96 protein-coding genes, 4 pseudogenes and 1 riboswitch are annotated in these 115,343 nt (G+C 70.8%); of the genes and pseudogenes, 64 read left to right on the plus strand and 36 right to left on the minus strand.

The genetic code is table 11. From position 1 onward, the window contains the following. The 5 genes and pseudogenes from ACFY2B_RS03925 to ACFY2B_RS03945 all read right to left on the minus strand — a co-directional run. Window positions 1-852: pseudogene (locus tag ACFY2B_RS03925) on the minus strand (alpha-L-arabinofuranosidase); the annotation flags it as partial. Window positions 853-887: 35 nt separating this feature from the next. Further along, complete coding sequence (locus ACFY2B_RS03930) at window positions 888-1,811, minus strand: carbohydrate ABC transporter permease (RefSeq protein ID WP_390761545.1); 924 nt, start codon at window positions 1,809-1,811, stop codon at window positions 888-890. Continuing rightward, on the minus strand, window positions 1,801-2,712 hold the full coding sequence (locus ACFY2B_RS03935) for a carbohydrate ABC transporter permease (RefSeq protein ID WP_390761546.1): 912 nt from the start codon (window positions 2,710-2,712) through the stop codon (window positions 1,801-1,803). Before ACFY2B_RS03935 ends, ACFY2B_RS03930 begins: the two co-directional genes overlap by 11 nt. Before the next feature lie 8 nt (window positions 2,713-2,720). Further along, entirely contained in the window at window positions 2,721-4,079 is a 1,359-nt protein-coding gene (locus ACFY2B_RS03940) for an ABC transporter substrate-binding protein (protein WP_390761547.1), read from the minus strand. A 5-nt stretch (window positions 4,080-4,084) separates the two neighbouring features. Continuing rightward, window positions 4,085-5,155, minus strand: coding sequence for a LacI family DNA-binding transcriptional regulator (locus tag ACFY2B_RS03945; RefSeq protein ID WP_390761548.1), 1,071 nt, complete (start codon window positions 5,153-5,155; stop codon window positions 4,085-4,087). 440 nt (window positions 5,156-5,595) lie between these two features. On the opposite strand from ACFY2B_RS03945, the gene ACFY2B_RS03950 reads away from it, so the two are divergent. Beyond that, window positions 5,596-7,542 carry an arabinofuranosidase catalytic domain-containing protein gene (locus ACFY2B_RS03950; protein ID WP_390761549.1) on the plus strand — a complete coding sequence of 649 codons (1,947 nt, stop codon included), beginning with the start codon at window positions 5,596-5,598 and terminating at the stop codon, window positions 7,540-7,542. Window positions 7,543-7,638: 96 nt separating this feature from the next. On the opposite strand, the gene ACFY2B_RS03955 is transcribed toward ACFY2B_RS03950, so the two are convergent. Then, window positions 7,639-8,682: a LacI family DNA-binding transcriptional regulator gene (locus ACFY2B_RS03955; RefSeq protein ID WP_390761550.1), complete on the minus strand. Its 1,044-nt coding sequence runs from the start codon at window positions 8,680-8,682 to the stop codon at window positions 7,639-7,641. 263 nt (window positions 8,683-8,945) lie between these two features. Between ACFY2B_RS03955 and ACFY2B_RS03960 the strand changes: the two genes are divergently transcribed. The 8 genes from ACFY2B_RS03960 to ACFY2B_RS03995 all read left to right on the plus strand — a co-directional run bounded on the left by ACFY2B_RS03960 (window position 8,946) and on the right by ACFY2B_RS03995 (window position 17,568). Then, window positions 8,946-10,094 carry a Gfo/Idh/MocA family protein gene (locus tag ACFY2B_RS03960; protein WP_390761551.1) on the plus strand — a complete coding sequence of 383 codons (1,149 nt, stop codon included), beginning with the start codon at window positions 8,946-8,948 and terminating at the stop codon, window positions 10,092-10,094. After that, on the plus strand, window positions 10,091-11,014 hold the full coding sequence (locus tag ACFY2B_RS03965) for a PmoA family protein (protein WP_390761552.1): 924 nt from the start codon (window positions 10,091-10,093) through the stop codon (window positions 11,012-11,014). Before ACFY2B_RS03960 ends, ACFY2B_RS03965 begins: the two co-directional genes overlap by 4 nt. After that, complete coding sequence (locus ACFY2B_RS03970) at window positions 11,011-11,736, plus strand: cupin domain-containing protein (protein WP_390761553.1); 726 nt, start codon at window positions 11,011-11,013, stop codon at window positions 11,734-11,736. Before ACFY2B_RS03965 ends, ACFY2B_RS03970 begins: the two co-directional genes overlap by 4 nt. Before the next feature lie 190 nt (window positions 11,737-11,926). Beyond that, entirely contained in the window at window positions 11,927-13,267 is a 1,341-nt protein-coding gene (locus tag ACFY2B_RS03975; protein WP_390761554.1) for an ABC transporter substrate-binding protein, read from the plus strand. Next, on the plus strand, window positions 13,264-14,229 hold the full coding sequence (locus ACFY2B_RS03980; RefSeq protein ID WP_390761555.1) for a carbohydrate ABC transporter permease: 966 nt from the start codon (window positions 13,264-13,266) through the stop codon (window positions 14,227-14,229). Before ACFY2B_RS03975 ends, ACFY2B_RS03980 begins: the two co-directional genes overlap by 4 nt. After that, the gene (locus ACFY2B_RS03985) at window positions 14,226-15,062 is read left to right on the plus strand and encodes a carbohydrate ABC transporter permease (RefSeq protein WP_390761556.1); all 837 of its coding nucleotides are present in this window, start codon (window positions 14,226-14,228) and stop codon (window positions 15,060-15,062) included. Before ACFY2B_RS03980 ends, ACFY2B_RS03985 begins: the two co-directional genes overlap by 4 nt. A gap of 6 nt (window positions 15,063-15,068) precedes the next feature. After that, window positions 15,069-15,683, plus strand: a complete 615-nt coding sequence (locus ACFY2B_RS03990) for a hypothetical protein (RefSeq protein ID WP_390761557.1) — start codon at window positions 15,069-15,071, stop codon at window positions 15,681-15,683. A 64-nt stretch (window positions 15,684-15,747) separates the two neighbouring features. After that, window positions 15,748-17,568, plus strand: a complete 1,821-nt coding sequence (locus ACFY2B_RS03995) for a glycoside hydrolase family 2 protein (protein WP_390761558.1) — start codon at window positions 15,748-15,750, stop codon at window positions 17,566-17,568. A gap of 391 nt (window positions 17,569-17,959) precedes the next feature. Here ACFY2B_RS03995 and ACFY2B_RS04000 read toward each other — a convergent pair whose 3' ends face one another. The 3 genes from ACFY2B_RS04000 to ACFY2B_RS04010 form a co-directional block, all read right to left on the minus strand. After that, on the minus strand, window positions 17,960-18,169 hold the full coding sequence (locus ACFY2B_RS04000) for a hypothetical protein (protein WP_390761559.1): 210 nt from the start codon (window positions 18,167-18,169) through the stop codon (window positions 17,960-17,962). A gap of 147 nt (window positions 18,170-18,316) precedes the next feature. Continuing rightward, window positions 18,317-18,568, minus strand: a complete 252-nt coding sequence (locus tag ACFY2B_RS04005; RefSeq protein ID WP_390761560.1) for a peptidoglycan-binding protein — start codon at window positions 18,566-18,568, stop codon at window positions 18,317-18,319. A gap of 541 nt (window positions 18,569-19,109) precedes the next feature. Then, window positions 19,110-19,883, minus strand: coding sequence for a TIGR03084 family metal-binding protein (locus tag ACFY2B_RS04010; protein ID WP_390761561.1), 774 nt, complete (start codon window positions 19,881-19,883; stop codon window positions 19,110-19,112). A 271-nt stretch (window positions 19,884-20,154) separates the two neighbouring features. Here ACFY2B_RS04010 and ACFY2B_RS04015 point away from each other — a divergent pair, with 271 nt between their 5' ends. Next, window positions 20,155-21,579 (plus strand): serine hydrolase domain-containing protein, encoded by a 1,425-nt coding sequence (locus ACFY2B_RS04015; RefSeq protein WP_390761562.1) that lies wholly within the window; start codon window positions 20,155-20,157, stop codon window positions 21,577-21,579. Window positions 21,580-21,905: 326 nt separating this feature from the next. Beyond that, complete coding sequence (locus ACFY2B_RS04020; RefSeq protein ID WP_390761563.1) at window positions 21,906-22,523, plus strand: TetR/AcrR family transcriptional regulator; 618 nt, start codon at window positions 21,906-21,908, stop codon at window positions 22,521-22,523. Window positions 22,524-22,817: 294 nt separating this feature from the next. On the opposite strand, the gene ACFY2B_RS04025 is transcribed toward ACFY2B_RS04020, so the two are convergent. Next, complete coding sequence (locus ACFY2B_RS04025; RefSeq protein ID WP_390761564.1) at window positions 22,818-23,618, minus strand: SDR family NAD(P)-dependent oxidoreductase; 801 nt, start codon at window positions 23,616-23,618, stop codon at window positions 22,818-22,820. 444 nt (window positions 23,619-24,062) lie between these two features. Here ACFY2B_RS04025 and ACFY2B_RS04030 point away from each other — a divergent pair, with 444 nt between their 5' ends. From ACFY2B_RS04030 to ACFY2B_RS04040, 3 genes are all read left to right on the plus strand, one after another. Continuing rightward, window positions 24,063-24,812: a maleylpyruvate isomerase family mycothiol-dependent enzyme gene (locus tag ACFY2B_RS04030; protein WP_390761565.1), complete on the plus strand. Its 750-nt coding sequence runs from the start codon at window positions 24,063-24,065 to the stop codon at window positions 24,810-24,812. Window positions 24,813-24,929: 117 nt separating this feature from the next. Further along, window positions 24,930-25,427 (plus strand): GNAT family N-acetyltransferase, encoded by a 498-nt coding sequence (locus ACFY2B_RS04035; RefSeq protein WP_390761566.1) that lies wholly within the window; start codon window positions 24,930-24,932, stop codon window positions 25,425-25,427. 562 nt (window positions 25,428-25,989) lie between these two features. Then, complete coding sequence (locus ACFY2B_RS04040) at window positions 25,990-26,910, plus strand: sulfotransferase domain-containing protein (protein ID WP_390761567.1); 921 nt, start codon at window positions 25,990-25,992, stop codon at window positions 26,908-26,910. 43 nt (window positions 26,911-26,953) lie between these two features. Here ACFY2B_RS04040 and ACFY2B_RS04045 read toward each other — a convergent pair whose 3' ends face one another. Further along, window positions 26,954-27,412 (minus strand): MaoC family dehydratase, encoded by a 459-nt coding sequence (locus ACFY2B_RS04045; protein ID WP_390761568.1) that lies wholly within the window; start codon window positions 27,410-27,412, stop codon window positions 26,954-26,956. A gap of 474 nt (window positions 27,413-27,886) precedes the next feature. Here ACFY2B_RS04045 and ACFY2B_RS04050 point away from each other — a divergent pair, with 474 nt between their 5' ends. The 3 genes from ACFY2B_RS04050 (at window position 27,887) to ACFY2B_RS04060 (ending at window position 30,338) form a co-directional block, all read left to right on the plus strand. Then, the gene (locus ACFY2B_RS04050) at window positions 27,887-28,855 is read left to right on the plus strand and encodes an SDR family NAD(P)-dependent oxidoreductase (protein ID WP_390761569.1); all 969 of its coding nucleotides are present in this window, start codon (window positions 27,887-27,889) and stop codon (window positions 28,853-28,855) included. Window positions 28,856-29,264: 409 nt separating this feature from the next. Further along, window positions 29,265-29,645, plus strand: coding sequence for a hypothetical protein (locus ACFY2B_RS04055; protein ID WP_390761570.1), 381 nt, complete (start codon window positions 29,265-29,267; stop codon window positions 29,643-29,645). 270 nt (window positions 29,646-29,915) lie between these two features. Next, the gene (locus tag ACFY2B_RS04060; RefSeq protein ID WP_390761571.1) at window positions 29,916-30,338 is read left to right on the plus strand and encodes an SsgA family sporulation/cell division regulator; all 423 of its coding nucleotides are present in this window, start codon (window positions 29,916-29,918) and stop codon (window positions 30,336-30,338) included. Window positions 30,339-30,571: 233 nt separating this feature from the next. On the opposite strand, the gene ACFY2B_RS04065 is transcribed toward ACFY2B_RS04060, so the two are convergent. Next, a complete protein-coding gene (locus ACFY2B_RS04065) occupies window positions 30,572-31,276 on the minus strand; it encodes a TetR/AcrR family transcriptional regulator (RefSeq protein ID WP_390761572.1) in 705 nt (234 codons plus the stop codon). A gap of 179 nt (window positions 31,277-31,455) precedes the next feature. Here ACFY2B_RS04065 and ACFY2B_RS04070 point away from each other — a divergent pair, with 179 nt between their 5' ends. Next, on the plus strand, window positions 31,456-31,899 hold the full coding sequence (locus ACFY2B_RS04070) for a hypothetical protein (protein WP_390761573.1): 444 nt from the start codon (window positions 31,456-31,458) through the stop codon (window positions 31,897-31,899). 213 nt (window positions 31,900-32,112) lie between these two features. Here the strand turns inward: ACFY2B_RS04070 and ACFY2B_RS04075 are convergent, their stop codons facing one another. After that, window positions 32,113-33,039: an NADP-dependent oxidoreductase gene (locus ACFY2B_RS04075; protein ID WP_390761574.1), complete on the minus strand. Its 927-nt coding sequence runs from the start codon at window positions 33,037-33,039 to the stop codon at window positions 32,113-32,115. 152 nt (window positions 33,040-33,191) lie between these two features. Beyond that, window positions 33,192-33,365: pseudogene (locus ACFY2B_RS04080) on the minus strand (NADP-dependent oxidoreductase); the annotation flags it as partial. 71 nt (window positions 33,366-33,436) lie between these two features. Here ACFY2B_RS04080 and ACFY2B_RS04085 point away from each other — a divergent pair. Then, entirely contained in the window at window positions 33,437-34,006 is a 570-nt protein-coding gene (locus tag ACFY2B_RS04085) for a TetR/AcrR family transcriptional regulator (protein WP_390761575.1), read from the plus strand. Window positions 34,007-34,407: 401 nt separating this feature from the next. Here the strand turns inward: ACFY2B_RS04085 and ACFY2B_RS04090 are convergent, their stop codons facing one another. Further along, window positions 34,408-35,580 carry an epoxide hydrolase family protein gene (locus ACFY2B_RS04090; RefSeq protein ID WP_390761576.1) on the minus strand — a complete coding sequence of 391 codons (1,173 nt, stop codon included), beginning with the start codon at window positions 35,578-35,580 and terminating at the stop codon, window positions 34,408-34,410. Window positions 35,581-35,683: 103 nt separating this feature from the next. Between ACFY2B_RS04090 and ACFY2B_RS04095 the strand changes: the two genes are divergently transcribed. From ACFY2B_RS04095 to ACFY2B_RS04115, 5 genes and pseudogenes are all read left to right on the plus strand, one after another. After that, window positions 35,684-36,259 (plus strand): CGNR zinc finger domain-containing protein, encoded by a 576-nt coding sequence (locus ACFY2B_RS04095; RefSeq protein WP_390761577.1) that lies wholly within the window; start codon window positions 35,684-35,686, stop codon window positions 36,257-36,259. Between the two features lie 588 nt (window positions 36,260-36,847). After that, window positions 36,848-38,710, plus strand: coding sequence for an ABC transporter ATP-binding protein (locus ACFY2B_RS04100; protein ID WP_390761974.1), 1,863 nt, complete (start codon window positions 36,848-36,850; stop codon window positions 38,708-38,710). Between the two features lie 206 nt (window positions 38,711-38,916). Beyond that, window positions 38,917-39,378, plus strand: coding sequence for a sensor histidine kinase (locus ACFY2B_RS04105; RefSeq protein ID WP_390761578.1), 462 nt, complete (start codon window positions 38,917-38,919; stop codon window positions 39,376-39,378). Beyond that, a pseudogene (locus ACFY2B_RS04110) lies at window positions 39,375-40,036 on the plus strand (response regulator). The gene ACFY2B_RS04105 and the pseudogene ACFY2B_RS04110 overlap by 4 nt, the downstream one beginning before the upstream one ends. Before the next feature lie 218 nt (window positions 40,037-40,254). Next, window positions 40,255-41,184, plus strand: a complete 930-nt coding sequence (locus ACFY2B_RS04115; protein ID WP_390761579.1) for an NADP-dependent oxidoreductase — start codon at window positions 40,255-40,257, stop codon at window positions 41,182-41,184. Window positions 41,185-41,291: 107 nt separating this feature from the next. On the opposite strand, the gene ACFY2B_RS04120 is transcribed toward ACFY2B_RS04115, so the two are convergent. After that, a complete protein-coding gene (locus tag ACFY2B_RS04120; RefSeq protein ID WP_390761580.1) occupies window positions 41,292-41,660 on the minus strand; it encodes a hypothetical protein in 369 nt (122 codons plus the stop codon). 250 nt (window positions 41,661-41,910) lie between these two features. Here ACFY2B_RS04120 and ACFY2B_RS04125 point away from each other — a divergent pair, with 250 nt between their 5' ends. After that, entirely contained in the window at window positions 41,911-42,432 is a 522-nt protein-coding gene (locus ACFY2B_RS04125; RefSeq protein ID WP_390761581.1) for a PucR family transcriptional regulator, read from the plus strand. Between the two features lie 255 nt (window positions 42,433-42,687). On the opposite strand, the gene ACFY2B_RS04130 is transcribed toward ACFY2B_RS04125, so the two are convergent. Together ACFY2B_RS04130 and ACFY2B_RS04135 are read right to left on the minus strand one after the other, a co-directional pair. Further along, the gene (locus ACFY2B_RS04130; RefSeq protein WP_390761582.1) at window positions 42,688-44,352 is read right to left on the minus strand and encodes a DEAD/DEAH box helicase; all 1,665 of its coding nucleotides are present in this window, start codon (window positions 44,350-44,352) and stop codon (window positions 42,688-42,690) included. An 88-nt stretch (window positions 44,353-44,440) separates the two neighbouring features. Beyond that, window positions 44,441-44,644, minus strand: coding sequence for a cold-shock protein (locus ACFY2B_RS04135; RefSeq protein ID WP_007502648.1), 204 nt, complete (start codon window positions 44,642-44,644; stop codon window positions 44,441-44,443). Window positions 44,645-45,172: 528 nt separating this feature from the next. Here ACFY2B_RS04135 and ACFY2B_RS04140 point away from each other — a divergent pair. Next, a complete protein-coding gene (locus tag ACFY2B_RS04140; protein ID WP_390761583.1) occupies window positions 45,173-45,982 on the plus strand; it encodes a VOC family protein in 810 nt (269 codons plus the stop codon). Between the two features lie 128 nt (window positions 45,983-46,110). Here the strand turns inward: ACFY2B_RS04140 and ACFY2B_RS04145 are convergent, their stop codons facing one another. Together ACFY2B_RS04145 and ACFY2B_RS04150 are read right to left on the minus strand one after the other, a co-directional pair. After that, entirely contained in the window at window positions 46,111-47,691 is a 1,581-nt protein-coding gene (locus tag ACFY2B_RS04145; protein ID WP_390761584.1) for a Tm-1-like ATP-binding domain-containing protein, read from the minus strand. After that, window positions 47,654-48,007: a Tm-1-like ATP-binding domain-containing protein gene (locus ACFY2B_RS04150; protein WP_390761585.1), complete on the minus strand. Its 354-nt coding sequence runs from the start codon at window positions 48,005-48,007 to the stop codon at window positions 47,654-47,656. Before ACFY2B_RS04150 ends, ACFY2B_RS04145 begins: the two co-directional genes overlap by 38 nt. Before the next feature lie 39 nt (window positions 48,008-48,046). Between ACFY2B_RS04150 and ACFY2B_RS04155 the strand changes: the two genes are divergently transcribed. Next, entirely contained in the window at window positions 48,047-48,598 is a 552-nt protein-coding gene (locus tag ACFY2B_RS04155) for a hypothetical protein (protein ID WP_390761586.1), read from the plus strand. Between the two features lie 20 nt (window positions 48,599-48,618). Here ACFY2B_RS04155 and ACFY2B_RS04160 read toward each other — a convergent pair whose 3' ends face one another. From ACFY2B_RS04160 to ACFY2B_RS04170, 3 genes are all read right to left on the minus strand, one after another. Further along, complete coding sequence (locus tag ACFY2B_RS04160; RefSeq protein WP_390761587.1) at window positions 48,619-48,912, minus strand: hypothetical protein; 294 nt, start codon at window positions 48,910-48,912, stop codon at window positions 48,619-48,621. Between the two features lie 285 nt (window positions 48,913-49,197). Continuing rightward, window positions 49,198-49,989 carry an ABC transporter permease gene (locus ACFY2B_RS04165; protein WP_390761588.1) on the minus strand — a complete coding sequence of 264 codons (792 nt, stop codon included), beginning with the start codon at window positions 49,987-49,989 and terminating at the stop codon, window positions 49,198-49,200. After that, entirely contained in the window at window positions 49,986-50,984 is a 999-nt protein-coding gene (locus tag ACFY2B_RS04170) for an ATP-binding cassette domain-containing protein (protein WP_390761589.1), read from the minus strand. Before ACFY2B_RS04170 ends, ACFY2B_RS04165 begins: the two co-directional genes overlap by 4 nt. A 558-nt stretch (window positions 50,985-51,542) precedes the next feature. Then, window positions 51,543-51,628: riboswitch (ZMP/ZTP riboswitch) on the plus strand. Between the two features lie 21 nt (window positions 51,629-51,649). On the opposite strand from ACFY2B_RS04170, the gene ACFY2B_RS04175 reads away from it, so the two are divergent. Continuing rightward, the gene (locus ACFY2B_RS04175) at window positions 51,650-52,516 is read left to right on the plus strand and encodes a bifunctional 5,10-methylenetetrahydrofolate dehydrogenase/5,10-methenyltetrahydrofolate cyclohydrolase (RefSeq protein ID WP_390761590.1); all 867 of its coding nucleotides are present in this window, start codon (window positions 51,650-51,652) and stop codon (window positions 52,514-52,516) included. Window positions 52,517-52,779: 263 nt separating this feature from the next. On the opposite strand, the gene ACFY2B_RS04180 is transcribed toward ACFY2B_RS04175, so the two are convergent. Then, complete coding sequence (locus ACFY2B_RS04180; protein ID WP_390761591.1) at window positions 52,780-53,823, minus strand: LacI family DNA-binding transcriptional regulator; 1,044 nt, start codon at window positions 53,821-53,823, stop codon at window positions 52,780-52,782. A gap of 110 nt (window positions 53,824-53,933) precedes the next feature. Here ACFY2B_RS04180 and ACFY2B_RS04185 point away from each other — a divergent pair, with 110 nt between their 5' ends. The 6 genes from ACFY2B_RS04185 to ACFY2B_RS04210 all read left to right on the plus strand — a co-directional run bounded on the left by ACFY2B_RS04185 (window position 53,934) and on the right by ACFY2B_RS04210 (window position 62,315). Continuing rightward, complete coding sequence (locus ACFY2B_RS04185) at window positions 53,934-55,265, plus strand: ABC transporter substrate-binding protein (RefSeq protein ID WP_390761592.1); 1,332 nt, start codon at window positions 53,934-53,936, stop codon at window positions 55,263-55,265. 2 nt (window positions 55,266-55,267) lie between these two features. Next, a complete protein-coding gene (locus ACFY2B_RS04190; protein ID WP_390761593.1) occupies window positions 55,268-56,143 on the plus strand; it encodes a carbohydrate ABC transporter permease in 876 nt (291 codons plus the stop codon). 4 nt (window positions 56,144-56,147) lie between these two features. Then, a complete protein-coding gene (locus tag ACFY2B_RS04195; RefSeq protein WP_390761594.1) occupies window positions 56,148-57,062 on the plus strand; it encodes a carbohydrate ABC transporter permease in 915 nt (304 codons plus the stop codon). Between the two features lie 60 nt (window positions 57,063-57,122). Further along, window positions 57,123-59,423, plus strand: a complete 2,301-nt coding sequence (locus tag ACFY2B_RS04200; RefSeq protein ID WP_390761595.1) for a glycoside hydrolase family 3 N-terminal domain-containing protein — start codon at window positions 57,123-57,125, stop codon at window positions 59,421-59,423. 354 nt (window positions 59,424-59,777) lie between these two features. Next, window positions 59,778-60,326 carry a carbonic anhydrase gene (locus tag ACFY2B_RS04205; RefSeq protein WP_390761596.1) on the plus strand — a complete coding sequence of 183 codons (549 nt, stop codon included), beginning with the start codon at window positions 59,778-59,780 and terminating at the stop codon, window positions 60,324-60,326. A gap of 303 nt (window positions 60,327-60,629) precedes the next feature. Then, window positions 60,630-62,315 (plus strand): TauD/TfdA family dioxygenase, encoded by a 1,686-nt coding sequence (locus ACFY2B_RS04210; RefSeq protein WP_390761597.1) that lies wholly within the window; start codon window positions 60,630-60,632, stop codon window positions 62,313-62,315. A gap of 259 nt (window positions 62,316-62,574) precedes the next feature. On the opposite strand, the gene ACFY2B_RS04215 is transcribed toward ACFY2B_RS04210, so the two are convergent. After that, window positions 62,575-63,345 carry a GntR family transcriptional regulator gene (locus ACFY2B_RS04215; RefSeq protein WP_390761598.1) on the minus strand — a complete coding sequence of 257 codons (771 nt, stop codon included), beginning with the start codon at window positions 63,343-63,345 and terminating at the stop codon, window positions 62,575-62,577. A 274-nt stretch (window positions 63,346-63,619) separates the two neighbouring features. On the opposite strand from ACFY2B_RS04215, the gene ACFY2B_RS04220 reads away from it, so the two are divergent. The 8 genes and pseudogenes from ACFY2B_RS04220 to ACFY2B_RS04255 all read left to right on the plus strand — a co-directional run bounded on the left by ACFY2B_RS04220 (window position 63,620) and on the right by ACFY2B_RS04255 (window position 73,489). Further along, a complete protein-coding gene (locus ACFY2B_RS04220) occupies window positions 63,620-64,771 on the plus strand; it encodes an ABC transporter substrate-binding protein (protein ID WP_390761599.1) in 1,152 nt (383 codons plus the stop codon). An 8-nt stretch (window positions 64,772-64,779) separates the two neighbouring features. Next, a complete protein-coding gene (locus ACFY2B_RS04225; RefSeq protein ID WP_390761600.1) occupies window positions 64,780-65,736 on the plus strand; it encodes an ABC transporter permease in 957 nt (318 codons plus the stop codon). Continuing rightward, a pseudogene (locus ACFY2B_RS04230) lies at window positions 65,724-66,590 on the plus strand (ABC transporter permease); the annotation flags it as partial. The gene ACFY2B_RS04225 and the pseudogene ACFY2B_RS04230, both read left to right, overlap by 13 nt. A 146-nt stretch (window positions 66,591-66,736) precedes the next feature. Continuing rightward, window positions 66,737-67,831 carry an ABC transporter ATP-binding protein gene (locus tag ACFY2B_RS04235; protein ID WP_390761601.1) on the plus strand — a complete coding sequence of 365 codons (1,095 nt, stop codon included), beginning with the start codon at window positions 66,737-66,739 and terminating at the stop codon, window positions 67,829-67,831. 235 nt (window positions 67,832-68,066) lie between these two features. Beyond that, window positions 68,067-68,765 carry an HAD family hydrolase gene (locus tag ACFY2B_RS04240; protein WP_390761602.1) on the plus strand — a complete coding sequence of 233 codons (699 nt, stop codon included), beginning with the start codon at window positions 68,067-68,069 and terminating at the stop codon, window positions 68,763-68,765. A gap of 103 nt (window positions 68,766-68,868) precedes the next feature. Beyond that, entirely contained in the window at window positions 68,869-69,189 is a 321-nt protein-coding gene (locus ACFY2B_RS04245; protein ID WP_390761603.1) for a DMT family transporter, read from the plus strand. Window positions 69,190-69,713: 524 nt separating this feature from the next. Next, window positions 69,714-71,465 (plus strand): hypothetical protein, encoded by a 1,752-nt coding sequence (locus ACFY2B_RS04250; protein WP_390761604.1) that lies wholly within the window; start codon window positions 69,714-69,716, stop codon window positions 71,463-71,465. A 29-nt stretch (window positions 71,466-71,494) separates the two neighbouring features. After that, window positions 71,495-73,489 (plus strand): phosphocholine-specific phospholipase C, encoded by a 1,995-nt coding sequence (locus tag ACFY2B_RS04255; RefSeq protein WP_390761605.1) that lies wholly within the window; start codon window positions 71,495-71,497, stop codon window positions 73,487-73,489. Between the two features lie 62 nt (window positions 73,490-73,551). Here ACFY2B_RS04255 and ACFY2B_RS04260 read toward each other — a convergent pair whose 3' ends face one another. Next, window positions 73,552-74,103 carry a MarR family winged helix-turn-helix transcriptional regulator gene (locus ACFY2B_RS04260; protein ID WP_390761606.1) on the minus strand — a complete coding sequence of 184 codons (552 nt, stop codon included), beginning with the start codon at window positions 74,101-74,103 and terminating at the stop codon, window positions 73,552-73,554. Between the two features lie 221 nt (window positions 74,104-74,324). On the opposite strand from ACFY2B_RS04260, the gene ACFY2B_RS04265 reads away from it, so the two are divergent. The 8 genes from ACFY2B_RS04265 to ACFY2B_RS04300 all read left to right on the plus strand — a co-directional run bounded on the left by ACFY2B_RS04265 (window position 74,325) and on the right by ACFY2B_RS04300 (window position 85,618). Further along, window positions 74,325-74,888, plus strand: coding sequence for an NADPH-dependent FMN reductase (locus tag ACFY2B_RS04265; RefSeq protein ID WP_390761607.1), 564 nt, complete (start codon window positions 74,325-74,327; stop codon window positions 74,886-74,888). A 121-nt stretch (window positions 74,889-75,009) separates the two neighbouring features. Then, on the plus strand, window positions 75,010-75,552 hold the full coding sequence (locus ACFY2B_RS04270; protein ID WP_390761608.1) for a GNAT family N-acetyltransferase: 543 nt from the start codon (window positions 75,010-75,012) through the stop codon (window positions 75,550-75,552). Between the two features lie 504 nt (window positions 75,553-76,056). Continuing rightward, window positions 76,057-76,593 carry a TerD family protein gene (locus ACFY2B_RS04275; RefSeq protein WP_390761609.1) on the plus strand — a complete coding sequence of 179 codons (537 nt, stop codon included), beginning with the start codon at window positions 76,057-76,059 and terminating at the stop codon, window positions 76,591-76,593. A 605-nt stretch (window positions 76,594-77,198) separates the two neighbouring features. After that, entirely contained in the window at window positions 77,199-81,446 is a 4,248-nt protein-coding gene (locus ACFY2B_RS04280) for an FtsK/SpoIIIE domain-containing protein (protein ID WP_390761610.1), read from the plus strand. 125 nt (window positions 81,447-81,571) lie between these two features. Beyond that, a complete protein-coding gene (locus ACFY2B_RS04285; RefSeq protein WP_376527270.1) occupies window positions 81,572-81,850 on the plus strand; it encodes a hypothetical protein in 279 nt (92 codons plus the stop codon). Between the two features lie 34 nt (window positions 81,851-81,884). Next, entirely contained in the window at window positions 81,885-83,570 is a 1,686-nt protein-coding gene (locus ACFY2B_RS04290; protein WP_390761611.1) for a protein kinase, read from the plus strand. A gap of 182 nt (window positions 83,571-83,752) precedes the next feature. Then, window positions 83,753-84,031, plus strand: a complete 279-nt coding sequence (locus ACFY2B_RS04295) for a hypothetical protein (RefSeq protein ID WP_390761612.1) — start codon at window positions 83,753-83,755, stop codon at window positions 84,029-84,031. A gap of 18 nt (window positions 84,032-84,049) precedes the next feature. Beyond that, window positions 84,050-85,618, plus strand: a complete 1,569-nt coding sequence (locus ACFY2B_RS04300; RefSeq protein ID WP_390761613.1) for a hypothetical protein — start codon at window positions 84,050-84,052, stop codon at window positions 85,616-85,618. Window positions 85,619-85,761: 143 nt separating this feature from the next. On the opposite strand, the gene ACFY2B_RS04305 is transcribed toward ACFY2B_RS04300, so the two are convergent. Beyond that, entirely contained in the window at window positions 85,762-86,781 is a 1,020-nt protein-coding gene (locus ACFY2B_RS04305; RefSeq protein WP_390761614.1) for a helix-turn-helix domain-containing protein, read from the minus strand. 456 nt (window positions 86,782-87,237) lie between these two features. On the opposite strand from ACFY2B_RS04305, the gene ACFY2B_RS04310 reads away from it, so the two are divergent. Together ACFY2B_RS04310 and ACFY2B_RS04315 are read left to right on the plus strand one after the other, a co-directional pair. Further along, window positions 87,238-88,905, plus strand: coding sequence for an ATP-binding protein (locus ACFY2B_RS04310; RefSeq protein ID WP_390761615.1), 1,668 nt, complete (start codon window positions 87,238-87,240; stop codon window positions 88,903-88,905). A 350-nt stretch (window positions 88,906-89,255) separates the two neighbouring features. Next, window positions 89,256-90,578, plus strand: coding sequence for a kelch repeat-containing protein (locus tag ACFY2B_RS04315; RefSeq protein WP_390761975.1), 1,323 nt, complete (start codon window positions 89,256-89,258; stop codon window positions 90,576-90,578). 200 nt (window positions 90,579-90,778) lie between these two features. Here ACFY2B_RS04315 and ACFY2B_RS04320 read toward each other — a convergent pair whose 3' ends face one another. Next, a complete protein-coding gene (locus tag ACFY2B_RS04320; RefSeq protein ID WP_390761616.1) occupies window positions 90,779-91,162 on the minus strand; it encodes a VOC family protein in 384 nt (127 codons plus the stop codon). A gap of 93 nt (window positions 91,163-91,255) precedes the next feature. Then, the gene (locus tag ACFY2B_RS04325) at window positions 91,256-93,460 is read right to left on the minus strand and encodes an endonuclease (protein ID WP_390761617.1); all 2,205 of its coding nucleotides are present in this window, start codon (window positions 93,458-93,460) and stop codon (window positions 91,256-91,258) included. A 444-nt stretch (window positions 93,461-93,904) separates the two neighbouring features. On the opposite strand from ACFY2B_RS04325, the gene ACFY2B_RS04330 reads away from it, so the two are divergent. Then, entirely contained in the window at window positions 93,905-95,203 is a 1,299-nt protein-coding gene (locus tag ACFY2B_RS04330) for a hypothetical protein (RefSeq protein WP_390761618.1), read from the plus strand. Here the strand turns inward: ACFY2B_RS04330 and ACFY2B_RS04335 are convergent. Continuing rightward, a complete protein-coding gene (locus tag ACFY2B_RS04335) occupies window positions 95,190-97,007 on the minus strand; it encodes an asparagine synthase-related protein (protein ID WP_390761619.1) in 1,818 nt (605 codons plus the stop codon). The two genes, ACFY2B_RS04330 and ACFY2B_RS04335, sit on opposite strands and share 14 nt — an antisense overlap. A 1-nt stretch (window position 97,008) precedes the next feature. Beyond that, entirely contained in the window at window positions 97,009-97,689 is a 681-nt protein-coding gene (locus ACFY2B_RS04340) for a lasso peptide biosynthesis B2 protein (protein WP_390761620.1), read from the minus strand. Window positions 97,690-98,132: 443 nt separating this feature from the next. Here ACFY2B_RS04340 and ACFY2B_RS04345 point away from each other — a divergent pair, with 443 nt between their 5' ends. Both ACFY2B_RS04345 and ACFY2B_RS04350 read left to right on the plus strand, forming a co-directional pair. After that, window positions 98,133-99,458 (plus strand): S8 family serine peptidase, encoded by a 1,326-nt coding sequence (locus ACFY2B_RS04345; RefSeq protein WP_390761621.1) that lies wholly within the window; start codon window positions 98,133-98,135, stop codon window positions 99,456-99,458. Further along, on the plus strand, window positions 99,455-99,694 hold the full coding sequence (locus ACFY2B_RS04350; protein ID WP_390761622.1) for a hypothetical protein: 240 nt from the start codon (window positions 99,455-99,457) through the stop codon (window positions 99,692-99,694). Before ACFY2B_RS04345 ends, ACFY2B_RS04350 begins: the two co-directional genes overlap by 4 nt. A gap of 38 nt (window positions 99,695-99,732) precedes the next feature. On the opposite strand, the gene ACFY2B_RS04355 is transcribed toward ACFY2B_RS04350, so the two are convergent. Continuing rightward, window positions 99,733-100,422, minus strand: coding sequence for a TetR family transcriptional regulator (locus ACFY2B_RS04355; RefSeq protein WP_390761623.1), 690 nt, complete (start codon window positions 100,420-100,422; stop codon window positions 99,733-99,735). Between the two features lie 102 nt (window positions 100,423-100,524). Between ACFY2B_RS04355 and ACFY2B_RS04360 the strand changes: the two genes are divergently transcribed. The 3 genes from ACFY2B_RS04360 (at window position 100,525) to ACFY2B_RS04370 (ending at window position 101,737) form a co-directional block, all read left to right on the plus strand. Further along, window positions 100,525-100,836 (plus strand): transposase, encoded by a 312-nt coding sequence (locus tag ACFY2B_RS04360; RefSeq protein WP_390761624.1) that lies wholly within the window; start codon window positions 100,525-100,527, stop codon window positions 100,834-100,836. 145 nt (window positions 100,837-100,981) lie between these two features. After that, complete coding sequence (locus ACFY2B_RS04365) at window positions 100,982-101,233, plus strand: IS3 family transposase (RefSeq protein ID WP_390761976.1); 252 nt, start codon at window positions 100,982-100,984, stop codon at window positions 101,231-101,233. 9 nt (window positions 101,234-101,242) lie between these two features. Beyond that, window positions 101,243-101,737 carry an IS3 family transposase gene (locus ACFY2B_RS04370; protein ID WP_390761625.1) on the plus strand — a complete coding sequence of 165 codons (495 nt, stop codon included), beginning with the start codon at window positions 101,243-101,245 and terminating at the stop codon, window positions 101,735-101,737. An 88-nt stretch (window positions 101,738-101,825) separates the two neighbouring features. On the opposite strand, the gene ACFY2B_RS04375 is transcribed toward ACFY2B_RS04370, so the two are convergent. Further along, on the minus strand, window positions 101,826-103,049 hold the full coding sequence (locus ACFY2B_RS04375; protein WP_390761626.1) for a serine hydrolase domain-containing protein: 1,224 nt from the start codon (window positions 103,047-103,049) through the stop codon (window positions 101,826-101,828). Window positions 103,050-103,828: 779 nt separating this feature from the next. Between ACFY2B_RS04375 and ACFY2B_RS04380 the strand changes: the two genes are divergently transcribed. After that, entirely contained in the window at window positions 103,829-104,887 is a 1,059-nt protein-coding gene (locus ACFY2B_RS04380; protein ID WP_390761627.1) for a hypothetical protein, read from the plus strand. Between the two features lie 511 nt (window positions 104,888-105,398). Next, window positions 105,399-105,623: a hypothetical protein gene (locus tag ACFY2B_RS04385; protein WP_390761628.1), complete on the plus strand. Its 225-nt coding sequence runs from the start codon at window positions 105,399-105,401 to the stop codon at window positions 105,621-105,623. A 285-nt stretch (window positions 105,624-105,908) separates the two neighbouring features. Here ACFY2B_RS04385 and ACFY2B_RS04390 read toward each other — a convergent pair whose 3' ends face one another. Continuing rightward, window positions 105,909-107,102 carry an MFS transporter gene (locus ACFY2B_RS04390; protein WP_390761629.1) on the minus strand — a complete coding sequence of 398 codons (1,194 nt, stop codon included), beginning with the start codon at window positions 107,100-107,102 and terminating at the stop codon, window positions 105,909-105,911. A gap of 107 nt (window positions 107,103-107,209) precedes the next feature. On the opposite strand from ACFY2B_RS04390, the gene ACFY2B_RS04395 reads away from it, so the two are divergent. Further along, window positions 107,210-107,692, plus strand: a complete 483-nt coding sequence (locus tag ACFY2B_RS04395) for a winged helix-turn-helix transcriptional regulator (protein ID WP_390761630.1) — start codon at window positions 107,210-107,212, stop codon at window positions 107,690-107,692. 297 nt (window positions 107,693-107,989) lie between these two features. On the opposite strand, the gene ACFY2B_RS04400 is transcribed toward ACFY2B_RS04395, so the two are convergent. After that, a complete protein-coding gene (locus tag ACFY2B_RS04400; protein ID WP_390761631.1) occupies window positions 107,990-108,952 on the minus strand; it encodes a serine hydrolase in 963 nt (320 codons plus the stop codon). Window positions 108,953-109,354: 402 nt separating this feature from the next. Further along, entirely contained in the window at window positions 109,355-111,202 is a 1,848-nt protein-coding gene (locus ACFY2B_RS04405; protein WP_390761632.1) for an acyl-CoA dehydrogenase, read from the minus strand. A 450-nt stretch (window positions 111,203-111,652) separates the two neighbouring features. On the opposite strand from ACFY2B_RS04405, the gene ACFY2B_RS04410 reads away from it, so the two are divergent. The 3 genes from ACFY2B_RS04410 to ACFY2B_RS04420 all read left to right on the plus strand — a co-directional run bounded on the left by ACFY2B_RS04410 (window position 111,653) and on the right by ACFY2B_RS04420 (window position 115,318). After that, entirely contained in the window at window positions 111,653-112,351 is a 699-nt protein-coding gene (locus ACFY2B_RS04410) for a TetR family transcriptional regulator (RefSeq protein WP_390761633.1), read from the plus strand. Between the two features lie 804 nt (window positions 112,352-113,155). Beyond that, on the plus strand, window positions 113,156-113,776 hold the full coding sequence (locus ACFY2B_RS04415) for a hypothetical protein (protein WP_390761634.1): 621 nt from the start codon (window positions 113,156-113,158) through the stop codon (window positions 113,774-113,776). Between the two features lie 306 nt (window positions 113,777-114,082). Beyond that, complete coding sequence (locus ACFY2B_RS04420; protein ID WP_390761635.1) at window positions 114,083-115,318, plus strand: MFS transporter; 1,236 nt, start codon at window positions 114,083-114,085, stop codon at window positions 115,316-115,318. Window positions 115,319-115,343 lie beyond the last annotated feature (25 nt).

Raw genomic sequence — 115,343 nt, forward strand, 5'->3', positions numbered from 1 at the left:
GCGCGGGGAGCGCCGCTTGGCCGCGATGTGGTCGCAGGTCGCGACGACGCCCTCGATGAAGGAGTCCATCACCTGCGCGGAGGCGAGGAAGCCGAGCCGGTCGTCGCCGTGCTGTTCGAAGTAGGCGTGCAGGGAGATGTAGTCGACCACGTCGTACGCCTCGTCCAGGACCTGGGCCTCCCAGGTGCCGAAGGTCGGCATCCGCACGTTGGAACTGCCGCAGGCGACGAGTTCGATCGTCGGGTCGATCCGCCGCATGGCCTTGCCGGTCTCGGCGGCCAGCCGGCCGTACTCGGTGCCGGTCTTCTGCCCGATCTGCCAGGGGCCGTCCATCTCGTTGCCCAGGCACCAGGTCTTGATGCGGTGCGGCTCCCGCACACCGTGGGCGATGCGCAGGTCGGAATAGTGGGTTCCGCCCGGGAAGTTGGCGTACTCCAGGAGGTTGCAGGCGTCCTGCACGCCTCGGGTGCCGAGGTTGACGGCCATGATCGGTTCGATGTCGGTCTGCCGTGCCCACGCCATGAACTCGTTGAGACCGAACGTGTTCGGTTCGACGGACCGCCAGGCCAGGTCGAGGGTGGCCGGGCGGTCCGCGCGGGGACCGACGCCGTCCTCCCACCGGTAGCCGGAGACGAAGTTGCCGCCGGGGTAGCGCACGGTGCTGACGCCCAGCTCCCGGGTCAGTTTGATGACGTCGAGCCGCAGGCCGTCCACGTCGGCCTCGGGGTGGCCTGGTTCGTAGACCCCTCCGTAGACGCAGCGTCCCATGTGCTCGACGAACGATCCGAACAGGCGCGGCGGCACCGGCGCGATGGTGAAAGCGGGGTCGATGGTTGCAGTGCAGGTGAACACACCTGGCTCCGATTTCTCTACGAACGGGCGGAAGGTCACTTGATACCGGTGGTCGCGACGCTCTGGACGAAGTGGCGCTGGAGGACGAGGAAGGCGACGGCGAGGGGGCTGAGGGAGATCGCGGCGCCCGCCATGAGGGCGGCGTGGTCCACGCCCGACTGACTGGAGAACACCGTCAGGGCGGCCGGCAGCGTCTGCATGCTGATGTTGTTCGCCACCACCAGGGGCCACAGGAAGTCGTTCCACAGCGCGGCGAACTGGATGATGAACAAGGAGGCGAGGACGGGCTTGGCGTTGGGCAGGATGATCCGCCAGAACAGGGTGAAGTCGTTCGCCCCGTCGATCCGCGCCGCGTCGTCCAGCTCACGGGGGAGCTGCCTGAAGAACTGGCGCAGCAGGAAGATGCCGAGCGCGCTGGTCGCGCGGGGCACGATCAGCCCTTGGTAGGAGTTGAGCCAGCCGAGGTGGAACAGGGTGAGGAAGACCGGGACCAGAGTGACCTGGAAGGGCACCATCAAGGTGGCCAGGATCAGCAGGAACAGCGCGTTGCTGCCGCGGAACCGCAGCCGCGCCAGGGCGAACGCGGTCATCGAGTCGAACAGCAGCAGGAGCAGGGTCGAACCGCCGGCGAAGACGAAGGTGTTGACGAGGAGCCGGCCGAACGGGAGTTGGTGGAGCACGGCGTCGACACCGTGCAGGGTCCAGTGCGCGGGCAGCAGGCGCGCGGGGTCCGCGTACAGATCGGCGCTGGTGCGGAACGCGACGCCGAGCATCCACAGGAACGGCACGATCGTCGCGAGCGCGCCGGCGGTGACCACGATCCAGGAGACGGCCGCGCCGCCACGGGCGAGGAACCGGCCCGCGGACAGCAGGCGGGCGGTCCGCGGGGAGCCGGGGCCGTCGGCGCGGAAGCCGCCGGTGCGCGGGGCGGCACGGGGCCGGAAGGCGTCAGTCGACATCGCGGTACCTCGACAGTCGCAGCTGGAGCGCGGAGATCACGAGGATGACCGCGAACAGGACCCACGCGATGGCGCTCGCGTAGCCCATCTGGAATTCGACGAAACCCTTCTGGTACAGGTACATGACCACCGATTCGGTGTGGAAGATCGGCCCGCCGCCGGTCATGGCGAAGACCAGGTCGAACAGTTGCAGTCCGGTGACCGTGGCGATGAGCGTGGTGAACAGCAGGGCCGGCCGCAGGGCGGGGAGGGTGATGTGCCAGAAGCGGCGCCATGGCCCCGCGCCGTCGATCGCCGCCGCCTCGTACAGTTCCGGCGGGGTCTGCTGCATGCTCGCCAGCAATACGATCATGGTGAAGCCGACGTTCTTCCAGATGCCCACGGCGATCACCGTCGGCAGCGCGAGCGAGGTCGACTGGAGCCACTCCGGGGGCGTGACGCCCGCCTTGGACAGCCAGGCATCGACCAGCCCGACCCGCGGGTCGAGCAGGAACTTCCAGACGATTCCGCTCACCACCAGGGACGCGATGAACGGGAAGAAGTACGCCGTGCGCAGCAGCGCGGTGTACCAGGTGGTCCGTCGCAGGCGGGAGGCGATCGCCAGACCGATGAGCGTCTGCCCGACGGTGACGGCGAGGGTGTAGACCACCGTCACCCGCAGGGCATTGAAGAACCGCGAGTCATGGAACAGGGCGGTGTAGTTGTCCAGACCGGCGAACGGGTGGTGGGAGTCGCCGATCATCCAGTCGTGCAGGCTCATCCAGCCGGACTGGACGATCGGCTCGGCGATGAAGACGCCGATGAGGACGACGCTGGGGAGGACGAAGAGGTAGGCGCTGTTGAGGCGCGGGCGCCGGGTGCGGGCGCGCGGGCGGGCGGGGACGAGGGGAGGGCTCGACATCGTGGGGCTCAGTCCTTGTGGCATCCGGTGAGCGAGTCGATCGTCTTCGCCGCCAAGGCGGCGGCGGACTTGACGTCGGCGCCGCGCTCGATCCTCTGGATGAGCGGGACGTAGACGTCGGTGTCGATACGGGTGGCGTTCGCCTGACCGGCGAGGTAGAGCTTGGCGTGCGGCAGCGCCTGCACGAACTCGGCGGTGGTGGGATTGCCCGAGACGGCGCCGCCGAGGTCGGTCCTGGCCGGCGGGAACCCGGAGATCTCGGAGAACCGCGTCTGGGCGGTCCTGCCGGTGTACCAGGCGAGGAACTCCTTCGCCTGCGCGGCGTGCCTGGTGGTGCGTTCGATCATCAGCGGGGCGGTCGAGGCCAGGGTGACGGGTCCGGCCGAGCCGACGGGCAGTTGCGCGATGCCGAGATCGACACCGGCCGCCTTGAAACCGGCCGCGGCCCAGGGGCCGTTGATCTCCATCGCGGCCTTCTGGGAGGCGAACAGCGTGTCGGCGTCGGCGCCCGCCTGGCCGACGGGGCTGACGTGGTCGTTGTGGACCAGCCGGCTCCACCTGGTCAGCGCGTCGATGCTCGCCGGGCTGTTGACCACGGCGCAGCCGTCCGCGTCGACGATGTCGCCGCCGTTCATCCACTGGAGGACGGGCCACATCTGGATGGTGTTGTTGTCCGCCAGGGAGAGACCGTACTGGCTGGGCCGGTCGCCCGGCCCGGTGGTGAGCTTCGTGGCGTCGGCGACGAACTCGGCCTCGGTGGCGGGCGGCTCGGTGATGCCCGCGGCGGAGAACATGCGCTTGTTGTAGTAGAGCACCAGCGTGGCCATGTTCGCGGGCACCGCGTAGAGCTTGCCGTCCACGGTGAACGCCGACTTCACGGCCGGCGGGAAGGCGCCGGAGTCGATGCCGTGCGCGCCCGTGCCGGCCGCGGAGTCCAGCGGCAGCGCCGACTTGGTCCTGACGTAGGTGTAGATCGCGCCGGGGTCGGAGCTGGGGGTGGCGAGGTCGGGGCCCTGACCGGTGGCCCACGCGGCGGGCAGTTTCTGGCCGATGGCGGCCCAGGGCTCGGCCGTCATGGTGACGTGGATCTTGGGATGGGAGGCGTTGAACTGCTTGACCAGCGCCTGGTACGACGGTGCGTCGGGCCCGGTGAACCCGGTGAGCATCGTCAGGTTCACCACGCCGTCGGCGGACGTACCGTCGCTCGCGCCGTTGTCGCCGCAGCCGGCGAGAAGCAGTGCGAACGCACCGGTCGTGGCCACCACCGTGGCCGCTGTGCCGCGGCTGAGGTGTCGCCTGCGGCCGACGTGTCCTTGGTGACTGACGTGTTCTCCAGAGCCGATGTGCCGTCTCTTGCTGACGTTCATGCCGATCATTCCCCTTGGTCCGGTGACCGGTGGTCCGGGGCGGGAGAGGCGACGGGGCCGTCTCCCGCGGCGGTCCGGTCGGGGTGGCTGCCGCAGGAATCGCGGATCACGAGGTCGAACGGCAGCACGGTGTGGGCGGGGTCGGGAGCCGTGCCGTCGAGGAGGTCGAAGAGGACGGTCGCGGCCGTGCGTCCGAGGGCCTGTGCCGGTACGCGGACGGTGGTGATGCCGGGGGTGGTCAGCCGGGAGACGCCGAAGTCGTCGTAGCCGGCCAGCGCGATGTCCTCGGGGATGCGCAGCCCGCGCGAGCGGATCTCCAGCATGGCGCCGTAGGCCATCTCGTCGTTGGCGGCGAAGATCGCCTGGAGGTCGGCCATGCTGTCCAGCACCTGTCGCGCGCACTCCCGCCCCGACTCCTCGCTGAAGTCGCCCACCGCGAGGGTGTGGGTGCAGGGCCGCCCGGAGTCGGCGAGCGCGCCGCGGAAGCCCTCGTAGCGGTCCACGGCCGTCTGGTGGTCGAGCGGTCCGCTGATGTGCGCGATACGGGTCAGCCCATGGTCCCGCACCAGGTGGCGGGTGATGGCGGCGGCGCCCGCGGTCTCGTCGGCGCCGACGCTCGCCGCGTGCGGCAGTTGCGCGAACCGTCCGACGAGCACCACCGGCAGGGTGGCGTCCACCATCCGCTTCACGTTCGGGTCGCTGATCGAGGCCGAGGCGACGATCGCCCCCGACGCGGCCTGCGAGCGCAGCACCCGTTCGTAGGCGGCCACGCCGTGGGTCTCGTCGGGGTTGGTCGACACCATCAGCGTCGCGTCCCGTGCGTTGGCCTCGGCGGTGACCCCCACCAGGAGGTGCATGAAGTAGGGGTGCCCGAAGACGTGCTGGCCGGTCTGCGGGACGACCAGGGCGATGGACGTCGAGCGTCCCGCGCGCAGCGTCCTCCCCGCGGAGTTCGGCACGTAGCCGAGCCGGGCCGCGGCGGCGCGCACGGCCTGCTTCGTCGGCTCGCTGATGCGCGGGTGGTCGGCCAGTGCCATGGACACCGCGCTCTGCGAGATCCCGACGGCCGTCGCCACGTCCCTGAGTGTGACGTTGGCACGTCCGGCAGCCGTCATGGTCGTCCTGCCTCCGGTGAGTCGATTCCTGGCCGTGTCCGTCATGCGGCGCCCCTTTCCGCCTCTCCCGCCGTGTCTCCCGCCGTGGACGGCGATCGTGGGCGCGGCAGGGCCCGGCATCTGGACGGGCGGCCGGAGGAAAGGGGTCGATCAAGTGCTGCAACGTTTCAGCGTCTTGGACGGTAGGTGCCCGCGAACACCTCGTCAAGCCTCTGGAAGCACCTTTGTCCGGGCCGAGTTCGCGGACGGTCCGGCGGGTACGAGGGGTTGACGGCCCGACCCGGCGTCTCTAGCTTCAAATCCGCTGAATCGTATGAGCACCGGTTCGGCGCCCGCGCGGCACAGGCCGCCGCCGGCTTGCCGCTCGCCGCAGATCGCCCGCTCCTCACCACCACGTGCGCGTGGCGCTCTACCCGCCGCGCCCGCACGTCCGCGTCCTCACCGCGGACGTCCGTACCGCCTGGCTCCCGACGGAGAAAGGGTCGACGATGACCGAACACCCACCACCAGTCCGCTTGCGCTCGGCACTGAGACGATCCCGGCGCGCCCTGCTCGCCCTCTGCGGGGCCCTGGCCCTGACGGTCGGCCTGCTGCTGGGCGTGACCGGACCCGCGACCGCCGCCGACTCCCTGCCCTGTGACGTGTACGGCAACGCGGGCACGCCCTGCGTGGGCGCCTTCAGCACCGTCCGCGCTCTGTACGCCTCGTACGACGGCAGCCTGTACCAGGTCACCCGGGTGCAGGACGGCGCGAAGCTCGACATCGGGCTGCTCGCGCCCGGCGGCTACGCCGACGCGGGGGCCCAGAACGCCTTCTGCACCGGTGCCGCGTGCGTCATCAGCGAGATCTACGACCAGTCACCGCGCCACAACGACCTGCCCATCGCCGGCGCGGGCACCGCCGGTGCCGCCGACGTCGGTGCCCTGGCCAACGCGCTGCACGTCACCGTGAACGGGCACTCGGCGTACGGCGTCTACATCGCGCCGGGGATGGGGTACCGCCATCCCGTCGGCTCGGGCGTCGCCACGAACGGGCAGCCCGAAGGCATGTACATGGTGACCAGTGGCACGCACGTCGACCGTGACTGCTGTTTCGACTTCGGCAATGTCGAGGCGGTCGCGAACGACACCGGAGCCGGCCACATGGACGCGCTCAACATGTCCACGATCCCCGCCTGCAGTCCCTGCACCGGCACCGGACCGTGGGTGCAGGCCGACCTGGAGAACGGCATCTTCCAGGCGGACACCAACGCGCACAGCACCAACGGCGGCAACTCCAGCCCCTTCGTCACGGCGCTCCTGAAGAACAACGGCCAGACGGCCTTCGCGCTCAAGGGCGGCAACTCCCAGTCCGGCTCCCTCACGACATGGTGGAACGGCCCCTTGCCCCCGGGCTACGCGCCCATGAAGCAGGAGGGATCCATCGTGCTGGGCACCGGGGGCGACAACAGCAACAGGGCGGTCGGCTCCTTCTTCGAGGGCGCGATCACCGCGGGCTACCCGTCCGACGCCGCCGACGACGCCGTCCAGTCGAGCATCGTCGGCGCCGGCTACTCCGGAGACACCGCCGGGGTCGCACCGTCGACGATCGCCGCGCCCGGCGGCAAGTGCGTCGACGTGACCGGCAACGACGTGGCCGGCAAGACCGCGGCCGTCCAGCTGTGGGACTGCCAGAGCGGCTCCACCGACCAGCGGTGGACCCACGACGCCGACGGCTCGCTGCGCACCCTGGGCCGCTGCATGGACGTCGTCGGCAACGTCACCACGCAGAACGCGCAGATCCAGCTCTACGACTGCAACGGGGTCGGCGGGCAGAAGTGGGTGCAGCAGGCCGACGGATCCCTGCTCAACCCGCAGTCCGGGCGCTGCCTGGACGCGCCGGACGGCGCCACCGCCAACGGCACCCGGCTGCAGATCCACGACTGCGACGGAAGTGCCGCCCAGGCATTCACCGTCGGCGGCGGCTCGATGATCGCGGGCCCGGCCAAGAAGTGCGTGGACGTGAGCGGCGACGACAACGGCGGCAACGGCACCGCGGCGCAGCTGTGGGACTGCCAGTCCTACGCGCGGGACCAGCACTGGGTGCACACCTCCACCAACAGGCTGACCACGCTGGGACGCTGCCTGGACGTGGCCGGCAACGCCACCGCGCAGAACACGCCCGTACAGCTCTACGACTGCAACACCGCGGTGGGCGGCCAGGTCTGGGTGCAGCAGGCCGACGGCTCCCTGCTCAACCCGCAGTCCGGACGCTGCCTGGACGCCACGGGCGGCGCCACCGCCAACGGCACCCGGCTGCAGATCCACGACTGCGACGGGACCGCGGCGCAGAAGTTCCCCGTGGGCTGACCCGAACGGCCCCGTGTCGGGCGGACCCTCCCGGGGGTCCGCCCGACGCGCGGAGGACCGGGCGTATACGCCGCCGACCCGCCCAGGGGAACTGCCTCAAGGCGCCAGCGGTCGTCTGCCACCGACCGTGGACTCCCGTTCCTCCAGCCAGTGCGGGGCCACGTGCACCTCGAACGGCAGGCGTTTCTCCGAACGGATGCGGGCCGCCAGACACTTCACGGCCAGGGAGGCGACGGCCGTCAGATCGGGGACGACGGTCGTGAGGGACGGTGTGCTGTACAGCGCCTCCTCCGACCCGTCGACGCCCGCCAGAGCGATGTCACCCGGGACGTTCAGGCCCGCCTCGTGCACGGCCCGCTGTGCGCCGACGGCCAGCGTGTCGCTGAAGCAGAAGACCGCGTCGGGCCGTACGTGTGCGGGCAGCTCGATGAGCGCGCGCATCGCCAGCAGGCCGTTGTGGCGGTCGAACTCCTTGACGGAAGGAGCGAGTCGCGGGTCGAAGGACAGTCCGGCCGCGTGCAGCGCCTGCTGGAAGCCCTCCAGGCGCTGCCGGCTGGTCGCCGATGCCTTCCGGTCCGCGCCGATGGCCGCGATCCGGGTGCGGCCGAGACCGGCCAGGTGCGCGGTGGCGTCCCGCGCCGCGGCGACGTTGTCGATGAGGACGTGGTCGACGACCAGGTCAGCGGGTTCGTAGCTGCGTTCGCCGAGCAGGACCAGGGGGAACTCGTCCGCGACCGGGGCGAGTTCGGCGGTCGTGACGTGCAGCGGCGAGAGGATCACGCCGTCGAGCAGCGACGCGCCGACGCCGGTGGCCAGGCGCAGTTCCTCCGCCGGGTCCCGGAGCGTCTCCTCGATGAGGACGGTCAGCCCGAGTGCGGTGGCCTCCGTCCGGACGTGGTGGGCGAGGTCCGCGAAGTAGGGGGTGGTCAGCTCCGGGACGGCGAGGGCGATCAGGCCGCTGCGCCCCGTGCGCAGCCGCCGGGCCGACGGGTTGGGCCGGTAGCCGAGTTCCCGCACGGCACTCATCACGCGTTCCCGCGTGGCGGGGGACACCCGCGGAGCATCGCGTACAACGTTGGAAACGGTCTTGATCGACACCCCCGCGCGCTCCGCCACGTCCTTGAGTGTCACTGCTGCCACCGAACGGTCCCCTCACTCGCCTTTCCCGCGATTATGCACGCCCGAGCCGCGTCTGTCAGCGATCTTGACGAGCTTCCGCTGTTTTCGGACAGAGGGTTGACCGCCCGGATACACGGCAGTTACAACGTTGGAACCGCTAGCAAGCGGTTGCTGGCGCCGTTGCAGTCGGGACGACGGCCGGGGTCCTCGGGGCACGGCCGCCTGCCACTCGCCGTCGTGCCAACCGCCGCACTCCACCCTGCCTGCCTCACGAGAGGGACCGTATGTCTCCGCATCGTTCGAACGCGCCGCTGCGCACAGCCGTGGTCGGCACAGGAGGTATCGCCCGCTCCAGCCATCTCCCGGCCCTGCGGACGCTGGCCGCGGAGGGGGAGACGGAGGTCGTGGCCGCGGTCGACGTGGACGGCCGCGCCGTGCGCGCGTTCGCCGACGAGTTCGGGATCCCCCACGCGAGCACGGACCTCGACGCGATGCTGGCCCAAGTACGTCCCGACCTCGTGGTGTTGTGCACGCCGCCCGCCGTGCACCGGGAGCAGTCCGTGGCCGCGCTCCGCGCCGGGGCCTGGGTCTGGTGCGAGAAACCGCCGTGTCCCTCGCTGGCCGACTACGACGCCGTCGAGGCCGCGGAGAAGGGCGGCGACGCGGACCCGTACGCGTCCATCGTCTTCCAGCACCGCTTCGGCTCGGGCGCCCGGCACGTGCGCCGCCTGCTGCACGGCGGCGCGTTCGGCCGGCCGCTGGTGGCGCACTGCCAGACCACCTGGTACCGGGACGCCGCCTACTACGCCGTGCCGTGGCGGGGCCGTTGGGCGACCGAGGGCGGCGGCCCGGCCATGGGCCACGGCATCCATCAGACGGATCTGCTGCTGGACCTGATGGGCCCGTGGGCCGAGGTGCACGGCATGGCGGCCCGCCTCGTCCACGACGTGGAGACCGAGGACGTGTCCACCGCACAGGTCCGCTTCGAGAACGGCGCCGTCGCCACGGTGGTCAACAGCGTGCTGAGCCCGGACGAGGTCAGCCGGATCCGTATCGACTGCGAGCTGGCGACGATCGAACTGACCCACCTGTACGGCTACCGCAACGCGGACTGGCGCATCACCCCGGCTCCGGACGTCCCCGAGCCGACCGCGGCCGGCTGGCGCGACTTCGGCGCGGACGAGCCCAGCTCACACCTCGCCCAACTGCGCGCCCTCGTCGCCGACATCAAGGCCGGCCGACGCCATGCCACCAGCGGTCCGGGAGGCCGGCGGACGCTGGAGTTCATCACCGCCCTGTACAAGTCCGCGTTCGCCGGCACGCCGGTCCGCGCGGGCGACATCGGTCCCGGTGACCCCTACTACACCGAGCTGCACGGCGGTGCCCCGGGCTGGGCACCGGCCGACTCCCGCGAGGAAGAGGACCACGCATGACCCTGGCACTGACCCACGCCCACGGGGACCGGATCACCGTGGCCCACGAGGCCACCGGTACCGAGCTGTTCGCCTACGTGTACCGGCCCGAGGCCGCCTGGGAGGCCCCCAAGCCCTACCTGCACCCGATCCGCACCCTCTCCGGGGCGGTCGTCACCGACTACCGGCCCAACGACCACCGGTGGCACAAGGGCCTGCAACTGACCGCCTCCCACCTGTCGGGGCAGAACCTCTGGGGCGGCAACACCTATGTGCACGGCGAGGGGTATGTCGCCCTGCCGGAGAAGGTCGGCTCGATGGCGCACGTCGCCTTCGAGGAGGTCTCCGCCGCGGGCGGGGGCGCCGTCATCGCCGAGCGGCTGACCTGGCACCCCCACGACGGGGAACTCTGGGCCGAGGAGGAGCGCCGCCTCGAAGTGTCCGAGGTCGACCCGGAGGCCGGGAGCTGGTCGCTGACCTGGACCTCCGCCGTCGTCAACCGGCGCCAGGAACCGCTGCTTTTCGGCAGTCCGACGACCCACGGGCGCCCGGCGGCCGGCTACACCGGCCTGTTCTGGCGAGGGCCGCGGGCCTTCCGTGACGGACAGGTCTTCAGCGCCGAGGCCGACGGCGGGGACCTGATGGGAACCCAGGCGGACTGGCTGGCATACGTCGGTGAGCACGACGGACGTGACGGCCACGCCACGATGATCTTCGAGCACGCCCCGGGCAACGACCACTTGGGCGACAAGGGAACGCACCCGGCGCACTGGTTCGTGCGCAGCGACCCCTTCGCGGCGGTCGCGCCGTCCTGGGCGTTCCACGAGGAACTCGTCCTCGCCCCCGGCGACACCCTCAGCCGCGGCTACCGCGTGACCGTCGCGGACGGCGCCTGGGACCGCGGCCGGGTCGCCGCACACGTACGAGGACACGCCTGGTGAGCGCCACCTACGACGGCTTCCCCGGGGCGGTCGCGGTGTCCCGGCTGCGGGTGTACGACTGGCCCACCCTCGACGGCCGGCCCGGCGGCGGCACCCCGCACCTGCACCTCACGTGCAGCGAGGGGTACGTGGTGACGGCGGGCCGGGGAACGGTGCAGACGCTGACCACCTCCGGCTACCGGGAGAGCCCGCTCGGGCCGGGCACCGTGGCCTGGTTCACGCCCGGCACGATCCACCGCCTGACCAACGAAGGCGGCCTGGAGATCACCGTCGTGATGCAGAACAGCGGCCTGCCCGAGGCCGGCGACGCGGTGCTCACCCTGCCCCAGGACCTCCTCGCCGACCCCGATACGTATGCGGGCGCGGTGCGCATCCCCACCGACGTTTCCGAGGCCCAGCAGGAGGAGGTCGCACGCGCCCGCCGGGACCTGGCGACCCGCCGTTTCTTTCAACTGCGCGACGCCACCGAGAGCGGCGACCCGCAGCCGCTCGCCGACTTCCACCGGGCCGCCGCCGAACTGGTACGACCCCGACTCGACGCGTGGGAGCAACGCTGGCGCGAGGGCGCGCTCGCCGCCGCGCGGGCGACCGGGGCCCAACTCGACGCCCTGCGCGGGCAGGACGCACGCCATCTGACCGAGGCCCGGGTCGTCTCCACCGGAGCCACCGTGCAAGGACGCTTCGGCATGTGCGGCCGCCTGGACGTCTACCCGGGAACCTGACCGGGGGCCCGCCCCCGGGGGCCCGCCCCCGGGGGCCCGCCCCCGGGGGCCCGCCCCCGGTGGCCCGGCCGGGCCACCTGCCCCCTTCGGGGGCCGGGGACCCGGCCGCCGGCCCCGCCACTCCCCTGCCCCACCACTCCCCCGCCCCTCACCCCGTTCCCTTATCCACGCCCCTCCGGAAGGCATCCCTATGCCCGAGCCCCGAAGAAGCGGCGGGCACCGACTTCTGAGCCGCCGTACCGTCCTGGCCTCGGCCGCCGTCGGTCTCAGCACCGCCCTGACCCCCGCACTCTCCGCCTGTTCCGCCGCCAGCGGCGGCACGTCCGGCGGCGTCACCCTCAGGTTCTCCTGGTGGGGCAACGACGACCGTGCCGCGCGCACCGAACAGGCCGTGCGTCTCTTCGAGAAGGAACACCCCCGCGTCAAGGTCCAGACGTCGAACGCGGACTTCGGGTCGTACCTCCAGAAGCTGGCCACCCAGGCCGCCGGCGGCGGCCTGCCCGACGTGGTCCAGCTCGACTACCGCCAGATCTCCCAGTACGCGGGCAGCAAGGCCATCCTGCCGCTGGGCGACGCCATCGACGACGGCACGATCCGTACCTCCGAGCTGGACGCGGGACTGCTGCGCACCGGCAGCTACCGGGACGGGCAGTACGCCCTGCCCATGGGCCGCGGCATCACCGGATACGCCTACGACTCCGCCCTCTACAAGAAGGCCGGCATCCCCACGCCCCGGCCCAGCTGGACCTGGGAGGAGTGGGCGGAGGACAACAGGAGGATCGCCGGCCTGCGGCTCAGATCCCCCGACGGACGGCCCGTCACCGGTGCCAACGACGGCGGCGGCAACGAGGACGTCTTCGAGGACTGGCTGCGCAGCCGCGGCGGGCAGCTCTACGCGAGCCAGACCCGCCTCGGGTTCACCGAGGACGACCTCACCGGCTTCTGGACGTTCTTCGACACACTCCGCAGACAGGGGGCCGTCGCCGCCGCCCGGGACACGGCACAGGCGAACAGCACCGAGACCTCCCCCATGGGCCGCGGCCTCGCCGCCGCCGACTTCACCTGGGACGCACCCTTCCCCGGGTACACGGCACTGCTCGGCGACGGCACCCACTTCGCGCCGGTGCCCACGACCGACGGCCACGCCGGCGCGTACTTCAAGCCGTCGATGCTCGTGGGCGTCGGTGCGCACACCGCGCATCCCAAGGAGGCGGCCCAGCTGGTCGACTTCCTCGTCAACGACCTGCGGGCCGGCGACGTCCTCGGCTTCACCCGGTCCACACCGCCCAACCGGACGGTCGCCGGCCGCGTCGCCAAGACCCTTGAGGGACCGGAGCTGGAGATCTACCAGTACGCCGTGAAGATGGAGAAATACGGCCTGAGCGCCCCGCCGACCGCGCCCCCGCGGGGCGATCTGGCGATCAAGACCGCTTTCGGCCGGGAGTACCAACGTGTGATGTTCGGGCTCGCCACCCCCCGGCAGGCGGCGCGCGAACTCATCGACGAGGCCAACAGGGAGCTGAGGTCATGAGCACGGTGTCGACCAGGGCGCCCGCGCGCGCCGGCCGTACGCAGGAACCACGGCCGCCGGCCAGGCGCCGCCGCGGACGCGAACAGCAGTGGCCCGCCTTCGTGTTCCTCTCACCGTGGATGATCGGCGCGGTGGTGCTGACCCTGCTGCCGATGGCCGTGTCCCTGTACCTGTCGTTCACGGACTACAACCTGTTCGACCCGCCGCACTGGGTGGGCCTGCGCAACTACACCGAGATGCTGACCGAGGACCCCCGCTACTGGCGCTCGGTCGGCACCACCCTGCTGTACGTCGTGATCGCCGTGCCCCTCAAGCTGGCCGCCGCGCTCGGCGTGGCGATGCTCCTGAAGAACCTCGGCCGTGGTCGCTCCTTCTACCGCTCCGCGTTCTACGCGCCCTCCCTGCTCGGGGCGAGCATGTCCATCGCCCTGGTGTGGCGCGCGCTGTTCAACGACGGCGGCTCGGTGTCCCACGTGCTGGACGCCGTCGGCATCCACGCCGGCGGCTGGGTCGGCAACCCGGACCTGGCGGTGTACGCGGTCGTCCTGCTGACGGTGTGGCAGTTCGGCGCCCCCATGGTGATCTTCCTGGCGGGGTTGCAGCAGATCTCGCCCGACCTCTACGAGGCCGCCGCGCTGGACGGCGCGAGCCGCCTGCGGCAGTTCCTCTCCATCACCGTGCCGATGCTGTCCCCGGTCGTGTTCTTCAATCTGGTGCTGGAGACCATCCAGTCCTTCCAGGTGTTCACCCCGGCCTTCGCGATCAGCGGCGGCAATGGTGGTCCCGCCGACTCGACGCTGTTCTACACGCTGTACCTCTACGAGCGCGGCTTCACCGCCTCGCACATGGGCTACGCCGCGGCGATGGCCTGGATGCTGCTGATCGTGATCGGCATCGTCACCCTGATCCTCTTCAGGACCTCCCGGTCCTGGGTCTTCTACGCGGACGAGGAGGGACGATGAACCTCGCCCCCAGACGATGGCTGCCGCACACGATCGCCGTCGTGAGCCTGCTCGTCCTGCTCTATCCGGTGGCCTGGCTCCTCGCCACCTCGCTCAAACCGGCCGACGAGGTGGTGACCAGCCTCGACCTGTGGCCCAGCCACCTGGAATGGTCGAACTACACGACCGCCCTGGACGGTGTGTCCGGCGTCTCCGTCACCCGGCTGCTCGGCAACAGCCTGCTGATCGCCGCGGGTGCCGTCGTCGGCAACGTCCTGTCCTGCTCACTGGCCGCCTACGCCTTCGCCCGGCTGCGCTTTCGCATGCGGGGGCCGATGTTCGGCTTCATGGTGGCGACGCTGATGCTGCCCCACCACGTCGTCCTGATCCCGCAGTACATCATCTTCAACCGGTTGGGCATGCTGGACTCGTACTGGCCGCTGATCCTGCCCAAGTTCCTGGCCACCGAGGCGTTCTTCGTCTTCCTCATCGTCCAGTTCATGCGCGGGCTGCCCCGCGAACTGGAGGAGTCGGCCCGTATCGACGGCTGCGGTGCGTTCCGCACCTACTGGGCCATCACGCTGCCGCTGACCCGGCCCGCGCTGATCACCACGGCCATCTTCACGTTCATCTGGACCTGGAACGACTTCTTCACCCAGATGGTGTATCTCTTCTCGCCGGACAAGTTCACCATCACCCTGGCCCTGCGCAGCTTCGTCGACCAGTCCAGCACCTCCGCGTACGGCCCCATGTTCGCCATGTCGGTCATCTCCGTGCTGCCGATCGTGCTGTTCTTCTTCGTCTTCCAGCGCTACCTGGTGCAGGGCGTGGCCACCTCGGGACTGAAGGGCTGACGACACATGACCCAGGTCTCCTCCCCCGCCGCCCGAGGCCGCCGGGAACCCGGCGAGGTCTTCGGCAACGGCTTCACCCTCTTCGCCGACATGCTGCTGGTGGGCCTGCTCACCAGCGCCGCGTGCCTGCCGGTCGTCACGGCGCCCGCCGCGTTCGCCGCCGCGTCGGCGACGCTGCGGCCGGCCGCCGGCCACGGCGCACCGGTGAGGGCCGCCGCGTACCTCGCGCACCTGCGCGCCCGCCTGTCCGTCGCCTCCCTGGCCGGTGGACTGCTGCCGCCGGTGCTCGTGGTGATCCTGCTGATCGACGTGGGTCTGCTGGACAGCGCGCTGCCCGGAGCGCCCGCCGTGGCCCTCGCGCTCGTCCTGCTGGTCCTCGGCACCGCCGTCGTGGCGCTGCGCGCCACGGCGTTGCAGGATCCGCACCGCCTGTCCGTGCGCGAGGGGCTGTTCCGCTCGGCCGCCGACCCGCGCGGCACCCTCCTGCTGGCGGCCGGCGTGCTCCTGGCCGGGCTCCTCGCCTGGTCGATACCGCTGCTGATCCCCTTGCTGCCCGGCCCGCTCGCCTTCGCCGCGACGGTCGTGGACATCCGCTCCGCGCCGCGCCACAGCTCCGGCTGACCCACCGCGGCTCCCCGTCCTTGGCCCCCAGAACGTCCGCGTACGACACGACCGGAGTTCCCGCATGCCCATGCCCCACACCCACCTGGACGCCGCCGGCCATCCGCGGCCGCAACTCGTCCGGGACCCCGACTGGCACGATCTGAGCGGACCCTGGCAGTTCGCCCACGACGACGCGGACCGCGGCCGGTCGGAGCGGTGGATGGCCCCCGGCACCACCGAGCCCTTCACCGCGACCATCACGGTGCCCTACCCGCCGGAGTCCGAGTCCTCCGGCATCCATGACACCGGCTTCCACCCCGTCCTGTGGTACCGGCGCACCGTCGAGGTGGCCGCGCCCGCCCCGGGCCGCCGTCTCCTGCTGCACTTCGGGGCGGTCGACTACCGGGCCGAGGTCTGGGTGAACGGCCACCCGGTGGGCCGGCACGAAGGCGGACACACGGGCTTCACCTGCGATCTCACCGACGCCGTCGACCAGGACGGCGCCCAGGTCGTCGTGGTCCGGGCCGAGGACCAACCGGGCGACGCCGCGCAGCCCCGGGGCAAGCAGGACTGGCGCCCGGACCCCCATGTCATCTGGTACCACCGCACCTCCGGGATCTGGCAGCCGGTGTGGCTGGAGGACGTCCCGGACGAGCATCTGACGGCGGTGCAGTGGACGCCCGACGTCGCCCATGCCCGCGTCCGCTGCCAACTGCGCCTGAACCGCCTGCCGAGCCGGCCCCTGCGGGCGACGGTCCGCTTGGCAGTGGGCGATCGCGTACTGGCGGAGCAGCGGGTCCTGACCGACGGCCAGGACACCGTGTTCGACGTCGCGGTGCCCGCCCTGCGCCACGGCCAGGAACTCGACGACCTGCTCTGGAGCCCGGAGCGCCCGCACCTGACGGACGCGACGGTGGTGCTGAGCGACGCCACCGACGACACGCCCGTCGACACCGTCACCTCCTACGTCGGGCTGCGCGACCTCGGCTGGGACAACGGCGTCTTCCTCCTCAATCACCGGCCCTACTTCCTGCGCTTCGCGCTCCAGCAGGGCTACTGGCCCGCGTCCCACCTGTCCGCCTCGGCCGACGAGTTGCGCCGCGACGTCGAACTGGCCAAGGAGATCGGCCTCAACGGGCTGCGCATCCACCAGAAGATCGAGGACCCGCGCTTCCTCTACTGGGCCGACCGGCTCGGGCTGCTGCTGTGGGAGGAGATGCCGTCCGCCTACGTCTTCGGCACACCCACCGTCCAACGTGTGATCAGCGAATGGACCGAGGCCGTCACCCGCGACCTCAGCCACCCGTCGATCGTCGGCTGGGTCCCGATCAACGAGTCCTGGTCCGTCCCGAACCCCGCTCTCGTCCCGGAGCAACGGCACTTCATGGACGCCCTCTACCACCTGACGAAGGCGCTGGACCCCTCGCGCCCGGCCGTCTCCAACGACGGCTGGGAGATCTCCGCCGCCGACATCTGGGGCGTGCACGACTACACCCAGCACGCGTGGGAGCTTCGTGAGCGCTACGGCCACGCGTCCCTGCGCCGGGGCGAGGTGGTCGAGCAGTGGCCCGGCGCCAAGCGGCTGACCCTGGCGGGCACCCGGCACGAGGGCCAGCCCATCGTCCTCAGCGAGTTCGGCGGGGCCACCTTCGAGCCGGCGCAGGGGGAGGCGTGGTTCGGCTACGACACGGTGGCCACGGAGCAGGAATTCGCCGACCGGTTGGCCGGCCTGGTGGCGGCGGCGGTGGACTCCCATCTCGCCGGCTTCTGCTACACCCAGTTCACCGACACCTTGCAGGAGACCAACGGACTGCTCACACCGGACCGCCGTCCCAAGATCCCGGTCGCCGACCTGCGCGCCATCCTCACCCGGACCCGCGGGCAGGTCCTACCCGAGGCATGAGGCGTTCCGCTCCCGCACCCGGCGCGCCAGGGTGCGGGAGCACGGGGGGGGTGGCGGTGCTGCCGACGGTCTTACAACACGCACCGGCGGAGAGCGGCTACTCGTTGTTGACTTCGGACGCCTCGTTGGAGCACCCGTGCCAGGTTCCGGCCGCGGAGTCGTAGATGCACGCCTGCCAGGCAAGCGAGCTTCCGGGGTAGCCGTAGTAATTCGTGCTGCTCTGTTCGTAGTAGTCCTTGTTGCAGACACCCCACTGGCCCGCGCTGAGCTTGTTGACACACGAGCCCTGGCGGTAGAGGACCCACTTCGATCCGTCCCACAGCGTGTTCTTCCACGAGGCGGTGGCCGAGTGTCCATCGGGGTCGGTGTCCTTGACCCACCACTTGTCGCCCTACTTCTGGAAGCAGGCCGTACTGCCGGTCAGATCGACGCAGGCCATGCCGGACGGCGGCGATCCCGCCTGAGCGGTGTCCCATTCGTAGGCATGCACTTGGGCCCCGACGGGCGACTGCGGGGCTGCCTGGGCGGCCGGAGCGGTGAACGCGCCGGCCATCAGTGCGGCAACGCCAACGAGAATGCCGAGTCTTCCGAAAACCCTCATGTTGTCTCCCACGAATGACGCTGTCTCAGCTTGCACCGCCGCACCCGACCCGCACCCGCGCCATCTTCGGACGGACGCCGTCCGGGAACGACACGACGGCGTTCCTCCGGCGCATCTCGGCGTTCTCTCGCGCTGATGCCGCCGGCATCAGCCATGAGTTCCGCCGGCCACTTCGCGCAGTGCCGCCCAGGTGTGGACGCCGACCTTTCCGTCCACGGTGAGGCCCCCGTACCAGGACTGGAACCGCTCGACGGTGCTCTCGGTGATCGGCCCGAACTCACCGTCGACCGTGATGCCGAGCAGACACTGCACCTCCCGGACCCTGGGTCCGAGGTCGCCACGGACGGTCAGCGCATTGCCGGAGTAGTAGCCGCACGTGAAGGCGGCTGCTGCCGGCACACTGCTCCGGGATCCCTCGGACCCTGCCGCGTGTGCTGCCGGTGCCAGCCCGAACGCCAACCCGCCCAGACACACCAGCGCGGCACCGTATGCCGCCATCCGACGACGCGGTCTCTCCACCGAAACGATCACATGTCTACTCACACGCACTCCCAGCGAACGGACCTCGGTATGTTTCTCGGGCCGACGGCCTGACCGACTCGAACGGATCACGACGCACCCACCGCGGCTTCGCCGTCGAGGGGCCCGACAAGTCCCGGCTCGGGCACCGCAGTCGACACCGCGGGAACTCGTGCGAGGGGACACCGCTCAGCCGCGCCCCGCCTGCCCGAGCGCTGTCGCCTTTCACGAGGAAGCTACCGAAGGACACGCCGACAAGTCGTCGACCTGGAGCGCACAAACGTTGGCATGGAGTGCACACAGTCCAATACGGTCGGCGCCCGTGTCCGTACCGGAAACCTCGCCCGAGGTGCCACCCGAGGTTTCTGTCCCGCCGACGGTTCAGGCGGTGGGGGCGGTGATGGCGGTGGACGTGACCTCCTCAGAGGAAAACCCGTGCGATTTCCAGCCACTTCTGGGCGTCCTCACCGACCGCCGTGAGGTCGGTCTCGGCTCGGGACCTGCGTCGGGTGACTCGGAGGCAGAAGTCGAGGGCACTGCCCTGAACCCGTTGCGTCGCGTTCGCCGGGCCCCATGCCCAGGTCTGGCCGTCAGGACCGGTCAGCTCGATGCGGAACGGCTCCGCCGGGCCGGGCAACTGAGCGGCGTAGAACGACAGCTCGCGTCCTATCACTCCCAAGGAAGCCACCTGCTTGAGCCGTCCCGTCGGACGACGTGTCACACCCAGGGAATCGAGAATGTCCTGCCCGTGGGCCCACACTTCCATCAGCCGAAGCGGTGCCATGAGCGCTGCGGTCAACTGCGAGCCGTACCAAGGAAACCCATGATCCTGCGGTACGTCACGCAGCGCCGCCGCGACCTCGCTTCGACCGGCGCGCCATCGTTCCAGCAGTACCGACCGCGGTTCGGCCGCTCCCGCGGCGGCGTCGAGATCGGCGTACCGGCTGCCCGCCGCTTCAGCCCGCTTCAGCACGCCGTCGAACGCCTCCGGGGTCCGCAGGGCGATGAGAACGTTCGCGTCGGCTGAAGCGAGATGAGCGATCTGGTGGGCGATCGTCCACCCCGCTGCCGGTGTGGGCTTGGTCCAGTCGGTCCGCGCTGATACCAGGGCGTCGAGTTCATCTCCCTCAGCCACCAGGTCGGGCAGCGCAAGGTCGCGGTCCAGCCCGGAGATGTCGAGGTCGTAGTTCAGCATCCGGTATCACCTTCACACGCGTTGACGGCAGGCAGTGCCGGCGGGAGCCGATCCACGCATGACCCTAACCGAACGCGTCAGGCCCCAAGTGCGCGGCAGCGCGGCGCACCATCAGGTGCGGCACACCAAGGGTGGCGGCGCCCAACGCCTTCTGCGCTACCGAGTACGCGATCCCCTGCGCGCCATGGGTCCCGGGTCCCGGAGCCGGGTCCCCCGAAGCATGTTCGTGACGGGCCTCGCGCTCACGGGGACGGCGAGAGAGGATGCCTGCATGAGTGTGCGCCCGCTGCCCCAGAGCACCCCCGCCGCCCAAGGTGTCGACGCCGACGGAGTCCGCGCTTTCCTCGACGCCCTCGAAGCCGCCCCCGACATAGCACCCCACAGCCTGATGATCCTGCGCCACGGCCACCTCGTCGCCTCCGGCTGGTGGGCGCCGTACGCGCAGGACCGCCTCCACCTCCTCTATTCGCTGAGCAAGAGCTTCACGGCGACGGCCGCCGGCCTCGCCGCCGCGGAGGGCCTGATCCGGCTGGACGACCCGGTGATCTCGTACTTTCCGGAGTTCGAGGCCGACATCACCGATCCGCGCAGCCGCGCGATGCTCGTACGGCACGTGGCGTCGATGTCCAGCGGCCATGTCGCGGAGACCCTGGACCGCGCGCAGGCCATCGACCGGGAGGAGCTGGTGCGCGGCTTCCTACTGGTTCCGCCGGACCGTGACCCGGGCACCGTCTTCACCTACAACCAGCCCGCCACCTACACGCTCGCCGCGATCGTCCAGCGGGTCACGGGCCAGTCGCTCATCGACTATCTGCGCCCTCGCCTCTTCGAACCGCTCGGCATCGGCGAGGCGGTCTGGCAGCGCGACCGGGCCGGACGCGACCTGGGTTTCTCCGGCCTGCACTCCACGACGGACGCCGTCCTCCGGCTCGGCCAGCTCTACCTACAGGACGGTGTCTGGGAGGGCGAGCGCCTGTTGCCCGCGTCCTGGGTGGCCGAGGCCACACGTCCGCAGGTCTCCAACGCGGACGGTTCCCCGGGCGGGACCGACTGGAAGCAGGGCTACGGCCTCCAGTTCTGGATGTCCCGGCACGGCTACCGCGGTGACGGCGCCTACGGGCAGTTCTGCGTGGTACTGCCCGAGCACGACGCGGTGATCGCGATCACCGAGGAGACCGTGCAGATGCAGCAGGTGCTGGACCTGATCTGGGAGCATCTGCTGCCCGCCTTCCGGCCCGCACCACTGTCCGGCCGGGAGCAGACGGACGCGGCCCTGGCGGAACGCCTCGCGGGACTTGCGCTGCCGCCCGCCGCGGGTAAGCCCGCGCCCGCCGAGCGGGCCGAGGAGTGGGCGACCGTCGAGTTCACCCCGGGCGAGCCGTCGGCCAGGACGACCTCCGTGGAGGTCGCGGCAGGGGCCGACGGCACACGCCTCACGCTCGTCGAGGACGGTCACCGCATCGAACTGCGGCTGGTGGAGAACGGGTGGAACGTCGCCGAGGAACCGGTCCCGACCGCGGTGAGCGGTGGCTGGACGGACACCGGCACGCTGGAGGCGGACGTGATCTTCCTGGAGACCCCGCACCGGCTCACGCTGACCTGCTCCCTGCCGGACCGCACGTTCACCGCGCGCTGGCACACCCAGCCGCTGCACCCGTTGCCCCTGCACGCGATGGGGGCACCCCGCTCCTTCTGATGGATCTGGGATGGTCGGCGTGACGATCGAGGACAACGCCTAGCGTGCCCGGCCCCCGCGCAGCGCCCCGGCCCCGGCCCCGAAGACTGGAAGGTACCCCGGTGGGCCGGGGGAGGCAGACGGGCCTGGCCCTGGCCGGCCGCCCCGCCGCCGTGCTGTGCGTTCGCCCCTTGCCCCTGGCCCTCCGACCGCCCGGGCGCCCCCTTCCAGGCATCCGGTCGGGGCGGCCCGGGGCGAGACCGGCGCGTTCAGTGGATATCGATCACTGCCGCCGCACGTTTCGGAGAGGCCGCCACACGTTTCGGAGAGGCCGCCGCGCCCCACGTATGCTCCTGTTCATGAATGCTGTGCAGCCTGCCCGCAAGCGTGACGGTGCCGCGACGCGCGAGGCGATTCTCGCCGCGGCCGTGGTGGAGTTCACGGAGCACGGTTACGCGAGGGCTGGGGTTCGGCAGATCGCTGAGCGAGCGGGTGTGACAGCGATGATGATCAACCGTTACTTCGGGTCGAAGGAAGGACTCTTCGCCCAGGCGGTGGACCGGGCTTTCGGACCGCCGACGGTCGTCGGTGACGATCGCCGGAGTCTGTCGCGAGAGATCGCGCACACGCTCGCGGAACGCACCGCGCCCGGTGCCGAACGTCTTGATCCGTTCCTGCTGATGCTCCGTTCGGTGCAGGATCCCGAGGCGGCGGATGTCCTTCGCCGGGGCATCGAGGCGCACGTGGGTGGGCGCCTGGCGGGGCTGCTGGAGGGGCCTGAGGCGGAGGTACGGGCCCAGCTCGGGCTGGCTCTGGTCGCGGGAACATGGTTGCTGCGCACCGTCGTGGGTACGTCCGCCCTCGCCGAGGCCGACAACGACAGCCTCGCGGACCTTCTGACGGGCATGCTCCGACCGGTCACCGGTGAGGCGGATGCCGGAACTGCCGCTACCGCCGGCACCTAGTGCCTCGGCAGGCAACGTTTGCCCGTCAAGGAGCGGCGTTCGGTGCGTGCTCTCGGCGTGCCGGCCGGAAGTCCTCGTACTGGACGTACTTGGGCTTTCGGCCGGTGCGGCGAGAGTGCGTGCCGGGCGTCGCGACGGGGCGAACGTTGCCTGTCGGGGCACTAGTTCCAGGACATCCTCGGGTAGCCGGCGGCAGGAAACCGCAGGCCAGGAAGAGGTGGCGGTCCCGGTGCGGGTGCCGGGGCGTTGCCGTTCGGCCCCCGTACCGGCCGTGGCCGTCCGACCGTGTCGCGTTCAGAAGGCCGAGCGGATGACTCCGCCGTCGACGCGGATCGTGGCGCCGCTGACGTACTGGGCGTATTCACTGCACAGGTACGCCACCGCCGCCGCAATCTCGTCCGGCTCGCCGAAGCGCTCCTGGTCGTTCGGGATGAGGGCGTTGACGGCGTTGGGCTGGATCTCCTCCCAGGTCTCGCCCCATCCGCGGGCGGGGCCGATCTCGGTGACGAGTTCCTTGGTGGCCTCGACGAGGATGGCTCCGGGCGAGACCACGTTCGAGGTGACCCCCGTGCCTTTCAGGTCGCGGGCCAGCGACACGGCGAGGTTGTGGCGGGCCGCCAAGGTGGCGTTGTACTGCGGGTGCGTGTTCATCGGCTGGGAGGCGAGACCGCCGCCGATGGTGATGACCCGGCCCCAGCCGCGCTCGCGCATCGCCGGAACCAGGTGCTGGATCATCCGCACACCTGAGACCACGTTGACGTTGTAGGTGTCCCGCCAGTCGTCGGGGGTCGCTTCCGCCCACGACAGGTGCCGGTAGAACCCGGCGTTGTTGACGAGGATGTCCACGGGGCCGTCCGCGGTGGCCTCCCGGGCGACCTCGGCGGCAGCCGCGTCGTCGGCCAGGTCACCCAGCACCGCGGTGGCTCTCCCGCCGGCCTCGCGGATCTCCCGCGCGACCTTCTCCGTGCGCTCCTGGTCCCGACCGTGGACCACGATCGCGGCACCCTCGGCCGCCAGCAGCTTCGCGGTGGCCTCGCCGAGCCCGACACTCGACCCCGTGACAAGGGCGCGCTTCCCGGTCAGATTCAGGTTCATGTCCTGTTTTCCCTCTCTCGGACTCCCCGCACCGTGCCGGCCGGGGAAGTGTGTCTCCGGAACTAAGTATACAGCGGTAGACTTCTTGTGCGGGTGGGCGGTGTTTCCGGACCGACGTGTCGCGGATCTCTCGGTCGGCCGGACGGCAGGCAGGCAGGCAGGCCACGGGACACCCGGCGGGCCGGGTCGCGCGTCCGGTGTGTCAGTTCGCTGAGCGCGTGGTTCCGCCGTCCACGCGCAGGGGCGCGCCGCCGATCCAGTCGGCACGGGGGCGGGGGCTCGCGAGATGGACCACCGCATCGGCGATCTCTTCGGGACGCCCGGACCGGTTGGTGTCGCCGCAGACACCCCCCCAACAGACCGCCCACGACGTTCTGTTGGGGTACTCGTGGGTCGGTGGAGGGGCGACGGGCCATTGTCAGTGCCAGGTGGTAGAACGCTGGGATGACCGAGACACCTGCCTTCGAAGACCTGCTGGCCCTGGTCCAGGACCGCTCCGCCGCCCTGCGCAGCAGCGTCGCCGGCTCCACCGATCTGGATGTCCGCGTCCCCAGCTGCCCCGACTGGTCGCTCCGCGACCTCGTCGAGCACCTCACCGAGGTGCACCGGTTCTGGGCGGCGGCGGTCGCGGCCGGCCCCAGCGAGAAGCCGCCAACCGTGGCACCGGCCGATGCCACGCTGCCTGCCGACCTACTGGCCCGTTCCGCCGCAGCCACCCGAGAGCTGATCGCTGCCCTGCGAGCCGCAGGGCCCGCGATGGACTGCTGGACCTGGTGGGTCGACTCCGACGTCCCGAAGACGAGTGGTGCCGTGGCACGCCATCAGGTTCAGGAGGCCGCTGTCCACGCCTTCGACGCACAGCTGGCCACCGGAACTCTCCAGCCGGTCCCGACGGTTGTCGCACTCGACGGCATCGCCGAGTTCGTCGGCGTCAGCCATGGCACCGCCGGGCCTTGGCCGCACGAGCCGACCCGGATCGGCCTGCACGCCACCGAAGGCAAGTCCTGGCTGATCGACCTGACGGAGTCGGGCTCACACCTCGTCGACGGCCGGCATGAGGCGGACGCCGACGTCCACGGATCGGCAAGCGATCTGTTGCTGGCCCTGCACCGCCGCCTCCCCTTGGACAATCTGCGGAGCGAGGGAGACCGCGCCGCGCTGGAGAACCTCCTGAACTGGCCCGACCTGTCTTGACCTCCCAGCCCGAAAGGCCCCCTGCGGGACGGGGTGCAGGCGGAGTACGTCACGCGCCTGGGGCTTGGGCGGAAACCAGGTGGACTTCGCGTACTGCCACCTGGGTAAGGTCGGGCCATGCCCGAGCTGAAGCAGCTGTGTGCCGGCCATGCCCCGGCGGTCCTGGCCTTCGAGCTGGCGAACCGCGCCTACTTCGCTGCCTCGATCTCCGACCGCGGCGACGACTTCTTCCACCGGTTCGCCGACCGGTACGACGCCTTGCTGGCGGAGCAGGAGGCCGGCACCTGCGCTTTCTACGTGCTTGTCGCCGAGGACGGCTCGGTACTCGGCCGGTTCAACCTGGTCGACATCGAGGACCACACGGCTGAACTCGGCTACCGGGTCGCCCAGCACGTCGCCGGCCGTGGCGTGGCGACCGGGACCGTCCGGGAGCTGTGCCGGCTGGCGGCGGCCCGGCACGGGCTGCGCACGCTGCGCGCGGCCACGGCCCACCAGAATGCCGCGTCGCAGAGGGTGCTGGCCAAAGCCGGGTTCGTCCCCGTCGGCCCGGCCGACCCGGCCCACCTCGGCGGAAAGCCGGGCACCTGGTACCAGCGCGACCTGGCACTCCCCTGATCGGACTCGGTGTGCGGGCGTGAGAAACCAGGGCGGGACCGGTTCACGCGGCGCGACGGCCGCGCCGAGCCGGCCCTCATGCACACACCGTTCCACTCCGTCGCCGGGTTCGACAGCGAGGAACTGCTCAGCGAGGGACAGATCCCATCCTGCGCGCCACGCACCCCCTCGCCGCGCACAAAACTCTGCCCTCGCCCTCGCCCAGCTCATCCGCACCGCCACAAAAGCAGCTGTGGCCCACTCTCGCCTGCCACTGCCGGGCCGGCACAAATCCGCTTGGGGAATCCTCCCAGATCGGCAGCTCATCGAGTGATTTCCGTCCGTATCTCTTGCAGTGATCGGATGGCATCGTTTTGCATGGCGGAACCCGCCGGGTTTTGCATGCCGGAGACCGCCGATCAGAATGAGCCGGTCAATGACGCCGAACCGCGGAAGGGACAGGAGGATGATGCGTCGCTTCATTCTCCCGGGTACGGGAAGCGGGGCCTGATCGGGGAGTGAGCGTGACAGGAAGAAGGGAGCGGCCCTCGTCGTGTTGAGATCCTTGCGTCCGCCTTCGCGCGTGTATCACAGTCCGCTGCTCGACAGTACGCGGTGGAACTCCTATACGCCCCGACGCGGGGACATCGTCATTTCCACCGCCACCAAGGCCGGCACCACGTGGACGCAGAAGATCGTGGCGTCTCTGATCTTCCAGAGTGTCCGTCTGCCTCTTCCGCTCATGGAGCTGAGCCCATGGCTCGACATGGGTATCGCCCCGCTTCCCCAGGTCATGGCGTCGCTTTCCGCACAGCGCCATCGTCGTTTCATCAAAACGCATCTGCCCCTGGACGCGCTTCCGTTCTATTCGGAGGTGTCCTATCTGGTAGTGGGCCGGGACCTGCGGGACCTCGCCCTGTCCACCCATCACCATGCCCGCAGTATGAGTTCCGCCGGGCCGCGTGCCGCCCTCGCGGCGGCCATGGAAGATCATGGCGAGAAGGACACCTCGGCGTTCTGTCCACCGGAAGTACCCGAGGACGTGCACGCGTTCTGGCGGGAATTCTTCACCCGTAGCGCATATCCGTGGGAGAGGGACGGCTGGCCCTACAATTCACCCACCCACCAGCTGCGTTCGTGGTGGGAACACCGGTCCGAGCCCAACGTGTACTTCCTGCACTACCAGGACATGCTGGACGACCTGGAGGGCCAGATGCGCCGGCTGGCTGGTTTCCTCGGCATCTCCGTCGACGCCCGCGTCTGGCCGGACCTGGTGAGGGCCTGCACCTTCGCCGAGATGAAAGCGAAGGGGCACGAGATCTGGGACTCGGGCTTCTCCGGCTCCGCACTCGGGACGTGGAACTTCTTCCACAAGGGTACGAGCGGACAGTGGCGCACCCTGTGTTCCGAGGACGAACTCGCGCTGCACGACCAAGTACTGCTGCGGCTCCCCGAAGACCTCCGCTCCTGGCTTGCCCGCGACGCATCACCGTTGTCGACGTGAGCGATGCGACCGCCCGGGTATCGGCTCGGTTCCGGATGCCGCGTCAGCCCGGCGGACGCTTGGGTACGACGAGTTCCCGACGCAGTGTCATCACCAAGGTGCGGTGCTGGTTGTAACCTCGGGTCTCCACGCCCACCTGACCGCGGCCGTCACGTTCGGCGATGTCGCGCTTGGCGTACACCTCGCTCTCCGCGTAGAGGGTGTCGCCGTGGAGAACCGGTGCATGGTGCTCGATCTTCTCAAACCCGCAGTGGGTGATGGCGCGCCCCGCCACATCCGCTTCGGACAGGCCCAGAAGCAACGAGAAGACATAGCTTCCGATGATCAGGGGTTGTTTGTACCGGGTCGCGGTCTCGGCGTAGTGGGCGTCGAGGTGCAGGGGGTGTCGCACCATGGTCAGAAGGGAGAACAGATGGTGGTCGTACTCCGTGACCGTCTTGCCCGGCCAGTGACTGAAGACCTGTCCGGCCTCGAACTCCTCGAAATACCTACCGAAGCTCAATGAACACCTCTTCAGGGGAGTGGACGGCGGTGACCGTTCGGTCGGGAATGCCTTGTCCCGGAGATCACTTCCATGGAGATCCCCGGGCCGAATCCCGCGATCGGCCCAAAGCCCCCGATCGTGCCTTCATCCTGGCGACGCGCCCCAGCACGTCGAAGGTAGGTCGAAGCGGGACGCCGAGGCGTAAGTGCCGTAATTCCGCAGTGCCGCCTTGCTGGGCCGCAGGCGTTCGACGGGCACTCCGCCCTGGCTGCACAGTGCGTCCAGGAAGCGCGTCGGCCGCCTGGTCGCCGTAACGCTCAGTGGCGCCGACGGTGCTGCGGCGGGCCAGCACCTCGTCGGCAGGATGTCGGCCGTCCGGCGAGGCTGTCGGTGATCCGTAGGCGATATCTCGGCCGCCGCTGGAAGCGTGGGTGTCGAGCTGTCCTGCTGGGCAGCCGCAGCCACCTTCAACAGCAAGGGAGCCCCGCCGCCATGTCGTCCACGTCCTCCACCCCGCCCTGGGATGTCCACCGGCTGCCGCGTGCCGATGGCCGTGTCGTCCTGGTCACCGGCGGCAACGCCGGAATCGGGTACTTCGTCGCGGAGCAGCTGTCCGCAACCGGCGCCACCGTCGTACTGGGCAGCCGGAATCCCGCGAAGGCCGAAGTCGCCACGGCCTCGATCCGCTCGCGTGTCCCCGGCGCGCGGGTGCGGGCCGTACGGCTGGACCTCGCCGATCTCTCCTCGCTCGGAACAGCGGTGGAATCGCTGGGTGTGGAATACCTCGACGCGGTGGTCCACAACGCCGGCGTCGCGCTCGACGCCCCGCCGCGCCGGGAGACCGGGGACGGTCACGAGCTTATGTTCGGCACGAACCACCTCGGGCACTTCGCCCTGACCCACTGGCTGATGCCGCTGCTGTCCGCCGCACCGGCGGCCCGCATCGTGACCATGGGCAGCTTCGCGGCGAAGTCCGAGCGGCTCGACCTCGACGACCTGCAGTCCCGGAAGGACTACTCGCCCAAGCGCACCTACGGACGCTCCAAGCTGGCGCAGATGCACTTCGGCCTCGAACTCGACCGCCGCCTGCGCGCCGTCGAAAGCACGGTGGCAAGCGTGGTGGTCCATCCCGGCGGCGCGCTGGACTCCCTGACCCCGTCACGGCCGCCGGTCCATGTGCGGACCGGTGGTGCGCGGCTCCGCGGTGCACCGGCCGCCCTCCTCCTCCAGGGCAAGCACGCCGGCGCATGGCCCGCGGTCCGAGCAGTGCTGGACCCCAGCGTGCGCGGAGGGCAGCTGTGGGGACCGCGTGTCTTCAGCCTGCGCGGCAAGCCCCGACGAGAACGGGTGTGGAACCACCTCACCGACACCTCCGTGGCGGAGCGGTTGTGGGACGTCAGCCGTGACCTGACCGGCGTCGAACCTCGGCACCATCCCCGCACAGCCCCTGGCGCGCGCTGACCGACAAGCGTGCGCAGGCCGGCCGCGGCGTTCAGTGACATGCGTTCGTGCAGGTCGGCGGGGCGAGTACGGGAACGGGAACGGCCACCGTGACCACCCGCCAGGCCCGCGCCGACGGACGCCATGGACGGAACCATCACCGCGCCGGGACCGGAGAAACACCATGTGCTTTCGCATTGCCCCTACCGCACAGCCACCCCGCACGCGCCGTGACAAGCATCACTGTCGACGCATTTGCAAACATGAGGCACCCCTCGGGTACGTTGGGCACTGGCCGAACATGAGGACCCCCTCCGGATGATCCCCCGTAGCTCGGCACCCGGACGGTCCGGATTTCCCGGATCGCAGATCACGGAGATGGCGGCGACCGCCGGCCGGCGGAATCGCGGCACACAACGAGGAGATGACCATGAACAGGTGGACCAAGCGGATCTCGGTCGGTCTTGCTTCTGCGGCGATGGCGGGCGGAGCGCTGCTCGGCGCCGGCGGTACCGCGTCGGCCGCCGTTTCACAGCCCGCGCAGCACACCGTGTCCCCGGTCTCCGCCGTACGGACCGACGGCGGCTGGAGCGGCTACCACGACGACGGACACGGCATCGGCTGGAACGGCCGGCACGACGATGGACGCGGAATCAACTGGGACGGCCGGCACCAGTGGTCGGAGCACCGGGACGGCCGCCACGTGTACATCGGGTACGGCAACCGGTGGAGCGAGGTGACGCCGTGGCGCGGTGTCGCCACCAACAGCTGGTACGCGGACCAGCTCGTCTCGTACCTGAACCACCGGTGACGCGGCCACCGGCCGTCGCGGTCGGGCACCACGTCCCCCGCGGACGCGGCCCTGGGGTGTGTGTTCGCGCCCCGTCCGGCGACCGCACAATGGAGCGAGGGCGGACCCGGGCCGATGACACCCTTCCCGGCCGAACGGCACACACGTACCAGCCGTGTGTGCCGTTCGGCCGATACGTCCGCTCACCCCAGGGGCGAGCGGAGTACCGGACCGGCAGGCCAGGGTTCAGCGGGAACAGCGGGAACTGCGGGAACAAGGGGTGAGGCCACCGTGAGTTCGGTCAGGACCGTGGCGCACGAACTGCCCATGCGGCTCTTCGTCTCGTACGACCAGCCGGTGTCGATGTGTGTCGCACTGCGGTACGACGACGCTGATCCCTACGCCGTCCGTGCCGCCTTCTACCCCGCCGCCAGGTGTGCGGCGGTCGAGTGGTACCTCAGCCGGGACATGCTGGAGCAGGCCCTGAGCCGGCACACCGGACGCGGAGATGTGCGGATGTGGCCGGCCGGCGGCGCGGGGCGCGACGTGGTGTACATCGCTCTCCGTACGCCCGCCGGATCCGCGCTGCTCGCACTGCCCGCGCGGGGCGTGGCGTCCTTCCTGCGTGACACCCGGTCCGTGGTGCCTCCGGGTGCCGAGTCCCGCCGGCTCGACCTGGACGCCGAGCTGGCACAGCTGCTGGCGGACGGCTGAAGCCCGTGCGCTGGACGGCGGTGCCTTGGGCCTGAGGGCCCGACGGTCTTCGGGGGTGAGGGTCCGGTTGCCGATCGCGGTACCGGGCTCGTTGTGTGTCCGGGCCTGCCGTGTGCGTCTCGTGTACCCGGTCCGTTCCGCGCCTCGCGGTACCGGACCTGCTCATGCGCCTTGCGGTACCGGGCCCGCCGTCTGTCTCGTGACCCGGTGGTCATGCCTGCCTGGTGCGCCGGTCATGCCTCGCCGAAGCAGTCGCCGCAGTCCGCTTCGGGGCACTCCAGCGGGACGAGGGTCTCGTCGACCTGCTGGCGGGTCATCGGGGGCTCGGGCAGTTCGTGAGCGCACTCGGCACGGAAGGCGTCGAGCATCAGATGGAGGTGGCGACGCCATGCGGTGGGGGCGACCGTGCGGGTGGCCTGGATGATCCCGGCCTGGGACCAGATCACGAACGCGACGTCCTCGTAGGTGACATCGCCACGGAGGACACCCTGCTCCTGGGCCTTGCGGAAGGTCTGGGTGGCCATGTCCTTCGCGCGCTCGATCAGTCCTCTGCCGAGCGCGTGGAGGGGCAGCCGGGCTGAGACCAGGTCGTTGAAGGCGCGGTCGCATGCCTGCAACTGGCACAGCCGTTCCAGGTAATGGCAGAACCCTTCCCAGGCGTCGTCCATGGCCGCCGCCTCTTCCGCCGCGTCGAGCAGATCCGTGAACTTCGCGGTGAAGAGTTCCTCGACCAGGTCCAGCCGGCTGGGGAAGTGCCGGTAGAGCGTTCCGATCGCGACACCCGCCTCGCGGGCGACGCCCTCCAGGGACGCGGCCAGACCCTGCTCGGCGAAAGCCTTGCGGGCTGCGGCCAGGATCGCGTCCCGGTTGCGCTGCGCATCGCGCCGCAGCGGCCTGGCCGCCGCCCGTGGTGCGGAGAGGGTGGGCTGGGGGCTCATGCACGCAGCATAACATGAGGGGGCCCTCGAATTAAAGAGATGTGACCTGACTCATGGCGCGGGCCATCGCGTCCTCCACGCCGGGCGACCGGCCACCGGCCGGCCGACGTCTCGCGGAACCCACCCGCCGGAGCCGTTCGGCGGGGACCTGCGGTGCGGGGGCGAGGGTGAGGGCGGCGGTGAGTCCGGAACACCACGCGGAAGCCCGGATGCTGGGCACCCACCTGTGGACCGCCATCCACGGACAACTCGTCCTGTGGCGCAGCCTCCCCGGGCTCCACCACCACGGCGAGACCGTCCTGATCGAACTGGAGCAGTCACTGCTGCGGCGCCTGCTCCCCCGGCAGGTCACGGCTGAGCACCGGGTGCCGAACCCACCGGTCCACCCGGGACCGGTGACACCCGCAAAAGAGAGCGGGTCCGGCTGCCCGGCGCGGACGGCCGCGGCCTTGCCGGCAGTCGGCGCGTCGGACCAGCGGTCCGGCGGTCCGGCGGTCCGGCGGGACATCCGGGCGCACTGGTCGAACGGAAGTGAACGTCCTTGCACCGTCCAGGAGTTGAAGCGGCTGTGGTACGGAGACCGGGCGGCCGGTGAGTTCGCACACCGTTCGTTGGCTCCTTGATCACGCGGGGGCCGGCCCCGGGCAGGCGGAACCTGCGGCGCCCGGCCGCAAGAAACGCCGTTCGTCCCGGGTTGCCGCCCGCGCCCGTGCCACCGCGGAGCCGGTCCGGCCCACCGGCCCCCGCTCGCCAGGCGGCAGGCGGCAGGCCGTAGGCCGCCGCAGGAGCAGTGCTGCTCCCCGTCGGCGGCGTGAACGTGTCCGGGCCCGCGGCTGTCAGGGCACGGTGATGACGATCTTGCCGCGCGCATGGCCGGTGGCGCTGACGTCATGAGCCGTGGCGGTCTCTTTCAGCGGGAACACGCGGTGGAGCGGGACGGTGAGACGTCCCTGGTCGGCGAGGTCTGCGGCCAGTGGCAGTCCTGCCCAGCCCGGCGACTGTCCGGCTTCGGAGCGGGAGATCCGCACTCCGTGCCGGTCGGCGTCGAAGTCGGCGATGGTCACCACGCGCTGCGGATCACCGGCGACGGCCACCAGTTCGGCAAGAGAACCCTTACCGGCCGCGTCCAGCACCACGTCGACTCCGCGCGGAGCCAGCGGGGCAATGCGATCAGCCAGCCCCGCCCCATAGGTGACCGGTACGACGCCGAACTGTTCGAGGAAGCCGTGGTTGCCTTCGCTCGCGGTGCCGATCACGGTAAGGCCGCGGGCCCGCGCGAGTTGCGCGGTGATGGTGCCGACGTCTCCGGCGGCGCCCTCGATCAGCAACGTCATTCCTCCGGCGGCTCCCAGGGCCTCCAGTACGCGCGTGGCCGTGTCGATGTTGCCGGCGGCGCCGCCCGCTTCCTCGAAGGACCACGAATGGGGCTTGGGTGCCCATGCCTCCAACACGGCGTACTGGGCCGCAGCGCCTCCCTGATCCACGAACGGCACGAGGCCGAAGACCTCGTCTCCCACGGCAGTGCCGGTGACCCCCTCTCCCACCTCGTCGACGATTCCGGCGGCATCCATGCCGGGGACGTGGGGGAAGGCCAGGGGGACGATGTCCCGCAGCATCCCTGAACGCAGGTACCAGTCAGCGGGGGTGACGCCGGTGGCACGCACCGCGATGCGGACCTGACCGGGTCCGGCGTGCGGCTCTTCGACCTCCTCCATGCGGAGGACGTCGGAGCCGCCGTAGCGGTGGTATCGCACAGCAAACATAGGAAATCTCCCTGTATTCAGCGGTAGTTGGGCAGGAGGGCTTGCGGTCACTCACCTCTGAGGCAGTGCCAGATTCCCGGTTGTTCTCGTTCAGTGAAGAACGCGATCACTCACTTGCCGGGTTGTGGGTGACTGCGGTGGCTACCGCGGCGCTCGATCGGGCGGACCTTCCGGAACCGGCCTTCGCGGATCCTCCAGTCGACGGGATACACGCCTGCGGCCCGTCCTGCGACGCGTATCCGACCGGGGCCCGCATGGGGCTCCTCGGCGCCTTCGAGGCGGAGCACGCCTGGACCGCCGAACTCGGCGAAGCTCACTCTCTTCACACAGCCGACCGTAACACTAACGGTTTTTGTTTAGAAACCGTTACTCCTTCGGATTTGATAGTGTCAGTGCCATGACCGTGCCGACCGGCCGCCGCGAACGCAAGAAGGCCGCCACCCGCCAGAAGATCGCCGACACCGCCCTGCGACTCTTCCTGGAACGCGGATACGACGCAGTGGGCATCCGCGACGTGGCTGCCGAGGCCGACGTGGCCGTCACCACGCTCTTCTCCCACTTCGCCTCCAAAGAGGCCCTGGTGTTCGAGCAGGACGCCAACTTCGAACAACGCCTCACGCAGGCAGTAACCGACCGCGCACCGGACGAACCGCTGATCCCCGCACTGCGCCGCGAGATCCACGCCATGATCCGGCACTGCACGGGGGACGGAACCGCCCCGATCTACCGCATGATCGACGAGTCGCGTGCCCTGCGGGAGTACGAGGAGTCGATACGGCTGCGCCACGCGGACTCGCTGGCAACGGCCATCGCCGCCGATCCCGGCCTGACCCAGACCACGACGGCCTGCCGGACGCTCGCGAGGTTCGTGATCGACGCCTACTCGCTGGCCCGCGAGGCCGCCGACCCGCAGGCCGCCGTGGACGAGATCTTCCGGATGATCGAGGCGGCGTGGGAGGTCGCCTGACCGTCTGCGAGCAGTCCCAGGGGTGCGGTTGGCCTCGGCTGAGGGCGGGTCAAGCGCGTCGGGCACAGCGGCGGGCGCGAAGCCCGCGTCTGCGAGGCAGGGGACGACGAACCGCTCGAACCAGCTGATGGCGAGCGGCGCGGTGGCGATGACAGCACCTTGCGAGCATCACCCACGAGGCCGGGCCCACCCTGGCGGCGGGTGTCGGTCATACCGGTGCCACCGATGCTCTTGCCCTGCTTGCAGGCGGCCTCGCGTCCTTCGATGCCTGGTTACGGAGCGCTGCTTGACGGGTGGCGTCATGCATACGGGCGGACCGCCACAACATGCCTGAGCGAGCCGTCGGGCAACTCCTTGATCCGGATCAGGCGATGATCGAGTGCCGGGTCACCGAGCGGCGTTCACCGATTGGCGGCCAGCACTGCCGCGAGGCCCTCTTGCAGATCTTTGACGAAATACTCGGGAACCTCCAGCGACGGGAAATGCCCCCCGATTTCTGGCGACCTCCATCGGACGATCTGCCGGTACCGCTCCTGTGCCCAGGGGCGCGGACACTTCTCGATGTCGCGGGGATACATACTGATTGCTGACGGGACGTCGACCCGAAGGTCGGGGTCCAGCGAGTTGTGGCTTTCGTAGTAAATGCGGGCCGACGATGCGCCGGTCCGCGTCAGCCAGTACAGGGTGACGTTGTCAAGAACCCTGTCTCTGGAAATCGTCTCGAACGGGCTGTCTTCGGTGTCTGTCCACTCAGCGAACTTGTCAAGGATCCAGGCAAGAAGCCCGACCGGTGAGTCGACGAGCGAGTAGCCGAGGGTCTGCGGTCGGGTCGCCTGCTGCTTCGCGTACGCCGCGTGGTGGCGCCAGAAATCGCGGGTCTCCTCGGTCCACTTGCGCTCCACCGCCGTCAGCCCGTCCGTTGTCAACCCGGGCGGTGCCTCCGCGAACGTTGTGTGGATGCCGAGAACGTGCGCCGGGAACCTGCCGCCGAGAACCGTGGTGATATTACCTCCCCAGTCGCCACCGTGAGCTGCGAACTTGCTGTAGCCGAGCCTTCCCATCAGTTCCACCCATGCGGCCGCGATCTTTTCGGTTCCCCACCCGGTGGTGGCCGGCTTGTCGCTGTAACCAAAGCCTGGTAGCGACGGGACCACGACGTGGAACGCCGGCGCGTCTGCGTCTTTCGGATCTGCCAGTTCGTCCACTACATCGATGAACTCAGCAATGCTGCCCGGCCAGCCGTGCGTCAAGAGCAGAGGAGTGGCATCTGCGCGCGCGGATCGGCGGTGCAGGAAATGGATTCCCAGATCATCAATGGTCGTGCGGAACTGGCCGATACGGTCAAGGCGCTCTTCGAATGACCGCCAGTTGTACCCGGTGCGCCAGTAGTGCACGACATCGACGAGGTCGGCGAGCGGAACGCCCTGTTCCCATCGGCGAGGGTCGGGCGCGGCGCGATAGACCGTCTCGGCCTCCGGCAGTCGCGCCGCGGCCAGTCGCGCGCGCAGATCGTCAAGGTCAGCGTCAGTCGCGTGGGCTTCACATGCTTGCACGTCGCTGGTTGGACGGGGCATGAGACCTCCTGACCGTCGTGGAACCGACCGCGATCTACCGCGAACCGGCTAAGACGGTTCTAGCAGTTCTCCGAGCCGCGATGCAACCCGCTAAGGTGGTTCCATGCGTGCTGGGTTCCCTGACTTCCGCCTCGGTACCGTGCTGGCGACCAGCTTCACGGGGACTCTGTCGGAGCGTCATGGCAACGCGGTGGAGCGCATTCCCACGCCGCACCGACTCGTCGACTGGCTGGCAGTGAGCGGCCTCGCCGTGGACTCCTGCACCACTGCCCAGCTCGACCTCGCTCGGGAACTGAGGGAGTCGATTCACGCCGCCGCGACAGCGGCCGCGATCCAGGACGCCCTCCCCGCGTCCGCTGTCCAAGTCATCAATGACCGCAGCGCTCAGGGTCGGGCCGCGGCGATCCTGACGCCCGAAGGTGAGCGGCGATGGCGGCTCAGCTCGGCTTCCTGTGTGGAAGATGCACTCGGCGTGATCGCCGCCGACGCGATCAGCATCATCGCAGGCGAACGTGACGGAAAATTGGCCTTGTGCGCATCACCAACCTGCCGAGCCGCCTTCTTCGACACCAGCCAAAGCCGCACCCGCAAATGGTGTGACATGAACACGTGCGGGAATCGCCGGAAGAAAGCGCGCTTCAACGCCAACAAGCGTGAAAACCCCAGATCAGCGGAGTGATCGTTACCTCGGTACATCCGAGTGGACCCCACGTCACGCCCTCAAATGCGATGAGCCAGCAATGCGACGGGAGCCTCGAAAGCCCCCTCGGCGACAACTTGCCCTGAGACAGGGCAGCCTCGGCGGTCCACGAGGAAATTCCTGACCGCAGGTTGCCGCGGCGCCCGAGAGGCAATGTCGAACGGGACGGGACACCCAGCGCCGAAATGAGAACTGACATTCACAAACTGTCCGCTGTCGGGCCGTTACAGGACCGGGATCCATCACGTTTTTGGTGCACCAGTGCCACACCGACGCACAGACGGAGGACACCATGCACCCCAGGCCGGCCCCCGCGCACCAGCCTCCCGGAATCGAACGGCCCGGCACGATCACGTGCAAGGTTGACGGCATCCGCACCTCGGCAGTGCCGGATACGAGGTGGGAAGCATGAGCGAGCCCACCGACGATGCGTCAGCCGACAAGGTCCCCGGGCCGCGCACCGCCCCTCCCCAGCACGCCGCGGCCACAGCACCCGGCCGGCCCGACGATGCGCAGAGCACCACCCCCCTCAAGTCCGAGCACGGAACAGACGCCTCCACGCCGCAGATGCGGTACGTCGACCTGACCGGCAGCCGTGAAGCGGCCGGCCGCTCCATCCGGATGCGCGACATGGCCCGGCGTCTGCCCCAGTTGGTGCGCCGCTCCCTGGCGCTCGCCTGGCAAGTGGACCGACGGGCGACGATCGGTCTCCTGCTGTGCCAAGCCGTCGCCGGTGTCATGCAGGCCCTCGGCCTGGTGGCCATCAGCGGCACCCTGACCGCGCTGCTCACCAGCGGAGACGTCTACGACCGGCTTCTTGAGGCGTGGCCGTCCGTGGCCCTGCTCGCGGGCTCCGCCGGGGTGCGCGCTCTCCTGGGCATCACCGTCAACTGGCTGTCCTCCCGGCTGGGCCCGCTGATGTCGCGCGAGGCCGAGCAGATGCTGCTCACCGGCTGCGCCGAGGTCGAGTTGTGCGCCTACGACGACCCCGACTTCAACCGTGCCCGCGAGGCAGCCGACCGCGGAGCGCAGGTCACCGGGGACCTGATCGACGAGGGGCAGGACCTGATCGCCTCGTCCGCGTCGTTCGTCGCCGGGGCTCTCGTCCTGGCCGGAGTGAACTTATTGCTTCTGCCGCTCCTGATCGCGGCCAGCCTGCCGCAGGCCCTGGCCCAGGTCAGTGCCGCAAGGGCGCGGTACCTCGCGAACCTGCGCAGCAACGGCGACCTACGGATGCTGTCGGTGCTGCGCTGGCACATCTACACCAAGGACGCCGCCGACCAGATCCGCGCCGGCACCATGGCCCCGTTCCTGTCCGGCCGGTACCGGGAAACGGTCGCCCGGATCAACCGCGAGGACCGGGCCGCGGCCGACAAGGGCGCCCGCATGTCCCTGATCGGCGCGCTGTGCGGCGGCCTGGGGTCGGCCATCGTATGGGCGGCGGTCGTACTGCTGTTGGCCCATGGGCGCATCAGCGTCGGACACGCAGGAACCGCCGTCTTCGCCCTCCAGACGGTGGGCCAGTCGGTCCGCGGTCTGGTGGCCGTCGGCGCCCGAGCCGTGCGCACGGGCCTGTACATGGACGACTGGAGCGGCTTCCTGGACAAGGCGGGCGGGTTCCGCATGCGCCGGGGTCCGCGCCGCCCCGTACCGCCGAGGACGATCGAGGTCAGGTCGGTCACCCACCGCTACGCGGGCAAGGACCGCGACGCGCTGTCCGACGTCTCGCTCACCCTGCGGCGGGGTGAGGTCACCGCCCTGGTCGGCTACAACGGATCGGGCAAGTCGACGCTGTCCAAGCTGATCAGCGGCCTGAACCTGCCCACGAGCGGGCAGGTGCTGTGGGACGGGGTGCCCATCGGCGATGCCGACCCGCAGGCCCTGTGGCAACAGGTGGCCCTGGTGCCACAGACCTACGCGCACTGGCCGCTGACCGTACGCGAGAACGTGAACCTGGGGCAGCCGACAGCACGCGGCGACACGGCGGTGCGTGAGGCGTGCGAGGCCGCCGGCGCCGACGAGGTCGTCGACAGGCTCGGTGCCGGCCTGGACACCCTCCTTGCCCGCGAGTGGCTCAACGGCGAGGAACTCAGCGGCGGCCAATGGCAACGCATCGCTCTGGCCAGGGCGTTCTTCCGTGAGGCCGGGCTGCTGGTCCTCGACGAGCCGACCGCGAACCTCGATCCCCGCGCCGAGTACCGGATCTTCCAGCGGCTGCGGGATCTGGCCCGCGACCGGGCAGTGCTGTTGGTGACCCACCGCATCACCAACGTCGCCGTTGCCGACCGGATCGTGGTCCTCGACGAGGGCAGGATCGTGCAGCAGGGCACCTACTCGGATCTCGCGCGACAGCCCGGCTTGTTCCAGCAGTTGTTGTCCTTCCAGGTCACCTCCGAGCCGGGCGGCGAGCAGCGCGGGGCACCCGCATGAGCCGTACCGACGCCGCTGCGGCATGCCGCATCTCCCACGGCCCACGGCGAACTCGTCTTCCGCGATCCTGACCAGCGGAACGGAGCACCGCAACCTGCCTACCGAGACGCGGACTCCGGAGCGCTGAGACCGGCTGTGAGGGTCCCGACAAGTCGTCCGCCGTACTGCTCCAGGTCGCCGAGACAGGCCGACAGGCTCTGACCGACATGCGGCGCGCCCTGGGCATCCTGCGGGCGGACGAACCGGACGCGGAGCGTCACCCACTGCCCGGCATCGTCCGGTTGGCGGGCCTCGCCGACCAGATGTGCGCCGCCGGGCTGCCGACCCGCCTGGAGGTCCGGGGCGACCACACCCCCGTTCCCGTCACAGCACAACTGGCGGTCTACCGCCTGGTGCAGGAAGCCTTGACCAACACGCTCAAACACACGCCTCGTGGCACCCACGCGCAGGTCAGGATCAGTTGCCTGGCCACAACCGTCACGATCGACGTCATGGACGACGGCCCCCGCCGGGACAACCAGGACGCCCCGAAGGAACACGGTATCCGCAGTATGCGTGAGCGAGCGGCCGCCTACGGTGGGGTGCTCCAGGCCGGACCGCTCCCGAGCGGCGGCTGGCGCGTCCGCACCCGCCTCGGCCTCGGCGGCGGAACGGACGCGGCGGTATGACGATCCGCGTCCTGCTCGCCGACGACGAGGCGCTGCTGCACATGGCCTTCACCACGGTCCTGGACACCCAGCCGGACATGAGACCCGTCGGCGGTGCCGCCGACGGCGACGAAGCGGTCCGCCTCGCCCGGCAGTTACGCCCCGATGTCGTCGTCATGGACGTCCGCATGCCGGGGGCGGACGGAATCGAGGCTACCCGGCGGATCATCCGGGTCTCGCCGCAGAGCAGAGTGCTCATCCTCACCACCTTCGATCTCGACGCCTACGCGTTCGCCGGGCTCAAGGCCGGCGCATCGGGGTTCCTGCCGAAGAACGTCCGGCCCGAGAGCCTGCTCACCGCCATTCGCGACGTCGCCGCGGGAGACGCGGTGGTCTCGCCCGGATCACCCGCCGCCTGCTGGAGAACTTCTCCGCGCACATCCCCGGCGGCGGCAGCGACCGGCGGGATGAACGGCTGCGGCTGCTCACTGCCCGCGAGCGCCAGGTACTCGTCCAGGTGGCCCGCGGCCTGTCCAACACGGAGATCGCGGCCACGCTGTACCTCGCGGAGGCGACCGTGAAGTCCCACCTGGGACGCATCCTGCACAAGCTCGAACTGCGCGACCGCGTACAGGCCGTGGTCTTCGCCTACGAAAGCCGCCTCATCCACCCTGACTGAGATCGAGCAGTGCGAAGAGGGCTGGTCCGGCTCGCGCGTCCGGCAGGCGCCGACGGTGAGCGGCACGGGAAGGCCGAGCAGAGGGCTACGGATTGCCGCTGCGGCCGGTCCAGGGGCAAGGGCCCCGCACGTGACCTCCCGGGCTGCCGCACTGACGCTATCAGCTACAAATTCGAAACGGTTTGTAAACATTAACCGTTAGTGTTACTGTTGGCTGCATGAAGAGAGTGAGCTTCGCCGAGTTCGGCGGTCCTGACGTGTTGCGCCTCGAAGACACCGAGGAGCCCCACGCGGGCCCCGGCCACATACGCATCGCCGTACGGGCGGCGGGCGTGAACGCCGTCGACTGGAGGATCCGCGAAGGCCAGAAACTGAAGGCCCATCCGATCGCGTTGCCCTCCGGCGTCGGGCAGGACGCCTCCGGCGTGGTCGACGAGGTGGGTGAGGGCGTCGAAGGGGTCGAGGTCGGCGACCACGTGTTCGGCGAAGGCGCGGACACCTATGCCGAGTTCGCCGTGCTGTCGGCCTGGGCCCGTATGCCGGAGGGCCTGACGTTCGAAGAGGCGGCCGGGTACCCCTCGGTGGTGGAGACCGCGCTACGCATCATCCGCCAGGTCGGCGTGCGGCCCGGACAGACGCTGCTGGCCAGCGGGGCGGCCGGGGGAGTCGGGTCGGTGGTACTGCAACTCGCCCGCGAACGCGGCATCACGGTGATCGGCACGGCCGGTGCCGCGAACCAGGACTACCTGCGCGGCCTGGGCGCCGTCGCCACGACGTACGGCGAGGGCTGGGTCGAGCGGGTACGGCGGCTCGGCCAGGTCGACGCGGCTCTCGATCTGGCCGGCTCGGGCGTGATCCGCGAACTCGTCGAGCTGACCGGGGACCCGCAGAAGGTGATCTCCATCGCGGATCTGGGCGCGCCGGAGCTCGGTGTCCGGTTCTCCGGCGTGGCCGGGAGCGTACCGGAAGCGCTCGCCGAGGCCGCCGCCCTCATCTCGCAGGGCAAGCTCCGCCTCCCGGTCGAGAAGACGTACACGCTCGCCGAGGCCGCGGCGGCACACATCGACAGCCAGGCCGGTCACACACGCGGGCGCCGGATCATCGTCGTACGAACCGGTTCCGCGCAGGTGCACGGCCCGGCAAGCTGAAGTCCTTCCAGAGATCCAGCCGGGACCACCCGGCCGATGGGAATGCGCGGGCGGGCTCCATGAGGCTCTGGAGCAGACTCCGGAAGTCGCCGCCGTCCGGCACGGGCTCACGACGTACTGGAAGAGATCCAGCCGTCGTTGTCGCGATGGCGGCCCAGTCCCACGGCGTCGAATTCATCCTCCCCGAGGCTCCGCCTCACGCCGAGGTGCCGAAGGGCCTGCGAGATCGGGCTGACCGCTCGCCAGAACCGCGTCTTCGCCGGCTCGCCCCAGGGCCCCACCCCCGGCGTCCCGTCGACCCAGACGGCGGCCCGTCGCTCGCCGACGCCACCCAAGCACTCGGCTTCGGCACAGGCGACGGGCCCCGTGGCCGACCACTGGGCGAGCAGCCTCTCGAAGCCTCCTGGCAGCTTCCAAAACCCCCGGGCCCCCGCGGTGCTGCCGTCCGTGACGGCGTCGAGGACCTCATCCGTCATCGGCATCAGCGACAGGCCCTGCCGCAGAGGCGCCACCCGGGCGCCCGGAACAACCCCGTGACGCGGCATCGGCTGACATCACCGGCCGCCGGCCTCCATGCCGGCCAGATCGCTCTCCCCGAAGCGCCCGCCGTGGTCGCCGAGACCTTCCGGTCGCCGTACTGCCGAGGCAACAGAGCGCGGGAGCGGGCACAAGCGATTTACGGACAGCGCATCGCGTCTCATCTCCGGCCCGACCCAGCAGGCCCGCTTGCTGTGGCGGCTGAACCAGCCGGTGTCCGTCTGCGTCGCCGATCTCGGCTCGGCGCAGCACCCCGACGGGCTGCGAGAGATCCTGCGTCCCGCATCCCGGTGGCGTATCGGGATCAGCCGCCGTTTCCGGGACGTCGTCGACGCTCCCGCCGCCCGCCGTCAGGCCCTGATCGCGCTCGGCACGCTGCCCTCCTCCGCACCGGGAATCGCCCAGTTCGCGGACAACCCGATGGCCACGCTGGTCGCCAGCGCGCCCGACACCGCGATCGAAGTGACCGAACATCTGTTACACGGCGTCCTGATCCTTCCGGAGGCCGAGCGCGACACACTGTTGAGTGCCCTGGACGGCTGGTTCGCCGCGGGCGGATCGACCGGCGTGGCCGCCCGCGCGCTGTTCTGCCATCGCAACACGGTGCGCTACCGGCTGCGCCGTATCGAGGAGTTGACCGGGCTGTCCCTGTCGGACCCCCGTGCGTCGGCCCTGCTGCTGATGGCCCTGCACGCACACCTCAGGCGATGACGGTACGCCTCGGTGCGCACGGGGCTGTTTCGGCCGGGGCCCGAAGGGCAAGCAGTTCGCCCCGTTCGAAGCGAACGGGGCGATGATGCGGGGTTGTTCGTCCGAGCCGCTGTGACACGGTCAAGCGGCTCCCGACCCCGCTGCCGGGCGACCTGCACCCGCCCGCGGGGTCCGGCACCGGCTCGCGGCCCACGACCTCACCGAGGTCCAGCCCTGCGGCCAGACCTCTCCAGGGCCGACGTTGCCCGCCGCGGCTCAGCCGGCGGAGGTGCGGCGGGCACCCCGGCGGTCGGCACCGCGACCGCCGGTCCCGGCAGCGCCCCCCGTGGCTCCGCCGGACGCGCCTCGTCGGCCGGATCCGCGGACACCCTTGCGGGAGCCGCCGCCGGTCGCCGCACCGGCCGCGGGCTGACGGTCGGAACCGCGGCCACCCGCGCCGACGGCATCGCCGGCGGCCCGGCCGGATCCCGCCTGACGATCGGAGTTCCGGCCCCTCGTCCCGGTGGCGGGAGTTGTCGTCGCCTTGGCCCTGTCACCGTTCCGGCGTCGGCGGCCGGATCGCGTGCCGGGCTTGGTCCCGGTCTTCTGGTCCGGGCGGGAAGCCGTCTCCGTCGCCGGCTGGGGGACCTCGATGGTGACGGCCACCCCGGAAGGCTCGCGGGCGCCCGTGATGGCGGCCAGTTCGCCGTCGCCCGACGTGATACGGGCCGTACGGGGGCGGATGCCCGCGTCCGACATGAGCCGGGTGACGTCCCGCTTCTGGTCGGGCAGGACCAGCGTGACCACGCTGCCGGAGCCGCCGGCGCGGGCCGTGCGGCCACCCCGGTGGAGGTAGTCCTTGTGGTCGGCAGGGGGATCGACGTTCACGACGAGGTCGAGGTCGTCGATGTGTATGCCCCGGGCCGCGACGTTCGTCGCGACCAGCGCGGTGACCTGGCCGTTCTTGAACTGTTCCAGGGTGCGGTTGCGCTGCGGCTGGGAGCGGCCCCCGTGCAGTGCCGCCGCGCGGACACCGACGGACAGCAGCCGCTTGGCGAGCCGGTCGGCGGACCTCTTGGTGTCGAGGAACAGGATGACGCGGCCGTCACGCGCGGCGATGCGCGTGGTGACGGCCTTCTTGTCGGTCTCGTCCTGGACATGGAGCACGTGGTGCTCCATGGTGGTCACCGCTCCCTTGGACGGATCCACGGAGTGCACCACGGGGTCGGTCAGGAACCGCTGCACCAGGCGGTCGATGTTGCGGTCCAGGGTGGCCGAGAAGAGCATGCGCTGGCCGTCGGGCCGTACCTGCTCGATCAGCTTGGTGATCTGCGGCAGGAAACCCATGTCGGTCATCTGGTCGGCTTCGTCCAGCACCGTGATGCGTACGCGGTCGAGTACACAGTCCCCGCGTTCCACGAGGTCGTTGAGCCTGCCGGGGCTCGCCACGACCACCTCCGCGCCACGGCGCAGCGCACCGGCCTGCTTGGTGATGGACAGTCCGCCGACCACGGTGGCCAGCCGGAGGTTCACCGCCGTCGCGTACGGGGTCAGCGCGTCCGCCACCTGCTGGGCGAGTTCACGGGTGGGCACCAGTACGAGGGCGAGGGGGGCCTTGGGCTCCGCGCGCAGTCCGGCCGTGCGGGCCAGGACCGCGAGGCCGAACGCGAGGGTCTTGCCGGAGCCGGTGCGTCCCCGTCCCAGCAGGTCCCGGCCGGCCAGCGAGTTGGGCAGCGTGGCGGCCTGGATGGGGAAAGGGGCGGTCACACCCTGCGCGGCGAGGGTCTTCAACAGCCCCTCGGGCATGTCCAGACCGGCGAAGTCCTCGACAGCGGGTAGCGCGGGTGTCGTGCTTTCCGGCAGCCGGAACTCCCTTGGCGACGACGTGGACGGTGGAGTTGACGAGGCGCGCCGGTTCGGCTTCTGGGGCCTGCGGGGCATGCAGTTGTCTGCCTTCCTGGAAAACAGCACAAACCGGGGTCCGCACCATGACGGTGCGGACCCCGGTGAGCGGATACGCGTCCGGCGATCAGGCGGGAACGATGTTCTCCGCCTGCGGGCCCTTCTGGCCCTGCGTGACGTCGAAGGAGACCCGCTGGCCTTCCTGGAGCTCACGGAAGCCCTGGGTCGCGATGTTCGAGTAGTGGGCGAAGACGTCGGGGCCGCCGCCGTCCTGCTCGATGAAGCCGAAACCCTTTTCAGAGTTGAACCACTTCACGGTTCCCTGTGCCACGACCTTCTCCGTTCTGTAGGCAGAGGCCCCATCCGGAGATGCCGGAAAACAAATAATGCGCCCGATGGATAAACATTCCCGTCAGGCGCACATAGGTTCATGGGTACCACAACTGCAACAAGGAGACCTTAGCACAGCTGGGCGGTCGGGGGCGCCTCCGTTTTCCGTATCGAGCGCGCCTGCGGGAGGCGGGGTCGAGGCGCACTACGCCGTTCAAGCCACGGACCGCGCGGGGAACGTGTACGGGCAGATCCCCCGTCCTGCTGCCGCCGTAACGCACGGCCTGGCTCCTACGGCTACACACGGTGAGCAGCAGGGGGTTCTTTCCCTGCTGAGCACCACAGGTCTTCGGGTTCGTTCGCCCCGGTCACGACCGCACCGAGGGCCGTGCTGCCGGGTTTGGCCGGTCTGGACCGGAACCGCGCCGGGCTGCCGGGCAGGGGCAGGCGACGTGCAGGAACGGAACTCTGGCCGGACACTGGAGGCAGAGCAGCGGCTGCCGACGTACGAGACCAGGGCACGAGGGCCATGAACCATTCAACGTCGCACTCCTCCGATGGGACCGATGCCGTCTTCTCACGTTCCGTGTTCGGCGCGCCATGCTGGGTGAGTCTGTCCAGCCGCGATCTGAGCGCCACCCAGGACTTCTACGGGGCCGTGCTGGGCTGGCAGTGGCGCGAAGCCAGGCTGGGCGACCGTTTCCGGACCGCGCTGGCCGACGGGGTGCCGGTCGCGGGGATCGCGGGAGTGGCCTCGCTGTGGCACATGGCCGTGGCCTGGACGCCGTACTTCGCGGTGACCGACGCGGACGTGGCCGTCGCCCGCGTCCGCGAACGCGGCGGGACAGCCGCCGTGGGACCGATCTCCTTCCCGCCCGGACGCGCGGCGCTCCTCGCGGACCGCGACGGGGCCACCTTCGGGATCTGGCAGGGCCAGCTCGTCACCGAGTGGGAGGCCTGGCGGCTGGCGGCACCCACTTTCATCACCCTGCACACACGTGACGCGTTCGACGCCGCCCTCTTCTACGGCGAGGTGCTCGACTGGGCCTCGGACCTCCCCGGCTGCTGCGACATCGAGTACGCGGGAGGCAAGGTCCTGCTGCGCAGCCAGGGCATCGTCGTCGCCCGCATCGACTCGGGCGCGGTGGAGACGCCGCCCGATCCCTCGGTCCGGCCGCACTGGCAGATCCACTTCACTGTGGACGAGGTGTCGGCACGCGCCCGGACCGCGGAGAAGCACGGCGGCAGCGTCCTCAAGGAGAGCGAGCACGAAGCCGTGCTGCGCGACCCCGACGGCGCCCAGTTCACGGTGACGGTGACTTCGCGCCGGCCGCGCTGACCTCGTACGTCCTTGCCGGCCACACGCCCCGGCAAGGCGTGGCTGACGGGACCCGGCGTTGGCGCGGCGGTACGGCGAGACGTTGAACCGCCTCCGGCGGTGGGGCCGGAGGCGGTTCGCGATCCGGTTCAGTGAACGGACAGCACGACCTTGCCCTGGGTGCGCCCGGACTCGATGAGTTCGTGGGCCTTGGCGGCGTCGGCGAGCGGCAGCACCGCCGACACCTCGGGCCGCAGCTTCCCGGCCTCGACCAGGCCGGTGAGCTGTTCCAGCCCGCCGAGGTCGGGCTCCACCAGGAACGAGCAGGCCCGCAGTCCGCGGGCACGGGCCTGTTCCGCCACGGCCGGGTCGACGCCGTCGGGGACGGCGATCAGCAGCCCGCCGGGACGGAGCACGTCCAGGGAACGCCGCTGGTGCTCCGGGTCGCCGATGTTGTCCACCACCAGGTCGACGTCGTGTACGGCGTCCTCGAACGCGACCGCCGAGTAGTCGAGCGTCTCGTCGGCACCGAGCGCGCGCAGGAAGTCGTGCTTGGCGGAACGGGCGGTACCGATCACATGGGCCCCGCGGGCCTTGGCGATCTGCACGGCCAGGTGGCCGACGCCGCCTGCCGCGGCGTGCACCAGCACCCGCTGTCCGGGCTCCAGCGCCGCGGTGTCCACCAGGATCTGCCAGGCCGTCAGCCCGGCCAGCGGCAGCGCCGCGGCCTCGGTGTGCGAGAGCCCGGCCGGCTTGCGGGCGAAGTGCCGGGACGGGGCGGTCACGTACTCCGCGAGGCCGCCGCCCTGGTGCGGGAAGCGCGGCATCCCGTACACCTCGTCGCCGGGGCGCAGCGTGGTCACGCCGAAACCGGTCTCCGCCACGACGCCGGACACGTCCCAGCCCAGGATGAACGGCGGCTCCCCGACGATCCCGGCCATGCCCTGGCCCTGCCGGGTCTTGACGTCCACCGGGTTGACCCCCGCCGCGTGCACCCGTACCAGGACTTCGGTCGGGATGGGCTCGGGCCGTTCCACCTCGGCGAGACGGAGCACGCCCCGGTCTCCGAAACGGTCCTGGACGACGGCTCGCATGCGCATGCTCTGTTCTCCGTGAGGTCGTGAGTTCGTACGGTCGTGGGGTCGTACGGCTGTCGGGTCGTACCGGGTCGTACGGTCGCGAGTACGGGACTTGGTGAACTGTGTCGAGTTGTGGTGAGTTGGCGCGTTCAGTGTGCCCGCTGCCAGACCGGCAGGGCGCCGGGAGCCGGCTCGGCGTAGTCGGGCGCCTTCCGCAGTACCTGCACGACGCCGCCCGCCGTGTAGATCGCGACGACACACAGTTGCCGCCGGCCGGTGTCGAAGGTCGAGCGCGCGGGTTCCTCGCCCGTGGACGCGTTCAGGGCCGGACGACGATCCGCCGGCACCGGTGGCGTGGAAGACGAGCGGTTCGTAACCGAGGCCGACCAGCTCCGCCCGTGCCTCGTCGGCGGCCGGTGTGGTCAGGCCGAACATCGTCAGACCGACCAGGGGCCGCCGCTCGCCGGCCGGTGCGGTGCGACGGGCCTTCTGCTGCGCGGCGATCGCCGCGGCGGCGTTGCCGAAGACCTGCTCGGAGACGGAGTTGATCCCGGCGACGTCGACGACCGAGTGCATGAGCGTCACGTCGCTCTCACCGACGTAGAGCGAGACATCACCCGAGGCCATCGTGGAGACCAGCAGTTTCGGCACCCCCGAGCGGCAGGGCCCGCATCGCGCGGGACGCGACCGACGAGCCACCGGATCCGCCGACGGCAAGCACCCCGTCGAGCCGGCCCTCCGCATGCAGCGCGAGGGCGACCGACGCGGCGCCCGACGCCATCGCCTCCATGGCCGCGCCCCGGTCGCGTGCCGCCCGCAGCGCCGCGAGATCGGCGTGCCCGGCCCCGGCGACCTCCGCAGCGCCGACGTCCGCGTCCGCAGTCGAGAACAGACCGACGTCGATGGTGACGGTGCTCGCCCCGTGTGCGTCCCGCCGCGGGCCGCGCTCGCCGCCCGCGTCACGCAACGGGGTCTGCCGACGCGCGCGGACCAGGTGCTGCTGATCGTGGGCACATTGTCGACGCTGTTCTGGGGCGGGCTCCGAGTCGGGTGGATACGGAGGCCCCGGGAGATCATCGGACGGCTCGCGGCGCTGCGCGGCGCCATCGACCTCGGCGGCCCGGTCGCGGACCAGTTGGCCGCGTTGCAACTGCTGCCGTGCGCGGACCGGCAGCAGGAGGTGCGCCGCGAGTTCCTGGCACAGCGGTTCGCGGTCACCGGAGAGGTCCTCCGTACGGTGTTGCCCCACTGGGGTTGGGGCGCCCCCGTGGGCGGTTCGGGCCTGTGGACCGGCACCGGCCAGGTCGCGGTGGCCCTCGCGCAGCGTGCCCTGGCACGCGGAATCCGGCTCGCCGCGGGCCCGGCGTTCTCTCCGCACGGTGGGCACCGCACCTTCGTACGGCTGCCCGTGTGGCACCCGCAGGGCCGGTTCGCCGGCGCGGCTCAGGTCATCGCCGACCTTGTCGTGCCGACCGACCACCACCGGATTGCTCACGAAAACAGCGGAACCCGACCTGCACGGCGGGCCCCGCGAGCGTTGCCGAACCGACCTGCGTGACCGACTGACGTGCTTTTCCGTCAGACGTAGTGCCGCCACCACAAGTTGTAGGCCAATCCACGGTCTCCCAGTGCACAGTAGAAGTATTCGTTGCCCCCGCCGGCTTCATTCCCGTACGTCTTTTTGTTGCGGTCGAGTTCTTCGTTGTGGCATTCCATGTACGGCGTAAGCCATGGGGTGCCGTAGTACGAACCTTCCAAAGTATTCTGGAGGGTGGCTGCCGAAGCGGTTCCGGCGCCTGCGGTGAGAATACCGGTAGCCGAAACCACCGCCATCAGAATCCCTACGGACGCTTTCGCTATTCGCTTGGTCATGCATGCAGTGAAGCAGGCCGCCCAATGAACCACAATGGCGGCTGCCAGCAACGAATTTACCCCCGAGAAAGTTCAGGAGTAACCGGCCGACGGATCGCCCGGCGGCGGAAACCAGCCATTCCGGCGGGGTCGGGGCGGCCCCCTGCCGCGACGCCGGACGCGCCGACGGCCCGGCCGAGAACGTGGGCGGGGCGGCACACACCGACCCAGTGTCGGAGTACGCCGCCCCGCAGCGGGACGAACTGCGGACGCCACCCTCACGATGGGGGCCGGTCGTGTTTGCGGTTATTTCGGGTCGCGGGTGAAGAGTGACTTGGACCAGGTGTAGCCGAGGGTGGTCAGGCCGACGCACCAGGCGACGGCGAGCCAGCCGTTGGTGCCGATGGGGGTGCCGAGGAGTAGTCCGCGGAGGGTTTCGATGGCGGGGGTGAACGGCTGGTATTCGGCGATCGGTTTGAACCAGCCCGGCATTGCGTCGACGGGTACGAACGCGCTGGACAGGAGGGGCAGGACCATCAGAGGCAGGGCGTTGTTGCTGGCGGCCTCGGGGTTCGGGCTGGACAGGCCCAGTCCGGCGGCGGTCCAGGTGAGCGCGAGGGAGACCAGGGCGACCAGGCCAAGGGCGGCGAACCATTCCAGGGGGGTGGCGTCGGTGGCCCGGAAGCCGATGGCCACCGCGACGGCGCCGACGAGGACCACGCTCATCATGCACTGCAACACGCTGCCGACGACGTGTCCGATCAGTACGGATCCGCGGTGGATCGCCATCGTGCGGAAGCGGGCGATGATGCCCTCGGTCATGTCCATCGCGACGGAGACGGCGCTGCCGATCGCGGAGAAGGCGATGGTGAGCATCAGGATGCCGGGGACGAGGTAGGCGAGGTAGGTGGAGCGGTCCGCCGTGCCGTGTCCGATACCGGCACTCATCACGTCGCCGAAGATGTAGACGAACAGCAGGAGGAGCATGACGGGGGTGAGCAGCAGGTTCAGTGTCAAGGAGGGGTAGCGGCGCGCGTGCAGCAGGTTGCGGCGCAGCATGGTGGCCGAGTCGCGCACAGCGAGGGCGGGGGTGCTCATCGGACATTCTCCTGGGGCTGGTGGGGGATGGCGGTGGTGGCGGTGGTGTTGGTGGTGAGGGCGAAGAAGACGTCGTCGAGGTCGGGGGTGTGGACGGTGAGTTCGTCGGCTTCGATGCCGGCTGTGTCGAGCCGGTCGAGGATGGTGCGCAGGTCGCGTTGGCTGCCGTCGCTGGGGATCTGGAGGGTGAGTGCGTCGTCGTTGCCGGTGGCGTCGTGGAGTGCGGCGGCGGCGTTGTGGTAGGCGGTGGGGTGGGTGAAGCGGAGTCGTATGTGGCCGCCGGGGATGAGGCGTTTGAGTTCGTCGGGAGTGCCTTCGGCGGCGATGTGGCCGTTGTTCAGTACGGCGATGCGGTCGGCGAGTTCGTCGGCCTCTTCGAGGTATTGGGTGGTGAGGAGGACGGTGGCGCCGTCGGAGACGAGTTCGCGGATGATCTGCCACATGGTGTGGCGGGAGCGGGGGTCGAGGCCGGTGGTGGGTTCGTCGAGGAAGATGATGCGGGGGCTGCCGACGAGGGTCATGGCGATGTCGAGGCGGCGTTTCATGCCGCCGGAGTAGGTGGAGGCGGGTTTCTTCGCGGCTTCCGTCAGGTCGAAGCGTTGCAGGAGTTCGGTGGTGATCCGCCGTCCCTCGCGTTTGGGGAGGTGGTGCAGGTCGGCCATGAGGAGCATGTTCTCCTCGCCGGTGATCAGGCCGTCGACGGCTGAGAACTGTCCGGTGACGCCGATGGCGGCGCGTACGGCCTGGGGTTCGGTGGTGAGGTCGTGGCCCGCGACCTGGGCCTGGCCGCCGTCCGCGGTGATGAGCGTGGAGAGGATCTTGACGGCGGTGGTCTTGCCCGCGCCGTTGGGTCCGAGCAGTGCGAACACGGACCCGGCCGGGATGCGCAGGTCGATGCCGTCGAGGACGGTCTTGTCGCCGTACGACTTGCGCAGCGCGACGGCGGAGACGGCGGCCGGTGACGAGTGACCGTCACCCTGCCTGGATGTGGGCATGACAGAAGAAGGCATGAAGCCCTCCCATTCGAAGACTGAAATGACTTGGTACGGCCGGTGTGGGCCGGTGGGGAGCGTGACACTCACGTCGGCGGCGCCGGTGCGGGCGATGACGTAGCGCTGTCTGCGGGTCCTGATGGTCAGGGTGCCGTTGACGTAGGTGACCCCGGCCTGTTCGGCGGCACGTACGTCCTGGTCCTTGTCCGGGTCGCGGGGGCATCCTCCCCACCGGCCCCGGCGGCCACCGCAAGTTCCCGGCGCAAGGTGTCGACACACGGAGTGAGGTTCATGGCGTCATCATGGCACCACAATGGTGCCATCGGCAAGCCCCAGATGGCGCCGCACGCGCAGTGGGCTCACCGAAAGATCGCATCTCAGCCGCTGCGAGGAGGAAACGCCCTGGTCGATTGCCGTATCCCGCACACCGACACATCCGGGAGATCACAGGTCGGGGCCGGACGACACCGGTGGCACCACCATCAGTGCCATGTGGCGCCATGCAGGGCCACAGGACATCACCGGCCCACCCCGCCACCATCGCGGGCATCTATTACAGTGCACGTGGGCCGTGACTGGCGCTGAGGTGGAGTACCACCGGGGAGCGGTCTGACGAGGAGTCGATGCCGTGCGCCTGGGCGAGCCGTCAGCAACGCCTGGAGGGCACCATGTCCCGCACTCGTACGGCCCACCTCATGAACGGCACCAGCCTCGCCAGACGCATCGTCGAAGAGGCTGCTGCCGGGGCGGCCGAGATCTCACGGCGTACGGGGACCAGTCCCTGTCTGGCGACGGTGCTGGTGGGAGAGGACCCCGCGTCGGTCACCTATGTCCGTATGAAACAGGCACGGTGCGCGAAGGCAGGCATCCGGTCCCGGCACATCGCTCTGCCCGCCACGACCACGACCGCCGAACTGATCGATACCCTCACCGGCCTGTCGGGCGACCCGGAAGTGCACGGCATCCTGCTCCAGCATCCCTGCGGCCCGCACATCGACGAGCGAGCGGCGTTCGAGGCCATCGCCCCGGAGAAGGACGTCGACGGGGTCACGATGCATTCCTTCGCCGCGATGGGCTTCGCGCTGCCGGGTTTCGTGTCCTGCACTCCGGGCGGGATCATGCGTCTGCTTCAGGCGTACGACGTCGAACTCGCCGGCAAGCACGCTGTCGTGGTGGGTCGCAGCGCGATTCTCGGCAAACCGGTGGGCATGCTCCTGCTCGCCGAGGACGCAACAGTGACGTACTGCCACTCCCGCACGGCAGACCTGTCGTCGATCGTCCGGGAGGCGGACATTGTCGTAGCGGCGGTGGGACGGCCCCGGCTGATCCGGGGAGAGGACATCAAGCCCGGCGCCGTGGTGGTCGACGCCGGTTACAACCCGGGCAACGTCGGCGACGTGGACTTCGACAGCGCCCTCACCCGGGCCCGTCTGATCACTCCGGTGCCCGGCGGCGTCGGGCCGATGACCATCGCCGTCCTGCTCGCACAGACCGTGGAAGCAGCCGCGAAGCAGTTGGGCATTCAGCACCGTTGATGGCTGCTTTCCAGCAGCTCTTGGGCCTCCGAAAGTTTCGATTCGATAGCCGACCGGCTTCGGAGTAGGTTGCCGTCGGCTTCGGAGTAGCTTGCCGTCGGCTTCGGAGGCAGGTAGCCGACCGGCTTGGGAGCAGTGTGCGGGCGGAAGTACACCCGTCCCTGCGGCACCACCCCCGCACCCGCACCCGCCGCCGCGCCTCCGTTCACACCCGTACCTCCACCCGGACCCCCACCTCCACCCCCGGTCACGAGTCGCTCCCGCTACCGAGCCGCCGCCGGTGCCGCAGGTGCCGCCGTGCTGGTCCGGACCACCAGCGTGGTGGCCAGTTCCACTCGGGTCGCCACGGGGGTCTCCTCCTCCCGGCCCAGGTCCAGGACCAGCTTGGCCGCCGCCTCGGCCATTTCCGTCAGGGGCTGACGGACCGTCGTCAGCGGTGGGCCCACCCAGCGGGCCACCGGCAGGTCGTCGAAGCCGACCACGCTCAGGTCCTCCGGGATGCGCAGGCCCAACTCCCTTGCGGCCTCGTACAGTCCGAGTGCCTGGAGGTCGTTGCCGGCGAACACGGCGGTCGGCCGGTCCGGGCGGCGCAGCAACTCCAGGCCGAGCCGGTAACCGGCCTCGTGGTGGAAGTCGCCGGTGGCGATCAGTGAGGAGTCGACCGGCAGCCCGGCGGTCTCCAGCGCGGCCCGGTAGCCGTCGACCCTGGCCCGGCTGCACATCATCCGGGACGGCCCGCTGATCGCGCCGATCCGGGTGTGGCCAAGCTCCACCAGGTGCCGGGTGGCGGCGAGGCCGCCCTGCCAGTTGGTCGCGCCGATCGACGGCACGTCCGCGCCCGGATCGCCCGCCGGGTCCATCACCACGAACGGGATCGAGCGGCTGGTGAGCAGCGCCCGCTGCGACTCGTCGAGCCCGGACAGCACGAGGATCACGCCGTGCGGGCGGCGGGCGGCGACCTGGTCGGCCCAGGTCCGGCCCGGGGTGAGCCGCCCGGCGGACTCGGAGAGCACGACGCTCAGGCCCGCGTCCCTGGCCACGTGCTCCACGCCCCGGATGACCTCCATGGCCCAGGCGCTCTCCAGTTCGTGGAAGACCAGGTCGATCAGGGGTGAACGGGAAGCCTCGGTCCGGCGCCGGCGGTAGCCGTGGGCGCGCAGCAGATCCTCGACCCGGGTGCGGGTCGCCGGGGCGACGTCCGTGCGGCCATTGAGGACCTTCGAAACAGTCGGAGCCGACACCCCGGCCTCGCGAGCGATCTCGGCGAGCGTCGCCGTCTGCGTTTCTGCGGACTTTGCAGGCTTCATGCCCGCGATCGTAATCCCTGCGCAACCCCTTGACGAAGCCCCTGCCGGGCCATACGTTCCCGGAACATTCGAAGTATCGATCGAAACATTCGAATGAGAGAGGTGCTGTCATGGAGTCCCAGACGTCCGACGGCGGGCGTACCTTCAGCAGGCGCTGGGTGCTCGGCGCCGGTGCCACCACCCTGCTCTCCGCCGGGCTCTCGGCCTGCGGCTCCTCGGGCGGATCCGGCAGTGGCGGCGGCACGCTCACCGCGTTCGTGTACGGCGACGACGCGGCGAAGGTACAGGCCGCGGCCGTCGACCGGTTCAACGCGTCCGCGGCGGCCGGGCAGACCAAGGGCCGGATCAAACTGGAGAAGGTGCCCGGCTCCGACTATCCGGCCAAGCTGCGCACCGCGATGGGCTCGCCCCACGCTCCCGACGTGTTCTTCAACTGGGGCGGCGGCTCAATCAAGGCGTACGAGGACGCCGGCCAACTGGTCGACCTGACCGACACCATCAAGTCCGACCCGGTCCTCAAGGACGGCTTCCTCCCCTCGGTCCTGGCGGCCGGCGGCCTGAGCGGGCGCGACTACGGCATACCCATGCGCGGCATGCAGCCCGTGATCCTCTTCTACAACAAGGCCGTCTTCGCCGAGCAGAAGCTCCAGCCGCCCACCACCTGGGACCAGTTGCTCGACAACAACGCCAAGCTGAAGAAGGCCGGGATCACCCCGTTCGCGCTGGGCGGCGCGGACATCTGGCCCGAGCTGATGTGGCTGGAATACCTGGTGGACCGCATCGGTGGCCCCGAGGTCTTCGAGCGCGTCAAGAACGGCGAGTCGGCCGGCTGGGGCGACCCGGCCGTCCTCAAGGCCGCCGAGACCGTCAAGCAGCTCATCGACGACGGGGCCTTCGGCACGGGCTTCAGCTCGGTGGCGTACACCAACGGCGGCGCGCCCGCGGTCTTCGCCAAGGGCAGGGCGGCGATGCACCTGATGGGCTCGTGGGAGTACTCGACGCAGCTCGGCAAGTTCCCTGACTTCGCCAGGAAGGACCTGGGCTGGTTCGCCTTCCCGAAGATCGAGGGCGGCGCGGGCGACATCCGCAACGTCGTCGGCAACCCCACCAACTACTGGTCCGTGAACGCCCGTACGTCCGACAGGGACGCCGCGATCGCGTTCCTGCGCGGCTGCGCCTCTCAGACGTACGCCAAGGACCTGGTGGCCAACGGCGACATCCCCACCACGTCGAACGCGGAGAAGCTGCTGGGCGCCTCGCCGAACCCGGAGTTCGCCACGTTCCAGTACCGGATGGTGCAGCAGGCCCCGGCGTTCACGCTGAGCTGGGACCAGGCCGTGGACCCGAACGTCTCCACGCCCATGCTCACCGAGATCGACAAGCTGTTCGTCGGGAAGTCCTCGCCGGCCCAGTTCGTGTCGGCGCTGAAGGGGCTCAAGTGAGCATGAGCGCGGCCAAGGACGGCCCGCGGACCCGGGCGGGCCGTCCGCACGCCTCCTGGGCCCTGCCCGGAGTGCTGTTCTTCGCGTTCTTCGCCCTCGTCCCCATGGTGCTGGCCTGCTACCTGTCCTTCACCACCTGGAACGGCCTGGGCGACCCGCGGCCGGCGGGCCTCGCCAACTGGCGCAAGCTGCTTCGCGACGATCGCCTCACCCAGTCCCTGACGGTCACCGTCCTGCTCACCCTGGCGAGCTGGGCCTTCCAGACGGTCGCCGCACTGCTGCTGGGTGTCTGGGCGGCGGGCCGCCAGCGCAACCGTGCGGTCCTGTCAGCGGTCTTCTTCGTGCCGTTCCTGCTCTCCTCGACCGCGATCTCGCTGCTCTTCTACGCCCTGCTCGACCCGAACTTCGGCCTCGTCCGCCAGGACACCCTGGGCTCCACCAGCGGCGCGTTCTGGGCCATCGTGTTCGTCGGCGGCTGGCAGTTCATCCCGTTCCACACCCTGATCTACCAGGGCGGGGCGCGGCAGATCCCCGAGGTGCTGTACCAGGCCGCGGCGATCGACGGCGCCGGCCGCTTCCGCCAGTTCTTCTCGATCACGCTGCCCCAGCTGCGGAACACGGCCACCATGTCCGGGGTGCTGATGGTGGTCGGCTCGCTGACGTACTTCGAGACCGTGCTGATCCTCACCCAGGGCGGGCCCGGCACCGACACGGCGATCCTGCCGTACCTGATGTACGAGGCCGGCTTCAAGAGCTACGACTTCGGCTACGCGAGCGCCGTCGCGACGTTCCTCGTGATGGCCGCCACGGCACTGTCCCTGCTGCTCGTGCGGGTGTCCGGCTTCGGCACGATGCGCAGTACCCGGGAAGGGATGTGACGCCATGTCACCCGACACGCTGCCACGTCCCGTGCGGTCCGGCGGGCCGCCGGCCCCGCGGCCCGCCGGACGCCGCCGCCGGACCTGGCGGAGGCGGCCCTGGAGCAGGCGGCCCAACCCGCTGGCCGGCCTGGGCTCCGCGCTCTGGCTGGTGATCGTGATCGTCCCGATCTACGCGATGATCTCGGCCTCGCTCACCCGCCAGGACCGGGCACTGGGCAACAACGCCCTCAAGCCGCCCGCCCAGCCGACCCTGGACAACTACGACACCGTCCTGCACAACGGCTTCGGCCACTTCCTGGCGAACACGGCGATCGTCGCGGCGGCGGTCGTGGCGATCGTCCTCGTGCTGTGTGTCCCGCTCGCCCACGTGGCCGTACGCACCCGGAACCTGTGGTCGACGGCGGCCTTCCGGCTGTTCCTGCTCGGTGTGGCGATCCCGGCGCAGGCCGTCGTCGTGCCGCTCTACCTGATGATCGCGAAGCTCGACCTGTACGACAGTCTGCTCGCGATCGTCCTGCCGACCGCGGCCTTCGCCATGCCGGTGTCGGTGCTGGTCCTCACCGGCACGCTGCGGGACATCTCGGAGGAGCTGTACGAGGCGATGGCCCTGGACGGCGCCTCGGCCACCCGGATGCTGTTCCAACTGGTCATCCCGCTGGCCAAGGGCGGCATCGGCACCGTGGTGATCTACTCCGCGCTCCAGGCGTGGAACGGCTTCCTCTTCCCGCTGATCTTCACCCAGTCCGAGGGCCCGCGTGTGCTGACCCTCGGCCTGTTCACCTACGTGAGCCAGTTCGGCGTGAACATCCCCGCCCTGCTCGCCTCGGTCGTCCTCTCCGGCATCCCGATCTTCGCCGTGTACCTGGTGGCCCGGCGCGCGCTGGTGGGCGGTCTGATGGGCGTGGGCGGCAAATGATCCGGCCGCTCCGCCCGGTCGCCCCGCCGCAGCCGCGTCCCCCTCTCTGACAGGAGTTCCATGACCACCGCTCGTTGGCGGGACACCGCCCTGGCCGCCGCCGTCCGCGTCGACGACCTGCTCTCCCGGATGACGCTGGAGGAGAAGACCGCCCAGTTGTACGGCGTGTGGGTGGGCGCCGCCACGGACGGCGACGGGGTCGCCCCCCTTCAGCGTGAGATGGCCTCCGACCACGACTGGGACGAGCTGATCACGCTGGGCCTCGGCCAGCTGACCCGCTCCTTCGGCACGGCCCCCGTGGACCCGGCCCTCGCCGCGCGGGCGCTGGCCCGCGCCCAGCGCCGGATCGCCGCCGCGGGCCGCTTCGGCATTCCGGCCGTCGCCCACGAGGAGTGCCTGGCCGGCTTCACGGCCTGGGGCGCCACCGCCTACCCGGTCCCGCTCGCCTGGGGCGCGACCTTCGACCCGGCGCTCGTCGAGGAGTTGGGCCGGCGCATCGGCGGGGATCTGCGCTCGGCCGGCGTCCACCAGGGCCTGGCCCCCGTCCTGGACGTGGTCCGCGACCCCCGCTGGGGGCGGGTGGAGGAGACGATCGGCGAGGACCCGTACCTGGTCGGCACGGTCGGCTCGGCGTACGTACGGGGTCTGGAGTCGGCCGGGGTCGTCGCCACGCTCAAGCACTTCGCCGGATACGCGTCCTCGGTGGGCGCCCGGAACCTGGCGCCGGTGCGGGCGGGGGTGCGGGAGTTCGCGGACGTCACGCTGCCGCCGTTCGAGATGGCGCTGCGCGAGGGCGGCGCCCGCTCGGTGATGGCGGCGTACAACGAGACGGACGGCGTCCCGGCCGCCGCGGACCCCCGTCTGCTGACCGGACTCCTGCGGGAGGAGTGGGGGTTCACCGGCACGGTGGTCGCCGACTACTTCGGCATCGGGTTCCTGCAGACGCTGCACCGGGTGGCCGGCAGCCCGGCGGAGGCGGCCCGTGCGGCCCTGGAGGCAGGCGTCGACGTCGAGCTGCCCACCCTGAAATGCTACGGAAAGCCGCTGGTGGCCGCCGTACGGGACGGGCTCGTCCCGCAGGCGCTGGTGGACCGGGCGGCCCGCCGGGTCCTGCTCCAGAAGTGCGAACTGGGCCTGCTGGACGAGGACTGGCAGCCGGAACCGGAGGGCCCGGTCGATCTGGACTCGGCGGCCAACCGTGCGCTGGCCCGCCGTCTGGCGGAGGAGTCCGTGATCCTCCTCGACAACCCGGACGGCCTGCTGCCGCTGGCCCCGGACATGCGGATGGCGGTGGTCGGGCCGCGCGCGGCGGACGCCCTGGCGATGCTGGGCTGCTACTCGTTCCCCTCCCATGTCCTCCCCCACCACCCCGACGTGCCGACGGGCATCGACATCACAGACGTCCTGGAGTCGCTGCGCACCGAACTCCCCGACGCCAAGGTCACGTTCGCGGAGGGCTGCGGGGTGTCCGACCCGGACCGCAGCGGCTTCGAGGAGGCTGCGGCGCGGGCCGCGGAGGCGGACGTGTGCGTGGCGGTGCTGGGCGACCGGGCCGGGCTGTTCGGCCGGGGCACGTCGGGCGAGGGCTGCGACGCGGCCGACCTCCGCCTCCCCGGCGTCCAGGCCGACCTGCTGGACACGCTCGTCGGGACGGGAGTCCCGGTCGTCCTGCTGCTGCTGACGGGCCGTCCGTACGCGCTGGGCCGTTGGGAGGGCCGCCTGGGCGCGGTGGTGCAGGCGTTCTTCCCCGGCGCGGAGGGCGGGCCCGCGGTGGCGGGTGTGCTGTCCGGCCGGGTCAACCCCGCCGGCCGTCTCCCGGTGAGCGTGCCGCGCTCCCCCGGCGGCCAGCCGTGGACCTACCTCCAGCCCCCGCTGGGCCTGGCGGGCGAGGTCAGCAGCCTCGACCCGACCCCGCTGTACGCCTTCGGCCACGGCCGCTCGTACACGGCGTTCGCGTGGGAGGACTTCCGGGGCACGGAGACGGAGATCGGTACGGACGGCTCGTACGACCTCTCGCTGACGGTCCGCAACACGGGCGAGTGTGCGGGCGCGGAGGTGATCCAGCTGTACCTGCACGACCCGGTCGCCTCGGTCACCCGCCCCGACACACGCCTGATCGGCTACCACCGACTGGAACTGGCCCCCGGCGCGTCCCGCCGGGTCACCTTCCGCTTCCACACCGACCTCTCGGCCTTCACCGACCGCACGGGCACCCGCGTCGTCGAACCGGGCGCGCTGGAACTGCGGCTGGCCGCCTCCAGCACGGACGTACGGCACACCGCCCGCCTGACCCTCACGGGTCCGGTCCGGACCCTCGGCCCCGGCAGGCGGCTGCGGTGCGAGACACGGCAGCACGACTGACGGCGAGCCGCCACCCGTTCACGGCGAGAACGCCGCCCACCGGTCACGACCACCACGACCGCCACGTCCGCCACGTCCGCCACGGCCGCGAAGGCCGTGACCGACCGTGCCCGACGGGTGAAGCACGGCGGGCCTGCCGGAGACACCCGTCCGAGGTGTGAACCGGGACGCAGTGACACGCGTACTCGGGGCGCACCTTCGCGGGTACCCGCGAAGGTGCGCAGTCGGGAAGCGTTTGCGGGCATCTTCGCGCGCCGCCCCCGATATCCCGGCCCTCGGAAGTCACCGACCTGATACTGAGGACCGCCCGCTCGGTCTCCCCCTCCGTCGCTTCGCCCTGATTGGAGCACGACCATGGCCACGTCGCACTTCGCCCCGTATCTCCAGCGCAATGAGCAGTTCGCCGCCACCGACGCCAAGACCCACGTCCCCGAGATCCCGTTCGTCCCGTTCCAGCAGGTGTACCTGATCACCTGCATCGACCCGCGGGTCGAGCCCGCGGCCATCGTGGGGATGCAGCTCGGGGAGGCGATCGTGGCCCGCAACGTCGGCGGACGCATCACCCCCGCCATGATCCGCGACCTGACCTGGATCTGCCACCTGCACGAGCACAAGACACCCGACGCCGACTGGTTCGAGGTGGCGGTCATCCACCACACCGACTGCGGCTCCGGGCTGTTCGCCGACCCGGAACTGCGCCGTACCTACGCCGAGCGGGGCGGCTACGACGAGGAGACCGCCGCTGCCATGGCAGTACTCGATCCGTCCGCCACCGTGCGCACCGACGTCGACTTGCTGCGCAGGGCACCGGAGCTGACCGGCAGCATCAAGAAGTTCAAGATCGGCGGCTACGCCTACGACCTGAGGACCGGCGTGCTCACCACCGTCGTCGCCCCGAGCTGACGCAGTACCGAATCCGGATCCCGCCGCGCGGCCGGCGGGGACGGTGAGATCCGCCTCCGATTTGGGACAGCCTCGCGCCAACGCGGCGGACGTCATGCGGGCAGCACGCGACGAACCCAGGAGCGCGCAGGCGTCGCTCGGGCACGCCGCGGGCGGGCCGGCCCGTGCTGGTGACTGTGCCTGGTGCGGCGCGCCCCGGGCGCTGCTCGGCCCGTCTTCGCCCTGTCGTCATCTGCCGATCGCCTTCGGCTCACCAAGGCCGGTCAAAGTTGGCTAGACAACTTCAGTGGAGGAGAGAAACTCATGACCACGTCACGTCCCGGGGCCGGAGATCCGGCCTCCTCGCTCGCGGCCCGGGTCGCGGCGCTGCCCGCCGTGTGGCTGCGCGACAACTGCCCGTGCGCACAGTGCCGGGACCCGCGGTCCGGCCAGAAGCTGTTCCAGATCACGGACCTCCCGTCCGGGCTCGCCGTGGGCGAGGTCGTGGAGTCCGTCGCGGTGACGGAACCGGGCGAGGTGGCGGAGGTGGTGGCCGAGGTCCGCTGGGAGCCCGACGGCCACCGCTCGGCGTACGCCGCCGGCTGGCTGCACGCCCACCGCCCGGCCGTCCCGCCCGCGGCCGGTGACCGTCGTACGGAGGCGGGCAAGGAGCTGTGGCGGGCCAAGGACCTGGCGGGTCGGCTGCCGGAGGCGGACTGGGCCGACTACCTCGGCGATCCCGCCGAGCGGGCGCGGGTGCTGGAGGCGGTGCAGCGCCTCGGGTTCGCGCTGCTGCGCGAGGTGCCGCGCCGAAAGGGCCAGGTGCTCGACGTCGCCCGCAGTTTCGGGTTCGTCCGGGAGACCAACTACGGGCAGTTGTTCGACGTCCGGGTCGTGCCCGACCCCAACAACCTCGCGTTCACCTCCGCCCGGATCACCCCGCACACCGACAACCCCTACCGCGACCCGGTGCCGACCCTGCAGTTGCTGCACTGCCTGGAGAACTCCGCGGAGGGCGGGGACTCCGGGCTGGTCGACGGCTTCGCCGCCGCGGCGCTGCTGCGCTCGGTGGACCCGGAGGCGTTCGGCCTGCTGACGCGGACGCCGGTGCCGTTCGTCTTCCGCGACGACCGTAGCGAGTTGCGCGCGGACCGCCCGCTGATCGACGTGGACCCGCTGGGCCGGATCCGCGAGGTGCGGTTCAACAACCGGTCGATCGGCACGCTGCGGCTGCCCGCGCCGGATCTGGAGGCGTTCTACGCCGCCTACCGCCGGTTCGCCGAGCTGCTGCTGCGGCCCGGCCTCCAGTTGGACCTGCGGCTGGCCCCCGGCGACTGCCTGGTCTTCGACAACACGCGCCTGCTGCACGCCCGTACCGCCTTCGGCCGCAGCGGCGCCCGGCATCTTCAGGGCGCCTACGCCGATCTGGACGGGCTGGCGAGCACCCTGGCCGTGCTGCGCAGGTCCGACTCGCTGGACGCCCTCGCGGAGTTGTTCGACGGGCCGGGGACGGCGGAGTACCTGGGCGAGGAGGTCACCGTCGCCGGGCACATGCTCCAGGCCGGCGCGCTGGCCGAGGCCGCGGGCGCTCCCCCGCACCTGGTGGCCGCCGCGCTGCTGCACGACGTGGGTCACTTCCACGGGCCGGTGACCGGTACGGAGCTGATGGAGGGCACCGACAACCGGCACAGCCACACCGGTGCGGACCTGCTCGCCCGCTGGTTCGGCCCGGACGTCACCGAGCCGGTGCGGCTGCACGTGGCCGCCAAGCGCTACCTCTGCGCGGTCGAGCCCGACTACCGGGCCGCCCTGTCCCCCGCCTCCGAGTACACCTTGCAGGTGCAGGGCGGCCCCATGGACGAGGCCGAGGCCGCCGCCTTCGCCGCGCTTCCCCACGCCGCTGACGCCGTCGCCGTACGCCGCTGGGACGAGCAGGCGAAGGATCCCCGGGTTCCGGCACCGGACTTCGCCCACTTCCTGCCGCTGCTCACCTCGCTGATGCGGGGTTAGACCCGTCCGGGGCACGTCACATCATCGAGGTCCCCTTTCCGTCGGCCGTGGCGGAAAGGGGACACGGCAGCGGAGGCGAGTGCCGTTGGGGGGCCGCGGTGGTGTGCCTCCGGTCGCTCCGTGACGGACCGCCCTGCGCCGCGGTGCTCTCCGGGAGGCTCTGCGCGTCTCCTCCGCCGTTCGCCTTCCCCGCCGGACTCGGTCCCGCGGCACCGCGGACCCTCCCCGGTCGGCCGCTCTCGCCTGCGGAAGCAGCCCGTCAGGGGGTGGTGCGGTGGTGGCGGGCGAGGGCCGAGCCGGCGATGGAGTTGTGCACGGTGAAGGCGACGGTGCCCGGCAGGTAGCGGTCCTCCGACCACTCGACGGGCGCCCCGACCGGGTCGGTGGAGCGCCTGCGCTCGCGCAGCAGGGCCTCGCCGACGTGGCAGCCCAGCAGGCGGGCGTCGTCGGCGTCGGCCAGGACGAGGTCGATGGTGTGGTCCGCGTCGGCGAACACCACGCCCTGTTCCTGGAGGGGTTCGGTGTGCGAGACCGCGTCGGCGGGTATGCGCGCCACCAGGTCGCCGACCCACACGGGGTAGACGCTGCGCTCGACCATCACCGGCCGGCCGGAGAGGGTGCGGACCCGCCGTACGACGACGACCTCCGCGCCGGTCTCCAGGCGCAGTTGCTCGCTCTCGCCGGCGTCGGCGGGGCGCCGCTCCAGGCGTTCCACCCGGCCGCCGGGCTCCTCGCCCAGCGACCGCGCCCAGTTGGTGAAGCTGACCAGTTCCGCGAAGCTCTGCACCCGGGTGGTGCCGAGGACCACGCGTCGGGTGCCGCGCCGGGAGGTGACCAGCCCGTCGGCCCGCAGGGAGCTGAGCGCCTGGCGCACGGTGCCCCGGGAGACCCCGTACCGCTCGGCGAGCACGCTCTCGGCCGGGAGCCGGCCGCCGGAGCCGTACTCGCCGGCCGCGATGGCCTCGCGCAGGTCGGCCGCGACCTTCCGGTAGAGCGTGCCCCTGCGCGGCTGCGCGCTGTCACCCTGCAACGCCCCTCCTCCTGGCCTGCCCCGTCATGTGCGCGCCGTGCGCGCCTCGGTGGACCCTATCTGCTCCGCGCCGGCCGCCGCCTCCCGAGGACCGGCACGTGCCTCGGGCAAACGCCGACATTCCGATGCCATCCCTCGAAAGTCGCCGGACTGTTCACCTTCCGGTCACCGGTGTCGGGCGTACTGATGAAAGTTGTACAGCCAACCTTGGCACGCCGACGGCCGACTCCGCAGGTCCGTCGCGCCCGCACGCCGTTTCTCCAGGAGGAATTCCGTGATAGTCCCTCGTGTCCGCACCGCCGCCGTGGCTGTCGGGCTCACCACTGCGGCCCTCGCCCTGACCGCCTGCGGCTCCTCCTCCGATTCCACGGCATCCGCCGGCGGCGGGAAGAGCGCGGCGACGGCCGCCTCCGCCGCCGACTTCGGCGGCATGGACGCACTGGTCGCCGCCGCGAAGAAGGAAGGCACGCTCAACGCCATCGCACTCCCGTCGGACTGGGCCAACTACGGCACGATCATCGCCGCGTTCGAGAAGAAGTACGGGATCAAGGTCTCCGACGAGAACCCGGACGGCGCCAGCCAGGACGAGATCAACGCGATCACCTCGCGCAAGGGCCAGAGCCGCGCCCCCGACGTCGTCGACCTCGGCAACTCCTTCGCGCTGAGCGCCGCCGCCCAGGGCATCCTCGCCCCGTACAAGGTCGCCACCTGGGACGACATCCCCGCCAACCAGAAGGACGCGACCGGCCTGCGCTACGACGACTACGGCGGCTACGTCTCCATCGGCTGTGACGATAAGCAGGTCAAGGTGTGCCCGACCACCTTCGCCGACCTGCTCAAGCCGGAGTACAAGGGCCAGGTCGCGATGAACGGCGACCCGACCAAGTCCGGTTCGGCCTTCGGCGGTGTCTTCGCCGCGGCGCTGGCGAACGGCGGCTCGCTGGACGACATCCAGCCCGGCCTGGACTTCTTCCACAAGCTGAAGCAGAACGGCAACTTCAACCCGGTGGAGTCCACCCCGGCCACCGTCGAGAAGGGCGAGACGCCCATCAGCATCGACTGGGACTACCTCAACGCCGGCTACGCCAAGGAGTTCGCGGCGAAGGGCCTGGACTGGAAGGTGTCGGTCCCCAGCGACGGCCAGTACGCCCAGTACTACAGCCAGGCCATCAACAAGTACGCGCCGCATCCGGCCGCCGCCCGGCTGTGGGAGGAGTTCCTCTACAGCACCGAGGGCCAGAACCTGTGGCTGCAGGGCTTCTCCCGCCCGGCTGAGCTGCCGGCCATGCTGGAGAAGGGCACCGCCGACAAGACGGCCGCGGCGAAGCTCCCGCCGGTCTCCGGAAGCCCGAAGTTCCCGACCACCGCCCAGGTCGACGCCGCCCAGAAGGCCGTGGTCGCCGGGTGGGCCAAGGCCATCGGCTGATCGACGACATGACCACGGTTCGCGCCGCGACGCCGTCCCCCGCCGCCGGCCCGTCCTCGGACGAGGCCGGCGGCACCGGGACCGTCGCCTCCCCCGCCACGCCCCAGGGCACTGCCCGCCGTCGGCCCCGCCATGCCGGCCGGCTGGCCGTCCTGCCGCTGATCGTCTTCGTCCTGGTGGTCTTCGGACTGCCGGCCTTCGCGATCGTCACCAACGCCTTCAGGACGGCCGCGGGCGCGCCCGACGGCCCGCACTGGACCACGGACAACATCAGCCAGTCGGTGCACGGCGCCTACCTCACCGCTCTGTGGGGCAGCGTCAAGCTGTCCGCTCTCACCGCGGCGATCGGCGTGCTGCTCGGCCTGCCGCTCGCCCACGCCGTCGTGACCTCCCGCTTCCGCGCGCTGCGCGAGGCGGTGCTGGCCGCGTCCGGTGTGCTCGCCAACTTCGGCGGTGTGCCGCTCGCCTTCGCCTTCGTCGCCACCCTCGGCAACTCCGGTGAGCTGACCCGGGCACTGGATCTGGGCAAGCACGGCTGGAGCCTGTACTCCTTCACCGGACTCAGCATCGTCTACCTGTACTTCCTGGTGCCTTTGATGGTGCTCACCATCACCCCGGCGCTCGACGGCCTGCGCGTCCAGTGGCGCGAGGCCGCGCAGAACAACGGCGCCACCACCCGGCAGTACTGGACGCACGTGGCCCTGCCGATCCTGGCCCCTTCGCTGCTGGGCGGCTTCGTGCTGCTCTTCGGCAGCGCCTTCGCCGCGTACGCCACCGCGGCGGCCGTCGTCGGCAGTTCCGTACCGCTGGTCACCTTGCAGATCGCGGGCGCGCTGTCCGGCAACGTGCTGGCCGGGCAGGGCAACGTGGCGCTGGCGCTGAGCCTCGACATGATCGTGATCGCCGGTGTCGTGATGGCCCTGTACATCCCCCTCCAGCGCAGGAGCGCACGATGGCTGCACTGACCCCGTCCGCCACCGCGCGGCCTAAGCCGGAAGGCGCCGGGCGGCGCCGGCGTCCACGGGTGTGGCGCGGCGTCGTCGGGCTGATCGCCGCCGTGTACTTCCTCGGCCCCATGGTCGCCTCGGTGGTCTTCACCGTGGACGTGCCCGGCAAGGGCCTCACCCTGAGTTCCTACAGCGGCATCTTCGGCGTGGCGGGCTTCTGGGACAGCCTGCGGCTGACCCTGGAACTCGCCGCCGCCACCATCGCGGCGACCCTGCTGCTGCTCGTGCCCGCGCTGATCGCGGTGCGGCTGACCGCGCCGCGGCTGCGGGTGCTGCTGGAGGTGCTGTGCTCGCTGCCGCTGGTGGTGCCCGCGGTGGCGCTGACGGCGGGCATCAGCTCGGTCCTTCAGTGGGGTCCGGACCATCTCGCCGACACCCCGCTGTTCCAGACCTTCACCGCGATCCAGAACCCGGACTTCCCGGTGGTGCTGCTGCTCGCCTATGTGCTGATGGCGCTGCCGCTGGCGTACCGCACCCTCGACGCGGGGCTGCGGGCGCTGGACCTCGCCACGCTGGTGGAGGCGGCGCGCAACTGCGGGGCGAGCTGGCCGCGGACCGTGGTCCACGTCATCCTGCCCAACCTGCGCGGGGCGCTGCTGAACACCGGGTTCCTCACCCTGGCCCTGGTGCTGGGCGAGTACACGGTCGCCTCGATCCTGGGCTACCAGCCGTTCGCCGTGTGGATCGTGTCCCTCGGCGGCAGCAACGCCCAGGTCTCGGTGTCCGTGTCGGTGCTCAGCCTGGTCCTGACCTGGGTCCTCCTGCTGCTGCTCGCCGCCGCCGGGCGCGGGCGCGCGGCCCGTACCCCGCGCAGGGCCCGCTCGAACGCCGACCCCGCCGACACCCCCACCGGCGTCACCACCGACACCCCCACCGGCGTCAGCACCGACGTCACCACCGACGTCACGGCAGTCGTCACCTCAGCCGTCACCGACACCGTCACCGTCCAGGAGAAGTCGTGACCACAACCACCGCGGCCCCGTCCGCGTCCGTCCGCGCGTCCGGCGGCGCCACCGTGGAGTTCCGCGCGCTGCACCGCAGTTTCGGTGCCACGGTGGCACTGGACGGCCTGGATCTGGCCGCCCGTCCCGGCGAACTGCTCGCCCTGCTCGGGCCGTCCGGCTGCGGCAAGACCACCGCGCTGCGGATGCTGGCCGGTTTCGAGCACCCGGACGCGGGCGAGGTCCTGGTCGACGGCGAGGACGTCACGGGTGTGCCCGCCCACCGGCGCGGCGCCGGGATGGTGTTCCAGTCCTACAGCCTCTTCCCGCACCTGACGGCCGTCGAGAACGTCGCGTTCGGCCTGCGGATGCGGGGCACCGGAAAGTCCGCGCGGCTGCGCCGGTCCGCGGAACTGCTGGACCTGGTGGGGCTGGGCCGGCTCGCCGACAGGTTCCCGCACCAGATGTCGGGCGGTCAGCAGCAGCGGGTCGCCCTGGCCCGCGCGCTGGCGCTGCAACCGCGCGTGCTGCTGCTCGACGAGCCGCTGTCCGCGCTGGACGCGAAGGTGCGGCTGTCGCTGCGCGAGGAGATCCGCCGGCTCCAGCAGGATCTGGGGATCACCACGCTGTTCGTGACGCACGACCAGGAGGAAGCCCTGTCGATGGCCGACCGGGTGGCGGTGCTGCGCGCGGGCCGGCTCGAACAGGTCGCGGTCCCTGCGGAGTTGTACGCCCGGCCCGCCACGGCCTTCGTCGCCGAGTTCGTGGGCACCATGAGCCGGCTGCCGGCGGTGCGCACGGGCGGCGGCGCGCAGGTCGAGGTGCTGGGCAGCCGGCTGCCGGTGGAGGGCGCGATGCCCGCCGACGGCGACCTGGACGTCCTGGTGCGTCCCGAGGCGGTGCGGGTCGCCGCCGATCCGCTGGGCGGCGGCACGGTGGTGGCCGCCTCCTTCCTGGGTGCGGTCACCCGGCTCACCGTGCGGCTGGCCGACGGAACCGAGGTGAAGGCCGACCTGCCCACCGGTACGGCGGCCGGTCTGCCGGTCGGCGCGACGGCGTCCCTCACGCTGCCCGAGCGCCCCGTCCTGGTGGACCGCCGCCGGGCCGCCTGACCCCTTCGCCGGGCCGTCGCGCGGGGCGCTCACCACGGGTGCGCGCCCCGCGTCGGCCCGGGTCGCCCCGCGTCGGCCGGGTTCGTCCCACCGCCGTACACCGGTCCGTTCGGCGCCGCGTACAGCCCCGTATCCCCCATCCCGTATCTCACGGCCTCCCAGCCCTACATCCACATCCACATCCCCCTCGTATCCCCATCCCCCCATCTCGTATCTCCTGACAGGAAAAGCATTCGTGCACTCCCGTAACGCCCCGGTCCGTCCCGCCGCCGTGCTGTTCGACATGGACGGGACACTCGTCGACACCGAACACCTGTGGTGGCGGGCCGTCGCCGAGGTGGCGCAAGACCTGGGCCACCGGCTGAGCGACGCCGATCTCCCCGAGGTGTTCGGCCGGCCGGTGGGGCACACCGCGGCGTATCTGTGCCGGGCCGTGGACCGCTCGGTGCCGGAGGCGCGGATCGCCGCCGACCTCGACTCCGCCTTCGCCACCCGGGTGGCCGTCGACGTCCGGCCCCGGCCGGGTGTTCCGCGGCTGCTGGCCGAACTGAAGGACGCCTCGGTGCCGGTCGGCCTGGTGACGGCCTCGCCGCGGCACGTGGTCGACCTGGTCCTGCGCACGCTCGGCCAGGAGTGGTTCGCGCTGACCGTGGCGGCGGAGGACACCACCCGCACCAAGCCCGCCCCGGATCCGTACCTGGCGGCCGCCGAGCGGCTCGGCGCCGAACCGCGGACGTGTGTCGCGGTGGAGGACAGCCCGCTGGGCGTGGCCTCCGCGCGGGCGGCGGGCTGCCCCGTGGTGGCGGTCCCGTCCGCCGTACCGATCGCCGCGGAGCCGGGAACCGTGGTGCTGAGCAGCCTGGAGGAAGCGGACCTGGCACTGCTGTCCACGCTGGCCGCGGCCCCCGTACGAGCCCCCGGCACCCGAACCTGACCGGTGGCCGCCCACCACACCCACGCCCCTGCGCACTTCACCGCCTCCCTCGGTCTCCGTCCACACCTCTCCGTTCCCGTCCGCTCACACCTGCCGAGTCACGATGCCCTACGTTCTGCTCGCCCTCGCCATCGCCTCCGAGATCTGCGCCACCAGTTGTCTGAAGCTCACCGAGGGATACACACGACTGCTGCCCACCGTCGCGGTGGCGGTCGGCTACGTGGTGTCGTTCGTCTTCCTGGGACGCGCGCTGAAGGACATCCCGGTGTCGGTCGCCTACGCGGTCTGGTCGGGGGTCGGCACCGCGGCGGTCGCCGCCGTCGGCGCGGTGGCGTTCGGGGAGTCGCTGGGGTGGCCGCAGTGGCTGGGCATCGCCCTGGTCATCGCGGGCGTGGTGGTCCTCAACGTGCACGGCGGCCACTGACACGGGACCGGCCGCGGGGCGGCGGCCTGGTCAGGCCCGGCGGCGCGGGCAGGGCTCCCCGGCCGAGCACCCACCGAGCACCCGTCGAACTCCAGCCGATCCGCCCGCCGTTGCCCGGCGGGCGGTTCGGCGTTCCGAAAGCAGTGCGGCACTCGGCTCAGCCGCCGGCAAAAGTACGCACAAGCGAAGGCGCGCACCGGCAAAGTCACCTGCAACACCGCCGGTACTGCACCGGTGACGCGCACCACCCCCGGGCCCGAGCGCGCGCGGGCACGCAACGGCGGCCCGCGCGGGGCGGATTGTCGGCCACTGCCCGGACGCGCGCCACGTCCCGTTCACGAAAGATTTCTGCACGAACCGCTTACTGGGCCGAGTTGTATAGCCAACTGGTTCCCGGTGCGCGGCAACGCCCCCGCCGGTGCCAGGGACACACCGCGGCCGGGACCTCCGGGGCCCGCCGCCCAGCCGACTGCTCCAGCCCTGGCCTCCCGTGCCCGGACCGGACGGAGAGGATCCGTGCCCTCATGCCACCCACTCCCACCGTGGCGGCCTCCAACAGCACCCTCGCCCTCGCCTCGCCCACCGCGCCCCACCCGGGCGACAAACTGACCTTCACCTGGACCACCGACACCCCGGGCGCCAAGAACTGGATCGGCGTGTACGGCCCGGGGAGTTCACCGGGCAACGGCACCTCGTCGGCGTGGTCGTACGTCGCGGCGGCCGCGTCGGGCACCACCACCGTCGACACCTCCAAGCTGGCCGGCGGGCCCTACACGGCCTACCTGCTGCTGAACGACGGGAACCAGATCCTCGCCCGGACCGGGCCGATCTCCTTCACCGGGTCGGGCGACAGCATCGTCCTGAAGTCGCCGGCCGACCCGCACGAGGGCGACAAACTCACCTTCGCCTGGACCACCTCCTCGCCCGACGCCAAGAACTGGATCGGGATCTACGACGGCGACCGGCAGCCCGGCACGGGCTCGTCCATCGTCTGGGCGTACTCCGCCGCCGCGTCCGGCAGCCTCACCCTCGACACCTCGGGCCTCACCGGCGGCCCGTACACCGCCTACCTGTGCTACCAGGACAAGTACCCGGTCATCGCCAAGACGGCGCCGTTCGACTTCACCCCGGTGGTCCGGCCGTACGCCGTCGTCGACGCGGTCACCGTCCCGGCCACGGCCGGGGACACCGTCGAGGTCCCGCTGGGCAACCTGTGGATCCGCCCGGAGGGCAACAAGCCCGGCACCCCGTCCTTCCACCGGGCCTCCGGCGACTCCTGGCTGTCCGTCAGCTCCGACGGCACCGTCACCGGCCGCGCCCCCGGCAGGGCACCGAAGGCCCCGGGCCGGCTGGTCGCCTCCGTGCAGGACAGCGCCGGCGGCAGCGACACCGTGACCGTCGAGGTACCGGTCCGCTCCGACCGGGACGACCTCACCCTCAAAGTCGCCTCGCTGAACCTGTGGGACGCCGGCACGCACGTCGACGGCCCGCTGGAGAAGCAGGCGCGTGTGGTCCTCACCCAGGGACTGGACATCGTCGCCCTCCAGGAGACGGACGGCACCGCGGCCAGGGCCCTCGGCCGGGCACTCGGCTGGAACGTCCACCAGACCTCGGGCAGCCTCGGCATCGTCAGCCGCCACCCGCTGGCCGACGTCCAGGACCCGACCGCCGACCTGCCCGCGCTGTCCGCCACCGTACGACTCCCGGGCGGCAGCACCGTACGGCTGTGGGTGGCCCAGCTGGACGAGGCAGACTACGGGCCGTACGCGGTGGCGGCCGGGCAGGGCGCGAGCGCGGTGGTCGCCGCCGAGAAGCAGACCCTGCGCTACCGGCAGGCGCAGACGCTGGCCGCCGCCATGCGGCGCGACCTCGCCTCCGCCACCCCCGTGATCCTCGCCGCCGGCCTCGCCTCCCCCTCCCACCTGGACTGGACCTCGCGCACCTCCGCCGCCCACCACGGGGTCGGCGCCGTGGCCTGGCCGGTCACCGAGGTGTTGCAGAAGGCGGGCCTCAACGACGCCTTCCGCGAGGCGAACCCCAACCCGGTGAAGGTCCCCGGCATCACCTGGTCCCCCGTCCGCCCGGCACACGACGGCGGCGGTGCCGAGCCGCAGGACCGCGTCGACCAGGTCCAGTACGCCGGACGTCTGAAGGTCCTTCAGGCCCACAGCCTGACCACCGGCTGGCCGCACCCGGTCCCCGGCACGGGCGGCAACGGCTGGCCCTCCGACCACGCCGCGGCCGTCGTCACCTTCGCCCTGCGTACCGCCCGCTGATCCCGTACGACCGCAAAGGACCCGCATCCATGACCCCGATCAGCCGCCGTACCTTCGTCGGCACCGCCGCCGCGGCGGGAGCGACCGCCGCCCTCGGAATGCCCGGCACGGCCACGGCCGCCGAGACGTCCGCCGCGTCCTCCGCGAGGCACGGCACCGTCGACGACGTCCGGCACGTCGTGATCCTCATGCAGGAGAACCGCAGCTTCGACCACTACCTGGGCACCCTCAACGGCGTCCGCGGCTTCGACGACAAGCAGGGCGTCGTCCTCCCGGGCGGGAATCCCGTCTTCCGGCAGCCCGACGCCGGGCGCGCCGAGGGCTACTCCCTGCCGTTCCGCTTCGACACCGCGGCCTACAAGGCGCAGGACTTCGGCGGTCTCGACCACGGCTGGGACTCCGGCCACCAGGCGGTCAACAACGGCGCCCAGAACCAGTGGATCTCCGCCAAGGGCCGTTTCACCATGGGCTACTTCACCCGTGCGGACATCCCCTTCCAGTACGCCCTGGCCGACGCCTTCACCGTCTGCGACAGCTACTTCACCTCGCTGAACGGCCCCACCGACCCCAACCGCCTCTACCTGTGGACCGGTACGCCCGGCCCCGGCACCGACGGCACCACCGGCCCCTTCACCGACAACTCGATCGTCACCGAGAACCCGGTGGGCGACTGGACCACCTACGCGGAGCGCCTGGAGAAGGCCGGAATCAGCTGGCGCGTCTACCACAACCCCGACGGCTCGGACAACGAGAACGGCGACTACGACGACAACGCCCTGTCGTACTTCAAGCAGTTCGCCGAGGCCCCCGCCGACTCCCCGCTGCACGTCAACGCGATGACGAAGCACGATCTGACCGCCTTCGACGCGGACTGCCGGGACGGCAGCCTGCCCACGGTCTCCTGGCTCGTCGCTCCCTTCAACTACTGCGAACACCCCAGCGCCGGACCGGACTGGGGTGCCTGGTGGGTCAACAAGGCCCTCCAGTCCCTGATGTCCAACCCCGACGTGTGGCGCAACACCGTCTTCCTGGTGATGTACGACGAGAACGACGGGTTCTTCGACCACGTCGTGCCGCCCTACGCGGAGGCCGGCACCAAGGACGAGTTCGTGGACGGCAAGCCCATCGGTCTCGGCAGCCGGGTACCGATGTGGGTGTGCTCGCCCTGGTCCCGCGGCGGCTGGGTCAACTCCCAGGTCTTCGACCACACATCGGTGCTGCGCTTCCTGGAGCTGGTCACCGGCGTCCACGAGCCCAACATCTCGGCGTGGCGCCGCGCCGTCTGCGGCGACCTCAGCACCTGCTTCGACTTCACCAGGCCCGACTACAGCCTCCCCCGCCTGCCGGACACCGACGAACTCAAGGCACGGGCCACCGCCCAGCACTCCCTGCCGCCCGTCCAGGCCCCCGCCGACGGCAGGCAGGCGATGCCCCAGCAGGAATCCGGTGAGCGACCGCACCGCCCGCTGCCCTACCGGCCCTGGGCCGAGGTCTCGATCGACCGCCGCACCGGCAAGGTCACCTGCACCATGACCAACAAGGGCTCCACCGGCTACGTCTTCACGGTGCTGCCCAACATCCTCAAGCCCTTCAGCGGCACCCCGTACCTGGTGCAGCCCGGCGGCACCCGCACCTACGAGTGGGACGCCGCCGCCACCGACGGCCGGTACGACTTCTCGGTGTACGGCGCCGACGGATTCGTCACCCGCTTCTCCGGCACGGTCACCCCCGACGGCCAGACCGACGTCGGCCTGCCCTCGGTCACCGCCAAGCTGCGCGACACCGGGCACCCGGAGAAGTCCACGATCGACCTCAAACTCACCAACGACGGCGACACCGAGGTCTCCTTCACCCTCACCGCCAACGATTTCGGCGACGACACCAGGACCGTCCAGGTCGGGCCGCGCGCCCGCACCACCGTCTCCTGGCACGCCGACCGCCAGGGCCACTACGACGTCACCGTCACCGCGGCCACCGGCACCCGCTTCGCCGAGCGGTACGCCGGAACGATCCACAAGCTCTGACAGCGTGAGGCAGTGGCCTGGTGGTGCCGACGCCACCGGGCCGCTGCCGACGCGCAGGGCGTTCAGCAGTTCGGCGTGCTTCCCTCGGGTCGGGCCGCCCGGCCGGCGCTCGCCGGTCCGCCCTGCTCCGACGCGCTGTCGATACGGGCGATGACCTTCTCGGAGCACCGGCGCAGCGTTTGCAGCTCCTCCGGGTCGAGGGCGTCGATGAACAGCTCACGCACGCGCTGGACGTGCCCGGGTGCCGCCTCCGCCAGGTAGGCGTAGCCGGCGTCGGTCAGGATCGCGTGCGTGTAACGTCCGTCACACGGATCGGGCTCGCGGCACAGGATGCCGCGCTTCTCAAGACGACTGACCATGTGTGACAGGCGTGACAGCTCCGAGTTGACCATGGCCGCCAGCTCGCTCATCCGCATGCGGTGTTCGGGCTGTTCGGACAGGAGCGCCAGCACGTAGTACTCGATGAAGCTGAGCTGCCAGTCCCGCTGGAGCTGCCACTCGAGCGCGATGGGCAGCCGCTGCGCGAGGTTACTGAATCCACGCCATGCCGCGAGCTGGTCAGCAGTGAGCCAGCGTGGCTCGGCCACCTCGGGCTCCTCCCCTTGAGCAGACATACCCACAGCCTAATGGCGCCCGAGGCGCCGACGTGCCCGCACGGCGACGGCCGGCGCCGGCACGGCGACCACACAGGACACACCCAGGGCCCCGAGCCGTCCGGAGCCGTCCCGAGCCGCCCGGAGCCGCCCCGCTTGACTTGAAGATTCACGTGATAGTCCACTAGGGTCACGCATGAAGATTCAAGTGATGCTGTGGATCAGCGTCGGAGGGAACAGCTATGAGCAATCTGAAGCTCGCTATCATCCTGGGCAGCACCCGCCCCGGCCGTAACGGCAAAGCGGTGGCGGACTGGGTCCTGGCCAAGGCGAAGGAGCGTACCGACGCCGACTACGAGCTGATCGACCTGGCCGACTACCCGCTGCCCCACCTGGACGAGCCGGTTCCGCCGTCCATGGGCGCCTATGCCGGCGAGCACACGAAGGCATGGGCCGCCAAGATCAGTGAGTTCGACGGATACGTCTTCGTCACTCCGGAGTACAACCACTCCATCTCCGGCGTGCTGAAGAACGCGATCGACTACCTCTACGCCGAGTGGAACAACAAGGCGGCGGCCTTCGTCTCCTACGGTGGGCTCGGCGGAGCCCGCGCGATCGAGCACCTGCGGGCGATTTCGAGCGAACTGCAGCTCGCCCACGTGCGCCAGCAGCTGTCGTTCTCGCTGATCACCGACTTCGAGAACTACTCCGTGTTCAAGCCGGGAGCCCACCACGACGACGCGGCTGTCACCCTGTTCACCCAGCTCGAATCCTGGGCCGGCGCACTGAAGGCCATCAGGCACTGACGCGCCCCCGCTCGCATCGGCCGGCCGCCGGGTGTCGCAAGCACCCGGCGGCCGGCCGACCGCAGCCGCAACGAGCGCTTATTCCATTGCCGCCGCCGGCCCGGTCGGGTAGGAAGCTTGGATGCTAAGAGGCAGCAAGGTCGGGCTCAGGGCCCGGTACGAGGACGACATCCCGGTCCTGCGGGCCGAACTCTACGACGACGTGGTCAACGCGTCGCGGGCCGAAAGCGGACCATGGCGGCCGGTCAGCCCCGGTTCGAAGGATCCACGGCTCGTGGTGGACGACAAGGAGCAGGGGAGCGTCCCGTTCTCCGTGGTGGAGCTGGCGGGCGGCACGCTGGTCGGCACCGCGACGCTGTGGGGCATCGACACCCACAGCCGGTCCGCGCACATCGGGCTGGGACTGCTGCCGTCCTGCCGCGGCAAGGGCTACGGCACCGACGTGGTCGCGGTGCTGTGCCACTACGGTTTCGTCGTACGCGGCCTGCATCGGCTCCAGATAGAGACCCTGTCGGACAACGCCGCGATGCTGCGCTCCGCCGAGCGCAACGGCTTCGTCCGCGAGGGTGTGCTGCGCTCCTCGGCCTGGGTGATGGGCGAGTTCCTGGACGAGGTACTGCTCGGGCTCCTCGCCCAGGACTGGAAGCCGGACCCGAGCGCCTAGGCTGCCGCCCGAGGTCCAAGGGCGGGGCCGAGGACCTGTCGAGACGCGAAGGTCCCTGCCGCCCCGCCGTCGCTCGGCGGTTGAGCGCACCATTGCCCTTCCCAGTTCCCGGTTCCTTGCTCCCGCCGCCCGGCACGGAATCCTTGGACGCCGCCGTGCACGAGGTGCCCGCCGACAGGCCGAGTTCCGGCGGAGCCGTCCACGTCAGCCTGGGGCGACGTCTTCGGATGCCGTCCGGGCGAGCGTGTCCGCCACCGTGGTGCAGGCGAGCCGGGCCACGGACCGCAACTCGGCGTCCGCAACGCCGGCACGGTTCAGCACGGCCGCGACTGCCTTCCCTCATGTTCTTCTACACCAGCATGTTCTTCTACACCAGTGTCGACGAACCACTCCCCCTCACCGGATCGTTGGCGTTAAGGTGGCATCAAGAGGCAGGTCAGAGAACATACTTAAGGACCTGCGCAAGTCCTGCACGGTGAGTGGAAACACGGGAGGGGAGAGCCGGTGAAGGTCGTCGGCAGGGGGCCGGGGAAGGTCGAGATACGGCTGAAATGGGACCCGAGCCCGCTGGGCGAGTCCCCGCGCCACCTCGACATCGTCGCCGCGACCTACTCCGTGGACGATCCGTTCGGCAGACCGGCGTACGTCGTGCACTACGACAGCCGCTCGCCCGACGGCACGATCAACATGAACCGCCACAGCCAGACCGGCATGGGCTTCGGGTTCGTCGAGGTGATGTCCCTCGAATTCGACCGCCTGTCCAGCGCCTACGCACGGGTGGTGGCGGGCGTGGTCATCCACCAGGAGCCCGACCCCCGGACCTTCGGTGACATGTCGAACGCAGGAGTGGTGATCGTCGAGGGCCACCAGGAACTGCTCGCCGACGACTTCTCGGGCGTAGCAGTGGCCAGAGCCACAACGGTCGCGGAGTTCGCCAGGAACGACGCCGGCGAGTGGGAAATGCACGAGATGATCCGCGGATCCGACAGCGAACCAGAAACCTTCATCTCCGAGATGGGTACCTTCTCCCGCTCCGCCTGACCTCAACGAGCCTCCGGTCCAAGGCTCGTACCAGGGGCGACTTCGATCCGACGGACGCCGGCTCCGCGTGCTGGAGCTGAAGAAGCCCAGCACCCGGATGCCCGCTGCACGCCAGGGTCCATGACGGCCTCCCGCACGAGCGATGGCCGGTCCGCTCAGAGTCGATCACGACGACCAGCCGGCCGGCTCGCCTTCCCAGCCGTACACCGTCAGCAGACATACCGCCCCGCCCCGTAGCAAGAGCCCTCCGTCCTCGGCCGGTTCGGCACGGCATGAACGGCCGCAAGGCCCCCGACCTACGCCGGCACGCCCACGGATCCCGTCCGCCACGCCGCGCCGAGGCCGTTCCAACGCCGACCCGACGCCGCGGCCATGGCGGTCCAGCCCCGATCCGACGGCCGACCGTCGCCGAGCCGCGCGCGGCCGCCCACCACCCCGGCCGTCACCCGCCGCTCACCACCCACCGCCCAGCGCACGCCACCCGCCAAAACTCTGCGTCCTCCGCCAAGGGTTCTGCGCGCCAGGCCAATGCGGCCCGTGTCGCCGCGCAGCAGCCTTGGCACCCCAGTCGTAACTAAAAGACGCGGTAGGAAAGGCACAGCGCTGTGCGGATCGTCTACGCCGACGGCACGTCCGAGAGTGAACTGGAGTTGCGGATCGGCCGTCCCGACGCGACTCTGGCCGACCTCGCGGATGCTCTCGGTCTGTCCCCGGCCGAACTGAGCGTCGACGGGCGGATCGCGCCGCCGGAGACGCCGTTGAACGAGTCCGGCCTGGTGCACGGGGCACGGGTGGCCAGGGCCGGCTGGGGCACCGCGGCTCCTCCGCCGCGCAGTCCGGCGGCCGTGCTGCGGGTGGTCGGCGGCCTGGAGGCGGGACGCAGCGTCCCGCTCGGGGTGGGGACGACGGTCGTCGGGCGGGGTGCCGAGGCGGACGTACGGGTGGTAGCCACGGGGGTGTCGCGGACCCACGCCGCGTTCGAGGTGGCGCCGGACGGCGGGGTGCGCGTCTCCGACCTGGGGTCGGTCAACGGCACCGACGTCGGCTCAGAGCGCGTCACCGCGCAGGGCGGCGGCACCCGGGTGGGCCCCGAGGACCTGGTCTCCCTCGGTGGCGAGGTGCTGCTGCGGGTGCTGCCGCCCGATCGTCTGGGCCCCGTCCAGCTTGTCAACGCCGTCCGTGAGGTCGGCCCGGGCGGCACCCTGCCCTTCAACCGCGCCCCGCGCGGCGGCCGTCCCGCGCAGTCACCGCGGATCGCCGTCCCGGTCGCGCGCCGACGTGCGGAGAAGGCGCCGTTCAGTGTCTCCAGCATGCTCGGCCCGCTGGTGATGGCCGGGGCGATCGTCGCTCTCACCAAGGACATCCGGTACGCGGCCATCGCGGCGCTCACCCCGCTGATGTTCCTCGGCAACTTCTTCGAGGACCGGCTGCGCGGCCGTTTCCGGCTCCGGCGCGGCACCCGCGACCACGCCGCCCGGCTGGCGGAGTTCACCCGCGAGGTGACAGCCCGGCACGCCGCCGAGACCCGTACGCGCCGCGCCGCCCACCCCGACCCGGCCGAGGTGGTGTACCGGGCCACCGCGCCGGGCGTCGCGCTGTGGGAACGCCGCCCCGGTGCGCCCGACTTCCTGCGGACGGTCGTCGGCCACGCCGACCTGCCCTGGAGCCCGCCGCTGGACGACGGTTCGTCCGATCCCGCCCCGGAGACGGCCGGGATCCTGGGCGCCAGAAACGTACTGCCGCAGGTGCCCCTGGTCGTGGGGGTCGCGGCGGGCGAGGCGGTGGGGCTGGAGGGGGACCGGCGCGCGTGCCTGGCGGTGGCCAGGTCGCTGCTGTGCCAGGCGGTGACCGGCAGCGGCCCGGCCGACGTGCGGCTCGCCGTCTTCGCCGACGCGGACCGGCTCGCCGACTGGGACTGGACGAAGTGGCTGCCGCACGGCGCCGACACCCGGTCGGGCAGCACCCGGCTGGTGGCCGTGGGCCCCGAGCAGTCCGACGCACTCGCCCGCGCCCTGGCCGCCGCCGCACCGGCCGGGCCCGAGCGCGGGACGGGGGAAGCCGGCGGCGGCCCGGTGCTGCTGGTGGTCGTGGACGGCGCGACGCTGCTCGAAGGGCGGCCCTGCCCGTTGCGCGACCTGCTGGCCGGACACTCCGGCGGGGCCGCGGCGTGCGGGGGTGTCGTCCTGACGAACCGGCTGCCCGCGCTGTGCACCACCGTGGTCACCGCCTCGGCCGCGGGCACCGGGACCGTCCGCGGGGTGGCGTCCGGCGAGGTCGTCGAGGACGTGCTGTTCAACGGCATGCCGGTGGGCGACGCGCAGGCAACCGCACGGGCGCTGGCCCGCTTCGAGGACCCCGAACTGCGGGTGGAGGGCGCCGGGTTGCCCGACCGCGTCTCGCTGCTGCCGCTGCTCGGTCTGGAGAGCGTCAGCGGGGCCGCCGTCGGCGACGGGTGGAAGAAGCGCGTGCCGGCGCTGCGGGTCGGCGCAGTGCTCGGCGTCGGCGAACGCGACCTGTTCACCGTGGACCTCGACGACGACGGCCCGCACGCGCTGATCGCCGGCACCACCGGCTCCGGCAAGAGCGAGCTGCTGCGCACGCTCATCGCGAGCATGGCGATCGACGCCGATCCCGAGCACCTGACCTTCGCCCTCGTCGACTACAAGGGCGGCGGCGCGCTGGACGAGTGCGCCGAACTGCCCCACACGGTGGGTCTCGTCACCGATCTCGACGAGCAGCTGAGCGAGCGTGCCCTGCGCTGTCTGGAGGCCGAGATCCACCACCGGGAGCGGCTGCTGCGCGAGGTGGGGCTCGGTCACATCCGCGACTACCAGCGGATGCGCGACGGCGGGCGCGGCGATCTGGAGCCGATGCCCCGCCTCGCGGTGGTGATCGACGAGTTCGCGACCCTGGTCAAGGCGCTGCCGGAGTTCGTGGACGCGCTGGTCTCCATCGCGCAACGCGGGCGCAGCCTGGGCGTGCACCTGATCATGGCCACGCAGCGGCCCGCCGGGTCGGTCAACGACGCCATCAAGAACAACGTCAAACTGCGTATCGCGCTGCGCCTGGAGTCCACCACCGATTCGCTGGACGTCATCGACGACCCGGCCGCGGCCGGCATCGGCACCCGGCAGTGGGGACGCGCCTATTACCGGCTCTCCGCCCGTGAGGTGCTGCCGGTGCAGACGGCGCTGTCCACCGGCGTCACCCCGCACGCGGAGGTGACCGCGCCGGTCACGGTGGCCCCGTTCCGGCTGGGGACGGGGGCCGGGGAACCGGCCGCCGCGGGCGGGGACGGCGAGTCGGACCTGCGGCGGCTGGTCGCGGCGGCCAGGGAGGCCGCGGGGCTCGCGGGGTTCGCGCCGCCCCGGCGGCCCTGGCCCGAACCGCTGCCGGCCGTGCTGCGTACCGCCGAACTGCCCGCCGTCGCCGAGCGCGGCCTGCACACCGACGCCTCCGGGCTGCCCGCGTGGGCGCTCGCCGACGACCCCGACCGGCAGCGGCAGTACGCGGTCGGCTGGGACCCGGCGGCGGGCAACCTCCTGGTCTACGGCTCCGGCGGTTCCGGCACCTCCACCGCGCTCACCTCGCTCGCCCTCTCCCTCGCCGGGGCCGTGCCGTCCGACCGGCTGCACCTCTTCGCACTGGACATGGGCGCGGGCGACCTCGCCCCGCTCGCCGCTCTGCCGCACACCGGCGCCCACATCGGGGCCGCCGAGCGGGAACGCCAGGTCCGCCTGATCAGGCTGCTGCGGCGCGAGCTGGACGCACGCAAGGCGCACGGCCCCGGGCAGCCGCCCAACTGGCTGGTACTGCTGGACAACATCGGCGCGTTGCTGTCGGACTTCGACAAGGACATGGCCGGGATGAACCTCGTCGACGATCTGGCCCGGGTCTACGCCGACGGTCCGGCGGTGGGCATCCGGTTCGCCGTCACCGCCGACCGGGCGGGCGCGGTGCCGTCGGCGTGGGCGGCGCTCACCCAGGCGAAGCTGCTGATGCGGCTCGCCGACCCGGGTGAGTACGGGTACTTCGACCTGCCGCGCGGCTCGGTCCCCGGCTACGTACCGGGCCGGGCGCTGGTGGCCGCCAACCGCCAGGTGATCCAGCTGGGCTGGCCGGGCGAGGACCTGGCGGCGGCGGTCGCCGCTGTCGCCGCACGCCGGCCGGACACGCCCGCCACCGCGCCCCGGATCGGCCTGCTCCCCCCGGACGTCGAGCTGACCGCGCTCGGGGCGTCCGCCCGGACCGGGTCCGACCCCTGGGAGATTCCCGTCGGCCTGGACGACGCCACGCTGGGCTGTGCGTGGCTGCGGCTGTACGAACACGAGCACGCCCTGATCGCCGGACCGCAGCGCTCCGGACGCTCCACGGCGCTGTGCGCCCTCGCCCGGCTGGCCGCCGCGGCACAGGCGCCGCCCCACGTCATCGCGTACGCCCCGCGCCGGTCCCCGCTGCGTGACCTCCCGCCGGGCCCGGCCCGCACGGTGGTCACCGCCTACGACGCCCTGGCGCAGGCCCTGTCAGGTTGTTCCGGCCCCACGCTCCTCCTGGTCGACGACGCCGACACGGTCGAGGACGAGACCGGTGCGCTGGAGCGGTGGCTGTCGGCGGCCGGCCCCGGCAGGCACCTCGTCGCCGCCGGCCGCGCCGACGCCCTGCGCCGCCTCTACGGCCACTGGACGCAACCCGCCCGGGACAGCCGCTGCGGGGTCCTCCTGGCCCCCGACCACGATCTCGACGGCGACCTCCTCGGCGCGGCGCTGCCCCGCCACGACCGTATGGCCGCGCTCCCCGGGCGGGGCTACCTGGTGGTCGACGGGGTGGCGGGCGGGGTGCAGTTGGCGCGGTGACCGGGGCACCGGTGGTGCGCGGGAAGCCAAGGGCACTGCGCTCACCGCCAATGACACCCCGCCACCCGGCCGAAAGGATCAGAGCAAGTCACAGAGCATCGGGGAAACCCGGGAGTGGACAGAACATGACAACAGTAAAGTCGACCGACTTCGCGCACGCGGAGGCCAGCAAGATGCTGAGCCTCATCAACAACCAGCTCCCCGGCCTCATCCAGCAGCTGAACGGCCACGGCACGCAGCTCAGCGACCCCAACCACTGGGACGGGCCGCTCGCCCAGAAGTTCCGGGGAGAGGTGTGGCCGCAGGCCAAGGGGGACCTGGACCGGATGAAGTCGTCGCTGGAGCAGTTGCAGCAGCAGGTGCAGAAGATCCTCACCAACATCTCGCACGCCGGTGGCGCGTGACCGGGGACACGAGCAGGAACTGAGCGGGAACTCCATGCCTGACACCGAACAAGTCCACCCATGGACCGGCGAGCTGACCGCCGACGACCTCGGCCGGCTCGCCGCCGAACCGCTCCGCCGGACGGACCCGGTGACGATCGGCCCCTACCGGGTACTGGCCCGGCTGGGCAGCGGGGGGATGGGACGGCTCTTCCTCGGCCGGGCCGTGGCCGCGGACGAGTCGCAGCCGGCGGCGTACACGGCCCGGGACCTGGTGGCCGTCAAGGTGATCAGGCCGGAGTACGCCGAGGACCCGCGGTTCCGCCGCCGCTTCGAGCGTGAGGTCGAGACGGTGGGGCGGGTGCACGACCGGTACACCGCGGGGCTGCTGGGCTCGGGGTTCGACGAGGACGAGCACCTGTGGATGGCGACGGCCTACGTCCCCGGACTCAGCCTCGACGACGCGGTGCGCCGCCACGGTCCGCTGCCCGCGCCCGTGGTGTGGCGGCTGGCGGTCGAGGTCGGGCAGGCGCTCGCCACCATCGCCGCCGCCGGAATCGTCCACCGCGACCTCAAGCCGTCCAACGTCCTGCTGGGCGTGGACGGGGCCCGGGTCATCGACTTCGGGGTGGCCCACACCGCCGACACCAGCACGCTGACCATGACGGGCCAGCACGTCGGCACCCCGGCGTACATGTCCCCCGAGCAGGCGAGCGGCCGGCCGGTCGGCAACGCCTCGGACGTGTTCTCGCTCGGCTCGCTGCTCGCGCTCACGGCGTCCGGCCGGGCGCCGTTCGGCGAGGGGTCGACCGGTGACGTCATCCACCGGCTGATCTACGAGCCGCCGAGCGCGGACGTGGTGGACCGGGTGGCGGAGAGCGCCCCGGCCCTCGCCGACCTCGTACGCCGCTGTCTGGACAAGGACCCGGCCGCCCGGCCGTCTCCCCGGCAGATCGTCGACGAGGCGCGGGAGCGGGACCCGGCACGGGAGTGGCCGGGGCCGGTCGCCGAGGTGATCGGGGGGCGCGCGGCGTGGAGCGGGCGGACCGCCGCCGTCTCGCCCGTGGACCAGTTGACGGTCCTGCGGCGGGGCGCACCGGTCCGTACGCTCAAGCAGGAGGCTCCCGGGCGGCGGCGCGGCCTGGCGGTCGGCGCGGCGCTGGCCGTCGTCGTCGCCGCGGCCGCCGCCGTGGTCGCCTTCGTCGTACCCGGCCACGGGCCCTCCCGCGGCGAGGGGGCGAACGTGGCGGTCGCCACGTCCGTCCCGCCCGACGCGTCGCCCTCCGCGCCGCCCGGCCACGCGCCGAAGAAGCACCCTGCCCCGCACCCGTCGCGCCCGGCATCGGACACCACCCCGCGGGTGGCTCCGCACGAGCCCGGCGACCCGGGCGGCGACGTGAACGGCCGGCCCACCGCGCCGCAGCAGCAACCCGAACCGCCACCCACCAAGATCGTCACTGCCGGGCCGACGCACCCGTCGGCACCGGCGTCCAAGAGCGAGCCCTGGAAGTCCTGCACCTTCTACTCGGGCTCCGCGCTCACGCAGTACGGCGATCGCGGCAAGCGGGTCAGCGAAGTCCAGTGCATCCTGCAAAAACGCGGGTACGACATCGGCGCGGGCGGCGTCGACGGCCAGTTCGGCGACGACACGCGCGCCGCCGTCAAACGGTTCCAGCAGCGCAACGGCCTGCGGGTCGACGGCCAGGTGGGCGTGCAGACCTGGCCGGCGCTCCGTGGCTGAGGCGGACGCGCGCGGCCCGCGGGCGTGGACCAAGGCGCCCCCGCGACACCGATCACCCATCACCGGCCTTCACTACTACCGGCTTTCACGAGGGCGGCCCTCGCTACGACCGGCTTTCACGACAACGACCTTCACTACTACCGGCCTTCAGGACAACGGACCTCCACAAGGAGAAGAGGCGAATGTCGCAGACCACGGAAGCGCGAGCTGCCGACTGGCTCGACCGGCAGCTGACCCAGCTCAACGCGAGGCTGGACAAGTTCCTCCAGCTCCGTACCGACCAGCGGAAGGCGCTGCTCGGTTCTTCGCAGAGCGTCAACTGGCAGGGGAAGAAACGGGAGAATTTCGACTCCGACTTCAAGAGCCAGCATGACGCGCTGGTCGGCCTGAAGGAAGCCGCGGCCTCTTTCCAGCGGACGGTCGCCCAGACCCTGGCCGAAACCCAGAAACCCCTCCACTGACGAGAAAGTTCCCTCTCCATGGTGTCGGCGATTCCCGAGAACCTCATCAAGTACTCCGCGACCTGCACCGCAGCCGCCCAGGAGTTCCAGAACTGGGTCAGCAGCGTACTGACCCCCGCGCTGCTGGCGTACCAGAACACCGGTCACCCCTGCGTCGCGCTGGACGCCGATGTGGCGGTGGCGATCTCTCGGGCCTACTACACCGACCGGGACGTGCACGATGTGGCGCGGGCGTTCCAGCAGACCCAGCACGGCAGCGCACTGGGGTCCGGCGGACTGGTCAGGGCGACTGAATCGGACGTCGACACGGCCTACAACCAACTGCTGCGGCAGAACCAGGCGAAGATGAAGGAGGGTGCCGCGCTGGCCGCCAGGCTGACACCGCTACAGGACGTCGGCGACCGCGACAATCCCGACGCCGCTCGGCCGATCGTCGAGGAACTCGCCAAGCACGCCGACGACCCCTATTTCTGCGCCGGGTTCTTCAACGCGCTGACGCTCCAGCCGCATCTCACCACGGTGCTGGCGCTCGGCGGTATCCCGGCTCTGGTCAGCGCGTACTCCAGCGGCGCCGTCAGCCCGCGCACCACCGCGATGGTCGCGGCCCGCATCGGGATCCCGGCGGTCGTCGGGGGCCCGGAGAGCCCCACCAGCCCGTTGTACCGGATGACCAGCGAGCAGAAGGCCCAGTTGCTCGACGCCTTCGCGGCACATCCGGCAGCGTCCTACCAGCTCGCGAAGGCCCTCACGCCGGCCGAGGTGCGCGAGATGTTCTACGGGGATCGGCAGTTCAGCCTCAAGGTGATGACGATCCTCCAGACCGCGATGAACCAGGAGCACTCCCCGGAGGCGGCTCGTGACCTCATGCACAGGGTGTCGCTCGGGCTGTTCGGGAGCGGGGCGCCGAAGCTGAAGAACAGCGACTGGAAGAAATTGCTGGATCCGGTGCGGGCGTTCTACGGCGCGGGCCTGCTGAACGGCATCTCGGCGCCGACCGACTTCTCCCGCGAGGGTGTGGAGGAGTGGGAGCGGGTCACGGGCGGGCAGAACGGTGAGGACGTGGCGCTCTTCCTCAAGGCGCTGCATGACGCACACCCTGATGACGAACTCATGAAGAGCATGATCCAGGGCGGCTATGTGAACGCGGCGTTCGTGGTGGTCGGTTTCCTGGAACCGGAAGCATGGGCTGCCAAGATCGCGTTCTCGGCGGCGGTGGGCGCCGTGCAGAGCGCGGTCTCGGCGAACGACCCGATCCTTGAGAACCTCGGCCTCTCGGAAGGCAAGCATCCCGACGCCGACCAGGCGAACATGAAGCTCGCCGCCGGGGGCTTCGCCCAGACCCTCGCCCTGCTGGCGGTGCGTAACCAGCTCCGGGACTCTTCGGGCCGCTTGGTTCACCTCACCGGTGACGCGAAGACCGACGAGAGGACCATGCGGGAGGTGCTCTCCGGTGACCTGAACAAGTACACCGTGGGCGGCAAGAACGGGGCTCATGTGCAGGAGTTGCTGGACGCGTACAAGTCCGAGGAACTGGAAGCGGCGTTCAAGCCCCTCGCCAGCCCGGACTACAAGCCGTCGTACGGGTGAGAGCGGTGGGCCCGCCGGGACCGTGGGGCCCTGGCTCGGACACCGGCCACGAAGGGGCGAGGTGAGGATGAGCGGGCCGCGGTGGTGGCCTGCTCGTCCATGAACTCCGCGCACGAGCAGGCGACCGCGCCGTCCCGGCCGGCTCAGCGGTCCGACGGAACGATCTGCGGTGTGCCCCTTTCGAGGGGGACGGCACCGCCGCCTCCTCGACGCTGCTCACCCACGGTCAGCTGCCCCGCGCCGTACGTCCCCAGCCACCTGCGGTATTCACCAGGAGGCATCCCGAACGCGACCTTGAAGGCCCGGTTGAACGCCGCCGCGTCCGCGAACCCCCACCGTGCGCCGATCGCCCCGACGGGGCGGTGCGCAAGACCGGGCTGCGCCAGATCGGCCCGGCACCGGTCCAGTCGGAGTTCCCGGATGAAGGTGCCCACGGTCTGCTTCTCCCCGCGGAAGAGATGATGCAGGTAGCGCACCGAGATGCAGTGGGCGTTCGCGACTGTCTGCGGTGACAGGCCGGGATCCATCAGGTGCGCCTCGATGAAGGCTTTCACCTCGCGCAGCAGCACGGCCTGCCGGGTCTCGGGCGGTAGGAGATTCTCCCGTTCCGCGAGGGCGCCGAGAAAGGCGCAGACGAGTTGGACCGCGGCCGACCCCAGTCGCTCGGCCTCCAGCCCGGTCCACCGGCCACTCGCCAGCCCTTGCAGGAAGTCCGCGAGCAGGGCGCCGCTGCCCTGCGCGGGAAGCCTGCGCGACAACAGCTCCCGTATCGACCGGTCCGGCAGCGGTACCACGTGTTTGGGCAGGTGGAGAAGGATGATCCGGGCGCCTTCCGGCATGCGCATCTCGAAGGGCCGCGACGTGTCGTACAGCAGCAGGTCACCGGCCTGGACCTGGGCCCGGCTGCGTTCCTGGTCCACCACCATGATGCCGCTGGCCACGTAGGCCAGCTCCCACAACTGGGGATCGGACTGCCGGATCAACCGCGCGGTGCGCGCCGAAGCCAGCGTCGGGAACGACAGCACCGACAGGTTCACGGGCCCGAGGGGTAACGCGGCGGTCGACGCCCGGAAGTCGTCCTGCTCGTCACAGAAGATGTGGACGGGCGGAAGGTCCTGCCTCACCCGGTCGCACCACCAGTCGAACCTTTCCGCCTTCGGCACGTCCGTGGAATACAGCTCGGCCCAACCCATCCTGCCCCCCGATGACTTCCCTGTCGACGACGCCCCGTTCGTCGGACGGGACTCTGCCGAGCAAGGTTACCGACGGCTGCCGGGAGGTCGGCGGTCGTTCCGGCGGACCTACGCCGCCCCGGCGAACCGTGAGTGAACCCACTGATCGCCCGTGAGGGCGTCGCCCGTACTGGCGCCGGGTCCGCATCCCGGCGGACAATGATCCGCCCTACACACGTGCGCAGGCAGGGAAGCGGGTGAACCCGGTTGCGGGAACAGACGACGCAGGGCCAAGGAGCACCGGCCGGCCCACGCGGACGGACCGTCCCGAAGCCACGGGCCCGCGCGACGCCTCCCCCGGGCCCCCTCGGGACCGTGGCCCCGCGTCCACCGGACGAACCCGCGTCGACACCCCGGGGCGGCCCCCGTGGACGGGCCGCCTCCGCCGTGAGCGCGGCGGCTCCGGTCGCGTACGACCCTCCGGAAGCGGACGGGGCACCGCCGCCGTCCCGCCCGGCCGGGACCTCCGGCGTCCCCGGCACGCCCCGTATCGCGGCGCCGCGCCTGGTCGGCCGGGCGGACGAACTCGCCCTGCTCACCGAGGCGTTGATGTGGCTGCCCGCTCTGGTCCTGGTCGAGGGCGAGGCGGGCACGGGCAAGAGCCGCCTGGTGCAGGAGGCCCTCACCGCGCTGGGTGCCGAGGGCCCGCGCGTCCTCGTCGCGGGCTGTCTGCCCCTGCGCACGGCCCTCACGCTCGGGCCCGTGGTCGACGCCGTCCGCCAGGCGTGCGACACGGTGTCCGGGCTGCGGCTCTCGCCGCTCGCCGGTGTCCTGCGGCCGTTCTTCCCGGAGTGGTCGCGGGAACTGCCCCCCGCGCCGGAGACACTGCCGGACGCGGGCGCCGCCCGCCACCGGCTGCTGCGGGCCCTCGCGGAGCTGCTGGACCGGCTCGCCGTGGACGTCCTGCTCGTCGAGGACATCCACTGGGCGGACGAGACGACCCTGGAGTTCCTTGTCTTCCTCGCCGCACGCAGGCCCCGTCCGTTCAGCCTCGTCCTCACCTACCGCCCCGACGAAGTGCCGACGGACTCCCTCCTGCTGCGCCTGTCGTCCCGGCCCGCCGCCGGAGTCGCGCACGCGCGCGTCACCCTGGGCAGCCTCACCGTCGACGCCACCGCGCACCTGATCTCGTCGATGCTGGACGACGAGCACGTCTCGCCCGCCTTCGCCGCGTTCCTCCACGAGCGCACGGAGGGGCTGCCGCTCGCGCTGGAGGAGTGCGTCCGGCTGCTGCACGACCGCGCCGACATCGTGCGGCGCAACGGGGAATGGGCGCGGCGCACCCTGGACGAGATCGCCGTACCCCCCACCATCCGCGACGCCGTCACCGAACGGGCCGCCCGGCTGGGTGCCGACAGCCGGCGGATCCTGCTGGCCGCCGCCGTCCTCGGGGAAGGGGCACAACCGACGGTCCTCGGCCGGGTCGGCGGACTCGCCTCACCCGGTGCGGAGACGGCCGTCGCGCAGGCGGTCGCGTCCGGTCTGCTCGTCGAGGACCGGGGCGGGCGGGTCGCCTTCCGGCACGCCCTGGCCGCCCGTGCGGTGTACGACGCGGCCCCAGCGGCCGAACGGGTCGCGGCGCACCGGGCCGCCGTCGCCGTCCTGGAGGGCGAGCGCGCACCGAACGCGGCCCGGATCGCGCACCATTCGGGGGCCGCGGGCGACACCGCCCGCTGGCGCGCGTATGCCCGGCAGGCAGCGGATCTCGCGCTGGAGTCGGGCGACCACCTCGCCGCGGTCAACCTCCTCCACCGGCTCATCACCGACCCGGGCTGCCGGCCGAGAGCGTCGCGCCGCTGGTGCAGAAGATGCCGCTGCACTCGTTCACCGGGTATACGCGCCACCGCGAGGTGCTGGAGACGCTCCGTGCCACGCTGGAAAGCGGCCGGCTCAGCCCGGACGACCACGCCGAGGTGCGCGGCCAGCTCGCCAGGATCTTCATCGACCTCGGCGACTACGCGTCCGCCGCCGCCGAACTCCAGCAGGCCGCCGCCGAACTCCGGCAGGCCGTCCCCGGTCTGGGGGCCCGCCCGTACGCCACCGCCTGGGCGATGACCACGCTCGGTGTGCCCGTTCCCTCGTCCTGGACCGCGGCCACCCATCTGCGGTGGCTGGAGCGGGCCCGCCAGTACGTCGCGGGTGCGGACTTCCCCGAACGGGAACGGCTCGCCCTGCACGTCGACCGGGCCACCGTGCTGCTGGAGCTGGGCGAGGAGAGCGGCTGGGCGCAGGCGCGGCTGGTGGACGCGGGCACCGTCACGTCGAGCACCGCGCTCCAGCGCGCGCGTGGCTCGCTCAACCTGGGCAACTGCGCGATGCGGTGGGGCCGGTACGCGGAGGCGCGCCGACGCCTGACGGCCGCGGTCGACCTCGGTACCCGCCACGGCCACCAGAGAATCGCCGACATGGCGGTCGTCACCCTGGTCCACCTCGATCACCTCGGCGGCGACTGGCAGGGCCTCGCCGAGCGCGCCGCGACCTGGCTGGCCGCGGACGACGAGCCGCTGTTCCGCCTGGACACCCTGTACGTCACCACGGCTCAGCGGATCGCCGCACGCGGCGGCACCCTCTACGTCACCGGTGGCTGGCACGGAGCCGCCGGCGCGAGCGAGCCGCAGTCCACCGTCTACGCGTACCACCCGGTCAGCGACACCTGGACCCGCGTGGCCGACCTGCCGACGCCGTTGGCCATGGCCTCCGCCGCCGTGTACGACGGCAAGCTGTACGTCATCGGCGGCTCCACCGACGGCGGCAACCACGTCACCTCGGCCGTCCACCGCTACGACCCCGCCACGAACCGGTGGGCCCGCGTCGCCGACTATCCGACGACCGTGGCGTCGTCCGCGTGCGAGGGGCTGTCGAACGGCGTCGTCTGCGCGGGCGGCGACACCCGTGACGCGGGCGGCCACACGGTGGGCCTCGCCACCACGTACACCTACGACCCGCACGCGAACACCTGGACCCGCAACGCCGACATGCCGTACACCGACTGGGGGGCCTCCTCCAGCGCGGGCAACGGCGAACTCCAGGTGGTCGGCGGCATCGTGGGCGCCGAGGGCACCAACCAGGCGCTCCAGTACGACCCGGTCACCGGCCACTGGAGCCACCTGCCCAACGCCGCCTACCCCGTCTTCCGCGGCGGCGGCAGCGGGTGCGGTCTCACCCAGGTCGGAGGGGCGATCGCCGACGGGCTGTCGTTCCCCTCGGGCAACCGGCAGGCCGAGACGCTGCCCGGCTACGGCAGTTGCGCGCAGGACGACGCCACCTGGCTGAGCGCGAACAAGCAGAGCGTCGAGATCGCGCCGGGGCGTTCCGTCACCGTCCGGGTCACCGTCGACTCCGCGGCGCTCGGCGCCCCCGGCGGCTACGCGGCGGACCTCTCGCTGATCACCGACACGCCGTACGCGCCGGCACCGCTGTCGGTCACCACGAAGGTCACAGCCCCCGCGTCCTGGTCGCACCTCAGCGGCCGGGTCACCACCGCCGCCACGGGTGACGCCCTCCGCGGTGCGACCGTCACGCTGTGCCCGGCAGGTCACGCCACCTGCCCGCACCCCACGGCGACGGTGGCCACGGACAGCCGGGGCGGGTACGACCTGTGGCTCAGGCCGGCACCGGGCCGTTACACCGTCACCGCGACCGCCGACGGCTTTCTGGCGGCCGGTCGGGAGGTGAAACTCACCCGGGGCAGCCGGACGACGGCCGACCTGGCGCTGCGCACGTCCTGACGCTCGGAACCCCGCGCACCGCGGGGTCCTGACCGAGCGCTCCGCACGGCACCGTGTCCCTCACGGACGGACCGCGCGCCCCCGAAGCGGAGCCCCTGACCGGCCGTGCCGGTCAGGGGCTTCGTCACCTCCGCGCCCACCGAGGAGCGACCCCGGTCCCACGCGTACGGCTGGACGGCTCGGTGCCGGGCCGCGGGTGGTCAGAGGGGCTGGAGCCGGGCGTGCAGGAGGCAGAACTCGTTGCCTTCCGGGTCGGCGAGGACGTACCAGTTCTCGGTACCGGTCTGGCCGACGTCGGCCCGCCGGGCGCCGAGCGCGAGCAGTCGTTCCCGTTCGGCGTCCTGGTCGCGGTCGGTGGCGTTGACGTCGAGGTGCAGGCGGAGCTTCCCGGGCCGCGGGTCGGTGCTGGGGCTGAGGACGAGGGTGGGCTGCGGGCCGCCGAATCCGACGTCGGGCGGCCCGATCTCGATGCTGCCGTCGTCCTCCCGGCCGAGTTCGACATAGCCGAGAACGTCGCTCCAGAAAGCGGCGAGCGCGTCCGGGTCGGCGGCGTCGATGACCAACTCACTGATACGGCATGCCATGCCCGGCAGTGTACGCAGCCGGCCCGAGCGAGCCGGCCGTCGTCAGCGTGCCGGAGAGCGACGAGCCGTGCGCGCGGCCGACCGCGGCTCCGCTCAGGGCCAGACACCGGAGAAGTCGATGTCCCGGGCCCACTCCGGATGGTCCGTCAGGGGATTACGGTTCCCCTGTATCCCGGCGATGGCCGCGTTGCGATGCAACTCGTGTTCGGTCACCGGTTCGTTCCGGTGCCAGTCCATGAGGACGGGCAGCCGTTCCTCGGGGAACTCCTGAACCGAGTCACCTACGAGCTTGGGGTAGCGCAGCAGGAAGTACAGAGTGGCTCTGGCAACGGCCCCCTTGCTGTGTTCGGGTTCGAATCCCGTCTTCTCGCGCATCCCGCAGTTCTGCCGTACGGCCTCGTCGAAGCCGGGGAAGTCCGTGTACGGGAAGTTGCCCCGGAAACTATTGCATTCCGGTTCACAGGCGAACAGATGATGCAGGTCGCCCCGCATGGGCTCCAGCTTGGCGAACCAGGACTGTGGGACGACGTGTTCGCAGTTGAAGGGCAGTGACGCCTCCAAGGCGTTCATCTCTGCGGCGAGTTCGGCCGTGCCTGCCGTGCTCTCGCGCAGCAGGAACTCCTGCAAGCCCCGCAGCCGGGCGGCCTCGGCCGCGACGTCGGCGCGGATCAGCTCCTCCGCGGGGAAGGTCTTGCCGGAGTAGACGCTGCGCAGCAGCCGGTCGGGGTGCAGGTCGACCCACGGGTAGAGCATCCGTGCGGGGTTGTAGGCCGGGCGCCGCTGGTGGGTCTTCTCCAGCAGGACGGTCAGCGCTCGCCGCAGCGCGTCGCCGTCCGCACCGGCGTCGATGTCCGCGTAGTAGGCGTCTCGCGCGGCGCCATCGGCGTCCCGGTCGTAGTAGCTGCGTCCCTCCCCGAGCCGGAGGCTGACCAGGGCCGCGTTCAGGTCCTGCTCGGCGGCCTCGGCGGAGCTTCCGTCCGCCTGCCCGGCCGGGGAAAGGTCAACGGCGGCAGGGGCCGTCCGGATCGCGGGCGGAGCGGCGGGCCGGGCAGGAGTGGAGCCTTCGGCGGCCGACGGACCGACACCCATGGTGATCCTCAGCGGCACGGTGAGGATCACGGCGGCGGCGTAGGCGGACTGTGCCGAGTTGTTCGGCACCATCCCGTCGGCTCCCGGCCTTGGCAGCGCTGTCGCCGGCGGTGTGCCCTCGCTCGGCTGTGCCGGGGCCGGTGGCCGGAACAGTTCCTCCCGCAACCTGGCCGCGGTTCCCGTCAGCGTGAGCCGGCTCAGCGCTTGCAGCACACGGCTGACCCGTACCCCCTCGTTGGCCTTCCACGCGAGCCGGTGCTCGCCCATTCCCGGTTGCCAGGGCGTTCCGTCGACGGCCAGGGGACGACCGTCGCTGCCGAGCCGCGGCACGGCCGAGTGATGCAGTGCGACGACTTCCCACTGGTCGTTGAAGACCGGGGAGCCCGAGGAGCCCGGCGCCGTGTCGGTCTCGTAGTGGACGAACAGGTCCAGCAGATCGACGATCTGGTTCTCGCGCAGGGCGAGTTGTTTGGGCTCGCCATTGGGGTGCTGAATGATGTTGACGAATTCTCCGAGGATCGCCTTGCCCTGCGCCCCGTCCAGGGGCAGCCAGTTGAAATCGGCGAGCGATGCGCCTTGCTGATTGCGTTCGGCCACGGCGACCACACTGAAATCCAGATCGCGGTCCGTCGCGAAGAACCTCCGGGGTTCGAGCGCGAAGGTCACCGGGACCAGCGGGCGCCCGTCGAGAGCCGACTGGAAGTTGAATTTGACGAGAGCGCGGTCGGAGTCCTCCGCGCTCCGCAGTACGTGGTTGTTGGTCATCAGAAGCGAGGGGGACACCATGAAGCCGGTGCCGTGAAGCCCGCCTCCGGACGCCGTGACGGTCACCCGTCCGACCGACCGGGCGGCCTGGTGCCCGCCCTCCAGGAAGGCCACCCCGATGAGATCGTTACGTCCCATGAGGCGTTCCAGGCCCAGCAGATCGGCGCTGAACGTATCCGGTGTCAGCGGCAGCGTACTGCCCGCCGCCGCGGCGGGCTCCGTCGGTATCTGTTCGATCGACCTGGCGAGCGACCAGTCGGCATTGAGGCGGGCCAGTCGCTTTTTGACCCGCTCGGGCTCGTCGGCGTACAGGACGCCCCTGCGCTCGATCGTCCTGCGGGTTTCCTCGCGCTCCGGTGTCCGCATGTCGAAGCGCCGCCCGGCGTCCGCCAACTGCGCCAGGTAATCTGTTTCCGCCTGGGACGCGTGCTCCATGGTGGCCATAAAAGTCTCCTCAGCCCCTGCCCCCATCCATTCCCCGCCTCCCCATCCATTGTGTGCACCGGCCGGTACGAATTTCTTCTCGTGACCGTTTCCCGAGCGTCAGAAGGTGAAAGGGAAACCAGTTGCCGGGATGGCGTCGGACCACCGCCCGGGATGCGGAGGGGAACCCGCTCGCGTAGGCCGTCCGGAGGCATCGCGGATGATGATCCGCCGGATCACCACGGATTCCGCCGGATCACCGCGGATGATGGTGCTCGTCGAGCCCCCGCCCCGCAGCGCTGGGTCTCCTGGAGCCGCTGCGGGGTTCGGACGATCCGGCGACGTCACCGCCAAGTGCGCGCCGGAGAACGCCGGCAGGGGCTCACCGGTGCCGCGCCCGGAGAGGTACCCCGGCAGCTGCGCCGCGCCCCAGTGCCGGCCGAAGAGAATCCGGGAGATGACCAGGTGACGACTTCCCGCTGGTCCGGCGTGGGTGCCACGCTGCGGACGCTACTGGTCCCGACGAGCACCAGGCGGTCACCGGCCACCATGGTGGCGATCATGGTGGTGCTGCTGCTGACGGGTCTGCCCCTGGGCTGGCTCGGCGTCGAAGACCTCCGCGGTGCCCTGACGTACGCGGGTCGTATGACCGGTGCCATTCTCGTCCTGATCTCGGTCACCACGTTGTTGGGCGCCGCGGCGGTCTGGGACCACTGGCTCCGGAACCGCATTCCCTACTCCGGCACGGCAGCGCTGATCGGCACGGTCGCCGCGTTCCTGACCAACGCCATGCTGCTGCTCCTGACCTTCAAAGATGTCGATTCCACGGCCTACCGGGTGCTGTGGTGCCTGATCACGGTGGGTACCGCCTGGGCCGTCTTCGCGGTGTGGCGGACGTCGATCGAGATCCCCGCTCCGAAGCGGGTGGCCGCGGCAGTGATCGTCACCGGGGTCATCGCCCTGGCGAATTTCGGCTACGAGCGTCTCTACCAGCCGTACCAGCGCGGGGCCAGGCCCGTCGTCAAGATGACCGTGGGGGCGCCGGTGCTGAGGCAGGACCGCAAGGCGTTCGCGGTGCCGATCGACATCAAGGTGGAGAACCAGAGCGACGTGGGCTTCTACGTGCTCGGCACGGAGTTCCACGCCATGGGGGAACGAGTGGCGCTGAGCGAGACGGACCGGAAGCGCGAGCAGTGGCGCCAGGACGCGAAGAAATGGGAGGCGTACCAGGAGAAGCACCCGCTCTCCCGCAGGGAGATCCAGCAGCCCGGCGAACTGGTGGCGGCGCAGCCGTTCGTGCCCGCCGGAAACTGGATCGAGGGGGGTGACACGTTCGTCACCCAGACGGTCGTGCAACTGCCGCTCGACACCCCGTACGACCAGTTGGCGTTCTATGCCAGTGCGAACTTCGCACGCAAGGACCGGATGGGCCTGGAACAGATGGCGCTGGCCGGGTACTCCTGGAGCGGCAGCGAGGTCCCCCAGTGGCTGAAGACGAAGAAGGAGGTCGACTACGTCGTCTATCGCGGCAGGGTGCACGAGAACAACGCGATCGCCACGCACACGAGAGCACCCCGCTATGTGACGGTGTATTGGGAATTCGGCGTCCACGGTGCGGGTCTGGTCCAATCCATCAGACGAAAGGGCGAGGAAGACCACATCAATACCGAGTCGGAGGACCGTGAGCTGGAAAACCGGTACGGCATCGTCGACGTCCTGACCGGACCGATCGAGCGGACCCTGTGGGACGTCAAAGGGCGATGACCGGCGCGGCCGGGTCGAGCGCGGGGGAACGCCGGCCCCACCGCTCCAGCCACACCACCAGGGCGAGGGAGCTGTTCAGCCGGTCCCAGGAATGGGCGTCCCCCATGCCGATCTGCGCCTCCCGCACTGCCCGGCACAGCGTCTCGACGTCGAACATCTCCGCGATCAGCGGATTCTTCGCGGACCGGCAGAGGTCGACGAGTTGGTCGCCGTGCGCCCGCAGGCCACGGGCGTACAGCTGGTTGAAGGGGACCTTGAACGTTCGGCTGCGGATCCGGGGCGGGAGGAGATCCGCCATGGCCTCGCGCAGTACGGCCTTGGGACGGCCCGGACGGAACGTGGTCTCCGCGGGCAGACGGCGCATCGTGGCGACGACCTGCGGGTCGAGGAAGGGGTGCGACAGGAAGAACCCGTCCTGCCGTGCGCGGCCCCAGGACAGCGGGTCGGGAGCGGCAATGTAGTTGGCCGCGTCGTACAAGGACTGCTCGGGCCTGTGCCCGAACACGAAGCGACTCTCCGAGACGCTGGCCTCACGGTAGCCGTGCGCCCGCGCGAATCCGGCTCGCAGCCACCGGGGTCGGGCGAAGGTGCCGAGGTCGCCGAGCACCGTTCCGCGGTGGCGGACGAGGGCGGTGATCCGTTCGGCCGTCAGCGGAAGCGCGGGCTGCACCACGTAGGCGCAGACGACGTCCCGCAGCCCCCGCTCGTCGCCCGCGGCCCAGGCACGGGCCTGCCGCGTCAACTGCCGCAACCGCCCGGTGCGGGCCAGCCGGTGCAGGTGGAACGGGTTGGCGTCGGCAAGGGGATCCGCCCCGCAGCCGGTCAGGAGGGTGTCACAGCCCAGCTCCGCCGCGGCGGTGTGGAGCCTGCTCCAGAAGGGGGCGCGGAACGCGTGCGCGTGCGGCTCGTCCGCGTCTCCCGCGTGGTGCCGGAAGTCGTCGAAGTCGGCCACGTCGTCGGCATCGACGATCACCGGGCGGGCCGTGGGCGCGTGCCGGCGGATCTCCTCCATCGCCTCGTCGAGGTACGGCCGTTCCCCGGCCAGTTCTCCGCGGCCGAAGCGCCCGGCGAGCAGGACGAGGTTTCCCGGGTCGCCCCCTCCGGTGATCAGGAGACGCGCCGCGAGCAACGCGACGCCGGTGGAGTCGGTACCGCCGGAGACATGACATGCCGGCAGGCCGCCCATACGGCGCTCCACGGCGTTCTCCAGTGCGACCCGCAGGTCCCTCGCGGCTGTGCTGAGGGGTGGTGCGCCTGCTGCCGTCAGCGACGGGACCCCGACCTGACGCGAGCGCCGCCGTACCCGGCCGCGCCGCTGCCCGGTGATCGACAGCTCCACCACCTCGCCGCCGAGCACCCGGTGTACGCCGGCGAAAGGGGTCAGCTCCGTGTGCGGTTGCGCCAGGTTCCCCGTCAGGTACCGGCAGAAGTAGCGGCGTTCCCACGCCGCTCCACCGCCCAGGCCGCGCGCCGAGGTGCTCACCGCGCATACCCGGCCGCCGGCCGTCCGGTAGAAGAGGGGGATGCGTGCTTGCTCGTCCCGCATCAGCAGGATGCGGTCGCGGCACACCAGGACGGCCGCGTAGTCGCCGGCCGGCAGGCGCGGTGCGGCTCCCGGTCGTCCGAAGTCGTCGAGGAGCCTGCGCGCCCCCGCCACGCGCCCGCCGACCGAACCGACCCAGCCGACGACCACCGCGGTACCGGCCCGTGAGGAGACCGTCGTCACGAGTCCCTGCCGCGCCATGGCCTCGGCTGCCGAGAGCTTCGGTACGTCCCCGGCCCACTCCAGGCGGAGTGCTTCCACGTCACTGCGCTCCGCCGCTGATCGTCAGAACCGGTACGAACCCGTGCCCGCGCGGACTGGCGTCAGGAATGCACACGCCTCCCGATGACGTCCAGGCATGCAGGGCGAAGGGGTGCTCGCGCAAGCCGACGTGGAGCGCGGCCCGCAAGCCACGCCGCCGCAGCAGGACGAAGGCCGTCACGGCCTCGGTCTTGCAGTCGCCGTTGACGAACCAGCTACCGCGGCTGTGCGATTGCACGGCTCGCTTCAGGCGTGCGACGGCCTCCTCGGAGGCGGGGTCCGCGCGGGCGTAGTCCGGGGCCGCCAAGGGCAGGAGCCGAAGGGCACGCCCGAATCCCAAGGCCGAGATCAGCAGGTGCACGCCGCGCAGCCAGACTCCGACCTCGGCGTCCGAGTGCTCCTTCGGCCGGTCCGTCGCGCATCCGGCACGGATCAGGCCGCTGACGAGTTCGATGCGTTCCGCGGGGCTTCCGCCGGTGAGTTTACGAATGTCGGGCGTCGCCATTCCCAGAAAGCGGGTCCTCTTCCAGTCCGCGATCAGCGCTCCGCCGGACATCCTGGTGACACGGCACTGCGGTGACAGGATCCGCGTCATCGCCACCAGCGCATCGGTATCCTCTGTCACCGCACGTCCTCCACGGTCAGCCCGCTGCGCATCGACGCTGCGGCGGGCGCGATTCACCTGGCGTCCGGTGTCAGGACTGGTATCCGTGACCGTCGTAGAAGCCCCCGCTGAATCCCCGGATCAGACGGCCGTCGCCGACAAGGAAAAGCCCCCGCGGCACACGACGTCGCAGCAGTCGGAGAAACATCGCCCACCTCCAGAACAGGCAGCGTTGTCAATTCCAGGCTACTGCGCCCGGGGTGCCCCGCAACTGGGACCGCCGGGGCCGCCGGGGCCGCACAGGGCATGCGGGACCACAAGCCGCACGGGCTCTCAGCCGAGTTGCGGCCCCTCCCGGACAGCAGGACGGTGGAAGTAAGGACTCAAAGGACTGCCGAAGGGGCGACCCGAGAACGTCGATGTGTCGCGGTCGGACATCACAACACCCGTTTACCGAACGCGTTTCGGTGCGCGCTCGACGCTTCTTTCGCCGGGTGGGGGAAGGCCGGAGCGGAGACGCCATGACGAACGAACCATTCGACCGCCGTGAGCGCGGCGAACACCCTGAGCCTTTCGATCAGAGCCTGGTCAAGCGCGAGAATGCGTACACGGGCAGATATCTTGTCCTCCTCGACCCCCAGGAAGCGGAGCGCGGTATGGAGGCGCTGCATTCCCGGGCCGGCATTTCGACCGCGGAACAGGTACACGGTGCCGAGGCGGAGAGCATCAGCGGAATACTCGAAGAACCCCGGGCGTCGGTACTGTTCACGGACCTCGGCGTCGCGGTCGTCGATGTGGCACCCGACCAGCGCGAGGCGTTGGTGACGACGGCTCAGGAACATCCGGCGATCACCGCCGCGGAGCCGGAGCGCATCGTTTACATCTCGACGATCACGGACCGCGTGCGAGAGATGACCGGGTACTACCCCACCTACCGCAGCGACGAGGACGTCCTGCAACGGCACACCACGGCCGCGCTGGCCGCCTCGCTGGGGCCGGCCTGGGACGAGTCCGGCCACACGTGGGGTCTGCAAGCGGTCCGGGCCAATCAGACCCGCCTCACTGGAGAGGGCGTGAAGGTCGCGGTGCTCGACACCGGAGTGGACGCCCAGCACCCCGACCTCTCCGCGCGCATCGCCGGGACGGCGTCCTTCGTGCCCGGTCAGGCCGTGCAGGACGGCAACGGCCACGGCACACACTGCATCGGCACGGCGACGGGACCGACAGACCCCGGGCAGCCGCCGCGCTACGGCGTCGCTCCCGGGGCGGAGATCCTGGCCGGCAAGGTGCTCAGCAATCAGGGCAGCGGCAGCGACGGTCAGATCCTCGCGGGCATCGCCTGGGCGATGTCCCAGGGCGCGAAGGTGATCTCCATGTCGCTCGGTGCTCCGGTCAGTCCGGGGCAGTTGTTCTCGCCGGTCTTCGAGAACCTGGCCCAGCGCGTCGTCACCGCGGGCACGCTGATCGTGGCGGCGGCTGGGAACGACATGCAGCGCGGTCCGGTCAACCACCCGGCCAACTGCCCCTCGATTCTCGCTGTCGCGGCTGTGGGCAAGGCACTTGACGTGGCGCCGTTCTCCTGCCGGGAGCAGAACCTCGCCGGTTCCGAGATCAATATTTCCGCACCCGGGGTGAACGTACGCTCGGCCTGGCCGATGCCTCAGGCGTACAACACGATCAGCGGCACCAGCATGGCCACACCCCACGTCGCGGGCATCGTCGCGCTACTGGCCCAGGAGAACCCGGACGCCACGGCGTCCGATCTCAAGAAGCGCCTCGTCTCCGGCGCGTACAAACTGGCCCAGCCCGCGCAGGACGTGGGTGCCGGGCTGGGACAGGCCCCGTGACCGACTCCACGCAGGTGGGCGTCATTCTGTCGGTCGACACGGGGCGGTTCGCCGAGACGATCCGGGCGGCTCGGGCCGCCGGGCTCACCGTGGTGGGCGAGCAGCCGCTCATCGGCACCGCTTCCGGAACCATCGCCGAAGAGCGGCTACCGCTGCTGCGGGCCGTCGACGGCGTGGAGGCCGTCGAAAGGGACCGCACCATCCGTCTGCCACCGCCCGAGTCACCGGTTCAGTGAGGAACCACTGCCGACGTGCGTCTCGGACCGGCAACGGCCTATTCGCTGCCGAGCGTTCCGCCCTGGGCGGCCAGCCCGATGAGGTGCACGGCGAGTCCCGAACGCAGACCGGCTGAGAACTTCTGGGCGGCCGGCGGGAAACCCATTTCACGGCTCACGGCGGCGACCGTGTCCGTCGGGTTGGCGAAGGGCCACAGGCCAGAGAGGATGACGAGGACGGCGGCGGCGAACTGCTGGGCCGCCGTACGCGGAAGGCCCGGCAGCCGTTCGGCCACGACGGCCGCCAGCCTGTCGTTGTTCGCCTTCGCCTTCCCCTTGAACTCGCGAGCGAATTCCAGAGAGATGTTGCGTTCCAGCACGGCGGCCGTCGCACTCAGCAGTTCGCACAGCATGGGCTGGGAGACCAGGCTCTCGGCGATTCTCGTGGCGACCGCCGTCTCCCTCGCATAAGGACGCCCGTCCGTCGGCAGGGGCTCCTGGAGCAGTACTTCGAGACCGTCCAGCCAGGACACGTTCAGCAGCTCAAGGAAGATCGCCTCGCGGCTCCCGAAGTACCGCAGCACGTTCGACTTGGCCAGCCCGACCTCGGTGGCCAGTTCGCGCAGGCTGATGTCGGCCCGGGGGCGGTCGAGCAGCATGCCGCGAGCGGCGCCCAGGATGGCCACCCGCCGGGCCTCGATCTCACCGGGCCGGCGGGCACGTTGGAATTCAGCTCGTTTGTCCAGCACAGCACCCATGATAGGAACCGACCTCCCGGATGAGCTGTACTGAGTTTTGTGGAGTTCCTGATGCCAGGGTTACGGTCCTGGCGAAGGAGACCTACCAGCACCATGGCAGCACCCCGCAAATATCCCGACGAGCTCCGCGAGCGTGCGATCCGTGAGGTCCGCGTCACCGGCCGCCCCATCGCGCACGTCGCGAAGGACCTGGGCATCCGCAAGGAGGCCCTGCGCGGCTGGGTCCGCCAGGCCGGGGCCGGCCGCGGCGAGCGTGACGACCGGCTGACCACCGCCGAGCAGGACGGGCTCAGACAACTCCGCAAAGAGGTAGTGGAGTTGAGGCGGGCGAACGAGATCCTCGAAGCCGCCTCGGTGTTTTTCGCCCAGGAGATCGGCCGTCCCCGGACGAGGCCGAGCAGGTGATCGACCACCTGCGCGACATGGGCCTCGGGGTCGGTCTCCCCCCGAGGGGGCACCCCCAGTCTGCCGGGTTCTGGACCTGTCGCCGTCGACGTACTTCGCCCGCAAGAGGCGGCCGAAGTCGGCTCGCCGGCTCCGTGACGAGGTACTGATGCCGCTGATCGAGGAGGCTCACGTCACCTCGGGCGGCACGTATGGGGCCCGTCGGATCACCCGCGCGCTTCGGCGCAAGGGCCACGAGGTGGCCCGCTGCACCGTCGAGCGCCTGATGGCCGGGCTGGGCCTGAAGGGCGTCATCCGTGGCCGGCGGCGGCGCGCCACGGTTCCCGAACCGTCGGCGCCCCGTCCGCCGGACCTGGTCGACCGTGACTTCGCCGCGAGCCGGCCCGACCAACTGTAGGTCGCCGACATGGCGTATGTCCGTACCTGGTCCGGCTGGGCATACGTGGCGTTCGTCCTGGACGTGTACTCCCGGATGACCGTCGGCTGGCAGGTCGCGAACCGCATGCGGACCGAACTCCCGCTGGACGCACTGGAGACGGCGCTGTGGAGACGGAGGATCAGGAAGGACTCCGGCCTCATTCACCACAGCGACCGCGGGTCGCAATACGTATCAATTCGGTTTACCGGCCGGCTCGCCGGCATCGGCGCCTCAGCCTCCGTCGGTTCGGCCGCGGACAGCTATGACAACGCGATGGCCGAGGCCCTGAACGGCACCTTCAAGGCCGAGCTGATCGAGATGCAGGGCCCCTGGAAAGACGTCGACCAGGCCGAACGGGCCATCTTCCAATGGATCGCCTGGTACAACGAGGAGCGCCTCCACTCCGCTCTCGACTACGTGCCGCCTGCCGAGTACGAGGCAACCTTCTGGCGGGGCGACGAGCAAGCGCCTCAGTCCGCCTGAAGCAAGATCACCGGACTCTACGAAACTCGGGGCAGCTCATCCGTGCCCGCCCCCCTGGTGATGGCGGTGCGCCGACCGGACTGAGGGATCAGTCCGTGAGGGACGGTACGGCGGCCGCTCTGCCTTCGCTGCTCGGAACACGGGTGAGCAGGTCGGCAACCCGAGCGATCAGTTGGCTCTCCTCGCCGTTGCGGGCATCTGTCGGGTGGTATGCGAGCACGAAACGACGCTGCTGGTCGCGAGTGGAGAACGCGGCATTCTTGTAGCCGTACGTCTCGCCGGTCTTGCCCCAGAAGGTGGTGCCGTTCACGACGGCCTGCTGCAGCCCGGTGCTGTAGCGGGCCGGAGAGCCGTCCAGCATCCGTATGCCGCTCGGTGGCAGGGTGAACATCATCCGGAGCAGCTCCGGCGGGAGCAACTCGCCGGAGAACAAGGCGGTGAGCATGCGGTCGAGGTCGCTCGTGGTGGAGATCATGTCGCCCTCGCCCCGGCTGGACGACTGGTCGTACGTGGTGATGTCCCGCAGGCTGCCGTCGGCCATCGCCAGATAGCCGTGCACGTGCCGGCCGTGGACGCGTGGGTCGTCGCCGGGCACGACGGTGCGCGTCAGACCCAGTGGACGCAGGATGCGGGTCGCGACGGCCTGACCGTACGGGCGGCCGGTGACCTTGTCGACGATCAGTGCGGCCAGTACGTAGTTGATGCCGCGGTACTCCTGCCGGGTGCCCGGGGCGAACTTCAGCGGTCCGTGTGTCGCCGTCGCCACCCATTCCTGCGGCGTCCAGTGGTCGAAGCGGTGGCGGAACACCTCCTCCGCGGTCTCCGGCTCGGGGATGCCGACGTGGTCGGGCAGCCCGCTGGTGTGATTCAGCAGGTGCGCCACGGTGACAGCCGCGAACCGGTCCGGCAGCAGCCCCGGCAGGACACGGCGCACCGGCGCGTCCAGGTCGACCCGGCCCTCCGCCGCGAGTTGCAGCACCACCGTGGCGACGAAGACCTTGGTGATGCTGCCGATCCGAACCTTGTCCTGCGGCGTCACCGGCCGTCGTGTCCCGATGTCGGCCACGCCCGAGGTGCCGCGCCAGGAGCCGGCCGTGCCGCCGATTCTCAGTTGGGCCGCCGTCGACGGCGGTTGCTCAAGGTCGTCGATCGCCGCCTGTAGGGCGGTGGGGTCCAGCGGCGGGAGTGACGCGGGCGAGGCGGGCGAGGCGGCGGCACTGTGCGCGGGCAGCATCACGGTGGCGGCCAGCGCTGCCGTCCCCGCGAGGGCGGTGCCCGCAAAAGCCCGTCGTGACATGCGCGTTGAGGTCATGCTCCTCACTTTGTCAGCAGGCACGTGCCCGAACATCAGGGTTCGCCCCGGACTGATCCCCGATCACATCCCCGACCCGACCCGCACACGGATCACCGCCTCCGCCTCGGTGTACTGGTGAAGAGGAGGTGTTCTGCGCCTGCGCCATTCGGCCGCTCCCCGATGCCGACGGCCCGCAATTCCCACCCTGAACATGGCGTGATGGGCCAGAGAACACCGGCGTTGCGGTGGGTCCGGCGGTCGCAGGGGCGGCGGGACCGGCTCGGGCAGCTCCAGCAGCGTCTTGCGGGTGATGCGGATCTCCTCGGTGCGGTGGAACTCCTCCAGTTGCGCGGACAGTTCCGCGATCCGCCGCCCACTGGGTCGCGGTGTTCCTGTGGACGCCGAAGAGGTCGCTGATGACGATCGGCGGCAGTTCCCCGGCCCTGCCGAACAGGGCCGTGTTGCGGGTGGCCATGGTGGGCAGGCCGTGCTTCATGAGTCGTCCCGACAGCGCCTCTGGGCTGCGTGGACGACTGGCGGGAGAGGCAGGGAGAAGGAGTTCTGGCTCCTCGCTGGAGGCAAGCGGCCCCAGGGCTGCGCGCGCGACCGGCCTGTGGCGATTTGCTGTTCGACGAGACACGAGCGGAAGCAGGAGGCGGAGGCCGTGCAAGAGCTGGTCTGACGGCCGGTTGCAGCTATCTGCTGCCATCGAACCCAGGCGACGCCGATCTTTGCCATCCAACCGAGTCATCGCAGATCAGCCGACACTGTCAGTGCCCGGTCGCATACTGACGCCCATGCAGATATCGGCGTACACACTCAAGCGGGCCTGGCACCGGGTCGCCGTGGGCTCTGACATGCTCGACGACGCGATGCTCCCGCCCACCGGCACCTCTCCCAACCAGTACGAGCAGCGCGTGGGCGAGTCGCACGGTCGTCTCTTCCTAGTTCTGGACGACGACGGCACGGTGCGCGGCCACACCGGTCCCTACCGGGAGGTCTTCGTCACTCAGGACCTGGATCAGGTGCTGTACTTCGCCGCCGAGGACGCGGTCCGCAAGCTCGCCGAGCACATCGCGGCCCGGTCCCCGGGCCGCGGCCCGGTGGCCAATCTCGTCTCCGGGCAGGCCGAGCTGCTGGACCGGATCAACCCCGCCTGGGGCAGCAGATTCCGCAACGGCGGCATGGACGGCACCCAGCCCTCCACCGCGTGCGGACGCGACCCGCTGGAGCGCCTCGCCTGGATCGCCGACAGCTGGCGCGAGCAGGACCCCTACACCCACCTCGCCTTCTTCCGTGGCGAGAGCATCAGCGCCGAACAGATCGCCCTGCTCCACGGAGCCGACCCCGCACAGATCGCCGCCGGGACCCGTCTTGCGGATCTGCGCAGCATGGACGGCGGGACCTTCAACTACTGGGACATCGTCTGGGAAACCTGCTGCTTCGGGCAGGCCGGAGGCTGGGCGTTCCTGATGTACCACGAGACGCCCGGCTTCGGGCCCGATGTTGAGGCTCTCGCCCGGCTCGGCGTCACCGAGACGGTCCACCTGAGCGCCACCTCCGCCAAGGCCATCTACACCTTCGACTACATGCGCGACGGCCGCCGCATCGATGACGACTGGGGCGTCCTGGAGCTGATCTGGTACGACCGCGGCCGCGCCCCCTACTTCCGAGGCGGTCAGCTCGACTTCCTCAACCAGGCCATACGCCGCGCCGAACTCGACCACCCCGAACTAACCAGCGAGTTCGAGCTGTACTTCCACGCCCTGGAGGACGCTTTCGACCTCCAACTGCCCCGGCAGGACATCCAGCAGGGAACGGTCCGGGCCGCGCAGTGGGCACGCCGCAACAGTTGACAGTTCCGCCCCGAGAGCCTGCCGAGGACCGTGGCATCTCATGGCAGCCCGCCTACCCGCGTGCAGAGATGCGGACCGGCATCCCGGCCGTGCACATGTGGCTGAACGCCGTCAACCCCTACCGGCAGGCCGTAACGGCAGAGCGGTGGCGGACTGGGTCCCGGCCCCTCACCGAGCCGCGTCTGCAGCCCTGACTTGAAGCTCCCGCGCGCCACTACCTGGCCGTAGTTGGAACGAACGCTCCGCGCCGCACTACGCGACGCGGGCGAGATACCTATCCGTGGACGCGATTACTTCCCTGCGCGGTTCTGCCCCTCGTGCTCGATCTGGTCGACAATCACTCTGCCGTCCGCGGCTGATGGAGCGCGGGGTAGTCGCCACGTGCGGCTACCCTCGGGGGTACGCCGCTGGTTTTGGGCCGGGCGAGGAGCGGAGACAGGGACAGCCTGTGCGTAAACCCCTTGCGCTTCACACCGAACCGCACGTCGCCGACGTTGGCGGAACAGAGCTGATGTTCGCCCCAGAGGTCTTCGGGGACGAGTTCATGGACGCCTATGTCGAGATGCGCGATGCTCAGAAGGCGAACGGCGTCGACCTCGACAAACTCGGCGGGGCGGACTCGAAGGACGTCCGCGGGGCGTTGCGCTCGCTGCGCGTGTTCCTCGCCCGGCAGATGCTGCCCGGGTCGGCCGCGGAAGTCGGCGTCGCGGGCGTGGGCGGAACGGAGAGGCATTGACGGCCTTCGGTCGGCGTGGTGCCGGTCGGGACCTGTACCGGTCGAAGGCGGGTACAGGTCGGTTGCGGTACAGGTCCGGACCGGTATGGGTCGGGACCGGTATGGGTCGAACGACGATAGGCCCCGCCGGTGGGGCGGGCAACGGGGTTTGGTGTTGAGGTGATCCGCCGGCCGGCGTCCGGCGCGGGCGGCGGCCCGACTGGCGGTGAGAATGATGCTCACCGCGGGCGTAGAGGTGCCGCGCCGGCCGAGCGGGTACGTGCAGTCCCTGCCGGACCGGGCCGGTCAGGCCGCCTCCGTCGCGGCAGGTACGGCGCACGGGGAGGCGGTGGTGTTCCTGGCGAGCGTCCACACGATCAGCGCGGCGACGGCGTAGGCGGCGCCGAGCAGGCAGGACGCCCGCCATCCCGCGGCGGTGTACGCCCAGGTCGTGGTGACCGCGCCGAGGGCGGAGCCGAGCGAGTAGAAGGCCATGTAGGTGCCGATGGCGCTGCTGGAGCGCTCGGGATACGCGGCGGTGAGGAGGTGCTGGTTGCTCACGTGCACGGCCTGGACGGCGAAATCGAGCAGCACGACACCGGCGATGAGCATCCAGAGGGTCGGTGTCGTGTGCACGGTGAGAATCCAGGAGGCGGCAAGCAGCGCGAGCGACCAGCCGGTGACGGCTTGGGCGCGCCCCGCGTCGGCCCAGAGCCCCGCCCGCGAGGCACCCGCCGCGCCGACGAGACCGGCCAGTCCGAACAGCCCGATCGTCGTGGTGCCGAACTGCCACGGCGCGGCCCCGAGCGGCAGAGCCAGCCCGCTCCACAGGGTGCCGAAGGAAGCGAACAGGAAGAACGCGATCAAGCCGCGGCTGAGAAAGAACCGGTCGGTGACGACGAGCCGCCCCGCGGCGGCGAGGACGCTCGGATACGGGGTCTTCGCGAGCCGGACGTCCGGGGGGAAGGTGATCCGTACGGTCAGGGCCAGCCCGACGCACAGTACGGCGAGGACGGCGTAGACGGCCCGCCACCCGAGGGTGTCGCCGAGCGCGCCGCCCACTACGCGGATCCCCAGAATCCCGGCCACCACGCCCGCGGTGACCATGCCGATGTTGCGGCCGCGCTCACCCGGCGACGAGTTCGCCGCGACGTAGGCGACGGCGATCTGCACCACCACCGCGAACAGGCCGGTGATCGCCATCCCGGCCGCGGCGATCACTCCGTCGGGCGCAACCGCCGTGATCGCCGCGCCCGTTGCGGTGAGCATCAGGTGCCCGACGATCAGCGTGCGCCTGTTGAAGACGTCCCCGAGGGGCACCAGCAGGACGAGCCCGGCGAGATAACCGAATTGGCCGGCCGCGACCAGCCACCCCAGCGCTCCCTCGGTCAGCCCGAGGTCGCTGCCCGCGGTCTTCAGCACCGGCTGGATCGCGTAGATCGTGGACACCGCTACCGCGCACACCGACGCCAGAACGACGAGCCCGCCACGCCTGATCAAGGGCGACCTCCCCTTACGAGTCGGAATTACCATTGGTCTCAATATGAAACCAATCAAAGAGTAGGGGACAATGGTTTTGATATGCAACCCAAGAGGGAGGGCATCCGATGGCGGACCTGGTGACGACCGACCAGACCTGGACCGATCCCACCTGCCCGGTCGCCCGCGCCGTCGATCTCGTGGGCGACCGGTGGAGCCTGCTCATCGTCCGGGACGCGATGGACGGCGCCGCATCGTTCACCGATTTCCGCAACCACCTCGGCGTGGCCCGGAACATCCTCAGCGACCGGCTCCGAAAGCTCACCGCTCACGGCATCCTGACCACGAACACCCCGCCCGGCGCCAAACGCCACACCTATCAGCTCACCGACGCCGGCCGCGAGCTGTTCACCGTCGTCGTCGCGCTCCGGCAGTGGGGAGAGCGCCATGCCTTCGCCGCCGGCGAGGAACACTCCGTCCTGGTCGACGACAGCGGACGCGAGGTACCCCCCTTCCGCGTTCTGGACCGGAGCGGCCGACCCGTCACGGCATCGACGACACGCGTGCGCAAGGTCTGCGAGGACGACGCCTCGGGCCCGCCGTCCGTGTGATCCCGCCCAGAGGTCCGGCCTGTTTCGTCACCTGACTCGCCGACGGTGAGCCGCAGTTGCCCTTCGAGTGGGGCTTCGGCCACGCCCCTGTCGGCGCCCGGCCTGACCTGCTGCGCCCGGCGCTGGAAGCGGCCGGAGTCAACCCGCCGGCCCGGCGAACGTACGGCCGGGCAGTCTCCCGCGCCGCGGTCGGAACATCGCCCAGGCCGTCATCCGGTTCACGACCCCCGGTCGACCGAGCGGGGACGATCCTCAGGAGACCGCCTCCCCCGGCATGTCCGGGTTCATGTCGTCGCGTCACTCAGGGGATTGCGTCGGGACGGTGGCGTCTGCCGTCCTCCCGGACTTCCCGGATGGCCGGCGAAGGTGGTCGACAGCCAGCCGGGCCGCCGTACCGATCGCGGAATCGGCCTGCCGGGTCCGCGGGACGGGCCCGGTCGGTCTCGTGAACACCGCCACCGCGAAACGAGAACCGTCCGGGAACCGCACCACCCCCGCGTCATTGCTCACGCACCCGGGAACGCTGCCTGATCTGGCCGCTACCCGCACCTCCTCGCTGAACCCGGCGGCGATCTTCCGGGTCAGCCGCTGCTGGCCGAGGAGGGTCCGCACCGCCCGGCAGGCTTCACCCGGCCCCGCCTCGTCCCGCCAGACCAGCCTCAGCAAGGTGGCCATCTGTCCGGCCGTCGCGCTGGTGATGCGGCCGGGCCGCAGGGACGGAGCGGACAGCGCGCGCTCCCAAATGCGCCCGGCGTCCGCCGGTGCACCCGCTCGGCGCATCGCACGTCCCCTCTCCGACCATCCCGGGAAACCCGCATCGCGGCCGATGGCGTCGAATTCCTGCCGGATCGTGCCCGTCAGCCGGATCCGGTCCAGACCCAGGCCGGCCAAGCGGGCATGGATCCGCGACAGCGACAGCCGGCCGATCAGCACATCGGTCGCGGTGTTGTCGCTGATGGTGAGCATCATCCGGGCGAGATCGCGCAAGGAGACCTCGGCCTCGTCCTCGAAGATGCAGAACCCCTGGCCACCCGGTGTGGCCTGCGCCGGTGACAGCCGGACGCGCTCGGCGAGGTCCAGGCTCCCCTCGGCACCCTGGCAGAACAGCTCCAACGCCACCACGATCTTGAACGTGGACGCGGCGACCACCGACTCGGTGTCTCCGAACGCCAGCCGTCCCGGACCGTCGATGTCCAGCACAGCCAGACTGCCCTCGCACCCGGCCTCCGCGAACACCTGCTCCAGCCTGTCCTCGATCATTGAGCCACCATGACCCGCCCGAGGCACATCCCGAGGCCGATTCGCCCATGGCGAACCTCGCCCCCCTCACCGAGCACGAAGCGGGACAGCACCTCGGGACAGCACCTCGGGACAGGACCTCACCGCACTCGACTCGTGCTCCGGTTCTGCACAGTCGCGCGCGGGACGCCGGAGCAGAGACACCTGGTGAAGCTCCGGTGCGTAGCGGCCAGTGCCCGGCTCGGGTGGCGGCCCGCGCACCGGAGGCTGTTGGTGCGGGTGAGTTCGTACGGTCGGTTCGGCGAGCGAGTGTGACGGGACGCCGCCGGCCGCTGGTCAACGCTGCTACAAGCTGGCTCCAGGGTGCCTACGCGTCCCGGCGCGCGCGGCGCCCACGTGGTCGGGGTGCGGCCCGCTCTCCGGCTAGATGGCCATGATGGGGTGGCTGCGGAGCAGTTCCTCCGAGACACCTTGCGCGTCGGCGAGGAGCTGGCCGTGGGGCGCGAGTTCGTCGAGCACGTCCTCGATCGTGTCCGGCAACGACAGGACCTGGTCGCTCTCCAGGCGCCGTGCCCCGAGGAGATCGCCGGAATGGGCTGCGACGCGACGCAGAGCGAACAGCCGGTGGAGGGCGTACAGGAGGCGGCCGGCCACCGGGTCGGTGGCCTGCCGGGCAGCTGTCAGCAGGCCCTCGGCCGCGAGGAAGTGGGCGTGGGCGTCGACCAGTTCGAGGGTGGGAAGGACGGTTCGGTCCAGGGCGCTGCCCGGGCGGGGGCCGCGCCGCCCCGCGCGGGCCGCCGGGAGGCCATCGCCGGTGTCCGTCGGCTCCGCGGTCTCCTTCGAGGGGCGGAGCCGCTCGCCGGCGCGCTCGAACCATATTCGCTCGATGTCGCCGAGCAGGTCCTGCAATGCCTCGGGGTCGTCGAGGTCGGCCGGGCCGGAGCGGGGCGGCCTCGGGGCGAAGTGCCCGAGGAGCAGCTCCATGCCCGCTTTGATCCATATCACCTTGTTGTCGCCTTCGGCGGTGATCGCTCCCTCGCCGGCCTGGAGTTGGCCCGCGATGCCGTTGGCCAGGAACAGGCCCTGGGCTCCGCAGCGTTCCCGGCACTCGCTCATCACCTGGCGACCGCGCCAGGTGATCCAGCCCTTGGTGATGGCCGCGAGCCGTTCGGCATCGTCGCGTTCCTCGGCCGTGTCGGCCTCTTCCCACTTCCGGACCGCGGCACGGTGGAGGAATGTCGAGGCGTAGGCGGTGGCCAGGCCGTCGATGAGGGGGGCATGGTGGCTGCGGTGCTGCCACAGCGGGACACTGCCGCCCCTGGTCCCGCTGGAGGTGTGGCGGGCGTGGGCGTACCGGACGGCGACCGTCAGGGCGTGGCGGGTGGTGCCGAGGTGGTACGCCTGCATGCACAGTTTGCCGTCGGTGACCCGGGTCACCGAGCTGAGGAACCGCTTGCGGGGGCTGCCGATGGAGCTGGTGTAGACGCCGTCGGGTGTCAGCCGGCCGTGGTCGGCCTGGAGCATGGCCGCGTAGGGCAGGCGGACGTGGCTGAAGGTGGTCAGGCAGTGGTCGACGGGGGCGCTCGCCGTCTGCGGCAGGCGTTCGACGGTGACGCCCGGCAGGCACTCTCCGCTGGTCTCGTCGTGCAGGGGTACGAGGAAGAGGTGCACGCCTTCGTCGCGGTCGCCGGTGATCAGGCGGGCGGCGACCAGAGCGGTCTTGGGACCGCCGAGCGGGCTCGTGTTCGGCATGAACTTCGCGGCTTCCGGCCGCGGCGTGTGCAGGACGAACTCGCGGGTGACCGGTTCGTAGGTGGCGGTGGTCTCCAGCTGCGGAGCGCTGTTGCCGTGGGCCAGCTCGGTGCACAGGAAGACGCCGGTGCGGTCCATGTCCACGAAGGGGCGCAGGTCGTGCTCGCCCTCGACGTTCAGCAGACTGCCCAGGAAGAGGTTGTAGTGGATGCTCAGGATCGTGCCGAGTCCTGGGTCCACCGGGCCGACCCACTCGTGCAGGGCGGTAAGCCGTGTCGGGTTCCGCGCGAGGGTCTCGGGGCCGTCGGCACCGTCCAGGAGGGATTTGTTGACATGCCGCAGACGCTCGTAAGAGAGCGCCATGCGTTCCTCCGGCGGCAACTCACGGTGATGGAACGTGGTGGTGCTGAAGAGGTCGCGCCAGGGCGCGTGGATCTGGTCGAACTGACCGTCGAAGAGTGCTTGCCTAAGTTCTGCCGCAACCGAGTCGTCCTGCTGAGAGCTGGTCTGAGTGATCACCCGGGGACGATAAAGCATGCAGCGCGCATGATTCAGCATGATCATTAACACGTCCCGATGCCCTTGAAGCGTGATCTCCACCCGGTGATCTGATTCCGGGCGCCCGCACACCGCCTCACCGTCAGGACGTACGTGTGGACGGACCAGCGGGTTCTTCGAGGAACGGCACCGCGCTCCTGGCCGACTTGGCCGTCGGCGGAGTGGAGGTGCGATGATCTGCTGGTGCTCGGGCGTGGCGACGAATCATCCAACAGGCATGGTTTTGCGCGGAGTCGACCCTTGGGTGTGAGATAGATCACCCAAGGGATGGTGAAGGTGCGGACGTAGCCTCGCTTTCGCGACGGCCGCGTGCTGACTCAACGTGATGAAGTGGCCGTCGCGTCGCAGGCCGGGGCGGCTCCCGCCAGGCGGATGCGGACGAGGACACACACAACAGGAGGGTGCGGAGAAGTGCGACAGCCAGTCCAGGAGCGTTCGAAGAGGACGAGACGGCTCGTACTGGAAGCGGCCGCACGCCTGATCGCCGACCACGGAGTCGCGGGGGTGAGTCTCCAGCAGATCTTCGACAAGGCAGGTGTGTCCCGGGGGTCCGGACAACATGTGTTCAAGACCAAACAGGAGATTGCCCTCGCGATCGTGCGGGAGGGCTTCAGCATGGACGCCGCACTGCCGGGGAAACCTCGCGTGCAGGCGGTCGTGGACGCGTCGATCGTCCTGGCCTGGCTGACGGTCATGTCGCCGGTGGTCCGAGCCGCCGCCCGCATCGTCACGGAGCAGGAGAACCCAGAGACCTTCGGCGCGCTGTGGGACGGCTACGTCCCCATGGTCACGGGGATCCTGACCGAGGCGGCGGAGGAGGGAGAGCTGCTGGCGGACGTCGACCCGGGGGACGTGGCCGACCACTGGGTCATGGCCTTCACGGGATACGACCTGAGGTGCCGCCGCACCGTCGACGAGCTGCCCCGGCGGATCGCGAAGATGAACGTCTGGGCGGTGCGAGGCGTCGTGACCCCGGAGATCTTCGACAAGCTGATATTCGACGTCCAGCGGGGTCTGACACTGATCGCCGAGTCGGACTGGGCGAGCAGCTACATCACCGACACCGACTACCGGCGAAAGGCCGGTGTGCCGGACGGCACGGCCGACTGACGTCCTGAGGGGGAGGCGGCACGGGCCCGATGCCTCGCGGACGGAGGTGTCCGGCCGACGCGCCGGGGCCGCCGGGGACGGGCCGCCTCACACCTGGACCCGAGAGCTACGTACGGTGACAGCCGTCGCCGCACGGCGCGCGCTGATATGTCTTCTCCCTCCTCCACGGTTCACCATGCCTTCTTCATCACGTTCCTCGTAAAATGATCTGGGCCGGCCGTGAAGATCACCTGTTTCCGGGCCCTGGCCAGTGCGTAGTTTGATGTGGACCGGTGAGCCGCCGGCACTGGAGCGCCTGGCTGGTTGTGTTCACGGGGTGGATCACACGTCGACTCGTTGGGGGATGGAGATCGAGGAGGGGCAACCGGGCAGGCCGGCGCGGGCCGACGAGCTGCTACGTGGCCCAGGTGCGGAGCGGCCGCACGGCACAGGTGTGCCGGGGTGGGCCCCGAGTGGCCGGTGGCTCTCCCCCTGGCCGGGTGCGGCGGGCACCTCGCGCGGCCACCGTCGCGGACGCAGCCATCGGCGCTGCCACCGTCACACGTGTCCCCGGATCGTCCTCCATGGTGCGACCTGTCCCGGACCCGGACGACCTGGACGGTGTCCGGCAGCCGGTCCGGCCATCGCTTTATGCCTCTTACCCCCACGCCCCTGACCGCTGGCAGACGAGCAGCGTCCTGGCAGAGCGTGGCTGACGGCACCGCCGCACGGTCCTGGCGGTGAAGTGAACTCGTGCGCGGCTGACTTCCGCACGCACGACCCGCGGGGAGGTCGACCGGCCCCGCATCGAACGGAAGGTTCTGCATGCACTCCCTCATCCCCAACGACGCGGTGTTCCTGGCGGGTTTCCACCGGCTTGAGGAACTGCTCCACGAGCTGACGTCCCTCTATCCCGGGGTCCTGTCCCCGGAGGAGATCTGGACGGCGGAGGCCGCGTACGAGGGCTGGTGGAGGATCGCCCAGCAGCTTCCACCGGCCTGGGCGACATGCCCCTGCCGCACTCGCCGGCCGGACCACGACGGCGGGAACACCCCCGTCGCGCCGGGCCCCTGCCATGGGGCCGTCAAGGGAAGGTGCTTGCACGTCATCGAGTTGAACCCGGTCGACCTGGCCACGATGGAACTGCTTCACGGGCTGCTCGCCCGGTCCGAACGCGAGGGTTCCACCCAACTCGCCGACGCCCTCGAAGACATCGAGAAACCCGGCGAACGGCTCGTCGACGCCTGCCGGCGGATCCTCACCGCCCTCCGGCTCCAGCCTCCGCCGGAGCTGATGGCAGCCCTCCGGGCGGCGACAGCATCGCACCCGACAGCGCACATTCATCTGAACTCAGCCCAGCACCGGGCCTACCGGGCCTTTCTCTACAGATTCGAGCAGACTTTCTACCGCGACCGACCCGAACCCGGCACCGCACGACACCCGTGAGTGCCGGCCCGCGGCAGCCACCGGGACCAGGTCGTCATCGTCGATGAAGGCTTCGACTTCGCCGACGGAGGCGCGGCGTCGGAAGGCAGGGTCCCGATCCGCATCGTGATGGACATCGCCGGTCCGAGCGGTGAGAATTGCCGCCGACCACAGATCACGATTTCTGCCCGGTGATGGAGTCGGTGCGGGGCGCGTGCCCCCTCTCCGCGCCAACACTGGACGGTTCCAGGCGGCGACCACGGGTCGGTACTTCGGGCACCGACGACCCAGGTGGGCCGTCCCGCCGGGCAGCGGACAGGACTCGCCGTGCCATCGGCGAACTACCGTTCCCTGCTGCGCACCCCGGGTGCGGCGGCCTTCTTCCTGCCGGCCTCCTTCGGACGGGTCGGCGGCGCGATGACCAGCATCAGCATCGTCTGGCTCGTGCACGGCCACACCGGCACCTTCTCCGCGGCCGGCCTGGTCACCGGCGGGTTCGCGGTGTCCGAAGCGCTCGGGGCGCCACACCTGGCCCGGCTCGTGGACCGGTTCGGACAGACCCGCGTCCTGCCGCCCGCGCTTCTCGCCCACGCCCTCGCGGTGGCCGCCCTCGTGTCCCTGGTCGCCGCGGGCGCCTCCGACGCCCTCCTGACTCTGGGCGGAGCGCTGGTCGGGATCAGCGTTCCGCAACTCGGTGCGATGTCCGCGGCACGCTGGGCGGCGCTGCTGCGCACCGGCCGAGCGGCGGAACTCCCCACCGCTTTCGCGCTGGAGTCCCTCAGCAACGCGGTGGCCTATCTCGTCGGCCCGGCGTCGGTCAGCGCACTCGCCGCGGCCGGACACCCCGTGGTCGGCACGGCGCTGGCCGCCTCCCTGTCAGTCGCCGGCGGTCTGGTTCTCGCCGCGCAGCGCGGCAGCGCGCCCTCCCCGGCGGCCGACAGCGCCGCGCACACCCGTGCGGACCGGTCGCTGCTGCGCGGCGAAGTCTTCGTCCTGATGGGCCTCAACCTGGCCATCGGGGTCTACTTCGGCGCCCTGCAGGTGTCGGTGACCGCGTTCACGGTGGAGCACGGCGCACCGGGCGCCACGGCCCCGGTCTTCGCCGTCTCCAGTTGCAGCGGACTGCTGGCCGGATGGCTGTACGGGCTGCGCCGGTGGCGTGCCGCACCCCCGGTGCAACTGCTCGTGACGACCAGCACGTTGACGCTCGGCACACTGCTGCTCCTCACGGTCGGCTCACCGTTCGGGCTCGGACTGGTCGTGGTGCTGACCGGTGCCACCGTCCCACCCCTGCTCGTGCTCTTCTCCGTGCTCACCGAGTCGACCGTCCACCAGACCGTCCTGACCCAGGCGTTCTCCTGGCTGGGCTCCGCGAGCGCGGCAGGCTCGGCCACCGCGGCGGCGGTCTCCGGCTGGGCGATCGACTCGCTGGGGTCACGCGGTGGCTTCGCGGTCACCGCGACGGCCGCCACCGCGATGGCACTCCAGAGCCTCGCCGGCCTACGCCTGCTGCGCACACCGCAACGGCGGTCGACACGTGGGGAACCGTCGACGGGAAGCTGATCCGCCGACACCGCACACCGCCGAT

This window comes from Streptomyces sp. NPDC001270, assembly GCF_042896695.1.
GTDB lineage: Bacteria > Actinomycetota > Actinomycetes > Streptomycetales > Streptomycetaceae > Streptomyces.

What these genes read in the sequence shown, in the direction of transcription:
- ACFY2B_RS03930 (WP_390761545.1), bottom strand. Translation starts at nt 1,811, where the DNA reads ATGTCGACTGACGCCTTCCGGCCCCGTGCCGCCCCGCGCACCGGCGGC.
- ACFY2B_RS03935 (WP_390761546.1), bottom strand. Translation starts at nt 2,712, where the DNA reads ATGTCGAGCCCTCCCCTCGTCCCCGCCCGCCCGCGCGCCCGCACCCGG.
- ACFY2B_RS03940 (WP_390761547.1), bottom strand. Translation starts at nt 4,079, where the DNA reads ATGAACGTCAGCAAGAGACGGCACATCGGCTCTGGAGAACACGTCAGT.
- ACFY2B_RS03960 (WP_390761551.1), top strand. Translation starts at nt 8,946, where the DNA reads ATGTCTCCGCATCGTTCGAACGCGCCGCTGCGCACAGCCGTGGTCGGC.
- ACFY2B_RS03965 (WP_390761552.1), top strand. Translation starts at nt 10,091, where the DNA reads ATGACCCTGGCACTGACCCACGCCCACGGGGACCGGATCACCGTGGCC.
- ACFY2B_RS03975 (WP_390761554.1), top strand. Translation starts at nt 11,927, where the DNA reads ATGCCCGAGCCCCGAAGAAGCGGCGGGCACCGACTTCTGAGCCGCCGT.
- ACFY2B_RS03980 (WP_390761555.1), top strand. Translation starts at nt 13,264, where the DNA reads ATGAGCACGGTGTCGACCAGGGCGCCCGCGCGCGCCGGCCGTACGCAG.
- ACFY2B_RS03985 (WP_390761556.1), top strand. Translation starts at nt 14,226, where the DNA reads ATGAACCTCGCCCCCAGACGATGGCTGCCGCACACGATCGCCGTCGTG.
- ACFY2B_RS03990 (WP_390761557.1), top strand. Translation starts at nt 15,069, where the DNA reads ATGACCCAGGTCTCCTCCCCCGCCGCCCGAGGCCGCCGGGAACCCGGC.
- ACFY2B_RS03995 (WP_390761558.1), top strand. Translation starts at nt 15,748, where the DNA reads ATGCCCATGCCCCACACCCACCTGGACGCCGCCGGCCATCCGCGGCCG.
- ACFY2B_RS04000 (WP_390761559.1), bottom strand. Translation starts at nt 18,169, where the DNA reads ATGAGGGTTTTCGGAAGACTCGGCATTCTCGTTGGCGTTGCCGCACTG.
- ACFY2B_RS04010 (WP_390761561.1), bottom strand. Translation starts at nt 19,883, where the DNA reads ATGCTGAACTACGACCTCGACATCTCCGGGCTGGACCGCGACCTTGCG.
- ACFY2B_RS04015 (WP_390761562.1), top strand. Translation starts at nt 20,155, where the DNA reads ATGAGTGTGCGCCCGCTGCCCCAGAGCACCCCCGCCGCCCAAGGTGTC.
- ACFY2B_RS04020 (WP_390761563.1), top strand. Translation starts at nt 21,906, where the DNA reads ATGCTCCTGTTCATGAATGCTGTGCAGCCTGCCCGCAAGCGTGACGGT.
- ACFY2B_RS04025 (WP_390761564.1), bottom strand. Translation starts at nt 23,618, where the DNA reads ATGAACCTGAATCTGACCGGGAAGCGCGCCCTTGTCACGGGGTCGAGT.
- ACFY2B_RS04030 (WP_390761565.1), top strand. Translation starts at nt 24,063, where the DNA reads ATGACCGAGACACCTGCCTTCGAAGACCTGCTGGCCCTGGTCCAGGAC.
- ACFY2B_RS04035 (WP_390761566.1), top strand. Translation starts at nt 24,930, where the DNA reads ATGCCCGAGCTGAAGCAGCTGTGTGCCGGCCATGCCCCGGCGGTCCTG.
- ACFY2B_RS04050 (WP_390761569.1), top strand. Translation starts at nt 27,887, where the DNA reads ATGTCGTCCACGTCCTCCACCCCGCCCTGGGATGTCCACCGGCTGCCG.
- ACFY2B_RS04055 (WP_390761570.1), top strand. Translation starts at nt 29,265, where the DNA reads ATGAACAGGTGGACCAAGCGGATCTCGGTCGGTCTTGCTTCTGCGGCG.
- ACFY2B_RS04065 (WP_390761572.1), bottom strand. Translation starts at nt 31,276, where the DNA reads ATGAGCCCCCAGCCCACCCTCTCCGCACCACGGGCGGCGGCCAGGCCG.
- ACFY2B_RS04075 (WP_390761574.1), bottom strand. Translation starts at nt 33,039, where the DNA reads ATGTTTGCTGTGCGATACCACCGCTACGGCGGCTCCGACGTCCTCCGC.
- ACFY2B_RS04085 (WP_390761575.1), top strand. Translation starts at nt 33,437, where the DNA reads ATGACCGTGCCGACCGGCCGCCGCGAACGCAAGAAGGCCGCCACCCGC.
- ACFY2B_RS04090 (WP_390761576.1), bottom strand. Translation starts at nt 35,580, where the DNA reads ATGCCCCGTCCAACCAGCGACGTGCAAGCATGTGAAGCCCACGCGACT.
- ACFY2B_RS04095 (WP_390761577.1), top strand. Translation starts at nt 35,684, where the DNA reads ATGCGTGCTGGGTTCCCTGACTTCCGCCTCGGTACCGTGCTGGCGACC.
- ACFY2B_RS04100 (WP_390761974.1), top strand. Translation starts at nt 36,848, where the DNA reads ATGCGGTACGTCGACCTGACCGGCAGCCGTGAAGCGGCCGGCCGCTCC.
- ACFY2B_RS04105 (WP_390761578.1), top strand. Translation starts at nt 38,917, where the DNA reads ATGCGGCGCGCCCTGGGCATCCTGCGGGCGGACGAACCGGACGCGGAG.
- ACFY2B_RS04115 (WP_390761579.1), top strand. Translation starts at nt 40,255, where the DNA reads ATGAAGAGAGTGAGCTTCGCCGAGTTCGGCGGTCCTGACGTGTTGCGC.
- ACFY2B_RS04120 (WP_390761580.1), bottom strand. Translation starts at nt 41,660, where the DNA reads ATGACGGATGAGGTCCTCGACGCCGTCACGGACGGCAGCACCGCGGGG.
- ACFY2B_RS04130 (WP_390761582.1), bottom strand. Translation starts at nt 44,352, where the DNA reads ATGCCCCGCAGGCCCCAGAAGCCGAACCGGCGCGCCTCGTCAACTCCA.
- ACFY2B_RS04140 (WP_390761583.1), top strand. Translation starts at nt 45,173, where the DNA reads ATGAACCATTCAACGTCGCACTCCTCCGATGGGACCGATGCCGTCTTC.
- ACFY2B_RS04160 (WP_390761587.1), bottom strand. Translation starts at nt 48,912, where the DNA reads ATGACCAAGCGAATAGCGAAAGCGTCCGTAGGGATTCTGATGGCGGTG.
- ACFY2B_RS04165 (WP_390761588.1), bottom strand. Translation starts at nt 49,989, where the DNA reads ATGAGCACCCCCGCCCTCGCTGTGCGCGACTCGGCCACCATGCTGCGC.
- ACFY2B_RS04170 (WP_390761589.1), bottom strand. Translation starts at nt 50,984, where the DNA reads ATGCCCACATCCAGGCAGGGTGACGGTCACTCGTCACCGGCCGCCGTC.
- ACFY2B_RS04175 (WP_390761590.1), top strand. Translation starts at nt 51,650, where the DNA reads ATGTCCCGCACTCGTACGGCCCACCTCATGAACGGCACCAGCCTCGCC.
- ACFY2B_RS04180 (WP_390761591.1), bottom strand. Translation starts at nt 53,823, where the DNA reads ATGAAGCCTGCAAAGTCCGCAGAAACGCAGACGGCGACGCTCGCCGAG.
- ACFY2B_RS04185 (WP_390761592.1), top strand. Translation starts at nt 53,934, where the DNA reads ATGGAGTCCCAGACGTCCGACGGCGGGCGTACCTTCAGCAGGCGCTGG.
- ACFY2B_RS04190 (WP_390761593.1), top strand. Translation starts at nt 55,268, where the DNA reads ATGAGCGCGGCCAAGGACGGCCCGCGGACCCGGGCGGGCCGTCCGCAC.
- ACFY2B_RS04195 (WP_390761594.1), top strand. Translation starts at nt 56,148, where the DNA reads ATGTCACCCGACACGCTGCCACGTCCCGTGCGGTCCGGCGGGCCGCCG.
- ACFY2B_RS04200 (WP_390761595.1), top strand. Translation starts at nt 57,123, where the DNA reads ATGACCACCGCTCGTTGGCGGGACACCGCCCTGGCCGCCGCCGTCCGC.
- ACFY2B_RS04205 (WP_390761596.1), top strand. Translation starts at nt 59,778, where the DNA reads ATGGCCACGTCGCACTTCGCCCCGTATCTCCAGCGCAATGAGCAGTTC.
- ACFY2B_RS04210 (WP_390761597.1), top strand. Translation starts at nt 60,630, where the DNA reads ATGACCACGTCACGTCCCGGGGCCGGAGATCCGGCCTCCTCGCTCGCG.
- ACFY2B_RS04225 (WP_390761600.1), top strand. Translation starts at nt 64,780, where the DNA reads ATGACCACGGTTCGCGCCGCGACGCCGTCCCCCGCCGCCGGCCCGTCC.
- ACFY2B_RS04245 (WP_390761603.1), top strand. Translation starts at nt 68,869, where the DNA reads ATGCCCTACGTTCTGCTCGCCCTCGCCATCGCCTCCGAGATCTGCGCC.
- ACFY2B_RS04250 (WP_390761604.1), top strand. Translation starts at nt 69,714, where the DNA reads ATGCCACCCACTCCCACCGTGGCGGCCTCCAACAGCACCCTCGCCCTC.
- ACFY2B_RS04255 (WP_390761605.1), top strand. Translation starts at nt 71,495, where the DNA reads ATGACCCCGATCAGCCGCCGTACCTTCGTCGGCACCGCCGCCGCGGCG.
- ACFY2B_RS04260 (WP_390761606.1), bottom strand. Translation starts at nt 74,103, where the DNA reads ATGTCTGCTCAAGGGGAGGAGCCCGAGGTGGCCGAGCCACGCTGGCTC.
- ACFY2B_RS04265 (WP_390761607.1), top strand. Translation starts at nt 74,325, where the DNA reads ATGAGCAATCTGAAGCTCGCTATCATCCTGGGCAGCACCCGCCCCGGC.
- ACFY2B_RS04270 (WP_390761608.1), top strand. Translation starts at nt 75,010, where the DNA reads ATGCTAAGAGGCAGCAAGGTCGGGCTCAGGGCCCGGTACGAGGACGAC.
- ACFY2B_RS04285 (WP_376527270.1), top strand. Translation starts at nt 81,572, where the DNA reads ATGACAACAGTAAAGTCGACCGACTTCGCGCACGCGGAGGCCAGCAAG.
- ACFY2B_RS04290 (WP_390761611.1), top strand. Translation starts at nt 81,885, where the DNA reads ATGCCTGACACCGAACAAGTCCACCCATGGACCGGCGAGCTGACCGCC.
- ACFY2B_RS04295 (WP_390761612.1), top strand. Translation starts at nt 83,753, where the DNA reads ATGTCGCAGACCACGGAAGCGCGAGCTGCCGACTGGCTCGACCGGCAG.
- ACFY2B_RS04300 (WP_390761613.1), top strand. Translation starts at nt 84,050, where the DNA reads ATGGTGTCGGCGATTCCCGAGAACCTCATCAAGTACTCCGCGACCTGC.
- ACFY2B_RS04315 (WP_390761975.1), top strand. Translation starts at nt 89,256, where the DNA reads ATGGCGGTCGTCACCCTGGTCCACCTCGATCACCTCGGCGGCGACTGG.
- ACFY2B_RS04320 (WP_390761616.1), bottom strand. Translation starts at nt 91,162, where the DNA reads ATGGCATGCCGTATCAGTGAGTTGGTCATCGACGCCGCCGACCCGGAC.
- ACFY2B_RS04325 (WP_390761617.1), bottom strand. Translation starts at nt 93,460, where the DNA reads ATGGCCACCATGGAGCACGCGTCCCAGGCGGAAACAGATTACCTGGCG.
- ACFY2B_RS04345 (WP_390761621.1), top strand. Translation starts at nt 98,133, where the DNA reads ATGACGAACGAACCATTCGACCGCCGTGAGCGCGGCGAACACCCTGAG.
- ACFY2B_RS04360 (WP_390761624.1), top strand. Translation starts at nt 100,525, where the DNA reads ATGGCAGCACCCCGCAAATATCCCGACGAGCTCCGCGAGCGTGCGATC.
- ACFY2B_RS04370 (WP_390761625.1), top strand. Translation starts at nt 101,243, where the DNA reads ATGGCGTATGTCCGTACCTGGTCCGGCTGGGCATACGTGGCGTTCGTC.
- ACFY2B_RS04375 (WP_390761626.1), bottom strand. Translation starts at nt 103,049, where the DNA reads ATGACCTCAACGCGCATGTCACGACGGGCTTTTGCGGGCACCGCCCTC.
- ACFY2B_RS04380 (WP_390761627.1), top strand. Translation starts at nt 103,829, where the DNA reads ATGCAGATATCGGCGTACACACTCAAGCGGGCCTGGCACCGGGTCGCC.
- ACFY2B_RS04385 (WP_390761628.1), top strand. Translation starts at nt 105,399, where the DNA reads ATGTTCGCCCCAGAGGTCTTCGGGGACGAGTTCATGGACGCCTATGTC.
- ACFY2B_RS04395 (WP_390761630.1), top strand. Translation starts at nt 107,210, where the DNA reads ATGGCGGACCTGGTGACGACCGACCAGACCTGGACCGATCCCACCTGC.
- ACFY2B_RS04400 (WP_390761631.1), bottom strand. Translation starts at nt 108,952, where the DNA reads ATGATCGAGGACAGGCTGGAGCAGGTGTTCGCGGAGGCCGGGTGCGAG.
- ACFY2B_RS04415 (WP_390761634.1), top strand. Translation starts at nt 113,156, where the DNA reads ATGCACTCCCTCATCCCCAACGACGCGGTGTTCCTGGCGGGTTTCCAC.